102 protein-coding genes (1 of these 102 cut by a window edge) are annotated in these 115,343 nt (G+C 40.6%); 61 read left to right on the forward strand and 41 right to left on the reverse strand.

Features of this window, described 5'->3' with window-relative positions:
- Positions 1–1,049: the 5' portion of a signal peptide peptidase SppA gene (gene sppA / locus AC1DYB_RS02015; RefSeq protein WP_477431989.1), read on the reverse strand. It extends 724 nt beyond the left edge of the window; 1,049 of the gene's 1,773 nt are visible here — the first part of the coding sequence; it begins with the start codon at positions 1,047–1,049; its stop codon lies off the left edge, out of view.
- Positions 1,050–1,136: 87 nt separating this feature from the next.
- Here sppA and folK point away from each other — a divergent pair, with 87 nt between their 5' ends.
- Positions 1,137–1,616, forward strand: a complete 480-nt coding sequence (gene folK / locus AC1DYB_RS02020; protein ID WP_477431991.1) for a 2-amino-4-hydroxy-6-hydroxymethyldihydropteridine diphosphokinase — start codon at positions 1,137–1,139, stop codon at positions 1,614–1,616.
- 25 nt (positions 1,617–1,641) lie between these two features.
- The gene (locus AC1DYB_RS02025) at positions 1,642–2,019 is read left to right on the forward strand and encodes an Hpt domain-containing protein (RefSeq protein WP_477399178.1); all 378 of its coding nucleotides are present in this window, start codon (positions 1,642–1,644) and stop codon (positions 2,017–2,019) included.
- 154 nt (positions 2,020–2,173) lie between these two features.
- Here the strand turns inward: AC1DYB_RS02025 and purS are convergent, their stop codons facing one another.
- The 3 genes from purS to rho form a co-directional block, all read right to left on the reverse strand.
- Positions 2,174–2,434: a phosphoribosylformylglycinamidine synthase subunit PurS gene (gene purS, locus AC1DYB_RS02030; RefSeq protein ID WP_295713105.1), complete on the reverse strand. Its 261-nt coding sequence runs from the start codon at positions 2,432–2,434 to the stop codon at positions 2,174–2,176.
- The gene (pssA, locus tag AC1DYB_RS02035) at positions 2,415–3,137 is read right to left on the reverse strand and encodes a CDP-diacylglycerol--serine O-phosphatidyltransferase (RefSeq protein WP_295713103.1); all 723 of its coding nucleotides are present in this window, start codon (positions 3,135–3,137) and stop codon (positions 2,415–2,417) included. Before pssA ends, purS begins: the two co-directional genes overlap by 20 nt.
- 90 nt (positions 3,138–3,227) lie before the next feature.
- The gene (gene rho, locus AC1DYB_RS02040) at positions 3,228–4,865 is read right to left on the reverse strand and encodes a transcription termination factor Rho (RefSeq protein ID WP_477399183.1); all 1,638 of its coding nucleotides are present in this window, start codon (positions 4,863–4,865) and stop codon (positions 3,228–3,230) included.
- A gap of 350 nt (positions 4,866–5,215) precedes the next feature.
- On the opposite strand from rho, the gene pyrF reads away from it, so the two are divergent.
- The gene (gene pyrF, locus AC1DYB_RS02045) at positions 5,216–6,049 is read left to right on the forward strand and encodes an orotidine-5'-phosphate decarboxylase (RefSeq protein ID WP_477431994.1); all 834 of its coding nucleotides are present in this window, start codon (positions 5,216–5,218) and stop codon (positions 6,047–6,049) included.
- Between the two features lie 48 nt (positions 6,050–6,097).
- Here the strand turns inward: pyrF and AC1DYB_RS02050 are convergent, their stop codons facing one another.
- Positions 6,098–7,525, reverse strand: coding sequence for a B12-binding domain-containing radical SAM protein (locus AC1DYB_RS02050; protein WP_477431996.1), 1,428 nt, complete (start codon positions 7,523–7,525; stop codon positions 6,098–6,100).
- A gap of 219 nt (positions 7,526–7,744) precedes the next feature.
- Between AC1DYB_RS02050 and AC1DYB_RS02055 the strand changes: the two genes are divergently transcribed.
- Together AC1DYB_RS02055 and AC1DYB_RS02060 are read left to right on the forward strand one after the other, a co-directional pair.
- Positions 7,745–9,718, forward strand: a complete 1,974-nt coding sequence (locus tag AC1DYB_RS02055; RefSeq protein WP_477431998.1) for a prolyl oligopeptidase family serine peptidase — start codon at positions 7,745–7,747, stop codon at positions 9,716–9,718.
- 51 nt (positions 9,719–9,769) lie between these two features.
- Positions 9,770–11,746 carry a S9 family peptidase gene (locus AC1DYB_RS02060; RefSeq protein ID WP_477432000.1) on the forward strand — a complete coding sequence of 659 codons (1,977 nt, stop codon included), beginning with the start codon at positions 9,770–9,772 and terminating at the stop codon, positions 11,744–11,746.
- A 90-nt stretch (positions 11,747–11,836) separates the two neighbouring features.
- Here AC1DYB_RS02060 and AC1DYB_RS02065 read toward each other — a convergent pair whose 3' ends face one another.
- The 7 genes from AC1DYB_RS02065 to AC1DYB_RS02095 all read right to left on the reverse strand — a co-directional run bounded on the left by AC1DYB_RS02065 (position 11,837) and on the right by AC1DYB_RS02095 (position 17,667).
- On the reverse strand, positions 11,837–12,373 hold the full coding sequence (locus AC1DYB_RS02065) for a pyridoxamine 5'-phosphate oxidase family protein (RefSeq protein ID WP_295713085.1): 537 nt from the start codon (positions 12,371–12,373) through the stop codon (positions 11,837–11,839).
- A gap of 261 nt (positions 12,374–12,634) precedes the next feature.
- Complete coding sequence (locus AC1DYB_RS02070; protein WP_477432003.1) at positions 12,635–13,174, reverse strand: transposase; 540 nt, start codon at positions 13,172–13,174, stop codon at positions 12,635–12,637.
- Between the two features lie 69 nt (positions 13,175–13,243).
- Complete coding sequence (locus AC1DYB_RS02075) at positions 13,244–14,608, reverse strand: exonuclease domain-containing protein (RefSeq protein ID WP_477432005.1); 1,365 nt, start codon at positions 14,606–14,608, stop codon at positions 13,244–13,246.
- A 410-nt stretch (positions 14,609–15,018) separates the two neighbouring features.
- Positions 15,019–15,756, reverse strand: coding sequence for an ABC transporter ATP-binding protein (locus AC1DYB_RS02080; protein WP_477432007.1), 738 nt, complete (start codon positions 15,754–15,756; stop codon positions 15,019–15,021).
- Positions 15,757–15,861: 105 nt separating this feature from the next.
- On the reverse strand, positions 15,862–16,152 hold the full coding sequence (gatC, locus tag AC1DYB_RS02085; RefSeq protein WP_295713072.1) for an Asp-tRNA(Asn)/Glu-tRNA(Gln) amidotransferase subunit GatC: 291 nt from the start codon (positions 16,150–16,152) through the stop codon (positions 15,862–15,864).
- The gene (locus AC1DYB_RS02090; protein WP_295713069.1) at positions 16,149–16,880 is read right to left on the reverse strand and encodes a lysophospholipid acyltransferase family protein; all 732 of its coding nucleotides are present in this window, start codon (positions 16,878–16,880) and stop codon (positions 16,149–16,151) included. The genes gatC and AC1DYB_RS02090 overlap by 4 nt, the downstream gene beginning before the upstream one ends.
- 49 nt (positions 16,881–16,929) lie before the next feature.
- Entirely contained in the window at positions 16,930–17,667 is a 738-nt protein-coding gene (locus AC1DYB_RS02095) for a lysophospholipid acyltransferase family protein (protein WP_477432009.1), read from the reverse strand.
- Positions 17,668–17,706: 39 nt separating this feature from the next.
- On the opposite strand from AC1DYB_RS02095, the gene trpS reads away from it, so the two are divergent.
- The 8 genes from trpS (at position 17,707) to AC1DYB_RS02135 (ending at position 29,601) form a co-directional block, all read left to right on the forward strand.
- Positions 17,707–18,702 carry a tryptophan--tRNA ligase gene (trpS, locus tag AC1DYB_RS02100; RefSeq protein ID WP_477432011.1) on the forward strand — a complete coding sequence of 332 codons (996 nt, stop codon included), beginning with the start codon at positions 17,707–17,709 and terminating at the stop codon, positions 18,700–18,702.
- Between the two features lie 177 nt (positions 18,703–18,879).
- Positions 18,880–19,494 (forward strand): deoxynucleoside kinase, encoded by a 615-nt coding sequence (locus AC1DYB_RS02105; protein WP_295713061.1) that lies wholly within the window; start codon positions 18,880–18,882, stop codon positions 19,492–19,494.
- 108 nt (positions 19,495–19,602) lie between these two features.
- Positions 19,603–20,337 carry a 3-deoxy-manno-octulosonate cytidylyltransferase gene (kdsB, locus tag AC1DYB_RS02110; protein WP_477432013.1) on the forward strand — a complete coding sequence of 245 codons (735 nt, stop codon included), beginning with the start codon at positions 19,603–19,605 and terminating at the stop codon, positions 20,335–20,337.
- A 352-nt stretch (positions 20,338–20,689) separates the two neighbouring features.
- A complete protein-coding gene (locus tag AC1DYB_RS02115) occupies positions 20,690–21,826 on the forward strand; it encodes an FIST signal transduction protein (protein WP_477432015.1) in 1,137 nt (378 codons plus the stop codon).
- A gap of 2 nt (positions 21,827–21,828) precedes the next feature.
- Positions 21,829–23,361, forward strand: a complete 1,533-nt coding sequence (locus AC1DYB_RS02120; RefSeq protein WP_477432017.1) for an ATP-binding protein — start codon at positions 21,829–21,831, stop codon at positions 23,359–23,361.
- Positions 23,362–23,560: 199 nt separating this feature from the next.
- Complete coding sequence (locus tag AC1DYB_RS02125; RefSeq protein WP_295713050.1) at positions 23,561–25,171, forward strand: CTP synthase; 1,611 nt, start codon at positions 23,561–23,563, stop codon at positions 25,169–25,171.
- 21 nt (positions 25,172–25,192) lie between these two features.
- On the forward strand, positions 25,193–27,028 hold the full coding sequence (gene yidC / locus AC1DYB_RS02130; RefSeq protein WP_477432020.1) for a membrane protein insertase YidC: 1,836 nt from the start codon (positions 25,193–25,195) through the stop codon (positions 27,026–27,028).
- 254 nt (positions 27,029–27,282) lie between these two features.
- On the forward strand, positions 27,283–29,601 hold the full coding sequence (locus AC1DYB_RS02135; protein WP_477432022.1) for a S9 family peptidase: 2,319 nt from the start codon (positions 27,283–27,285) through the stop codon (positions 29,599–29,601).
- Positions 29,602–30,047: 446 nt separating this feature from the next.
- On the opposite strand, the gene AC1DYB_RS02140 is transcribed toward AC1DYB_RS02135, so the two are convergent.
- Positions 30,048–30,980, reverse strand: a complete 933-nt coding sequence (locus AC1DYB_RS02140; RefSeq protein WP_477432024.1) for a hypothetical protein — start codon at positions 30,978–30,980, stop codon at positions 30,048–30,050.
- A gap of 245 nt (positions 30,981–31,225) precedes the next feature.
- On the opposite strand from AC1DYB_RS02140, the gene AC1DYB_RS02145 reads away from it, so the two are divergent.
- From AC1DYB_RS02145 to AC1DYB_RS02165, 5 genes are all read left to right on the forward strand, one after another.
- Complete coding sequence (locus AC1DYB_RS02145; RefSeq protein ID WP_477432026.1) at positions 31,226–32,035, forward strand: SDR family oxidoreductase; 810 nt, start codon at positions 31,226–31,228, stop codon at positions 32,033–32,035.
- Positions 32,036–32,189: 154 nt separating this feature from the next.
- The gene (locus AC1DYB_RS02150) at positions 32,190–33,506 is read left to right on the forward strand and encodes an MFS transporter (protein ID WP_477432028.1); all 1,317 of its coding nucleotides are present in this window, start codon (positions 32,190–32,192) and stop codon (positions 33,504–33,506) included.
- A gap of 217 nt (positions 33,507–33,723) precedes the next feature.
- Positions 33,724–35,580 carry a Fe-S protein assembly chaperone HscA gene (hscA, locus tag AC1DYB_RS02155; protein WP_477432030.1) on the forward strand — a complete coding sequence of 619 codons (1,857 nt, stop codon included), beginning with the start codon at positions 33,724–33,726 and terminating at the stop codon, positions 35,578–35,580.
- A 22-nt stretch (positions 35,581–35,602) separates the two neighbouring features.
- Complete coding sequence (locus AC1DYB_RS02160) at positions 35,603–36,619, forward strand: hypothetical protein (protein WP_477432032.1); 1,017 nt, start codon at positions 35,603–35,605, stop codon at positions 36,617–36,619.
- A gap of 315 nt (positions 36,620–36,934) precedes the next feature.
- On the forward strand, positions 36,935–37,636 hold the full coding sequence (locus tag AC1DYB_RS02165) for a hypothetical protein (protein WP_477432034.1): 702 nt from the start codon (positions 36,935–36,937) through the stop codon (positions 37,634–37,636).
- Positions 37,637–37,664: 28 nt separating this feature from the next.
- Here AC1DYB_RS02165 and AC1DYB_RS02170 read toward each other — a convergent pair whose 3' ends face one another.
- On the reverse strand, positions 37,665–37,955 hold the full coding sequence (locus AC1DYB_RS02170; RefSeq protein WP_295713023.1) for a hypothetical protein: 291 nt from the start codon (positions 37,953–37,955) through the stop codon (positions 37,665–37,667).
- Between the two features lie 122 nt (positions 37,956–38,077).
- Between AC1DYB_RS02170 and AC1DYB_RS02175 the strand changes: the two genes are divergently transcribed.
- Positions 38,078–39,223 (forward strand): hypothetical protein, encoded by a 1,146-nt coding sequence (locus AC1DYB_RS02175; protein WP_477432036.1) that lies wholly within the window; start codon positions 38,078–38,080, stop codon positions 39,221–39,223.
- Here the strand turns inward: AC1DYB_RS02175 and AC1DYB_RS02180 are convergent.
- Positions 39,220–39,804, reverse strand: coding sequence for a riboflavin synthase (locus AC1DYB_RS02180; RefSeq protein ID WP_477432632.1), 585 nt, complete (start codon positions 39,802–39,804; stop codon positions 39,220–39,222). The genes AC1DYB_RS02175 and AC1DYB_RS02180 overlap by 4 nt on opposite strands.
- An 88-nt stretch (positions 39,805–39,892) precedes the next feature.
- On the reverse strand, positions 39,893–40,390 hold the full coding sequence (locus AC1DYB_RS02185; RefSeq protein WP_295713017.1) for an SRPBCC family protein: 498 nt from the start codon (positions 40,388–40,390) through the stop codon (positions 39,893–39,895).
- 141 nt (positions 40,391–40,531) lie between these two features.
- Here AC1DYB_RS02185 and AC1DYB_RS02190 point away from each other — a divergent pair, with 141 nt between their 5' ends.
- The 6 genes from AC1DYB_RS02190 to AC1DYB_RS02215 all read left to right on the forward strand — a co-directional run bounded on the left by AC1DYB_RS02190 (position 40,532) and on the right by AC1DYB_RS02215 (position 45,441).
- Positions 40,532–40,993 carry an NUDIX hydrolase gene (locus AC1DYB_RS02190; RefSeq protein WP_477432038.1) on the forward strand — a complete coding sequence of 154 codons (462 nt, stop codon included), beginning with the start codon at positions 40,532–40,534 and terminating at the stop codon, positions 40,991–40,993.
- A 326-nt stretch (positions 40,994–41,319) separates the two neighbouring features.
- Entirely contained in the window at positions 41,320–42,294 is a 975-nt protein-coding gene (locus tag AC1DYB_RS02195; protein ID WP_477432040.1) for an ABC transporter substrate-binding protein, read from the forward strand.
- Positions 42,295–42,354: 60 nt separating this feature from the next.
- Positions 42,355–43,224 carry an ABC transporter permease gene (locus tag AC1DYB_RS02200; protein ID WP_477432042.1) on the forward strand — a complete coding sequence of 290 codons (870 nt, stop codon included), beginning with the start codon at positions 42,355–42,357 and terminating at the stop codon, positions 43,222–43,224.
- Entirely contained in the window at positions 43,221–43,970 is a 750-nt protein-coding gene (locus AC1DYB_RS02205; RefSeq protein WP_477432044.1) for an ABC transporter ATP-binding protein, read from the forward strand. Before AC1DYB_RS02200 ends, AC1DYB_RS02205 begins: the two co-directional genes overlap by 4 nt.
- Before the next feature lie 34 nt (positions 43,971–44,004).
- On the forward strand, positions 44,005–44,253 hold the full coding sequence (locus AC1DYB_RS02210; protein ID WP_295713001.1) for a hypothetical protein: 249 nt from the start codon (positions 44,005–44,007) through the stop codon (positions 44,251–44,253).
- A 666-nt stretch (positions 44,254–44,919) separates the two neighbouring features.
- Positions 44,920–45,441 (forward strand): tetratricopeptide repeat protein, encoded by a 522-nt coding sequence (locus tag AC1DYB_RS02215; protein ID WP_295712998.1) that lies wholly within the window; start codon positions 44,920–44,922, stop codon positions 45,439–45,441.
- Positions 45,442–45,653: 212 nt separating this feature from the next.
- Here the strand turns inward: AC1DYB_RS02215 and AC1DYB_RS02220 are convergent, their stop codons facing one another.
- Positions 45,654–46,973: a PQQ-dependent sugar dehydrogenase gene (locus AC1DYB_RS02220; RefSeq protein WP_477432047.1), complete on the reverse strand. Its 1,320-nt coding sequence runs from the start codon at positions 46,971–46,973 to the stop codon at positions 45,654–45,656.
- Between the two features lie 260 nt (positions 46,974–47,233).
- Here AC1DYB_RS02220 and AC1DYB_RS02225 point away from each other — a divergent pair, with 260 nt between their 5' ends.
- The 6 genes from AC1DYB_RS02225 (at position 47,234) to AC1DYB_RS02250 (ending at position 54,000) form a co-directional block, all read left to right on the forward strand.
- Complete coding sequence (locus AC1DYB_RS02225) at positions 47,234–48,010, forward strand: hypothetical protein (RefSeq protein ID WP_477432049.1); 777 nt, start codon at positions 47,234–47,236, stop codon at positions 48,008–48,010.
- A gap of 278 nt (positions 48,011–48,288) precedes the next feature.
- Positions 48,289–49,566, forward strand: coding sequence for a serine hydrolase domain-containing protein (locus AC1DYB_RS02230; RefSeq protein ID WP_295716279.1), 1,278 nt, complete (start codon positions 48,289–48,291; stop codon positions 49,564–49,566).
- A gap of 644 nt (positions 49,567–50,210) precedes the next feature.
- Positions 50,211–51,401: a carboxypeptidase-like regulatory domain-containing protein gene (locus tag AC1DYB_RS02235; protein ID WP_477432051.1), complete on the forward strand. Its 1,191-nt coding sequence runs from the start codon at positions 50,211–50,213 to the stop codon at positions 51,399–51,401.
- Between the two features lie 126 nt (positions 51,402–51,527).
- Entirely contained in the window at positions 51,528–52,202 is a 675-nt protein-coding gene (gene ccsA / locus AC1DYB_RS02240) for a cytochrome c biogenesis protein CcsA (protein ID WP_477432053.1), read from the forward strand.
- The gene (locus tag AC1DYB_RS02245) at positions 52,202–52,411 is read left to right on the forward strand and encodes a CcmD family protein (RefSeq protein ID WP_477432056.1); all 210 of its coding nucleotides are present in this window, start codon (positions 52,202–52,204) and stop codon (positions 52,409–52,411) included. The genes ccsA and AC1DYB_RS02245 overlap by 1 nt, the downstream gene beginning before the upstream one ends.
- A 152-nt stretch (positions 52,412–52,563) precedes the next feature.
- Positions 52,564–54,000, forward strand: a complete 1,437-nt coding sequence (locus AC1DYB_RS02250) for a Glu/Leu/Phe/Val family dehydrogenase (RefSeq protein WP_295716273.1) — start codon at positions 52,564–52,566, stop codon at positions 53,998–54,000.
- Positions 54,001–54,110: 110 nt separating this feature from the next.
- On the opposite strand, the gene AC1DYB_RS02255 is transcribed toward AC1DYB_RS02250, so the two are convergent.
- Positions 54,111–55,151, reverse strand: coding sequence for a cyanophycinase (locus AC1DYB_RS02255; protein ID WP_477432058.1), 1,041 nt, complete (start codon positions 55,149–55,151; stop codon positions 54,111–54,113).
- Between the two features lie 47 nt (positions 55,152–55,198).
- Positions 55,199–56,209 (reverse strand): chitinase, encoded by a 1,011-nt coding sequence (locus AC1DYB_RS02260; protein ID WP_477432060.1) that lies wholly within the window; start codon positions 56,207–56,209, stop codon positions 55,199–55,201.
- Positions 56,210–56,393: 184 nt separating this feature from the next.
- Between AC1DYB_RS02260 and AC1DYB_RS02265 the strand changes: the two genes are divergently transcribed.
- The 3 genes from AC1DYB_RS02265 (at position 56,394) to AC1DYB_RS02275 (ending at position 57,507) form a co-directional block, all read left to right on the forward strand.
- The gene (locus AC1DYB_RS02265; protein WP_477432062.1) at positions 56,394–56,942 is read left to right on the forward strand and encodes a cob(I)yrinic acid a,c-diamide adenosyltransferase; all 549 of its coding nucleotides are present in this window, start codon (positions 56,394–56,396) and stop codon (positions 56,940–56,942) included.
- A 90-nt stretch (positions 56,943–57,032) separates the two neighbouring features.
- Complete coding sequence (locus AC1DYB_RS02270) at positions 57,033–57,254, forward strand: DUF2795 domain-containing protein (protein WP_002996718.1); 222 nt, start codon at positions 57,033–57,035, stop codon at positions 57,252–57,254.
- A 103-nt stretch (positions 57,255–57,357) separates the two neighbouring features.
- Complete coding sequence (locus AC1DYB_RS02275) at positions 57,358–57,507, forward strand: lmo0937 family membrane protein (RefSeq protein WP_110585189.1); 150 nt, start codon at positions 57,358–57,360, stop codon at positions 57,505–57,507.
- Between the two features lie 37 nt (positions 57,508–57,544).
- Here the strand turns inward: AC1DYB_RS02275 and AC1DYB_RS02280 are convergent, their stop codons facing one another.
- Together AC1DYB_RS02280 and queA are read right to left on the reverse strand one after the other, a co-directional pair.
- Positions 57,545–58,264, reverse strand: coding sequence for a 2-C-methyl-D-erythritol 4-phosphate cytidylyltransferase (locus AC1DYB_RS02280; RefSeq protein WP_477432064.1), 720 nt, complete (start codon positions 58,262–58,264; stop codon positions 57,545–57,547).
- A gap of 197 nt (positions 58,265–58,461) precedes the next feature.
- Positions 58,462–59,511: a tRNA preQ1(34) S-adenosylmethionine ribosyltransferase-isomerase QueA gene (gene queA / locus AC1DYB_RS02285; protein WP_295716267.1), complete on the reverse strand. Its 1,050-nt coding sequence runs from the start codon at positions 59,509–59,511 to the stop codon at positions 58,462–58,464.
- A gap of 237 nt (positions 59,512–59,748) precedes the next feature.
- On the opposite strand from queA, the gene AC1DYB_RS02290 reads away from it, so the two are divergent.
- Both AC1DYB_RS02290 and AC1DYB_RS02295 read left to right on the forward strand, forming a co-directional pair.
- Positions 59,749–60,996, forward strand: coding sequence for an ABC transporter permease (locus tag AC1DYB_RS02290; protein WP_477397431.1), 1,248 nt, complete (start codon positions 59,749–59,751; stop codon positions 60,994–60,996).
- 6 nt (positions 60,997–61,002) lie between these two features.
- Positions 61,003–61,527 (forward strand): DUF3347 domain-containing protein, encoded by a 525-nt coding sequence (locus AC1DYB_RS02295; protein WP_477432067.1) that lies wholly within the window; start codon positions 61,003–61,005, stop codon positions 61,525–61,527.
- Between the two features lie 19 nt (positions 61,528–61,546).
- On the opposite strand, the gene AC1DYB_RS02300 is transcribed toward AC1DYB_RS02295, so the two are convergent.
- Positions 61,547–64,789 carry a PAS domain-containing hybrid sensor histidine kinase/response regulator gene (locus tag AC1DYB_RS02300; RefSeq protein WP_477432069.1) on the reverse strand — a complete coding sequence of 1,081 codons (3,243 nt, stop codon included), beginning with the start codon at positions 64,787–64,789 and terminating at the stop codon, positions 61,547–61,549.
- Between the two features lie 180 nt (positions 64,790–64,969).
- Here AC1DYB_RS02300 and AC1DYB_RS02305 point away from each other — a divergent pair, with 180 nt between their 5' ends.
- Positions 64,970–66,256, forward strand: a complete 1,287-nt coding sequence (locus AC1DYB_RS02305) for a citrate synthase (RefSeq protein WP_295716260.1) — start codon at positions 64,970–64,972, stop codon at positions 66,254–66,256.
- Positions 66,257–66,397: 141 nt separating this feature from the next.
- On the opposite strand, the gene AC1DYB_RS02310 is transcribed toward AC1DYB_RS02305, so the two are convergent.
- The 3 genes from AC1DYB_RS02310 to AC1DYB_RS02320 all read right to left on the reverse strand — a co-directional run bounded on the left by AC1DYB_RS02310 (position 66,398) and on the right by AC1DYB_RS02320 (position 72,188).
- On the reverse strand, positions 66,398–67,495 hold the full coding sequence (locus tag AC1DYB_RS02310; protein WP_477432072.1) for a SusE domain-containing protein: 1,098 nt from the start codon (positions 67,493–67,495) through the stop codon (positions 66,398–66,400).
- Between the two features lie 67 nt (positions 67,496–67,562).
- Positions 67,563–69,155, reverse strand: coding sequence for a RagB/SusD family nutrient uptake outer membrane protein (locus AC1DYB_RS02315; protein WP_477432074.1), 1,593 nt, complete (start codon positions 69,153–69,155; stop codon positions 67,563–67,565).
- Positions 69,156–69,182: 27 nt separating this feature from the next.
- Positions 69,183–72,188, reverse strand: a complete 3,006-nt coding sequence (locus AC1DYB_RS02320) for a SusC/RagA family TonB-linked outer membrane protein (protein ID WP_477432076.1) — start codon at positions 72,186–72,188, stop codon at positions 69,183–69,185.
- Between the two features lie 346 nt (positions 72,189–72,534).
- Between AC1DYB_RS02320 and AC1DYB_RS02325 the strand changes: the two genes are divergently transcribed.
- The 5 genes from AC1DYB_RS02325 to AC1DYB_RS02345 all read left to right on the forward strand — a co-directional run bounded on the left by AC1DYB_RS02325 (position 72,535) and on the right by AC1DYB_RS02345 (position 77,775).
- Positions 72,535–73,671, forward strand: a complete 1,137-nt coding sequence (locus tag AC1DYB_RS02325) for an alpha/beta hydrolase-fold protein (protein WP_477432078.1) — start codon at positions 72,535–72,537, stop codon at positions 73,669–73,671.
- Positions 73,672–73,751: 80 nt separating this feature from the next.
- Entirely contained in the window at positions 73,752–75,644 is a 1,893-nt protein-coding gene (locus AC1DYB_RS02330; protein WP_477432080.1) for a RecQ family ATP-dependent DNA helicase, read from the forward strand.
- A 313-nt stretch (positions 75,645–75,957) separates the two neighbouring features.
- The gene (locus AC1DYB_RS02335; RefSeq protein ID WP_477432082.1) at positions 75,958–76,566 is read left to right on the forward strand and encodes a GIN domain-containing protein; all 609 of its coding nucleotides are present in this window, start codon (positions 75,958–75,960) and stop codon (positions 76,564–76,566) included.
- 369 nt (positions 76,567–76,935) lie between these two features.
- On the forward strand, positions 76,936–77,124 hold the full coding sequence (locus AC1DYB_RS02340) for a hypothetical protein (RefSeq protein WP_295716248.1): 189 nt from the start codon (positions 76,936–76,938) through the stop codon (positions 77,122–77,124).
- 156 nt (positions 77,125–77,280) lie between these two features.
- A complete protein-coding gene (locus AC1DYB_RS02345) occupies positions 77,281–77,775 on the forward strand; it encodes a hypothetical protein (RefSeq protein WP_477432084.1) in 495 nt (164 codons plus the stop codon).
- Between the two features lie 356 nt (positions 77,776–78,131).
- Here the strand turns inward: AC1DYB_RS02345 and AC1DYB_RS02350 are convergent, their stop codons facing one another.
- Positions 78,132–78,461 carry a YbjQ family protein gene (locus tag AC1DYB_RS02350; protein ID WP_147052092.1) on the reverse strand — a complete coding sequence of 110 codons (330 nt, stop codon included), beginning with the start codon at positions 78,459–78,461 and terminating at the stop codon, positions 78,132–78,134.
- 111 nt (positions 78,462–78,572) lie between these two features.
- Positions 78,573–78,860, reverse strand: coding sequence for a pyrimidine/purine nucleoside phosphorylase (ppnP, locus tag AC1DYB_RS02355; RefSeq protein WP_295716241.1), 288 nt, complete (start codon positions 78,858–78,860; stop codon positions 78,573–78,575).
- A gap of 186 nt (positions 78,861–79,046) precedes the next feature.
- Here ppnP and AC1DYB_RS02360 point away from each other — a divergent pair, with 186 nt between their 5' ends.
- Positions 79,047–79,619 (forward strand): DUF6252 family protein, encoded by a 573-nt coding sequence (locus AC1DYB_RS02360; RefSeq protein ID WP_295716239.1) that lies wholly within the window; start codon positions 79,047–79,049, stop codon positions 79,617–79,619.
- A 106-nt stretch (positions 79,620–79,725) separates the two neighbouring features.
- Here AC1DYB_RS02360 and AC1DYB_RS02365 read toward each other — a convergent pair whose 3' ends face one another.
- Entirely contained in the window at positions 79,726–80,106 is a 381-nt protein-coding gene (locus AC1DYB_RS02365) for a hypothetical protein (RefSeq protein ID WP_477432086.1), read from the reverse strand.
- A 222-nt stretch (positions 80,107–80,328) separates the two neighbouring features.
- Between AC1DYB_RS02365 and AC1DYB_RS02370 the strand changes: the two genes are divergently transcribed.
- The gene (locus tag AC1DYB_RS02370) at positions 80,329–81,264 is read left to right on the forward strand and encodes a cation diffusion facilitator family transporter (protein WP_477432088.1); all 936 of its coding nucleotides are present in this window, start codon (positions 80,329–80,331) and stop codon (positions 81,262–81,264) included.
- A 53-nt stretch (positions 81,265–81,317) separates the two neighbouring features.
- Here AC1DYB_RS02370 and AC1DYB_RS02375 read toward each other — a convergent pair whose 3' ends face one another.
- Positions 81,318–82,088, reverse strand: a complete 771-nt coding sequence (locus tag AC1DYB_RS02375; RefSeq protein ID WP_477432090.1) for an oxygenase MpaB family protein — start codon at positions 82,086–82,088, stop codon at positions 81,318–81,320.
- 19 nt (positions 82,089–82,107) lie between these two features.
- Positions 82,108–82,485, reverse strand: a complete 378-nt coding sequence (locus AC1DYB_RS02380; RefSeq protein ID WP_477432092.1) for a ribosomal maturation YjgA family protein — start codon at positions 82,483–82,485, stop codon at positions 82,108–82,110.
- Between the two features lie 176 nt (positions 82,486–82,661).
- On the opposite strand from AC1DYB_RS02380, the gene AC1DYB_RS02385 reads away from it, so the two are divergent.
- The 3 genes from AC1DYB_RS02385 (at position 82,662) to AC1DYB_RS02395 (ending at position 88,294) form a co-directional block, all read left to right on the forward strand.
- Entirely contained in the window at positions 82,662–83,219 is a 558-nt protein-coding gene (locus AC1DYB_RS02385) for a sugar O-acetyltransferase (protein WP_477432094.1), read from the forward strand.
- Positions 83,220–83,538: 319 nt separating this feature from the next.
- Entirely contained in the window at positions 83,539–87,201 is a 3,663-nt protein-coding gene (locus AC1DYB_RS02390) for a CheR family methyltransferase (protein WP_477432096.1), read from the forward strand.
- A 169-nt stretch (positions 87,202–87,370) separates the two neighbouring features.
- Complete coding sequence (locus AC1DYB_RS02395; RefSeq protein WP_477432098.1) at positions 87,371–88,294, forward strand: ChbG/HpnK family deacetylase; 924 nt, start codon at positions 87,371–87,373, stop codon at positions 88,292–88,294.
- Positions 88,295–88,298: 4 nt separating this feature from the next.
- Here AC1DYB_RS02395 and AC1DYB_RS02400 read toward each other — a convergent pair whose 3' ends face one another.
- On the reverse strand, positions 88,299–88,508 hold the full coding sequence (locus AC1DYB_RS02400; RefSeq protein ID WP_295716223.1) for a hypothetical protein: 210 nt from the start codon (positions 88,506–88,508) through the stop codon (positions 88,299–88,301).
- Positions 88,509–88,687: 179 nt separating this feature from the next.
- On the opposite strand from AC1DYB_RS02400, the gene AC1DYB_RS02405 reads away from it, so the two are divergent.
- Complete coding sequence (locus AC1DYB_RS02405) at positions 88,688–89,695, forward strand: ABC transporter ATP-binding protein (protein WP_477432101.1); 1,008 nt, start codon at positions 88,688–88,690, stop codon at positions 89,693–89,695.
- A 110-nt stretch (positions 89,696–89,805) separates the two neighbouring features.
- Here the strand turns inward: AC1DYB_RS02405 and AC1DYB_RS02410 are convergent, their stop codons facing one another.
- Together AC1DYB_RS02410 and AC1DYB_RS02415 are read right to left on the reverse strand one after the other, a co-directional pair.
- Positions 89,806–90,768, reverse strand: coding sequence for an EamA family transporter (locus AC1DYB_RS02410; RefSeq protein WP_477394349.1), 963 nt, complete (start codon positions 90,766–90,768; stop codon positions 89,806–89,808).
- Between the two features lie 8 nt (positions 90,769–90,776).
- The gene (locus AC1DYB_RS02415) at positions 90,777–91,256 is read right to left on the reverse strand and encodes an Lrp/AsnC family transcriptional regulator (protein ID WP_295716217.1); all 480 of its coding nucleotides are present in this window, start codon (positions 91,254–91,256) and stop codon (positions 90,777–90,779) included.
- Between the two features lie 279 nt (positions 91,257–91,535).
- Between AC1DYB_RS02415 and AC1DYB_RS02420 the strand changes: the two genes are divergently transcribed.
- The 3 genes from AC1DYB_RS02420 (at position 91,536) to AC1DYB_RS02430 (ending at position 94,993) form a co-directional block, all read left to right on the forward strand.
- Positions 91,536–92,621: an acyltransferase family protein gene (locus tag AC1DYB_RS02420; protein ID WP_477432103.1), complete on the forward strand. Its 1,086-nt coding sequence runs from the start codon at positions 91,536–91,538 to the stop codon at positions 92,619–92,621.
- A gap of 117 nt (positions 92,622–92,738) precedes the next feature.
- Entirely contained in the window at positions 92,739–93,926 is a 1,188-nt protein-coding gene (locus AC1DYB_RS02425) for a hypothetical protein (protein WP_477432105.1), read from the forward strand.
- A 38-nt stretch (positions 93,927–93,964) separates the two neighbouring features.
- Positions 93,965–94,993, forward strand: a complete 1,029-nt coding sequence (locus tag AC1DYB_RS02430) for an aldo/keto reductase (RefSeq protein WP_477432107.1) — start codon at positions 93,965–93,967, stop codon at positions 94,991–94,993.
- 77 nt (positions 94,994–95,070) lie between these two features.
- On the opposite strand, the gene AC1DYB_RS02435 is transcribed toward AC1DYB_RS02430, so the two are convergent.
- On the reverse strand, positions 95,071–96,084 hold the full coding sequence (locus AC1DYB_RS02435; RefSeq protein WP_477432109.1) for a threonine aldolase family protein: 1,014 nt from the start codon (positions 96,082–96,084) through the stop codon (positions 95,071–95,073).
- Between the two features lie 73 nt (positions 96,085–96,157).
- Between AC1DYB_RS02435 and AC1DYB_RS02440 the strand changes: the two genes are divergently transcribed.
- The 8 genes from AC1DYB_RS02440 to accC all read left to right on the forward strand — a co-directional run bounded on the left by AC1DYB_RS02440 (position 96,158) and on the right by accC (position 104,907).
- Complete coding sequence (locus AC1DYB_RS02440) at positions 96,158–96,829, forward strand: hypothetical protein (protein WP_477432111.1); 672 nt, start codon at positions 96,158–96,160, stop codon at positions 96,827–96,829.
- 301 nt (positions 96,830–97,130) lie between these two features.
- A complete protein-coding gene (locus AC1DYB_RS02445) occupies positions 97,131–98,714 on the forward strand; it encodes a flavin monoamine oxidase family protein (protein WP_477432113.1) in 1,584 nt (527 codons plus the stop codon).
- A 194-nt stretch (positions 98,715–98,908) separates the two neighbouring features.
- Complete coding sequence (locus tag AC1DYB_RS02450; RefSeq protein WP_477432115.1) at positions 98,909–100,078, forward strand: pyridoxal phosphate-dependent aminotransferase; 1,170 nt, start codon at positions 98,909–98,911, stop codon at positions 100,076–100,078.
- 248 nt (positions 100,079–100,326) lie between these two features.
- Positions 100,327–101,322, forward strand: a complete 996-nt coding sequence (locus tag AC1DYB_RS02455; RefSeq protein ID WP_477432117.1) for a Hint domain-containing protein — start codon at positions 100,327–100,329, stop codon at positions 101,320–101,322.
- A 111-nt stretch (positions 101,323–101,433) separates the two neighbouring features.
- The gene (locus tag AC1DYB_RS02460) at positions 101,434–102,267 is read left to right on the forward strand and encodes an SDR family oxidoreductase (protein ID WP_477432119.1); all 834 of its coding nucleotides are present in this window, start codon (positions 101,434–101,436) and stop codon (positions 102,265–102,267) included.
- 166 nt (positions 102,268–102,433) lie between these two features.
- On the forward strand, positions 102,434–102,916 hold the full coding sequence (locus AC1DYB_RS02465) for a c-type cytochrome (protein ID WP_477432121.1): 483 nt from the start codon (positions 102,434–102,436) through the stop codon (positions 102,914–102,916).
- A 191-nt stretch (positions 102,917–103,107) separates the two neighbouring features.
- Complete coding sequence (locus AC1DYB_RS02470) at positions 103,108–103,329, forward strand: hypothetical protein (protein ID WP_477432123.1); 222 nt, start codon at positions 103,108–103,110, stop codon at positions 103,327–103,329.
- Between the two features lie 96 nt (positions 103,330–103,425).
- Entirely contained in the window at positions 103,426–104,907 is a 1,482-nt protein-coding gene (accC, locus tag AC1DYB_RS02475; protein ID WP_477432125.1) for an acetyl-CoA carboxylase biotin carboxylase subunit, read from the forward strand.
- Here accC and AC1DYB_RS02480 read toward each other — a convergent pair whose 3' ends face one another.
- Entirely contained in the window at positions 104,908–105,552 is a 645-nt protein-coding gene (locus AC1DYB_RS02480; RefSeq protein ID WP_477432127.1) for an HAD family hydrolase, read from the reverse strand.
- 238 nt (positions 105,553–105,790) lie between these two features.
- Here AC1DYB_RS02480 and AC1DYB_RS02485 point away from each other — a divergent pair, with 238 nt between their 5' ends.
- Entirely contained in the window at positions 105,791–107,629 is a 1,839-nt protein-coding gene (locus AC1DYB_RS02485) for an ABC transporter ATP-binding protein (RefSeq protein ID WP_477432129.1), read from the forward strand.
- Between the two features lie 291 nt (positions 107,630–107,920).
- Complete coding sequence (locus tag AC1DYB_RS02490; RefSeq protein WP_477395444.1) at positions 107,921–108,256, forward strand: hypothetical protein; 336 nt, start codon at positions 107,921–107,923, stop codon at positions 108,254–108,256.
- A gap of 107 nt (positions 108,257–108,363) precedes the next feature.
- Here the strand turns inward: AC1DYB_RS02490 and AC1DYB_RS02495 are convergent, their stop codons facing one another.
- The 6 genes from AC1DYB_RS02495 to AC1DYB_RS02520 all read right to left on the reverse strand — a co-directional run bounded on the left by AC1DYB_RS02495 (position 108,364) and on the right by AC1DYB_RS02520 (position 115,186).
- Positions 108,364–108,513, reverse strand: coding sequence for a hypothetical protein (locus tag AC1DYB_RS02495; protein WP_477395446.1), 150 nt, complete (start codon positions 108,511–108,513; stop codon positions 108,364–108,366).
- A gap of 81 nt (positions 108,514–108,594) precedes the next feature.
- On the reverse strand, positions 108,595–109,002 hold the full coding sequence (locus tag AC1DYB_RS02500; RefSeq protein WP_295716185.1) for a DUF983 domain-containing protein: 408 nt from the start codon (positions 109,000–109,002) through the stop codon (positions 108,595–108,597).
- Between the two features lie 13 nt (positions 109,003–109,015).
- Positions 109,016–109,891 (reverse strand): AraC family transcriptional regulator, encoded by an 876-nt coding sequence (locus AC1DYB_RS02505; RefSeq protein ID WP_477432131.1) that lies wholly within the window; start codon positions 109,889–109,891, stop codon positions 109,016–109,018.
- Positions 109,892–109,980: 89 nt separating this feature from the next.
- Positions 109,981–111,744 (reverse strand): ATP-binding protein, encoded by a 1,764-nt coding sequence (locus AC1DYB_RS02510; RefSeq protein WP_477432134.1) that lies wholly within the window; start codon positions 111,742–111,744, stop codon positions 109,981–109,983.
- A gap of 256 nt (positions 111,745–112,000) precedes the next feature.
- Complete coding sequence (locus tag AC1DYB_RS02515) at positions 112,001–112,951, reverse strand: aldo/keto reductase (RefSeq protein WP_477432136.1); 951 nt, start codon at positions 112,949–112,951, stop codon at positions 112,001–112,003.
- A 90-nt stretch (positions 112,952–113,041) separates the two neighbouring features.
- A complete protein-coding gene (locus AC1DYB_RS02520; protein WP_477432138.1) occupies positions 113,042–115,186 on the reverse strand; it encodes an FUSC family membrane protein in 2,145 nt (714 codons plus the stop codon).
- Positions 115,187–115,343: the final 157 nt, after the last annotated feature.

Raw genomic sequence — 115,343 nt, forward strand, 5'->3', positions numbered from 1 at the left:
ACAACTGCTTTTACCTTATTATCTAACCGTACTTTGCGGATTGCCTTCGAAATTCTTTCAGATCCTATGCTGTTATCGTCGCCTTCGCCACCGTTAATCTCGCCGTTGGCGTAAACAATAGCAATGCGGTTATTTGATGAACCATCATCATCACCTTTGTCATCGGCTTTACTTTTGGTGTATTCGTCAAGATCAACACTTGCAAGGTTGCTTTTTAAACCGGTACCTGTACGGCGTTTCAACTCATCCAAAATTTCATCCTTGTATTTCAAGCCGTCAATAAGCTTTAATTTTAAAGCATCCTCGGGAAATTGTACACGGCCACTATTTGCATAGTTGAACAACGAGTCTTTATTAATCCCCCTGCTTTTGCTGATGCCTGTTAAAAAATGATCATACAACGAGCCTAAATAAGAGGTAACCTGCAAGCGATTAGGATCGCTCATTTTGGTAAGGATTAAAGGTTCAACTGCACTTTTGTACGTTCCAACCTTAATGATCTGTGCTTCGATGCCCAGTTTATCAAGTGCGCCTTTTAAAAATGTTATCTGTTGACTAAAGCCGGTAAATTCAAACATACCCCGCGGATTCATGTATACCTTATCGGCAACGGATGCCAGGTAATAAAATCCTTGTGTATAAATTTCGGAGTAGGCTACCACAAACTTACCCGATTTTTTAAAATTGATCAAGGCATTGCGAATCTCTTCGGTAGTAGCCTGGCCGGATGTCATGTAGCTTTCGTCAAGAAAAATGCCTTTGATGTTTGAATCGTTTTTGGCTTTTTTTATGTTGGCCAAAATATCATTCAGTCCGATCGACTTCTCGCTGTTCAATCCTAAAAAGCTTAGTCCGGCTAAAGGGTTATTGGGTGTACGTTCTGTAATAGGAGTAGTAAATGCCATGTGCAATACTGAATTTGATTCAACATCTACAGTTTTTTCACCACTTGCGGCTACCACTAAACCTACAACTACAAAAGCCAGAATCACTGTCACTAAAAATACCCCGAACATGGTGGCCAGAACGAATTTGAAGAATTGTTTCATTAATGCTATAAATCTTTTTAACTATGCAAACTTAGTAATTCAATACCGTATAATCTTAAGAGCCTGATCTATAATATTTGTTACAACATGATTGACGTTTTTTTACTTTTAGGCAGTAACCTTGGCGATAGAAAACTATTTCTGCAGCAGGCAATTGCGCATATTGAGGAAGGTATTGCGCCCATTGTGCAGGCATCGGGAGTTTATGAAACACAATCATGGGGTAAAACAGATGCGCCCGATTATTTAAACCAGGTGCTGCTTTTACAAACAGCTATGCCTGCGCAAATGGTGCTGAAGAAAATTTTAAGTATTGAACTTTTGCTGGGCCGCAGGCGCGAGGAAAAATGGGGCTCACGAACTATAGATATAGATATTTTATTTTATGGCGATGCTGTTATTGATGAACCGGATTTAAAAGTTCCGCATCCCGAAATGCATAAACGGCGCTTCACTCTGGAGCCATTTGCACAGATTGCTCCTGATTTTATACATCCGTTAATAAAAAAAAATATTTTACAACTAAAAAGCGAACTTAAAGACGACTTGATCGTAAAAAAAGTATAATTTTGATTATTCATACATCTTTTATATGTCAGATATTTCACCCGAGCAAGACTTTGATCTTTCCTTTCTATATGAAATTGCCGATGGCAGTGATGAATTTATTGTTGAATCAATAGGTATGTTCCTGGAGCAGACCCCACTGTTACTTGGTAATATCAGCACCGCACTTGATTCTGGCGATTGGGCAGAAGCGGGTAAGGTATCGCACAAGCTAAAGCCCAACCTTGGTTTCTTTGGTATGCCTATAAGCCAGGCCACCATACAGGAAGTTGAGATAGCCTGTAAATCAGGAGGACAAAACCCGGGCGAGATATTAGCTAAATTTAACCAGGTAAAGGCAACGGTTAATGCTAACCTGATTACGCTTAAGCAAATTAAGGAAGAAAAAGAAGCAAGCCTTTAAATTAGGCAAAAGGATAAAGGCGAATGGTAAAGGGTTTTTACCAGGTGCCGAGAAGACAAAGGGCGCTTGATAATTTTATCAAGCGCCCTTTTAATATTATAAGAATTATTAAGCTATGTGGTTTTCAAAACCTTTTGCCTTTGACCTTTCTGCCTTAAGCTACTACTTCTACTACTTTAAAAGTATAGCTTTCCATAATCAGGTTAGCAAGCAGGTTTTTACAAGCTTCATCAACTTTGCTATGGGCGATTTCAGCGTTGTCGGCTTCAATTTCAAGCGTGATGTGTTTGCCTATACGTACATTTTGTATTTCGGCTAAACCAAGATTTTTCATGCTTCCGGTTACTGCTTTTCCTTGAGGATCAAGTATTTCTTTTTTGGGCATTACGTCAATTTCAGCCTGGAACTTTGTCATTTGTGATTTTTGTTTGAATTAAAGATAAAGTGATGTAAATAAATATAACCACCGGAACTGCGACAAATTTAAAAAATAGAATCAGTATTGCCGAAAACAAGAGCAGTAAATAACGGAAAATGTTTTTATTGAAATCGCGGTTTTTGAATTTGAGCGACATGAGCGGCAATTCAGAAACCAACAGGGTACACATGATTATAATAAGTCCTGTTAAAATGTATGGGTTTAAGATGTAGCGGGCCAAAACCTCATACTGCTCAATAATTAAAGGTAACGAAGCAATAAATATAGCATTGGCCGGTGTTGGCAAGCCAATAAAACTATCCGATTGGCGGGTATCATTATTGAATTTTGCCAGTCTTAACGCCGAGAAAACAGTTATAGAAAAGGCCAGGTAGCACAAATAAGTACTTACATGATTAATTTGCGGAGCTTTTAAAAACAACTCATATAATATGGCCGAGGGTAAAAAACCAAAGCTCACCATATCAGCCAGTGAATCAAGATCCTTGCCTATAAACGAATAAGAGTTAAGCACACGAGAGGCAAAGCCATCAAAAAAATCAAAAATTGCTGCTAAAAAAATTGCATAGGAAGCAATTAGCAAATTACCCTGAAAGGCAAACACTATCCCTATACAACCGCTAAATAAGTTTGCACAGGTTATTGTATTAGGAAGATGTTTTCTAACTCGTCTCTTCATTTGTGTTACGAAGTTATCAGGATTTTATTAAGTAATAATGAAGTTACAAATAATATTTACATTAAATATAACTTCATTATCGCAAAAATATTACGAATTCATAGAAATCAGGAATTCTTCGTTGGTTTTTGTACCCCTGATCTGAGCTTGTAGAAACTCCATTGACTCCTGTGAGTTCATGTCTGCCAAGTGGTTACGTAAAATCCAGATGCGTTGTAGCGTATCGCGATCAAGCAACAGGTCATCACGACGGGTACTTGATGCAGTGATATCGATAGCAGGGAAGATACGTTTGTTTGATAATTTACGATCAAGCTGTAATTCCATGTTACCGGTTCCTTTAAACTCTTCAAAGATAACTTCGTCCATTTTTGAACCGGTTTCTGTTAACGCTGTAGCAATAATGGTTAATGAACCACCATCTTCAATATTACGGGCTGCACCAAAAAAACGTTTTGGTTTGTGCAATGCGTTGGCATCAACACCACCCGATAATATCTTACCTGAAGCAGGTGCTACCGTGTTATAGGCACGGGCAAGGCGGGTTATTGAATCCAAAAGGATCACCACGTCATGACCACACTCTACCATACGTTTAGCTTTTTCTAAAACAATATTGGCAATTTTTACGTGGCGCTCAGCTGGCTCATCAAAGGTTGATGATACTACTTCTGCACGCACGCTGCGGGCCATATCGGTTACCTCTTCGGGGCGTTCGTCTATCAGTAATATAATAAGGTATACTTCGGGGTGGTTGCGGGCAATAGCATTGGCCACATCCTTTAATAACATGGTTTTACCTGTTTTAGGCTGTGCCACAATTAACCCACGCTGACCTTTACCAATAGGCGAGAACAAATCCATGATACGGGTTGAATAATTACCGGCATCGGTAAACAGGCTCAGTTTCTCGGATGGGAAAAGCGGTGTTAAGTGATCGAAAGGAACGCGGTCACGAACTTCGGCAGGGATACGGCCGTTAATGGCTTCAACACGTACCAAAGGAAAATATTTTTCGCCTTCTTTAGGCGGACGGATGCTACCGCGAACAGTATCACCGGTTTTTAAGCCGAATAATTTTATTTGTGATTGTGATACATAAATATCATCCGGTGAAGTAAGGTAATTATAGTCTGATGATCTTAAGAAACCGTAACCATCTGGCATAATTTCCAATACGCCTTCGTTTACAATAACATTATCAAAATCAAGGTTGATAGGTGGCTCCTGTGCTTTTTGCTGATTAGGGTTGCCATTGGCGCGCCTGTCAAATTTTTGCGGCGGACGAACATCTGCTGATGGCGTCTCCACTTTAGGAGCTGTTTCACCGGGTTGGTTATCAGCGGCTTCGCTGGCAACCGGCTCGGGTGCTGGTATATCATTCTGAGCGTCTTCGTTATTCTGTTGGTCTTCTTCTTCCTGATCAAACAGGTTGGTATCATCCAAAGGAACTTCAACGCGGGGCTGAGTTTTAGGTTTTAATACACGGGTACGTTTACGTGCTTTTTCACTGGCTGCCTCGGCTGCCGGTTCTGCAGTAATAGGTGCATAATTTTGTTCAACAATGTTTTGTTGTGCCCTTGCGGCCTCAATTAACTGTTGTTGTTCAACAATACGGGTAATTAGGGAAGCCTTGCGTAGTTCGTCGGCCTCAGTAATACCTAAATTTTTTGCAATATCGCGCAACTCAGAAACGAGTTTGTCGTTCAATTCGATTTTATCAGACATGATATGAATTATAGTTCAAAAGGGATTTTTAATATTGTAATTAGTTTTCAAACGGTAATAAGGTTTTCAATGTGCATTTAAATTTTTGTATACACAGCGGCCTTATTGTAAATAATTGATCTTGAAACATTGATTAAATAAACATCTAAACCCAGTCAAAGTATTAATGAATAAATATCGTGGGGTTTTAAATTGTTTCTTTAGTGCAAGAAAAATTCAAAGGAAAACGATGCAATTGTAAACAATTATTTTTTAATTTCAAATTAATTAAATAAATATCTGATCCATTACAATGTTTAAGCTAAATTTTTAGTTTTTTTGACAATCAGAATATTTAAACACCCCGTCAGATGGTATCCCGCGAGCAGCTAATTGATCAGATAAAGCAAAAGAAATCCTTTTTATGTGTAGGTCTTGATACAGATATTGATAAAATTCCAGAGTTTTTAAAAGAGTATCCGGATCCTATACTGGAATTCAACAAACGTATTATTGATGCTACTAAGGATCTGTGCGTATCCTACAAACCTAACGCGGCGTTTTACGAGGCACGTGGTATTAAAGGCTTGCAAAGCCTTATTGATACCTGGAAATACCTGCCTGCCGATACCTTAAATATAATAGATGCCAAAAGGGGCGATATCGGTAATACTTCCGATAAATACGCCAAAGCTTTTTTTGATGAAAATGCATCCGGGATGAGCTTTGATGCCATTACTATTACACCTTATATGGGTAATGATAGCGTAACTCCTTACCTGGCCTATGAGGGTAAATGGATCATTATATTAGCGCTTACGTCATCAGTGGGCAGTAAAGATTTTCAATACCTGCAAACCGGCGATGGTTATTTGTACGAAACCGTGATTCAAAAAGCCAATACCTGGGCGGGTGCCGATAGGATCATGTACGTGGTAGGAGCTACAAAAAGCACCGAGTTTACCAATATTCGCAAGTATGCCCCGGATAATTTCCTGCTGGTACCCGGGGTAGGCGCACAAGGGGGAAGCCTTGAGGAAGTGTGTAAATATGGTATCACCAAAGATTGCGGCCTTATAGTTAACGCGTCGCGCTCTATTATTTACGCGAGTAACGGTAAAGATTTTGCCGAAGCCGCGCGTGCCGAAGCCAAAAGTATGCAACAACAAATGCAGGCGGAGTTGGAGAAGGCGGGAGTGATATAATTTGATGAGCAGTTAATTAAATTAATTATTGAAATTGACTGCCATAATTTAACTTTCTGGTAAAAAGGCGGGTACCGGTAACTCCAGGGTATCGGAGGTCTTATTTACACCTTTATTGAAATTTATTTTTGAGAGCACGGTTTCCAGAGCAGGGAGGGTGTTGTTGAGGCTTTTTGTTTTGATCAGGAAATTCCATACAGGTTCAAACTTTTTCCATCCTCCCGAATAAAATAAATGTTTTAATTTATGCAGATTGGATTCATGCTGCATACTGGCTTTGAAAATATTAGTCCACTTGTAAAACTCTTTGTAGGCCCACCAGTAGCCGTCTTCCAGTTCCTGAGCGCTTAGGTTGATGGTTTGGTAAACAACTTTACGTGTATCATAAAGGTCCCAGTTTTTGGTGAGTATTCTTCCCTGGCGTTCCATACTTTTAAAAAGCTCGGTACCTGGGTATGGCGTTAAAACATGATAGGTTGATGTGGTAATGGAGTGCGTTACGCCCCAGTCAACCGTTCTTTTAAAAACATCTTTGTCATCATCGTCCAGGCCAAAAACAAAACTTCCGTTTATCATTATTCCCAAATCATGCAGCCTGTTTACGGCCTTTACATAGTCTTTTTCAAGATTTTGCTTTTTGTTACTTTGTTTTAGATTTTGGGGCGAAAACGTTTCAAATCCTACAAATAAACTTCGCAGGCCTGCTTCTGCAGCTTTTTCTACCAGGTTGCCTCTTAGTATGGAATCAACAGTTGCTGCTCCCTGGAAAACGCGGTTCATACCTTTCATCCCATCAAAAAGAGCGCCCGAGAATTTAGCATTACCTAACAGATGGTCATCCAAAAAATACAGGTGCCTGCCGGGTAGTCTGTCAATTTCGGCCAGGGCATCATCTACTTCTTGTGTGTAGAAAGTACGGCCTCCTTCAAAAAATGCATCCTTATAACAAAAGCTGCAATGATGGGGGCAACCCCTTGTTACCACAATGGAATTAGGCACAAGATAAAGGTGTCTCTTGATGAGGTCACGGCGTATGGGCGGAACTTTTTCGAGCGTGCGAATAGTGGAATTGTAAACTTTTTGAGGGCGGTGGTTTTTAAAATCCAATAAAAATTGTGGAAAAGTGTCTTCTCCAGGCCCTGTAAAAATACTATCAGCATGCGGGGCGGCCTCCATAGGTAAGGATGTAACGTGCAAGCCCCCTAAAATTACATAGGCACCCTTGGCCCGGTAATGATCGGCAATTTTATAGGCGCGGTAGGCATTGGTTATATACACCTGGATAACCACCAAGTCGGGGTTATCATCCAGATTGAGTTTTTCAACGTGCTGATCCTGCAGGTCTATTTCATCATCGGGCGAAAGATAAGCCGCAAGGGTTGCCAAACCCAGGGGAGGGAACAATGAATATTTTATTGGCCGCCAAAATGGGCTCTCTGCTTCTGTTAAGGCTGGTAATATCAATTTAACTTTCATTGTTTATTTGTTTAAAAGTACTTTGAATAACAAAGTAAATAATTAAATTTTATCTTTCCAAATAATTAAGTTAATAGTTAATCAGACGGAAAATAGTTTGTGAGAATTGGACTATGTAAATCCGGTTTATCTTTTGTAATATTTCCGGCATCGGGGTTTAATTCCTGCAGATTCTGCTACTAATTGTTAAATTACAGACTTTATTTATTGTATTCATCTATGAAAAGAACCATACTTTCCATTATTGCATTTACTGTTTCTTTTTATGCATTGGCCCAGGAGGTAAAGACCCGGTTAAAGCCTGCAGATATCAGCCGCATACCTACGGTAAGTGATCCGCAGCTTTCGCCGGATGGTAAATGGGTGGCCTATACCGTATCTGAAGTTGATACAGCAAAAGATAAACGTGTAGCGCACCTGTGGATGCAAAGCTGGGATGGTAAAGAATCTATTGAACTAACACACGGAGGCGAAGCTGCTTCATCGCCAAAATGGTCGCCGGATGGAAAATATTTGTCATTCCTTTCATCGCGCGAGTCAAAGAATGGATCGCAGATTTGGCTAATCGACCGCAGGGGTGGGGAGGGCGTTAAACTCACAGATATTAAAGGCGACCTGGGCGATTATGAGTGGTCGCCAGATAGTAAAAAGTTGGTAATTGTAATTGGCGATCCTGCAAATAAGGGTAAGGAAGAACCCAAAACACCCAAGCCGATAGTGCTTGATCGTTTCCACTTTAAGCAGGATGTGGAAGGTTACCTGCAGCACCTGCACCAGCATTTATACCTGCTTGATATGGTCACCAAAAAACTGGATACACTTACAAAGGGCGATAAGGACGAGGAATCACCGGTATGGTCGCCTGATAGCAAAACAATTGCCTTTGTAAGTAATCGTAGTACCGATCCGGATAGAAATGAGAACAGCGATATTTTTACGATAGATGCGCGGCCTAATGCCAGTATATTGCAGGTAACTACCTGGAAAGGACCGGACAGAAATCCTCAATGGAGCCCTGATGGTAAGCTGATCTCCTACCTGCGATCAACCAGCGATGCTGATTATATGATGTATGATCAGAATGTGTTGTGCACTATGGATATTGTGGGTTCAAACAAAAAAGTACTAACTCAACAACTCGACCGCCCGGTTGCCAACCAGGTTTGGGCTAAGGATAGTAAAAGCATTTCATTTTTAGTTGTTGATGACCGGGAGCGTTACGTAGCCAGCGTAAACGTAAACAATGGAAAAATCGCGACTGTAAATAAAGGTGAATATGGCATTACCGATATTGGTACAAATGCCATTGGCAACTGGGTAGTACAAAAAAGCGACCCCTATACGCCAGCCGAATTATTTGCTTTAGAAAGCGGTAAACTACGCCGGCTTACCTTTCATCAGCAGGCATGGTTAAATACGGTTAATCTTGCTCATGTAGAAGGCTTTGAGTCAACAAGTGTTGATGGTACAGAAGTTTCTGGTATTATATTAACTCCCGATAGCAATGCGAAAAAGCTACCGCTGATATTATTTATTCATGGCGGCCCTGTTGGGCAGGACGAATTTACTTTTGATGCCACGAGGCAGGTGTTAGCTGGTACAGGATACGCGGTGGCTGCTGTAAATTACCGCGGCAGTAATGGTCGTGGGCTGGATTATTGTAAAGCTATTTATGCAGATTGGGGTAATAAGGAAGTTAAAGATCTGCTGGGTGCGGTTGATAAGCTGGAGAAGCTGGGCATAGCTGATCCCGATCATTTGGGCATAGGTGGTTGGAGCTACGGCGGCATCCTTACTAATTACACCATTGCATCAGATACCCGTTTCAAGGCTGCTGCCAGTGGCGCAGGTAGCGCATTACAGTTGTCTGTTTATGGCAGCGATCAATATGTATTGCAATATGAAAGCGAATTGGGCGTGCCATGGAAAAACGCCGATAAATGGATCCAGTTATCGTACCCGTTCTTTCATGCCGATAAAATAAAAACGCCGGTACTGTACATGTCTGGGTTGAAGGATTTCAACGTGCCAACCATTGGCAGCGAACAAATGTACCAGGCCCTAAAATCGCAGGGGATACCAACAGAATTGATACTTTATCCAAACTCCTTTCACGGTATCAGCAAGCCGAGCTACCAGGTTGATAGGTTGCAAAGATATGTGGTGTGGTTTGATAAATATTTGAAGAAGTAGTAATCAGCCTGGATAAGGGAATTCACAATAACTCAATTGATTTAGTTCGTCATGAATAAATTTATATATATCGTTTTCGCTGTATTGGCTTTCAAAAACCTTTCAGCCCAAACCACTAAACGCCCCTTAAAACCATCCGATATCAATAATATCCCCACATTATCTGATCCGCAGTTATCACCCGATGGCAAATGGCTGGCTTATAGTTTATCAGAGGTTGATACAGCCAAGGATAGCCGGGTATCGCACCTGTGGATGCAGAGTTTTGATGGCAAGCAATCCATCCAGGTTACCTATGGCGACGAAGCGGCTTCTTCACCTAAATGGACGCCGGACGGTAAATTCCTTTCCTTCTTATCTGAGCGGGATTCCAAAAACGGGGGCCAGGTTTGGCTGATGGACCGAAGGGGAGGCGAAGGACATAAACTAACAGATATAAAAAAAGGAGATCTGGAAGATTATGCGTGGTCGCCTGATAGTAAGAAACTGGTGCTGGTAATTAAAGATCCCGAAAATGCAGGTAAGGAGCCCAAAACCATTCCTCCTATAAAGATAGATCGATATCACTTTAAACAGGATATTAATGGTTACCTGCAGCATTTGCACACGCATTTGTACCTGTATAGTATTGATACAAAGAAATTGGATACATTAACAACAGGGGATAGGGATGATGAATCGCCGGTATGGAGTCCGGATGGTAAAGCAATTGCGTTTGTGAGTAACCATACTGCGGATCCCGATAGGAATGAAAACCTGGATATTTTTACGGTTGAGGCTAAGGACGATGGTGAGATAAAACAGCTCACCACATTTACCGGGCATGATATTGCCCCACTCTGGAGTCCGGATGGTAAACACATCGCTTATCTACGCTCAACCAGTGATGCTAATTATTACATTTATCAGCACGATGTTTTATGTATCATGGATGCCGACGGTAAGAATAACAAAATACTTACCGAAGCACTTGACCGCCCGATAAGTAACCACGCCTGGAGTCGCGACAGCAAGAACATCGTTTACCTGGTAAGCAATGATCGTATTCGCTATGTTGCTCAATATAACCTGCTCCTTCGCAAATCAACAACGGTTTATAAAGGTGCCGAGTGTAGTTTTGAAAGTTTGATAGGGCATTCGCCCGGTGTTTGGATAGCCAAAATGACCACCCCTTATATGCCGCATGAACTGGTAGCTATTGAGAATGGCAAGATTCGCCGGCTTACTTTTCACCAGGATAAGTGGTTAAATACCATTAAGCTTGCGCACGTAAAAGGTTTTCAATCTTTTAGTAGTGATGGTACGCTGGTATCGGGCATATTATATACACCGGATAGTATGGTAAACAAAAAGTTGCCTTTTATCCTGTACATACACGGCGGCCCTACAGATCAGGACGAATTTGAGTTTGATATGATCAGGCAAACGCTGGCCTCGGCGGGTTATGCGGTTGCCGCGGTTAATTACCGGGGCAGTACCGGGCGAGGGCTTGAGTATACGAAAGCCATTTATGCCGATTGGGGTAATAAAGAAGTACAGGATCTGTTGGGAGCGGTTGACGAACTGGTGAAAACAGGCGTTGCCGATAAAGATCACCTGGGCATAGGTGGCTGGAGCTACGGCGGGATCCTTACCGATTATACCATAGCAACCGATAGTCGTTTTAAAGCAGCATCAAGCGGGGCGGGCAGCGCGTTACAATTGGCCATTTATGGCAGCGATCAATGGGTGATACAATATGATAATGAGTTGGGTTTTCCATGGAAAAACCCCGAGAAGTATATCAAGCTATCGTACCCGTTTTTTCATGCAGATAAGATAAAAACGCCTACACAGTTTATGTCGGGCTTAAAAGATTTTAACGTACCCACAGGCGGCGGCGAGCAAATGTACCAGGCGCTGAAATCGCAGGGGGTACCTACACAGATGGTGCTTTACCCGGGCCAGTTTCATGGTATAACAGTGCCAAGTTACCAGGTGGATAGGCTGCAGCGTTATATAGAGTGGTATGATAAGTATCTGAAGTAGCCGGCTTATGGGTGTTCTACCGGAATGCCCCTGAAATAAGAAAGCCACGCAGTATATAAACCAGCGTGGCTTTCCTATTTGAAGAGATAACTATATTGTTATTTTTCCTTCGATGGAATCATCGAGTGTTTGGCCGATGGCCGCGCCTGCTATCATTTTTACAAAGGCAATGGCATTGCCATGTTTATTATCCCAATAATAACCTTGGGTTGGCTCAACCTTAATTACAGAGATGCGCGGGTCACTTTCACCTTCGGTAAACCAAACTTTCAATAAGGGTTCCCAAAGCTCCTTTATCTTTTGTTTATCCTGGCTTACTTCTGCAATCCCATAAATATTCAGGAAATCTGAGTGTGCCGATCCCTGGAAAAGCAGGTGTACCATAGGGTCTTTCGCTATCTCGCCGTCCTTATGGCTATCGTTAGCACTCAGGAACCAGAGGTTACCCTCTTCATCCACTGTTTGTACTGACATTGGCCGAATTGATACCGGCAGGCCCGTTTTTATATTGGTTAAAAAGAAGCAACTTTTGGCGCTGCCGACTAATTCTTTGATTTTGGCAATGGCTTCCGGTCCGCCGAGATCCTTATAATTATCTTCCGGCTGTTGTTGATTAATGCTATTCATTATTTAAAGTTTTTGTTGGTAAATGTTATAGCTTATAACCAATCAAAATCTCTATTGTGTTAATAAAATTAACTTTGGGGATAATTTAGAGAAAGTATTAAGTAGTTAGTATCAAGTATCAAGACGCTTGGGAGGTTAGTATGATTATTGTGAGCGTCTGATATAAAAACTCTTCAGGGCATATAGTTGCCTGGAAGAGAGATAACTTACGAAGTTTTTAAAACTTCGTAAGTTTTTAGGTGGTTTCATGAGTCTGAAAAATCACAAGTACTTACGTATTTCTTCGTCATTTACAATTGTTTTATGGTGATCAATAAAGCTATCTAATCCACTAAACCAATCTAAGACTTCTTGTTTGCTAATTACAGTTTCTTTACTTGATAAGTAGGCAGGATACGACGAATATTTATAACTCCCCAAGTTTTTTTCAAGCTTAGCCACTATAGGGTTTTGATGAATATAAATTATGATTTTGGTAAAGTAACTATTAGAAGTAACTTCAGATACCTTATATCTTCCTTGAAATAAACTCCCAACCCGATTGTATTTTTTGTTTATCGCTTTTGAATATGAAATAAAGAAGTTTTTAATTCCCTTTTCAAAAAGGTCTTTATCAATTACTTTGATAAAAAAGTGAAAGTGGTTTGGCATTAAACAGTAGGCGTAAACTTCAACAAAAGGAAGGACGTGCTTTTTGAATTGATCAAGAAAGTAGGTGTAGTTTTCATTTTCAAAAAAGACAAGCTCTTTGTTGTTGCCTCGGTTGTACAAATGGTAACAGGTATCAGGGTTGATCTTCACATGTAAGATTTGAAAAGTTTGTTAATCAAACTTACGAAGTTTTTAAAACTTCGTAAGTTATCTCTGCGCCTATGCAAACACCACCATCCTATCGGGGTACCGAGTAGCATAGCTGGATACAATATTCTTAATATAATCATTCCCCGGATAGGGGGTGAGGTGGTTTTTCAATTGCTGAATATTATCAGCATCAAAATAATGGGATATATAACCCATGCCATAAAACTGGCCTTTCTCTACCAAAATGCAGCTATGCTCATCACCTGTACGGCCTTCATCGCGGATGGCATAAGTGGGTAAGGCGCGTTTTAATTCATCAATGGCGTTGTTTACTTTAAGGTTATAATCATCAACGCTTTCAACTCCCTCGCAGGCGCATTCGCTTCCTGCAGCACCTGAACAAGGGTTATTGTTGGTTTGGATAAAGCAAAGTTTAGGGCATAAGCCAAAGGTTTCTATAAGCTTGTTAAGCAGGTTGTAGCCATCCAGCAATGAGTTGCAGGTATAGATCACATCGCTGAATTTACGGCGCTTGTCAACAGCTAAACGGATATAGCCTCGCTGATCTTCAAAAGCATATAAACAATAAGCGTTTTCAAAGCGCTTTAATGATCGGTTATATTTTGGCCACAGGCGTTTTATCTCAATGGCCTCCAGCACAAAAGCAATCAGCTCGGTGCCGCAAACCTGGTGGCTAACCTGGTAAATGTTGCGCAAAAACTCCTGTCGCTGTAAACCTGGGTTATTGCCGGTGAAATGACTGCTTACGCGTTTCTTTAGGTTTTTGGCTTTACCTACATAAATAACTTTGCCCTTTTGATCGTGAAAGTAATATACACCCGGCGAAAACGGTAAAGCTTCCACATCTTTTTTAGGCAAGTTTGCGGGTAATACCTGTTCTTTGGAGTTTTGTTTAAGGGCCTGTTTAATATGCCCGTCGGTATCACTTTTCAATAGCAGCGTAAACAATTCCGAAGTGGCCTCGGCGTCTCCGGCTGCGCGGTGGCGGCTTTCATTATCAATACCCAGGTGTTTGCACAGCCGACCTAAACTATAGGAGGGAAGTCCCGGCAGTATTTTTCGCCCGAGGCGTACCGTACATAGTTTATTACACTGCAAATCATACCCGGCAGCAGCTAAATGATAGCGTACAAATGAATAATCGAAATTAACATTATGGGCAACAAATATTTTGCCATGGATAAGATGGTATACATCGGCAGCAACATCTTCAAAAGGTGGAGCATTTTGCACCATCTCATTGGTGATGCCTGTTAAAGCGCTGATATAGATAGGAATTTCCCGGTGAGGGTTTACAAGGGTCTCAAACCGCTTGATAACCTTTTTGCCATCATGTATGCATATAGCAATTTCTGTGATGCCATTAGCGCTGGCATGCCCCCCGGTAGTCTCAATATCAACAATTGCATACATATTTCAAATGTAATACAAGTTTGCTAACTATTTTAGTGTTATTTAATTTTTTTAGGAGGAAAAAAGCTCGTCATATGAGTTTAAAAATCCGTTTGGCATCTGATGGGGAAATGATGTTGTTAAAAGGCCTGTCATGCTGAGCCCCGTCGAAGCATAGTGTGCAAAAGCCTCTCCGCGCGAGTCTTCGACAGGCTCAGACTGACATGCCTACCTACATCGAAACACAAACGTCATTAAGAGTGCCTTATGAAAAAAATATTGGTTTTAAGTTATTGATTATCAGTTGATTTTGTTATGTAGAGACGCATAGTCTCTCGCATGCAAATCGACCTTGCAAATCCTGAATGTCCTGAGGGAGACGCAATTATGCGTCTCTACAGTAGTGCCGGTAAGATAATAATAAGTGAAATCTACACTTCCTCAACCCGCCTGCTAACCGTATGTATTTCTGGGTTTTGGTAATCTTTTTCTATCAAGCCATCGCGCATACGTACTATGCGGTGGGCGTGAAGGGCAATGTCCTCTTCGTGGGTTACTAATATAATGGTATTGCCTTTGGCGTGAATATCCTCTATCAACCCCATAATTTCGATGGAAGTTTTGGTGTCAAGGTTACCGGTAGGCTCATCGGCCAGGATGATAGAGGGGTTGTTAATCAACGCGCGGGCTACAGCAACACGCTGGCGCTGACCGCCCGAAAGCTCATTAGGTTTGTGATCTATACGGTTACCTAAGCCAACGTTTTTTAGCGCGTTGGTAGCACGTTCTGTACGTTTCTCTTTGTTGATGCCTGCATAAATGAGGGGTAACGCAACATTATCAAGGGCGGTATTACGGGGTAATAAGTTAAACGTCTGGAAAACAAAGCCAATCTCGGAGTTACGTACTTCGGCCAGTTCATTGTCCGTCATATGGCTTACGTTTATGCCATTTAATATGTACTCACCTTTAGTTGGCGTATCTAAACAACCCAAAATATTCATCAGCGTAGATTTACCCGAACCAGAGGGCCCCATCAAAGCCACAAATTCACCTTTATTAATAGTTAACGAAACAGATTTAAGGGCGTGTATTACTTCGGTACCTATAACGTATTTACGTCCGATCTCGTTTATGCTAATTAAAGGCTTCTCGTTTAATGGCTCCATGAATGTTTTTTTATTTGGACAACAAGAGGGTAGGATTTGTTACAAAGGTGTAAGTCAAAATCAGAAATTAAAAATGTCGTTTATCCTTGCTTCAAAGTCCTTTATCTATTTCTCAATCACCTTTGCCACCAAAAAATAATCCTCGTCGTGTTTAGGGGCATTTTTTAAGGCTTCTTCGTGCGTAATAGTTTGTTTCACTACATCTTCCCGTAAAATGTTTGCCCCATCGGTCATATAAATAAGAGGCTCAACTCCGGTTGTATCAAGCTCGTTAAGTTTGGCCATAAAATCAAGAATTTTGCTCATATCCTTAATCATGTCCTTTTTTTCAGTTTCGCTGAGTTCTAAACGGGCGAGGTGGGCAACCTTTTCAACTGTTTCTTTATCTATGTTCATGCAGTTTGTAGTTTCATTTTAATAATAGCGTGAACTTCATCACGCAGCGCATCGGCATCATCCAAAGTTAAATGGGCTGTTTCGATGGGTTTATGTACAAATATATTACAAATTCCTGGTCTACTGCCAAGTTCTTTGCCTGTATCCCAAAGTACCTCCCAGGTATCTACCGAGCTAATTGGCAAAATAGGCACCTTCATTTCAATAGCCAGGCGAAAGGGGCCGTTCTTAAACGAATTTAATTCGGGCGGGTAATCTTTCGGAATAGTAGCTTCTGGGAAAATAACCACGCTTACTCCACTTTTTATCCGTTCGGCCGCTGCTTTAAACGCCCTGAAGGATGACATTTTGCTTTCCCGGTTAACAGTAATATCAATAGTACGAAAGAAATAGCCAAGCACATAGTTGGTTAATAATTCTTCCTTACCCATAAAGCAGATGTTGTTTTTCATGATGGTACTTACTGCAGATACATCAAGATTTGAGGTGTGATTACCACAAATTACATATGTTTTTTTCCAGTCTACAGGTTCTTCAAAACTGGCGCTATAAAAAATACCTGATATGCTTGAGCTTAAAAATATAATGAGCCGCCTTACCTGGTTAATGTATTTATACCAGCTTTTTTGTTGCCTTAATAAGTATAAGGCCGGGTAGCATAGTGTAAAAAAGAAAGCGATGCTATACCTGTAAAAATTGGTATGTATCCTTTTCAGTGTTAATTTCATGTTCACCAAATGTAAAAAAAATACTCGTTTTTGTACACGTTAAACATCGCTAACTAATTTGAGGTTCCAGTTTATCCCTCATAATGACATAAACTTTATGGCGCAGGGTATCGGCATCGGCTATGGTTAGGTTTGATGTATCGATGGGTTTATGAATATAAAAATTGCAATTGCCCGGTCTGCTGCCATATTGAATGCCGGTATCCCATAATATTTTCCAGGTGTTTAATGAGCTTACCGGTATTATGGGTATTTTATTTTCGATAGCGAGCCGGAAAGGGCCATTCTTAAAGTGGCCCAGTTGAGGTGGATAAATGTCTGCTATCATTCCTTCCGGAAATATTACCAGTGATATGCCATTCTGTAATTTTTCGGCAGCTTTTTTAAATGCCCTGAAGGATGACATTTTGCTTTCTCTGTTAACCGGGATATCAACGGTGCGGAAGAACAGACCGGTCACCAGGCCTTCTTCCAATTCCTGTTTACCCAAAAAAGAGCAGTCGTTTTTCACCAGGATACACATCGCCGATATATCCAGGTTTGATGTATGATTGGGACAAATAATATAGGTTTTGCTCCAATCAATAGGTTGCTCATATTGGAATTTATAAAATATACCTACCATTGCCGAGCTGATGAAACCCCAGGCCCCGCGCAGTTTATTGAGGGTATGGTAACGCGACGGATTTTTAGAACAATAATAAAAAAAAGGCCAAAATAAAAAGTAGGATAAAGCTACACTAATCACATATAAAAAGCGGTGTACTTTTTTCAATATCATTTTCATCGTCATCAAAAATAGAAAAATTCCTTACTTTCGCCCATTATGGAAACTGTTGTTAGTGGCATCCGTTCAACCGGAAATTTACACTTAGGAAATTATTACGGTGCATTGCAGAACTTTATAAAAATGCAGGATGAATTTAACTGTTATTTTTTTATTGCCGATCTGCATTCGTTAACCACACACCCTACACCTGCCGATTTGCATAGTAATGTAAAACAGGTTTTGGTGGAGTATCTTGCCGCCGGTATCGATCCGGAAAAAGCCACCATCTACGCACAATCAGATGTGCCCGAGGTTGCCGAACTATACCTTTATCTGAATATGAACGCCTATTTGGGCGAGTTGGAGCGCAGCACTTCATTTAAAGATAAAGTACGTGCCAACCCCGAAAACGTGAACGCCGGTTTGCTTACCTACCCGGTGTTAATGGCTGCGGATATCATCATCCATAAAGCTACCAAGGTACCCGTAGGGAAAGATCAGGAACAACACCTGGAAATGGCCCGTACCTTTGGTAACCGTTTTAACAGGCTGTATAATCATGATTATTTTCCCGAGCCTTATGCCTTTAATTATAGCAGTAACCTGGTGAAAATTCCGGGGCTTGATGGTAAAGGTAAAATGGGTAAATCAGAGGGGGAGGGCAATGCCATTTTTCTTGGTGATACCCCGGAGGCCATTAAAAAGAAAGTAATGCGCGCGGTTACTGATGCGGGCCCAACAACAGAAAATCAAACCAAACCCCAGGAAATTCAAAACCTGTTCGACCTGATGAAAGTTGTTTCATCGGCAGATACATTGGCTCATTTTGATAATTTATACAATACAATGAATATCCGTTACGGCGACCTGAAAAAACAACTGGCCGAGGATATGATCATTGCCACAGCACCAATCAGGGATAGGATTAGCGCCATTGCCGGTGATGCCGAATACTTGCGTAAAGTAGCCCAGTTAGGAGCCGATAAGGCTCGCGAAAGCGCTTCTAAAACCATTAGAGAAGTAAGGGAAATCATAGGGTTTAAGAAATTTTAAAAAACGTTTGAACCCGAATTAAAAGAATTAAAGAATTTTCGGAATTTATAACAGGAGCCCTTTCAGGGCTTTTTTTAACATTTAAAAGTTGAAATAATAAAGTTTCGGACCTTTAAAAATTCAAGTAATTCTGTAAATTCGACAAATTACGGTTCAGACAAAACAAATAAAATAAGCATGCACATAGCTATTGTAGGAAATATAGGCGCCGGTAAAACCACCTTAACTGAAATGCTGGCCCATAATTATGGTTGGGAACCACTTTTTGAAGCCGTAGATAATAATCCTTACCTGGAAGATTTTTATAGCGATATGAAACGCTGGAGCTTTAACCTGCAGATCTATTTCCTGAACAGCCGTTACCGCCAGATCATCGATATTCAAAAAAGCGGGCGTAATATTTTGCAGGATCGCACCATTTATGAAGATGCTTATATTTTTGCAGAAAACCTGCATGATATGGGGTTAATGACCACCCGCGATTACGAAAACTACGAATCCATATTTGATAATATAACCGAGTTTATTAAACCGCCCGATTTGCTGGTTTACCTCAAAGCATCAGTGCCCACCCTGGTAAGCAACATTCAGCGCCGTGGCAGGGAGTATGAAAGCGGTATTCGTTTAGATTACTTATCTAAACTGAACGAGAAGTACGAAAAATGGATAAAAAACTATAAGCTGGGTAAACTACTCATCCTTGATAAGGATAACCTTGACTTTGCTAATAATACAGAAGACATGGCTACTATTGTGCAATTGATTGAGCGCGAGATTAATGGTTTGTTTTAACATGGATTCGGGGTACGGGTTGTCTGTTGTGTGTTATGGATAATATAATAAAGTGTAAACTAATTATCTTTGATCCGTCAATTACAACTTAAATAGCTGCCACTAAAAATGAAAATATTAGGTATCATTCCTGCCCGTTATGCATCTTCCCGTTTCCCGGGTAAGCCATTGGTTGATATCGCCGGTAAAAGCATGATTCGGCGGGTATATGAGCAGGTTAAAAAATGTGATGATGTGGCCGAGGCTATCGTTGCAACAGATGATGACCGGATATTTGATCATGTGCAGGCCTTTGGCGGTGTGGCCGTAATGACGGCTGATGATCACCAGAGCGGAACCGACCGTTGCGCCGAAGTAGCCCGCCTGCATCCTGAATATGATGTGATCATTAATATCCAGGGTGATGAACCTTATATTAACCCCGAGCAAATTGCCAAGCTGGCTGCTTGTTTTGCAGATGCCGGTACACAGATAGCCACGCTGATAAAAAAGATTGTTACAAACGAAGAACTTTTTAACTACAACTCGCCCAAAGTAATCATCAATAAATTATCCGAAGCAATATATTTTTCACGGGCCACGTTACCTCATATCCGTGCCTGTGAGCCTCACAACTGGCTAAAATGCCACACTTATTTTAAACATATTGGCATTTACGGCTATCGCGCAGATGTGCTTCAGCAAATCACTAAACTCCCTGTATCTGGCCTGGAGAAAGCCGAAAGCCTGGAACAGCTGCGCTGGATTGAGAACGGATACCGTATTAAAGTGGCCGAAACCGAACTGGAAACACATTCGGTGGATGTGCCTGCTGATTTGGAAAAACTCCCGCTGCATTTATAAAATTAACATCCCCATAAACTTTTGGTCGTTAATTTCTGCTTAATTCTGGCTAAATAAGCCGGGGCTTGAAATAGTTTTTTCATATGCCAGGTTACGTTAATTTACAAAAAGTATAAAATTAAAACCTTATTAAATAAATTATCGTAATAAAGTTAACAGATGATTTTTAATAATTATTGATTTAATAAAAACAGGTAAAGTGCTCTGTTTAAACTATTACAATAAAAACACCTATCAATAATTAAAGAATTTTACACTAACAACAAACGTATAATTTATTTGCTTTGTGGTAAATTAATTGCTTTTTAATTTATTACATTCACCTAGCCTTAAATAATAAACTGTTATAGTTATGCGCATAAGTCAGCTTCATTTTACAAGCAATGGCTGGACCAGCTATTTTGCAGCTCCCGGTTTTAATGCCGAAAAGAGCCAGTTGGTATTTGTTTTTGGTGCTCCCCAGTTAATTATAGTACCAGAAATTCATAATTATCTCAAAATAAATTACCCAATAGCCAACATTGTTTTCTCATCAACCTCAGGCGAGATCATGGGCAGCGAAGTGTATGACGATAGTATAGTTGCAACAGCCATTGAATTTGAAAAATCTGCTGTGGTTGCAACCGCTACACATGTAAGTAAACATGCCAATAGCTATGAAACAGGCAAATACCTTATGTCGCAGCTTGATAAGGAGCATCTGAATTGCGTTTTCATTATATCTGATGGCACTTATATTAACGGCAGTGAACTGGTTGCCGGTTTTAATGATGACAATCCGGGTAAAGTGCCTGTTACCGGTGGGCTTGCCGGCGATGCAGCCAGGTTTGCCAGTACCTATACAGGGTTAAACGAGGTGCCTGCGCAGGGCAATGTTATAGCTGTTGGTTTTTACGGCGATAGTTTGTTGGTTAACCACGGCTCAAATGGTGGCTGGGAAGAATTTGGCCCGCAGCGCACTATTACTAAATCTGATAAAAATGTGTTGTTTGAGATTGATCATAAAAATGCCCTTGATTTATATAAGGAATATTTAGGCGAGTATGCTAAAGAACTTCCCGGTTCGGCATTGTTATTTCCCTTATCATTAAGTATTAATGGTTCGGATAAAAAGCTGGTGCGTACCATTTTGAGTGTTAACGATGATGAAAAATCAATGACTTTTGCCGGTAACTTACCCGAAGGCAGCAAGGTGCGCCTTATGAAAGCCAATTTTACAAAATTAATCAACGCGTCATCGGCCGCGGCAACAGACGCTATTGATAGTTCGACCGAAACCGAACTTGCTATCATGGTAAGCTGCGTGGGGCGCAAACTGGTGCTCAATGAACGTACAGAAGAAGAACTGGCAGTAGCCAAAGATATATTTGGAGATAATACCGTTATTGCCGGCTTTTACTCCTATGGGGAGCTTTCGCCTTTGAACAAAGGTTCAAACTGCGAGCTACATAACCAAACCATGACCATTACTACCTTTACAGAGAAATAGTTATGGATTATCACCAACTGCTAAATAAACAAATCAAAAAACTGCTTCCCGCACAATACCTGGAGGATGCTGCTGTTGTGCAGTTTTTGAATGCCATAAATACAAGTTTTAACAACTTTGATAAATCAATAAAACTGGCCGATCACGCGTTCAATATCAGCGAACGCGAATACCTTTCGGTAACCGATAACCTGAAGGAGCAAAACGAAATTAAACAGCGATCTATTTCGCAATTAAAAGAGGCTATTAAAGCGCTCAACCCGGATGTTGAACTGAAACTTTCCGATTCTGACGATGATCTTATTCATATTATAAGCTTTTTGCAGGAGCGGATAACAAAAGCCAAGGAACTGGAGGTTGCCCTCATAACTTCCAAAGAATTTGCTGAGAAGGCTGCCATGGCCAAAGCGCAATTTTTATCTATCATGAGCCATGAGATACGCACACCGATGAACGCGGTAATTGGCTTTACTCATTTGCTTATACACCAGGACCCGAAACCCGAGCAAAGGGAATTTTTAGGTTTCCTAAAATTTTCGGCAGAAAACCTGCTGGTACTCATTAATGATATCCTGGATTTTAGTAAAATAGAGGCAGGTAAGGTGGAGTTTGAACAAGTTGATTTCAGCATTACCGATCTTACAAAAAATATCAGGCTGGCCTTGCTTCAAAAGGCCAGCGAAAAAAATATCCCGATAAAATTGATGATGGATCAGGACCTGCCCAATGCAATTATTGGCGACCCGGTACGTTTGGGGCAGATATTAACTAACCTGATAAGCAATGCTGTTAAATTTACACACCAGGGAAAGGTAACTGTTACCGCAACTTTGGCTTGCCGCGACGAGGATAACTCAACCATTGATTTTGAAATAACCGATACCGGGATAGGTATTATGCCCGATAAAATTGAGCATATTTTTGAAAGTTTTAGCCAGGCAAGTACTGATACTACCCGTAAATATGGAGGTACCGGGCTGGGGCTTACTATTACAAAACGCCTTTTACAACTGTTGGGCAGCGAAATTACAGTTATCAGCGAATTTGGTAAGGGATCTGTTTTTAAGTTCAGTCTTGTGTTTAAAAATAGTAAAAAACAATTGAGCAGCACTTCGGATAGCGACGAGTTTTACAGTTTAAAGAGCCTTAAAGGCACCAAATTGCTTATTGCCGAAGACAACCAGATAAACGTAATACTGGCTAAACATTTTATGAAACAATGGGACGTTGAATGTGATGTTGCCGAAAATGGCGAAATAGCTTTAATGCTGGTGCAAACCCATGATTACGATATGGTTTTGATGGATCTTCAAATGCCAGAGATGGATGGCTACCAAACTACAACGGCCATACGCGAGCTTCCCGGCGAAAAATACAGAGATTTGCCAATTATAGCGCTCACAGCATCAGCCATGCTTGATATTCAGGATATGGCATTTACTGTTGGGATGAATGATTACGTGAGTAAACCCTTTAACCCAAATGAGCTTCACCGTAAAATTGCAAAGTACAGCCGACAAAAGGAAAACGTGTAGGTTTTTGTCATTTTTGTTTGATGGTTATTTATAAGTATCTCATTTAAAGTGTGTTATAATCCTAAGAATAGATGGGGAGCTTTTTACGGCCCATTTTTTCTCAACATGTAAAGCAAAGCCTGAAAATTTTCTTACTTTTGTATCCCGTACACAAACATTTGGTTTCGGCATAAAACCGCAGCCATTTTTCAAAAAAATCATGACTAAATATATTTTTGTTACGGGTGGCGTTACCTCGTCGTTAGGAAAAGGTATTATCTCCGCTTCATTAGCCAAACTACTTCAATCGCGCGGTTATCGTGTCACTATCCAAAAATTTGATCCCTATATCAATATCGATCCGGGAACACTTAACCCATATGAGCATGGTGAATGCTATGTGACCGAGGATGGTGCCGAAACAGATCTGGACCTTGGTCATTACGAACGTTTTTTAAATACCCCAACATCCAAAGCAAATAACATTACTACCGGTCGCATTTACCAAAATGTGATCAATAAAGAGCGTGAGGGAGCATTTTTAGGTAAAACCGTACAGGTAGTTCCTCACATTACTGACGAAATTAAACGCAACTTCCGCATATTGGGCGAAAGTGGCGAATATGATATTGTGATCACCGAATTAGGTGGTACCGTAGGTGACATTGAATCATTACCTTATATTGAAGCTGTACGTCAGTTTAGGTGGGAAACAGGTTCTGGTAACTCTTTGGTAATTCACCTTACATTGGTTCCTTTCCTTGCAGCTGCAGGTGAATTGAAAACCAAACCAACCCAGCACTCGGTAAAAATGCTGTTAGAATATGGTATTCAGCCAGATATTTTGGTTTGCCGTACAGAGCACCACCTTAATGCCGATATCCGCAAAAAAATTGCCCTGTTCTGTAATGTGAACATTAATGCGGTTATTGAATCAATTGATGCATCAACTATTTATGATGTGCCATTATTGATGCTGAAAGAGCAGCTGGACAAAACAGTGCTTACCAAACTAAAATTATCGCACAAAAACGAACCCAACCTTGATAGCTGGAAAGATTTCCTGGGCCGCTTAAAAAACCCAACTGCCGATGTACGCATTGCGCTGGTAGGTAAATATGTAGAGCTGCCCGATGCTTATAAATCAATTACAGAAGCCTTTATACATGCAGGTGCCAAAATGGAGTGTAAAGTAAGGGTTGAATATATTCCATCAGAAACATTAACACCAGAGAATGCTATTGAAAGGCTAAAAGGCATGCATGGCGTGCTGGTGGCTCCAGGCTTTGGCGAGCGAGGTTTTGAGGGTAAAATTCAGGCTATCCGGTACGTACGCGAAAACAATATTCCTTTCTTCGGTATCTGTTTAGGTATGCAATGTGCCGTTGTTGAATTTGGCCGTAACGTTTTAGGGCTTGATAAGGCAAGCAGTACAGAAATGAACCCTGAAACGGAGTTTCCGGTTATAGGGATGATGGAAGATCAAAAAAACATCACAAACAAAGGTGGCACTATGCGTTTAGGCGCTTATCCATGTGATATTAAAAAGGGAACTAAAGCAGCGGTTATATATGGTAAAAATCATATATCAGAAAGGCATCGCCATCGTTATGAGTTTAATAATGAGTATCTTAAACAGTACGAAACAGCTGGCATGATACCATCAGGTATTAATCCTGAAAATGGCCTGGTTGAAATTGTAGAACTTAAAAACCACCCGTTTTTTGTAGGCTCGCAATTTCATCCCGAATTAAAATCAACAGTTGCAAATCCACACCCACTTTTTATTAACTTTGTCGCCGCTTCACTGGCTTATGCCCGTAAGAAATAAGTAATTGTACGATACAATATAATGGATAAAAATACTTTCACAGGATTATTCCTGATTATGGCTATCATAGCCGGCTCTGTTTATTTTTTAAAGCCGAGTGAAGCCCAATTGAAAAAAGATGCCCTTTTTCAACATCAGGATTCTTTAAAAAAGGGGTTATTGGGTAAAACAAATACCCCCGTAACCGCGAAATTTGATACAGCAAAAGCTGCTGTTAAAACGGTTGCGGATTCTGCCACTTTAAAAAGCCCTTTCGGAGCAGCATCAGTGGGCAGCGAGAAACTAATCACTATTGAAAACCAGGAATTATTAGTTAAGCTAAGCACAAAAGGTGGTAAAGTAGCTTCGGTTGAATTAAAGAACTATAAAACCTTTGATAAAAAGCCTCTTGTACTTTTCAGTGGGGATAAAGATCATTTTGGTTTGAACTTTAATGTTGGGGATAAAAAAATAAATACCGACGAGTACTATTTTAACCCAAGCGCTGCTGATTTAAAAGTTGCCGAAAAAGATTCTGCATCTATTACTCTGCGTTTAAGCTATAGCCCTACACAGTATATTGATTACATATACAGTTTAAAAGGTACCGGCTTTAAATTAGGCCTGACTATTAAACCTACCGGACTTGATGGCGTTATAGCCAATAGCAGCAGCCTTAACCTTAACTGGGCAGCCAGCCTGCACAAACAGGAAAAGGATATGAAGCAGGAGCGCCAGTATTCGACAGTGTATTACTACAATACCGAAAATACTGTTGATTGGCTTAATGAAAATAAAGACGATTCAAAAGATGTAAGTGATAAAAAGATGACCTGGGTTGCTTTTAAGCAACACTTTTTCTCCAATGCATTAATTGCTAAAAATGGTATCAGTAAATCGAGCTTTGGCGTAGTAACTGACGTTGCCGATACTACTGACGTTAAGCAGATGAAAGCCGATTTGACGCTGGTACGTTCATCAGACGGCAGTGTTCCGTTAGTATTTTATTTTGGCCCTAACCGTTATAAAACTTTAGAACAGCAAGGCTCCGATCTTAACAAATTGGTTAACCTGGGTTGGGGTCCATTAAAATACATCAACCAGTTTGCTGTATTGCCTGTATTTAATTTCCTGAAACAGTTTAACTGGAATTACGGATTGATCATTTTAGTTTTAACCATTGTGCTTAAGCTGGTATTATCGCCGCTTACCTACAAATCATACCTTTCAATGGCCAAAATGCGTGTGCTGAAGCCTGAAATGGATGAGATAAAAACTAAAGTGGGTGAAGATAACCCTACGCTTTTACAGCAGGAATACCTCAAGCTTTATAAAAAAGCGGGTGTTAATCCCCTGGGTGGTTGTTTACCATTGCTGATACAAATGCCTATAGTAATCGCATTCTTTAAGTTTTTCCCAAGTTTGTTTGAGCTGCGCGGCGAAAGCTTTTTATGGATGCATGACCTGTCAACTTATGATTCGGTAATTAAATTTGCTCCTATAGCGCTTGTAGGTGGTGTTGATCACATCAGCTTAATGTGTTTGCTGATGACGATATCAACGTTGATTTACACCTACTTCAATAACCAGATTTCTGGAGCAACCGGACAAATGAAATATATCGGGTACATTACACCACTTATATTCCTTTTCACCCTTAACAGCTATCCATCAGGCTTAAATTATTATTACTTTTTGGCCAACATGCTTACCTTTTTACAACAATACCTGATTAAATTTATGGTTGACGATAAAAAGATTCATGCCCAGATACAGGAAAATAAAAAGAAACCAGAGGACACCAAAAAGAAGAAATCAGGTTTCCAGGCTCGTATGGAAGAAATGATGAGGAATCAACAACAGGCTAAGAAGTCGTAATTTTGTGATAAAGGACTTTTAGACAAAGGACTTTCGGACAAAGGATTTTTAAATATTAGACCAAAAATCCCGGGATAATCTCCCGGGATTTTTTGCGTTTAACCCCACGCGTATTTTTATGGCGGGCCTGTTTAGGAAGATCGCTTTATACCTCGTATAGACTAACGCTGTTATTGCGCTCTTGTAACAATCTTTAAACAATCTCAAATGATAAAAAAGCATTACTTTGCGCTTTAAAACATTAGTTGACACTCATGAATAAATATTTACTCACCATTCCGGCGTTCGCTATGGCTGTGGCCGCGCATGCCCAGCAGGGTGGCGCTTTAAGCACTAAGGATTACGAAAATGCCGAAAGCTTTCTGTACTATAATACAGAACAGCTTGTTGACAGGGCCTACGTTCGCCCTAACTGGTTGCCGGGCGATAAGTTCTGGTACAGGGTTTTAACCGCCCAGGGCAGCGAATTTATTTTGGTTGATCCGGTTAAAAAAACGCGTGATGTAGCCTTTGACCATCAAAAACTGGCAGAAGTACTATCTGCCGTTTCTGGTAATAAATACGATGGCAACATGCTGCCTTTTCAAACCATTAGCTTTTCGGCAGATGGTAAAACGCTTTTGTTTTTTGCCGCAGATAAGCACTGGCAGTACGACTTGAAAACAGACGTTTGCACACAGGCGATGAATACAGGTAAAGCAGAAGCTCCAGCTGGCCGCAGAGGAAAGACGGAAGAAGTGTTATCACCCGATGGAAACCGTGCCGCCTTTATCAAGGACTATAATCTTTGGGTGCGCGATGTTAAAACAGGTAACCAAACTCAGCTGACCACCGACGGGATAAAGGATTTTGGATACGCCACAGATAATGCCGGCTGGCAATCATCAGATGCGGCGATACTGCGCTGGTCGCCAGATTCCAGGAAGATAGCCACCTTTAAGCAGGATCAGCGTAAGGTGAGCGATATGTACCTGGTTACCACCAATGTGGCTAAGCCAACTTTAAAGCAATGGAAATATCCTTTGCCGGGTGATGAAATTGCCATGATCACGAGGGTGATTGTAGAGGTGGATAATCCTAAAGTGGTTACACTGCAGGTAGCGCCAGATGCGCACCGGGCTACCCTGAGCGATGATATCAGCAGCAGCGGAACATTTGATGATGTGGACTGGAACGCGGATGCCTCCAAACTTGCATTTGTATCTACCTCACGCGATCACAAGAATGAGAAATTCAGGATCAGTGATGCAGCTACCGGTACAGTTAAAGAGGTTTTTGAAGAAACCGTTAAAACACAATACGAATCGGGCCAGGGTACTATCAACTGGAAATACCTTGCCAAAACAAACGAGATCATCTGGTACTCCGAACGCGATAACTGGGGCCACCTTTACCTGTACGATGCCGTTACCGGAAAGGTTAAAAACCAAATTACCAAAGGCGACTGGGTAGTAACTAAATTGCTAAAGGTAGATGAAAAGAACCGCGTGGTTTACTTTATTGCCGACGGCCGCGAAAAAGAGAACCCATATTTTAGCCAGTTATGCAAGGTTGATTTTGACGGTAAACATTTTGCCGCATTAACTCCCGAGGATGGCAACCATAGCGTAACCTTATCGCCGGGTGGTAGTTATTTTGTTGATAGTTACTCTAAACCCGATGTTGCCCCGGTTACTGTATTACGTGACCTGAATGGTAAACTGATCTCTACTTTGGAAAAAGCAGATATATCAAGGCTTACTGCTACCGGGTGGCACGCGCCTACCCCGGTTACGCTGAAAGCACATGATGGCAAAACCGATGTTTACGGATTGGTGTTTACACCAACAAAAATGGATGCTGGTAAAAAATACCCGGTAATTGATTATATATATCCTGGTCCGCAGGGTGGCAGTGTAGGCAGCTGGTCATTTGTTTCATCAAGAGGTGATAACCAGTCATTGGCCGAATTAGGTTTTATTGTAGTAGAGATTGAAGGCACCAGCAACCCGCTGCGTTCCAAAAGTTTCCATGATATGAGCTACGGTAACATGTCTGAAAATACTTTGCCAGATCAGATAGCCGGCATCAGGCAGTTATCGCAGCAATATCCTATTGATACCAATAAAGTAGGCATTTGGGGGCACTCTGGTGGTGGCTTTGCTACCGCGGCGGCGATGTTCCGTTATCCTGACTTTTTTAAGGTGGGCATTTCTGAATCGGGCAATCATGATAACCGCAACTACGAGGATGATTGGGGCGAACGTTATGACGGTTTGGTAGCCAACTCTGATTATGCTGCTCACGCTAATCAAAACTATGCTAAAAACTTAAAGGGTAAACTAATGCTTGCCCACGGGTTAATGGATAACAACGTACCTCCATACAATACTCTGCTGGTGGTTGAAGCTTTAGAGAAAGCTAATAAGGATTATGACCTGGTAGTTTTCCCTAACAGTCCGCATGGCTATGGCGCGTACTCGCCCTATATGATGCGCCGTCGCTGGGATTATTTTGTAAAGAACCTGTTGGGTGTTGAGCCTCCGCATGATTATGTGCTGAAAACAAAAGCAGATCCAAGGAATAAAATGTAATAAGCATTTTAGTACCCTCAGGGTCTCTCGCAGAGGACCCTGAGGAACCATGCATGTCGAATATGCATTTATGCTCAGCAAACGGCCTCAGGGTCCCTTTTCAAGGAGACCCTGAGGGGACGAAAAAGGATATACAGCTATAAATTAAAACGCCTGATTTCTGTAAAGATCTCAGGCGCTTTTGTTAAACATAGGTGTAGAGTAGGGGTATTATTTATACTTTTAGTACCCTCAGGGTCTCTCGCAGAGGACCCTGAGGAGCCATGCATGTCGAATATGCATTTATGCTCAGCAAACGGCCTCAGGGTCCCTTTTCAAGGAGACCCTGAGGGGACGAAAGCAGATCCAAGGAATAAAATGTAATAAGTTACAGCTATAAATTAAAACGCCTGATTTCTGTTAAGATCTCAGGCGTTTTTGTTAAACATAGGTGTAGTGTAGGGGCATTATTTATACTTCACATTAGGGAAATCCTTTTGCGCTTGTTTAAACTCTTTTTCCCATTCGTCGGGCCATCCAAAGGCGATGGTTGCCTGTGCTTTAAGGTTCACCCCGGCTGCACCGCTCCAAAAGTGGATAAACTCGCCATAGTTAAGGTCGCGGCTATATTCTTTGCCATTTTTGGGGAAGTTGGCAGCCAGGAGTTCAAAGTACCGGTTTAAAACTGCCTTGCCGCCGTGCTGGCTATAAATAGGGTAGAACCAGTTTTTAAACCACTGCGTACGAGGGCGTGGAAAGTTATCCTTAGTTGTTTGCATCTGCTGGTATATAGCCTCTGCCTCATCATTACTACCAAGTGCTTTCAGTACATCATAAATATAAATTTCCATCCATTTACTATCGCCCCAAAGCGGAAAAGATGGAGAGTTTTTGATGCCCTTTGATGCCCCTTCAACAATGTGCCCAACTTCATGTACCGGAATCCTGATGTTGTTGCCGTTAGGTTCCATCCAGGCATTAGGATCGCCCAGGCCAACATCTATCACGTTGCGGTTATCATGGCTATCATCAAAATAAGAAGCCGGGTGGCCACCGCCATATTTACCCGAATGAAAAATGACAAATAATCGCTCATCGCTGCCAAACTTGCCGTATGTTTTTTTGGTATACTTCCATACATCAGCCATTATTTTAAAAGGCCAGGTAATGCTGCGGTTTACATCGTCATCATAATATACGGCTACATTATCATCATAAAATACCCGGGTTAATAGTTGTTTATGCTCAAACCAGTGTTCCCGCCATTTGAGGGGCGGGATGCCGGCCGTATCTGCCATGTTTTGTTGTGGGTGAATTTGTTTCAAAGGCTCAGTTTTGCCGTATGCCAGGGAAATGCCGCCTAAAAACAAACCTACGAGCGCGTACTTGATTTTTGTCATATAATGAAAAGGTGATTTGGTAAAACGATTTATCTATTTTATTCAAATATAACCAAGTAATCAGAAAAATAAACAGGAAAATAACATTGTCTTAAATATATTTATTGATTTTGGTGGGTAGTTTTGTTTCCGTTGTTTTTATTTAACATCCATTATCGGGTAACAGTTATAATTTTATAGTTTTATAAAATTATTCCCTGCATAGAATAATTCAACACTTAAAATATTCAATCACTATTTAAAAAATGAAAAAAGTAATTCTTGTAACAGGGGCATCATCCGGATTAGGTTTGGCCACAGCCACAGCTTTGACAGCCGAAGGGCATACGATTTATGGTACAACACGTGATATTAAACGCATATCCGGCGTATCATTTAATCCGCTGCAAATGGATGTTACCGATGATGCATCTGTAAACGCGGCTATCAATAAAATTATTAAGGCCGAAGGCAAGATAGATGTATTGGTTAATAATGCAGGTAATGGTATCACCGGGCCGCTGTACTCTATGCCTGTTGATGCTGCAAAAAAACAATTTGAGGTTAACTTTTTTGGTGTAGTACGGGTAAGCAGCGCCGTTTTACCGGGCATGATAGAAAAAAAACAAGGATTGGTGATTAACATCGGCTCATTGGCTGGCCTGTTTGGTTTGCCATACCAGGGATTATACAGTGCATCAAAATTTGCTATTGAAGGATACTCTGAAAGTTTGCGCATGGAGTTACAAAATACCGGTGTTAAGGTATCGGTAGTAAACCCTGGCGATTTCAAAACCGATTTTACAGGCAACCGCGAAAAGCTTCCGTTCACCCTGAAAAACGATCAGCTTAAAAAAGAATTTGACGCTGCTGTAGCTGCCATGGAAAAGGACGAAAGCATAGGTGCAAGTCCGGATAAACTGGCCGCACAGATCTGCAAAATAGTAGCCAAATCAAAACCCGCGCATAGTTACCTGGTAGGAGCTATAGGCCAAACCATTGTGCCTACTCTTAAGGCCATTTTACCCGGCCCCATATTCGTGAAACTAATGAACGATCATTACGGGATTAAGTAGTGTTTTAGGTGAGTGGTTGAGTTAATTAAAGATTAGCTGATTTGAAAATTTGACGATGTTAATTCAACGTCGTTTTTTTTAATTCTGTTAATTTTTTAATTCTGAAAATTCTGATTCAGAACAATATCAACCATTCACTCCATCAACCTTAACAATGAAAGAAAAAAACGATAAAAAAACTATCTGGGCCTGGGCTATGTTTGATTGGGCCAACCAGTCATACAATATGGTGATCACATCTACCATATTCCCGGCTTACTATGTGGGTATTACCCAGGATAAAAATCCAGGTGGGATGGTGTCCTTCTTTGGGCATAAATATGTAAACACGGTTTTGTCTAATTATATTCTCGGGCTCTCATACCTCATTATTGTAGTGCTCTTGCCTATATTAACATCTATTGCAGATTATAAAGGCCATAAAAAATTGTACATGCAGCTTTTTACCTGGCTGGGTACACTTGCTTGTTTTGGTTTGTTCTTTTTTAAGATGGAAACCTTTGAGTTTGGTATGATCTGTTTCGGCTTGGCTTCTGTTGGCTATTGTGGTGGCTTTGTGTTTTATAACTCCTATCTGCCCCAGATAGCGACCGTTGATAGGCAGGATGCCGTAAGTGCCAAGGGTTTTATATATGGCTTTGCAGGTAGTATTGTAGTGCAAATACTTTGTTTTGTATTTGTATTGGGGCACAAATGGTTAGGTATAACCGAAGATTTTTCGGCCCGGTTATCATTTCTCATCGTGGCCTTATGGTGGATAGGTTTCTCGCTGATTCCGTTTTACCTGCTGCCAAAAGGAGTACCCAATGCCGGCTCACATGAGTACAATGTATTTACCGGTGGATTTAAAGAGCTGGCTAAGGTTTTTAAACGGGTTAAACAACTTCCTTTATTGAAACGGTTTTTACCTGCATTTTTCTTTTACTCCGTAGGAGTGCAAACCATTATGCTGGTGGCGGCTAATTTTGCTGCCAAAGAGCTTAAAATGCCCGATGAAGATCTGATCACTATTATTTTGATAATACAGGTAGTGGCTATCATCGGCGCCGCTATTACAGCAAAAGCATCCGAGAAATATGGTAACATAAAAACCTTGTCGGTCATAGTGGCTGTTTGGTGTGTAATATGTGCCGGAGTTTACTTTATTGCCAATGCTCACCAATTTTATGTGGCAGCAGTATTTGTAGGGATTGTTATGGGCGCTGTTCAGTCCTTATCCAGGTCAACCTATTCCAAATATATTCCACAAAATATCCCGGATACCGCATCATACTTCAGTTTTTATGATGTTACCGAGAAACTATCCATTGTGGTAGGTTTATTCACCTTTGGTTTTGTGGAGGATATAACTGATGAAATGCGCGATTCTGCATTAGTGCTGGATGGCTTTTTTGTGATCGGCTTTTTGCTGTTATTGTCGCTGCTGGTTTTTGAAAAGAAAGCAAAGGTCGTGGAGGCTGTTGCAGCGTAATTGTTTGGACCGGGATTAAACAGATTTTTTGGATTATTGGATTTTTAAAGGATGCAAATCAAAATCCAACACATCTGATAAATCCGTCTAATCCCGGTTCAGACTAAATCATTAAGAGACAATCATAGCCCCTTTTAACTGAATTTAATAATTAGAGATTGAAAAGACACTGCATCAGTCAAAACTAAGTACATTTGCGGTTTGTTAAGTAAAAGTAATGGCTAAAGTTTCTATCAACCTGGCAACAGGTTCTATACAAAAGGAAGATATTATTGTAGGTATTGATTTGGGTACCACCAATTCGTTGGTGGCGTTCATCAATCCTGATAAAAATCCGCAAGTAATAAACGATTTAGGCCGGGGTGTCCTGGTGCCTTCAGTGGTGCATTTTGGCCCAACGGGTGATGTGCTTGTAGGTAACGAGGCTAAGGACTATTTAATTACCGATCCGCAGAATACCGTTTTTTCTGTAAAGCGTTTGCTGGGTCGTAGTTATCATGATATCGAAAATTATAAGGACTTTTTCTCGTACAAAGTTATTGATGATGATACCGAAAGCCTGGTTAAGATAAAAGTAGGTGATAAGTTTTATACACCGATAGAATTATCGGCCCTGATACTTAAAGAGTTGAAGGCCCGTGCCGAGCACGCTATTAAAACCCCGGTGAACCGTGCGGTAATAACCGTGCCTGCATATTTTAACGATTCGCAACGCCAGGCAACCCGCGACGCCGGTAAATTGGCCGGCTTGGATGTTTTACGAATCGTGAACGAACCAACAGCTGCAAGTTTAGCTTACGGCATAGGCCTTGATCCCGAAGAAACCAAAACCATAGCCGTTTATGATTTGGGTGGTGGTACCTTTGATGTTTCCATCCTGCAGATACAGAATGGCATATTTGAGGTATTGGCAACCAATGGCGATACCTTTTTAGGCGGTGATGACTTCGACAGGATCATAGTTGATTACTGGATAGAAAAAAATAACCTTAACAAAGCCGAAATAATTGCCAATAATGAACTGGCACAGCAACTGCGCCTTAAAGCCGAAGAGGCCAAAAAAGCCTTTGCTCACCAAAGCCTGTTTAACGAAAAGATAGGAGAGATATGGTGTACGCTTGATAGGAATACTTTTGAGCAGCTAATTATGCCTAAAGTGCAGCAAACCATTACCAGTTGCCAAAACGCGTTGAAAGATGCCAAGCTTACCATACAGGAGATTGATGAAGTAGTGATGGTTGGCGGATCAACCCGCACAGCATTGGTTAAGAAAATGGTGGCAGAGTTTTTCGGTCGCCCGGTGCATGATGATCTTAACCCCGATGAGGTAGTTGCCTTGGGCGCTGCCATCCAGGCTGATATTTTGGCCGGTAACCGCAAAGATATTTTACTGCTTGATGTTACGCCGCTTTCTCTTGGTATCGAAACCATGGGCGGCTTGATGGATGTAATTATCCCACGTAACAGTAAAGTGCCAACTAAAGGAGGTAGGCAGTATACTACCTCTATTGATGGCCAGGTAAACATGAAAATAGCCGTTTACCAGGGTGAACGCGACCTGATTAAAGAGAATCGTAAATTAGCTGAGTTTAACCTCAAAGGTATCCCCAGCATGCCAGCCGGCTTCCCGAAGGTTGATATTAACTTTTTGCTGAATGCCGACGGGATATTAACCATACAAGCTATTGAACTCCGTTCTGGCGTAAAGCAGGAAGTGGAAGTAAAACCTACCTATGGTATTACCGATGAGCAGGTGGAACAGATGCTGATGGATAGTATAACCCATGCTAAAGACGATGTAAGTCAGCGTATGCTGGTAGAAGCCCGTACCGAAGGCGAGCAAATGGTTTACACCGTGGAGCGGTTTTTGCAAAAGAACGGCAGCTATGTATCAGCAGATGAAATCGAACAGACCAACAAGCACCTGGCATCATTAAAAGATGCTATTGCTACAGGCGATAAGGATTTGATACTGAAAAACATAGATGAAATAAATGAATACACCCGCCCCTTTGCCGAGCGACTGATGGATCAGGCGATAAGTACGGCAATGCGTGGTAAGAGTATTGAATAATATACAGTACTTAATTTTATAGATGAGAAGGATTACAGCGGTATTTACATTTTTGGCAGTTACGGCTGTTTTTTTATCAGGTTCATTAAATAAAGCTTACGCCAATAATGCTACTGGCCCAGGCAAAAAAGATACTACGCTGAAAAGTGTAGCGATGATTGATACCATGCGGTATGATTCATTGATGAAGAATTTGGCCAATGGTGATAAAACCGGTAAATGGCCGGTTAAAAAATCGCCGGTACCGCTGCCGGGCGCTATTTTACCTTTTAACCGCATTGTTGCCTTTTATGGTAATATGTATTCCAAAAACATGGGTATACTGGGCGAGTTTGAACCCAAGGTGATGATGGCCAAATTAAAAGCCGAATGTAAAAACTGGGAACAAGCAGATACGCTTACCCCTGTAATCCCCGCCCTGCACTACATTTGTGTAACCGCCCAGGCCGATGCAGGCAGGAATGGATTGCACAACCTAAGGATGCCTTTTAGCCAGATAGATAAAGTGATTGACATGGCGAAGAGCATGAACGCTTTGGTCTTTTTGGATATCCAGGTGGGGTTTAGCACTGTACAAACAGAGTTACCATTATTAGAAAAATATTTGAAAATGCCCAATGTCCACTTCGGTATCGACCCTGAATTTTCTATGAAAGAGGGGAGTGTGCCGGGCAAACGTATTGGCACTTTTGATGCGGATGATATCAATTATGTATCAGGTTACCTGAGTTCATTGGTTAAAAAATATAACCTGCCTCCTAAAATGTTTGTGGTTCACCGCTTTACCAAACGCATGGTTACCAATTACCAGGATATTAAACTACGCAACGATGTGCAGTTTATAATGGATATGGATGGCTGGGGTGGCCCCGAGTTGAAAAAAGGCACCTATAAATACTTTGTAGCCGGCGAACCGGTACAGTTTACAGGATTTAAGTTGTTTTATAAAAACGATATAAAGAATGTTCCGCATAGGATGCTTACACCCAAAGAGGTATTGGCTTTAAAGCCAAGTCCGATATATATACAATATCAGTAGAGAGAGTCTCCTAAGTGCTAACTAAAGGAGATGATTTTGAAAAAGGTATATAGATAACAAAATATTGAGGCTTTAATTAGTCATTCTGTTAATTCTAAAATTCCGTAAATTCTCATTTAGCCAAATGCTATAGGGATAAAGAAGAAGCCTTGCGCCAAATTCGTTTTGCGCGTATAAAGGGTTGGCCAGCCCCATACAGCCAATTAATAAACACCTGGTTTGCTAACGGGAACCCCGATTTTGTTTTAATGCTTATGTAATGTATATTCTTTATATGCTTTTCAAGTCATATATTAGCATACCTGAATAATCACGATGAAACCTGTTTTTAAATATATTTTAGTCCTTTTAATTGTTTTGGCCGGGAAAATATCGTTGGCCCAGAATATGGCAGCAATAAATGCAATGGTAAATAATCAGAGCATACAGATTAGCATTAACATGATGAACAGGATGAGCATGATGATGCTCAATAGGGGCGATTTTAACTTCAAACATAAGTTTTTTGCAACCATGGCAGATGGTAGCCGGAAGGAGATAGATTCACGGATTTTAACCGACGAAGCTACCCATAAAACTTACTTGCTTTATGTAGATAAAAATCTGCCAAGAAGTGATTCGAACAGAAATCAAAAAATATATCCTGATCAAACTCTTGGCATTGAACGTATTGGCTTTGCTTTAGTTCCTGATCCCAGATTTGCTTTTAAAAGTAATACTGTGGAAAAAATTTGGAAAGGTATTGCTAAAGACTCTTGTTGGATGTTCAAAGTCATATCGGGCGATATTAATGTTTATTCATGTTTAAGTGAGGAATACTATAATCAGAGTCTGGTTGTTGGAATCCAACTACATGATGATGGCCCCATCGTTAAATATAATGAAGAAAATTTAAAGGAGATTGTAGGTGATGATATTGATGCTTTAAAAGATATTCAACAAAAAAAATATTTTAAAGCAATAGGGAAATACAATCATAACAGACAGAAAGAAGCCGAAAAATCCGCAAAAAAGTAAATCCCCGCTTCCGGGGATTTTACTTTTTTTACAATTTGTCAATAGCGTCCTGTTCCTTCAATGCTGCGATATTGTTCTTGTCGCTAAAGGTGTCGGTTTGGGTAGCAAAATCTTGCAGGATGCTTGCAATAGTGTCCAGGTTATCGGCTACACGTTGATGCATGTCGGGCAGGTCTCTCTCCAGTCTCTTATCGCCTAACTCTATATTGTCAACTTCAATTTTGGCAAGCTTGGTGATAATGGCCTGCTGGCTATTCTTCAAATCCTCTAATTCATGGACAATTTTTTCCATCAGTCCGAATTTCTTTAACTTATCCATAGTGTTGTGTTTTTTAATTCTAATTATATATAGTTAACTCCAAATAATAAAAATTGTTTACCATTTGGATAATTCATCTATAACTAATAATTTAGTTTAAAATAACTAATCAATTAGTTGATATGAGAAATATATTAATCCTCTCTTTTTTGATCTGCTTGTTTAAAACGGCTGGTGCCCAGCAATTGCCTGCTGCAAACGATGCTTTACTGCTTGATTACTACCAAAACCAGCGCTTTTCCGAAGCTGCCGATTTGCTCAAAAAAATTTATCCCGAGCCGGTGACCGATATAAAGGTTTTGAGCAAGCTGGCCTATACATCGCAAATGGCAGGTAAGCTGTCCGATGCGGAAGGCTATTATCAACGCATGTATAACATTGATTCCACAAACAATGCGGTGTTGTATAGCCTGGGCGCTATAAACCTGCGCAGGGGGAATAATGTAAAGGCCGAAATGTATTATAAGATTTTGAGTCAGAAGGATACCACCAGTTTTTTAGTGTTTAAGCAATTGGGCAAAATTGCCATGGATAAAAGCGACTTTATAGCGATGGTGAATTACCTTGAAAAAGCAAACCGGATAAACCCCGCCGAAGCCGACGTAGCATCAGACCTGAGCGATGTGTATGTAAGTTTAAAAAAGATAGATCTGGCCGATAAGGTGCTGAACGCGGCAATAACCCAGGATCCTGATAATATTGTATTGCTGCAAAGCTTGCTTAAACTAACCTCTGCCGAAAATAAGTATGCCGAAGAAAAGGCCACGTGTTTAAAGCTGATCGCGTTAGGCGCTCAATCGGGCTATGTGCTAACCAAACTGGAATCTGCCTATTATAATTTAAAAGAATATGCCTGCAGTGCGGAAACTTTTGCAAACATACCGCAGGTTAATCAATCAGAAACCAGTTATTATATTGCTGCTTTGGCCTACAAAGCTTTAAAAGATCAATCATCGGCCATTGAAAACCTGGCTAAAGCCATCGAAGCAGGTATCTCGCCCAACATCAGTGATTATTATGCAGAAATGGCCGATAGTTATGATATAAAGTTGCGATACAAAGCAGCTATCTCTGCTTACCAAAAAGCCTTGCAGTTTGAGGAGAAACCTATCATTTACTACCTCATGGCAACCATGTATGATGGATCGCTTAAAAACAAAAAACTTGCGATAAAGTATTACAAAAAGTTCGCGGGCAGTAAAATTACGGCTAAGCAGCAAAAATATGTGGCTTATGCACAGGCAAGGGCTAATGAGCTGTCGCGTTAGCGGTTCATTAAGCGGGCTACGTATTTGCCGATAATATCAAACTCCAGGTTAACCGTAGAGCCTTCGCGCACGTTATGCAGGTTGGTATGCTCAAAAGTATAAGGTATAATGGCTACCGAAAAACTATTGGCTTTAGAGTTTACTACGGTTAGGCTGATGCCGTTTACGCAGATAGACCCTTTTTCAACAGTAACATTACCACTGGCTGCATCATATTCAAAGGTATATTCCCAGCTGCCATCGTGCTCCTTGAATGCCGTGCACACAGCGGTTTGGTCTACGTGGCCTTGTACAATATGGCCATCAAGCCGGGCGTTCATTTGCATGCAGCGTTCCAGGTTTATAGGTTCGCCGGTTTTTAGGTGTGCCAGGTTGGTTTTACTCAGGGTTTCGTCAATAGCTGTAACCACATGAAAGCCATCGCCCAGGGCTATCACTGTGAGGCAAACCCCATTGTGCGCAACCGACTGATCAATCTTCAATTCATGTGCAATTGCCGATTCAACCGTGATATGTAAATTTCCCTGATCTTGTTTCAGATCGGTTACTTTCCCTAAAGTTTCTATAATGCCTGTAAACATAAACCCCTCCGGTCCCCTAAAGGGGGGACGTTTGATTAGCTTCAAAGCTAAAAATATTGTGGGTTTAATATGTCAGCCAAAAATGAATTTATTTGAAATTACTGGCCAGGTCTGTGCGTTTATTGCGAAGATCATTACCATTCTCGATAACCGATTTAAGATTAGTGAGATAAAACGTCCAGCCCACCTGGCATTGTACATATAAGTTTTTGGATGGATCGCTTTCTTCCGGAATGTTTTCCTGTGTTAGCTCCACAACCGTTAACCCGTATTTATTTTGAATATCTACCGTAACTATGCTTCCTCCCGAAAAGGTGAATTTAAGCAGATCGCTGCCATTATTCTCTAACACCTGGCCGTTCTCAACCGTGGTATCATCATAGCCATGCCAGTACCAGGAATAGGTATCTTCTTTTTTTATAAATTCTTCGGGATCGCGCAGGCGGCCGGCAATAGCGTAAAAGTCTGCCTTACGCAAAAACCATTTCTCAAGACCTGCAGGAGTTGCCCAGGCCTCGTAAATACTGCGTACATCTGTATCAAAATCCGCAGTAACTTTAAATTTACTCCATCTTTCGTCTGCCATGATTTGAATTATTTTAGTGATTGGGTTTCGATATAAAAATAACAATATTACTTTACGCTTGTATATAAAAAGCTAAAAGCTTAGTGCAAAAAGCTGAAAGCCTGTTATAAGTTTATTTATTGTATTTATAAAATTAAGATTATGCCCAAACAGAGTGCCGGAGTACTCCTATACCGAAGGGTGAACAATATAATGCAGGTTTTCCTGGTGCATCCGGGTGGCCCCTTTTGGAAAAACAAAGATGATGGCGCGTGGTCTATCCCCAAGGGCGAGTATGAAGATGAGGAAGACCCACTGGATGCCGCGAAACGTGAATTTTATGAAGAAACAGGCAAGTATATTGATGGCCGGTTTATAAAACTCAATCCAATTAAACAAAAAAGCGGCAAAATAGTACAGGCCTGGGCTGTTGAGGGCGATATTGACCATCATAACATCAAAAGCAATTTTTTTGAAATGGAATGGCCGCCAAAATCCGGTAAGATTCAGCAATTTCCGGAAGTGGATAGGGGAGAGTGGTTTAGTATTGAGCAGGCATTGATTAAGATCAATCCCGGGCAGGTGGGTTTGCTGGAGGAGCTGGTGGAGCAAGTTAAAATATAATTTAATCTCAAGCTCCTCTCAATACGTTATCATCTGTTTCCTTTTATACAAACGTCAGCTTTGAAAGCAGGCAACCGACTCACCCGGCTACGCTCCGCTGGCCGACCCTCTCTTCACCTGCGGTGGAAAGAGGGTCGGGAAAATTTTCAAGCCCCCTCTATGCGCGAAGCGGAGAGAGGGGTGACAAGCGCAGCGATGTCGGGGTGAGTCGACTCGCTGCCATTCAGTAACGTCATTTCCAGCTCATAATTTCGCGAAATTTTGTTACTGGCGATGACGATTTAAGAAAACTTTTACCTTTCACCTCAAATATATAACTTAGTACAATGAAGTTTTTCAAATATATACCCGCCGCGTTTTTATTGGTTTTAATGGTATCGTGCAAGCCAAAGCCCCGGGCTGTTGATGTGCCTGTTGTTGGTTTTGTTGATGCTTTTGAAGATGCTACCATATCCCAGGCCCGTATTGGTTTTATCGATGCCCTAAAAAAGAACGCATTTAGCGAAGAAAAGAAAACAGTACAGATAGAATACCGCAACGCCCAGGGCAATATCCCTACGCTAACACAAATTGTAAATTATTTTATATCAGAAAAGGTTGATCTGTTGGCCACCTGTACTACACTGGCCACAGTAACTGCTTTGCAAAATACTAAAAGCATTCCTGATTTTGCCATGGTATCGCCCGTGCCAGAGCGGATGAAGGTACTTGATGCCAGTGGCAAAGCCCCAGCTAACCTGTTTGGCGCATTGGAAGAGTTGAACTACATTGATACTTCATTTTCTATCATCCCTAAATTAATAAAACCAAAAGGCGCAAAGCTTGTGGTCGGGATGATTTATAACCAGGCAGAGCCGCAATCGGCAGATGCCGTTGACCGTATCAAATCACTGGCTGCCAGTCAGAATGTTACCATTGTTGCCCTTCCTGTAAATACATCTGCCGATGCACAGCTGGTTACACAAAGCCTGTTAAGTAAAAATATAGATGCATTTTTTGCTAACCCGGATAATACCGTATTTGCCTCGTTCGAGACGATTTTGAAAAGCTGTAACGAAAAAAATGTGCCCATATTTACCAGCGAAGCCGGTTTGGTACAGCGTGGCGCAGTTGCCGCTTTTGGTGCTGATATTTACCAATGGGGATACCAGGCAGGTGAGCAGGCGGCCCAATATTTAAAAACGCATAAAACGGACGGTTTAAAGTGGGAAATGGTAAAAGTAAGGAAGAGGGTTTATAACGCTGCTGCCGCTAAAAAGTACAACATTACTATCCCATCAAATTTCGAGGCTGTTAAATAAATCACAAATAATATATACACGATATCGATTTTAAGATACTTAGGCTTTCGGCTTTCAAATATGGATTTTTACCTTACCGCCTTATTACAGGGACTATGTTATTCGGCCATTGCGCTGGGTATTTATATCTCTATGAAAATATTTAACATTCCCGATATTACAACCGACGGAAGTTATACGCTGGGTGGCGCGGTTACCGGTATTATGCTTACCCACCATCAATCTACCTGGGTTATTTTACCTGTGGTTATTATTGCGGGTGCATTAGCAGGCGCGTTAACCGGATTAATCCATACCAAGCTTAAAATAAATGCCCTGCTGGCTGGTATCCTTGTCATGACGGGGCTTTACTCTGTTAACCTGATTGTTTTAGGACGATCAAATTTACCGGTGAGCAACCTGCCCGCATTGTTTAACAACCTGCATCTGATAGCTGATCCTAATCAGAATACACTGATCATTATTTCAATTTTTGTAGTGGTGGTTACGGTTTTAATCGGCTACCTGCTCAAAACAGATTTTGGCATAGCCATGAGGGCTACGGGCAACAGCGAGTCCATGATTCGTGCCCTGGGCGTAAATACGGATAGGATGAAGATCACCGGGCTTGCGCTGGCCAACGCGCTTACTGCATTGAGTGGATATTTAATAGTGCAGTTTCAGGGTTTTGCCGATATCAGCATGGGGATAGGGATAGTGATTATAGGATTGGGCTCGGTCATCATTGCCGAAACGCTCATCAACTGGTTTCGCATTACTAAAGTGTGGCTCAGTTTAATTTTGGTGCTTACCGGCGCGGTAATATTTCAAATGGTACTTGCCCTTACATTAGCCATAGGCGTTGACCCTAACCTGCTAAAATTGGTTACTGCCGCTTTTGTATTGCTCATAGTTAGTTTACCCCGTTTATCATTCAACAAAGCCTCATGATAGTTATTAATGATGTTCATAAAGTTTTTAACAGGGGTAAGGCTAACCAGGTAAACGCGGTAAATGGCATCAGCCTGGATATTAAAAATGAGGAATTTTTGGTGATCGTAGGCTCAAACGGCTCAGGTAAAACTACACTATTGAACCTGGTAGCAGGGAGCGTGATACCGGATAAGGGGACTATCATTATTGATGAAAATGATGTAACCAGGCTTGCCGATTATAAGCGCAGCCAATGGATAGCCCGTGTTTTCCAAAATCCAATGAGCGGCACGGCATCTGATCTGAGTATTCTTGATAATTTCCGGCTGGCAGCTATTCGCACAAAACCCAAAGGACTTTCCATTGGTATTGATGATAAGTTTAAGCAGGAGGTAAAAGACAAGATTGCTACGCTGGGTATGGGGTTGGAGAATAAGATTGAGCAATCTATGGGTACACTATCAGGCGGGCAGCGCCAGGCGTTAACGCTTTTAATGAGTGTGATGGATAGCTGCAAGGTTTTACTATTGGATGAACCCACTGCCGCACTTGATCCACGATCTGCAGAGGTAGTGATGCGGACGGCTGATAAACTGATAGCCGATTTTAAACTGACTGCAATACTCATCACCCATAATTTAAAAGACGCCTATAATTATGGAACAAGAATAATACAAATGAGTGAGGGTTTGATAATCAATGATTTAAATAAAAAACAAAAAGCTGCTCTAAAGCAAAATGACCTTTTCAATTGGTTTGGTTAAAAATTGGCAAAATAATTGTAATGGAATCAATACCATGAAAAACAATAATTTTGAAACCATATCCGACGCTTACCAGTTAGTAAGCGGCGCGAAAATAAAAGGAAAGCAACAAGACGAAATTTTCGAGCTTGGAACGTATGACGCCCTGAAAAGAGGCTATACCCTTTACCCGCTGGAACACGGCATTAAGTACAATGATTTTAGCGTAATTGTATCAGAAAGAGAACTGAAAAACAATTTTTTGATAGAAGGTACTAAGGTTAACGCGGCTATAGCGGCTTAAGGATCTGGATATTACCTTTGTTTAAAAAAGTTGCCGCAGAGTGGCATAGCCACGGCTAATATTGTGGCAGCTTAAGGATCTGTATGTTTCCTTTGTTTAAAACGGTTGCCGCAGAGTGGCATAGCCACGGCTAATATTGTAACAACGGATTTTAATCCGTTGAAAAAGAAGCAGCGCATAAAAAGAACCATAGGTTCGGCCTATGTGTTAAGCATGCTAAAGGTTATTTAGCATGCAAGAAACGCAGGTAGCCCATTAAAAACAAAATGCGCCGTGCCTACGGCACTCTTTTTTAATTCATTTACAATCCAACGGATTAAAATCCGTTGCTATAAGATCTTTCGAGCCTACGGCTCTATAAAAAATGTAAATTAATTGGTTGACTTGGTTTTATCCAAAGTTCTCCGCAATGTCATCATCAGCCTCACATTTTGCATTCTCCAACATTAATTGTAAATTTGTAAAAAAATAAATGATGCTGTTAAAATATTCATTCTGCGAAAAAACAATGTGGTCCAAGGGAGCACAGCAGAAGGGTTATGCATCAATAATACTCTTCTCAAGTCCGGTTTAGCGAAATAACTTAATTACACCGACAGAATTTATTACATCATTATTTATTCAATTAGTTTGCGTTAAGCAGGCATTTTATCACATAACAAATTTATGGACACTTATTATACTATAGAGGAAAAGTATTTGCAGGCCGTGGATAAGCTCTCCTATGGAAAAACTACTAAAGGACTTAAGTTACTGAACGAGATCATCAGCAATGATCCTTTATACGCACGTGCACACCACCAGCTGGGCATGATATATTATTACGAAATTAAAGATTACCAAACCGCAGGCTATCACTTTAAAACCTGTATGGAGCTTGAACCATCTTTTCCTGATAATTATACAGATTACCTTGATCTGCTTGTTTTTTTAAATATGGAAAAACTGGTAAACACCGTATCTGTCAAGGCTCTTAATACGCCCGGAGTAGATACCGCCGGTATTTACGATTTGCTTGGCTTATTCTATGAAAAAAACAAGCAATGGACAAATGCTTTAACCTACTACCATAAAGCATTTATGGATGTTACGGTAAATGAAGAAAGGGCTGATATTGAACAAAGCCTAAAACGTGTGCGCTCAAAAATGGAACATACGCTGGCCTACACTTATCATATTACGGAGTAAAAAAGCAGAAAGCTTAAGGCTTAAAGCGGAAAGCTTTTCTGGAAATTAACTAAAAAAATAGCGATGGTTTTACCATCGCTATTTTTTTAGCCTTTAGCCTTTAGCCTTTAGCCTTTAGCCTTTAGCCTTTAGCCTTTAGCCTTTAGCCTTTAGCCTTTAGCCTTTAGCCTTTAGCCTTTAGCCTTTAGCCTTTAGCCTTTAGCCTTTAGCCTTTAGCCTTTCTTATAGGTTATCTTATAAATAGTTCCCTTACTATCGTCTGTTACATATAAAGAACCATCGGGGCCTTGCGCCAGTCCGCATGGGCGGTGTTCGGCGCGACCAGATGCTGCTTTTTCTGCACCACCTGCAAAGCCATCAGCAAATATTTCCCATTGACCGCTTGCTTTACCATCTTTAAAAGGTTGGAAAACTACAAAGTAACCAGCCTGTGGCTCCGGAGCGCGGTTCCATGAACCATGGAACGCAATGAAAGCGCCATTTTTATATTTCTCGGGGAATTGGATGCCGGTATAAAACAACAAGCCATTAGGAGCAAGGTGACCCGGGAATGCGGCTGCGGGATTAATCGCTGTTTCGCCGCCTTCTTTCTTGCCATCGCCGCCATACTCCGGCATTAATATTTTTTTATTTTGTTGCCAGTCGTAATACATATAAGGCCATCCGGCGTTATCGCCTTTCTTAATAGCATACATACATTCTGCGGGTAACTCGGCAGATTGCTTGGTAGTAAAGTACTCAGGGAACAGATCATGTAATTGATCACGACCATGCTGCATTACAAACAACTGGTTGTTTTGCTGGTTCCAGTCCATCCCTACAACGTTGCGCAGGCCGGTTGCATAGCGTACGCCGTCGCCATAATGCTGGTTAGGCTTGTCGGCCTTAAACTGCCATATACCACCTGCAGAATCTAATATAGGGCAGCCCTTTTGACCCGGTGAGCCTTTTTTACGGTCTTCTACCTGGCATGCATTGGAGTAAGCGCCAATATTAACATACAGGTTACCATCATTATCTAAAGTGATTGCCTTGGCCTCATGTTCGTTACGGCTTATTAAGCCCGTAACTATTTTTTCGGGTTGATTAGGGTTGATCACTTCATTTTTATCATTCAATTTATAACGGAAAACTTCTTCATCGGATGATGCGTATAGGTAGCCATTCTTTACATAAACACCGGTGCCGCTAAAATCCCCAAAGGATGTTTTTACAGTAGCTTTATCAGCATCCTGGTGTAAAAATAATATGCCTTTGCCTGTTTTTGCTCCGGTTAGTTTTACATAAATATCGCCTTGTGGGGTAATAGCTATCTCTCTTGTACCACCCAAATTTTCGGCTATAGCAGCAGCGGTAAACCCGGCTTGTAGTTTAAGGCCGGCATTAACACCTGTCGGTGCTGTTGTTGAACCGGTGGAATCGATGTTTTTTTTATCAGCAGGGCCACCGCTTTTACACGCGCTAAAAAATAACATACAGCCGGTTATTGCCACCGCAGGCAGCAATGCCAAAAATATTTTTTTGTTTTTCATGGTAAAGATTATTGGTTATCAAATTAAATAAATATACAGGGAATACCGAAATCTGTTTTGTAGTAATTGTATGACACATACGTATTTAGGTTTTTGGGAGGGAGCATTATTCAATGAAAGTGAATTGGCTGGAATTAAATTTTGTCTTTTAACGCTAAGCTAAAATTAAATGCTGATTTATAGCTGTTTGAACATATATAGCAACAATGGATTAAACCATTGGGGTGCCAGGGCGTCATAGATGTATAAAATTTAACAAAATGAAAAACATAGTCATATTATCAGCAATAGCAATGAGTGGTTTAATAGCTAATAAAGCCAACGCTCAATTATCAATACATGTAGGCTTTAATGTACCCGTTCGTCATGTTTATGTACCGGCCCCTCCGCCAGTTGTAGTTCAGGAACCGGTTTATTATGATGATAACGCGCAGGTTAATTATAATGATAACAGTGATGATTATTATTACCTGCCAGAGGTTGAAGCTTACTACAGCGTAACAAACCGTAACTATTATTACAATGATGGTAACAACTGGGTAACCTGTGCTTACCTGCCAGGTGCATACCGTAACTACGATTGGCGTACTGCGGCAAGGTATGAGGTACGTGGTCGACGCCCTTACATGCATCATGATGTTTACAGGCAGAGATGGGGTGGTTATTCCGGTGACCGCGGTAACTGGGGACGCCGTTTTGAAAGAAGATATGATGGAGGATATGCTTACCAAAACCATGATAACCGTGGATGGGACAGAGGCAACAGAAATAATGACCGTGGCAATTGGGGCGGCAGGCCAAATGATGGGCGTGATCGTGGAAACTGGGGAGGCCGGCCAAACCAAGGCAACGGGCATGATCAGGGTAACTGGGGTGGAAGACCTGACAATGGTGGCCATAACCAGGGCGGCAATTGGGGTGGCGGACACAATGATGGCGGTAACCACAATGACCATACCAATGGCCAGGATCATGGCAACAGGGGCGGAGGACGTCAATTTGCAGATAATCGCGGAGGTTTTGGCGTAAGGCAATAAGCTTAAGAACCTGGTAATTATGTAAGACTATTCATATCCCAATATATATAATGAAAGGTCGCCTGTAACGGGCGACTTTTTTTTTGTTAAATGAACAAGCAAAAGGTTGTTCGCCCTATAAGTTGGCGCGTTAGCAGTATCGTGTTCTTCGTTATGGTTATCAGTAATATATCCCTCCATTACGCTTTAAAGGGAAATGGCATTTGCTGCTGCTTTTTCCTGAATTTTATAATTAAAAAAATCCTATTTTGGGAGAAATTATAGACCTCATTCCTTAGATGAAAAAACTATTAACCTCCGTATTATTCATAACCCTCGCGGGTAATATTTTTGCACAGGGTACATTACAGGCAGGCATGCCGGCTAACGAGAAAATTTCGGACGAAAGGTTGCAACGCATCGATAAGATGATTGAGCAAAATATTGATTCCGGATATGTAAACGGGGCAGTAGCGTTGATAGCCCGCAATGGTAAGATAGTTTATAACAAATCTTTCGGCGTTGCCGATCTGGAACAAAAAAAGCTAATGAACAACGATGCTATATTTCGCATCGCATCACAAACTAAAGCTATTACCAGCGTGGCGGTGATGATGCTTTTTGAAGAAGGGAAATTTTTACTTGATGATCCTATCTCCAAATATCTCCCAACGTTTGCTCATCCAAGGGTGTTAGATACTTATAATGACAAGGATACAACTTACACAACCATCCCTGCCAAAAGGGAAATAACAATCCGCGACCTGCTTACTCACACATCAGGTATAGGATATGCCCAGATTGGTTCGCCCCAGATGAATGCTATTTATGGTAAAGCAGGTATACAGGCTGGTTTTGTTACCGATAGAATATTGCTGGCCAATTCTATCAATAAACTTGGGACTTTACCACTGGTGCATCAACCCGGCGAACGCTGGACCTATGGGTTAAATGTAGATGTGTTAGGTTACCTGGTAGAGAAACTATCCGGCAAAAGTTTAGACCAGTTTTTTAAAGAACGCATCTTTGACCCGCTGGGGATGAAGGATACTTATTTTTACATTCCGGCGGCCAAGCAAAACAGGCTGGTAGCCGTTTATACACCCGATAAGCAAGGTCGCCTTATTAAATGGAACGCAGGAACATTTACTCCTATAAGCGTGGACTACCCTACAGTGAACGGTACTTATTATGCTGGCGGTGCGGGTTTAAGTTCAACAGTTAAGGATTATGCTGCCTTTTTACAAATGATGCTGAATGGCGGCACATACAACGGCCAGCGTTTACTGGCCCGCCATACAGTGCAATTAATGACCACCAATCAAATCGGCGACCTGTACCTCAATCCCGAAAAAGACAAGTTTGGGCTGGGTTTTGGCATTACTTCAGAGACCAGTTCAAAAAAACTGGGTATGAGTGAAGGTTCTTTTGCCTGGGGTGGCTTTTATGGCACTTTGTATTGGGCTGACCCTAAAGAGCACCTGGTATGTTTGCTGTTTATACAGAATTGGCCGCTGCCTCATAACGCTATACAAGATAAATTTAGGGCGCTGGTTTACCAGGCTTTAACAGATTGATTTATATAAAACCGACTTTTAGTAGGCCGCTTTTGGCTTTCTAAAAGTCGGTCTTTAAACCGGATCATACATTACCTGGTTACAACTGTCAATATGTTGTTTTATTTCATATAAATTAAAAAATATTCTAAATATTAAAAATTACCTTGTTTATTATGTATATTAGACACATAATAATTAAGTTAATAAAGAATTGGAGTTAATTAATAATAAAATACCTGAGGCGAAACCTAATTGCCCAAAGTGTAATAAAGTTTCTGATTATCGTGTGTCAAGAGGTTCAGTATTTAAAGTATTTCTTTTTTTTCTACCCGTTAAAAGATATATGTGTTTTAATTGTATGAGCAAATTTTACTCGTTCTCATGAGTGAAATTTAAAGGCCGGGCTTAGATCGATTTTTAACATATCAGGCTGTTTGTATTAAGATCTGAGATATAATTGATATCATGCAGCACAGATCCATATCTCTACAACAAACCTGTTTTTTTTAACAGTCATTGCCAATCCAACTTGATCCGCCAACCACAGGTGTGTTTTTGTAAAAATCTTGTATCAACAAAAAAATACGATGTCAATTCATGCTGCGTTCATAAAAAATGTGTTTTTTAGTGGCTTGAAAATTAAATTTCAGTATTTTTAGTTAATGCGGCCAATCCGGATACTCCTAACAGCTTTTATTTTACTATGCCCGTTTTTTACTTTGGCGCAAAATGCAATCATTACCGGCAAGGTGGTGCATGGCGAAAGTAAAGCCCCAGTGGCCAATGCCAGTGTGTTTTTAAGCAATGCCACTTATGGTACTTCAAGTGCCGAGGATGGTTCATACACGCTATCGGGCGTTAAGCCGGGGCAGTATGAATTGGTAGTTACCGTGGTGGGTTATGAAGATTATTCGCAAACCATACAGGTAGGGCATGAGCCCCTAAAGCTCGATATTTCGCTTACTCAAAAGGTGTTGATGTTACGCGAAGTAGTGATAAGCAGTAATGCCGATTGGAAGAAGAACTATGAACAGTTTAAGCGCGAATTTATAGGCACTACTGAAAATTCTAAACTGTGCAGGGTGCTTAACTCGCATGTTCTTAATCTTATTTATCACCGTAACAAACAACAACTGGAGGCTGAGGGCGACGAATTTTTGGTAGTGGAGAACCGTGCGCTTGGTTATCGCACCAAATTTTTACTGAAGAAGTTTTTAAGCGACGGTATTGAACATACTATTGAATACTCGGGCAAGGCACTTTTTGAGCAATTGCCGGGTACTGCCGAACAAAAACGCCTGTGGAAACTAAAACGTGAGCAGGCTTATCATGGCTCGGCGCAACATTTTTACCGTTCATTGTATAAAGACAGGTTAAAAGAGGAGGGTTTTGAAGCCCATGATTTTACCCGGGCGTTAAACAGGGAACGCCCGCCTGAGGAACTCATTCAGCAAAAAATTAAAAGATTCAGGGAGTTAAACCGCGATTCCCTTAATGCCTGGTACAAGTTAGGTAACCTCACCAAATGGAATGATGAAAATGTGGTAAAAATACCATATCAATCTATCGAGATCCTGCGTAAAACACCGCAGCCTGGAATTTATGCCTTGATGTTTCCTCATTTTTTGTATGTGGTATATACCAAAAAGCATGAGCTTACCGAGTTTAAGGATGTGTATCGCCCTCTGGATATGGAGAACTTTGAAACCAGCATTGTAACCTTATTTACCAACTATGCGCTGTTTGATATGAATGGTATAATAGTATCAAATCCAAGCCCACTGTATGAAGGTACGTGGTCAAAAGCCAAACTGGCGGATCTGCTGCCCGTTGATTATGAGCCGGGAGACTAATCGTTCATTGGGTCCATGGTTCATTGGTCTGTAAAAATAGGCAAGGCTTATACAATAAGCATACTAATGAGCAAATGAATCATTGAACTAATGAACAAATGAATTACCTTTGAGCATCTAAATAATATGAAGTTTATTTATCAAACATGGTGGAAAGTATTGGCCGTAGTTATGGTTATATACACCCTTATCGCAGGCTTATTGCTTGGGGTACCAACAATGCCTATCCTGCACGAAACTATCCGTAATACTTACTTTCATGTGCCCATGTGGATGGCCATGTTCACCGTATTTACCATATCGGTTGTGTATAGTATTAAATACCTGCAAACAGGGAAAGAAGAGTATGACCTAATAGCCGTAGAAAGCGCCAATACGGGCCTCTTCTTTTTTGCCTTAGGTTTGCTTACCGGTATGCTTTGGGCCAAATATACCTGGGGCGATTTTTGGAGCAACGATCCTAAGCAAAACAGCGCGGCAATTGCGTTTCTGTTGTACTGCGCTTACTCGGTATTACGTAACTCTATTGACGAAGAACAAAAACGGGGCAAAATCTCGGCTATCTATAACATCTTTGCCTTCCCTATCATGATCGTATTGATAATGGTGCTGCCCCGGATGACGGATTCATTGCACCCGGGTAACGGCGGCAACCCCGCCTTTGGTAAACTGGATATGGATAACCGCATGCGCATTGTTGTATATCCCGCCTTTATTGCCTGGAGTTTTATAGGTTTATGGATAGCATCTATCCGTTACCGCATCCGTTTAATTGAATATAAAAAGAACCAAATAAATTAATGAAGAAGTTAACATTATTGTTAATGCTGGTGTTGAGTTTTGCTACGGCTTTTGCTCAACAAAAACAGCCTGTTGAAATGGCCGATGTTTTACGCAGTTCGGGGAAAATATACGTCGTTGTGACCACAATTGTAATAGTTTTTGTTGGATTGGCTATTTATTTGTTCTCTATCGATAGAAGACTAAAAAAACTCGAAAAAGAAAATTAGTCTAAAAAATTTGCCTATTGAGTTTAAACATGGTTTTTACTGTATTTTTTAAGGTGTACCAAACACACTAACTATAATATATTTGCAATATTGATAAAAATTGTACCAAATTTGCTCACTTTTTTAAGAGTTTAATATTTATACAGTTAATTATGGATACCAATATTTTAGTTGCCAACGAAGAGACACACTTCTTTGGTGATGTATGTAAAAACTTTGATTACGCAGCACAGTTTACAAAACATGATGCTGGTTTGCTTGATCAGATAAAATCATGTAACAGCGTATACCGGTTCCGTTTTCCTATCCGCAGGGGTAATGGCTTCGAGGTAATTGATGCATGGCGTGTAGAGCACTCGCACCATCAATCGCCAACAAAGGGCGGTATTCGCTACAGCGAAATGGTGAACGAGGATGAGGTAATGGCCCTTGCAGCGCTCATGACCTACAAATGCGCCATTGTGAATGTTCCGTTTGGTGGTGCAAAAGGCGGTATTAAAATTAATCCTAAAAATTATACCGTGGGCGAGCTGGAAAATATTACCCGCCGCTATACAGTGGAATTAATCAAGAAAAACTTTATTGGTCCAAGCATTGACGTACCCGCGCCGGATTATGGATCTGGCGAACGCGAAATGAGTTGGATAGCGGATACTTATGCTACCATGAATCCCGGTCAGCTGGATGCTATGGGTGCAGTTACAGGCAAACCTATTGCTTTGCAGGGAATAGCCGGAAGAAGAGAAGCTACCGGCCGTGGTGTGGCTATTGCCGTTCGCGAATGTGTTAGCTTTGGTGAGGATATGCAAAAATTGGGTCTTTTGCCGGGCTTATCGGGCAAAAGAATAATTGTGCAGGGTTTGGGTAACGTAGGTTACTATTCGGCTACATTCCTGGCCGAATTTGGTGCAATAATCGTAGGTCTTTGTGAGTTTGAAGGCGCCATCTATAACGAGAATGGATTGGATGTAGAGGCTGTATTTCAGCACCGCAAGGCAACCGGTTCCATATTAGGTTACGCAGGCGCAGCAAAGGAATTTGCCAATACCATGGAAGGCCTGGAGCAGCCATGTGATATCCTGGTACCTGCAGCGCTGGAAAACCAGATAACCGAAGCCAACATCTATAACATACAAGCTAAGATCATCGCCGAAGGTGCAAATGGACCAACCTCGCCAGAGGCTGAAGCCATTTTTTACGCCAATGGCGGTATTATCATCCCGGATATGTATGCTAACGCTGGTGGTGTTACTGTATCATACTTTGAATGGTTAAAAAATCTTAGTCACGTAGCATTTGGCCGCATGAACCGCAGATTTGAGGAAAACTCAAACCTTAACCTGGTAAACATGGTTGAGGGCATCACCGGTACATCATTAACCCCGATGCAGCGTTCAACTATTATCAAAGGTGCATCCGAGCTGGAGCTTGTAAACTCGGGACTGGAAGACACCATGATCCGTTCCTATTACGAGATCAGGGAGATCTACAAAAACAATCCTAAGATTGATACCCTGCGCAGCGCAGCAATGGTAGGTGCCATCAACAAAATAGCGGTTTCTTACCAAAATTTAGGTGTTTGGCCGTAAATAAAAATTTATTTGTATGGAAGAGGCAGGTCGGGAGATTTGCCTCTTTTTTGTTGTGAAATATTTTTAATTAGGTATCTCCGCCTGTCATTTTCCTGCTTGTTCAAGGTTTATTTTTCTTCTTCCTGTTTCAAAACACCATCTTCAACCCACCACCAAAACCACTTGCCACCGGTAGCTTTTTTTAAATCAAATTCAGCAACATCAAAACTGCCATTGCCTTCAATTGTACCTTGCACCTCATAAACTTTAATGGCCTGGTGGGTATTGTTCCAGGTTAACGGTTTACCCGGTTCGCAGGTTTCTGGCAGCTTTTTACGGTCGGTTACCAGGAAATATGCTTTGCTTGTACCAATTACCGTCGCCTGGCCATTTGCATCCATACAAACTGCGGTACGTTCATCGGCAGCAATGCCTTTGGCAAAAATGTTCCAGTCTTTACTAATACGGCCTAAAAATGCCACATGGCGTCCTTGCCTTTTGCGGGTTAAATAATGCTGATCTGTAATAACCTGCTTTAGATAGGGGACATGTAAAAAATCATTGTTGTATATCTTAACCAGGCTATTGTAAGGATTGCCCAATGCTTCATCTGCGGTAATACTGCCATCTTCGCCGCTATAGTAAAAGCCTCCTAAAATGGCGCAGCCTGCGCTGGTGCCGCCAACCGGGGTATGTTTTACGTTGAGCAGATAATTGATGGCATCAAGAGTTTTGGTCCCTTTCCAAAATTTCATGTAGTTTGATTGGTCGCCGCCGGCAATAAAAAGCATCTCGGCATTGCGGATGATGTATGCCACGGTATCATTATCAGCCAGCTCGCGTGAGTTAATCAAAAGAGTTTCTACGGAATTTACTTTACCCAATGCTTTGATATAAGGATTGTAAGCATCTGTACCCGAAGCACGGATCACTACCACATCGCCTCCGCCGCTTCGTTTTATCATCCATTTAAAAGCCGCGTCAACGTCTTTGCCACCACCAACCATAGCAATGCCGCCTTTAACAGGTGTATTCACATTTGCCGTATCACCAATGATGCCAATGGAGGATGGGCGACGGGCAATATGTTTAATGGTATCCGCTTTGCTTGAAGCAAATGAGAGAGTGCTATAGGCTGCGAAAAGTATGATTATTAATAACAATCGCATAAATGTATTTATAATCATACTTATACAAATCAGCGTACTTAAAACTGTTAATATTTGTACGGCTCCATTTTACCACATGAGCAGGCACAATTAGGATCGCTTATATCCATTTTCTTTAAAAAAAACTGGTAAAAGCCAATCCGGTCATTCATGCCGTAATTATCGCCTTTACCACACTCAACATCGCCGTTAACAATATTAATAGTCATACCAAAGCCCGGGGTAGTGCGGCCATGTGCTTTGTCGGCGGCGGTGGGCTGCCATTTGCCGGTCATTACATCATGGGCAGATGGTTTATGGGTTTCGGGCGTCATCCAGAAATAAATTGCGGCTTTAAAGGCTACAACAGGATCTGTTTCTACCAGTTCGGGGGTGTTAAGCAATATCTTTGGATCGCCAAAAATACAGTTTGATGCATAGCCGTAGTTTCCGTTATAGCTCAATTGCATGGGGCCTCGTCCATAATATTTTTTACCGGCTACCGGAGGGTATTCATCACTGTCAGATACGTAAGTATTTGAAGTATTGCTTTCATGTATCAACATCAAGCCATCGGTGTAGCTGCCGTTCATACCATGGCGGGTTTCATGAGCTATCTGGGCAAAAAAAGCGGCCAGTTCTTTTTTATTTATATCGGCGCCAAAGGCAGTGCAAAATTCACCATAATCAACGGTGAAGGTACTGTCGGGTTTCTTTTTTGCCCATTCTTCGTTCCAGTCGGCATCCTGGCGTACTACGGTTGCCTTACCTGTTTTTTTATCGGTACGTATAAACTGGTAAACCGAAACCGCGCGGCGGGTAATTTTTACGCTTACCTGCCCAAGTTCATCGGCTGCTTTAATAAAGGCGGCGTAGGTATAAAATTTATCGCGTTGTGGAAAAAGATCATTAAATTGTTTCTCGGTGAGAATACTGCTGATTGACGCTTTTGCTGGTTTGGGTGCAGCTGTATCGGCAGATTTTTTTGTGCTGGTGCTGCCACCACAGCTAAATGCTGAAATTACCAGGGCCGAAGCGGCAATGAAAACTAATTTGGAAGATATTATGATTGATTTCATGATTTTTATTGATAAACAATATTTCATTATACTAATGCAAGTTTAAAACTATCATTTAATAAACTATATTTCATTATCAAAAATTATACTAACTAAATAACGGAAGTGATCATATTTGATTTATTGCATGAATTTAAATTACCACATTTATTGTAAAAATTATATATTCACTTTAATTAAATAAATGAAGATATATACTAAAACAGGGGATAAGGGGTTTACTTCATTAATAGGGGGTACCCGGGTTGCTAAATATCATTTGCGGATTGAAAGCTACGGCACTGTTGACGAACTAAACTCATATATAGGTCTCATCGGCGACCAGGGCATTAATATACATCATAAAGAAGTATTGAAGCAGATACAGGACAGATTGTTTACAATAGGCTCCTCGCTGGCGGCTGATCCGGAACGATCAAAAATGGTAATACCAGATCTGCATATGGGAGATATAGAGCTGCTGGAACGGGAAATGGATGCGATGAACGAGCAATTGCCCGAGCTGCGTCATTTTATTTTACCGGGGGGTAATAATACCATTTCGTTTTGCCATATTGCAAGATGTATTTGCCGCCGGGCCGAGCGGATTACCGTTCAGCTGGCTAATGAAAGTACAGTTGATGAAAAAGTGAATATTTATCTGAACAGGTTGAGCGATTACCTATTCACTTTGGCACGCAAAATTGCAAATGAGCGTAATGTGCCTGAAAATCAATGGATACCGCGCATGTAATTATGTGAAAAAAAAATTGATATTCCAATTGAAATTGTTATACTTTTGCGAAAAAGTAAATTTACTTATAAATATAAAATATATAGAAACATGTATTGGACACTTGAACTAGCATCTCACCTTGAAGATGCGCCATGGCCCGCAACAAAAGATGAATTAATTGACTATGCTATTCGTTCTGGAGCTCCTGTGGAGGTGATAGAAAACCTGCAGGCACTGGAAGACGATGGTGAGCCGTATGAAAATATAGAAGAAATATGGCCGGATTACCCGACTAAAGATGATTTCTTTTTTAACGAAGACGAGTATTAAATCTTTATAAAAAGCCCTTTTTCGGGGCTTTTTTGTTTGCCGCAAATTTTTGGAATGATTTTAGTAATAAGCTTAACACACTTATCAATTAAAACATAACAACATGAGAGGCCTATTGTACATCATCGCGGTTATCCTGGTAATAGGATGGCTATTCGGAGCATTTATTCACCCTTTTGGCGGTGGTTTAATTCACATACTTTTAGTAATAGCTATTATTGCTGTACTATTGGGAGTTATCCGAAGAGCGTAACATTCGATCAAAAAATAAAACGCCGGTGATCCTTTGATCAGCGGCGTTTTTTGCTTAAAAGTAATTCTGCAATAGCTATATCCTCAGGGAAGGTGATCTTTATGTTTTCGTGATCCCCTTCTGTAAGTTGAATCTCCACGCCCAACTCTTCTACCACACTTGCATCATCTGTAAACTTTGAATTGAAAGGTTGTTTGTAGGCTTTTTTTAACAGGCCGGCCTTAAAAGTTTGCGGGGTTTGTACCAGGTAAATCTCATCCCGTAATAAGCTTACCGATTTGCCATTAATCATCTGCCTTATCGAATCGCGGCTTTTAACGGCCGTTACGGCATTGCCATATTCAAGTGTATGTTTGTATGATGTTTCAATAATTGTGGCGCTGATGAGCGGGCGAACGGCGTCATGTACCGCTATTAGCGCATCATCTGTGCATTCTATTTTATCCAGTCCGTTTTTTACCGAGTGAAAGCGGGTTTCGCCACCGGCTACTAAAAGATGGGGGAGCGTAAAATCATGCGCTGTGCATAGTTCATTCCAGTAAGCGTGAAAATCAGCATGCAGAACAAGGATGATGTTGGGTTTTGCATGGGAATTATAAAAAGCAAACATCGTGTGCATTAAGACAGGTAAGCCGTTAACAAGTAAAAACTGTTTGGGAACTGCCGATTGCATCCGGCTGCCAGAACCACCGGCTACGATGATTACATACTTAGATATGAGATTTGAGATATGAGATTTTAGATTAGGGTTTTCCATAAATTTTGACCTGCAATGCCATGCCGAACTTGTTTCGGCATCTCACGTGCTAATTTTACTTCATGCGGGGATGCCTGTCCTGTGGGTTCCTGAAACAAGTTCAGGATGACATGTCTTTAAGTACAAACTAAAACAAAAAAAATGAGATATGAATCCTAAGTTTCATATCTCAAATATCATGTATCAAATCTAAAAGATTAGATGATCAGCATGGCATCGCCATAGCTGTAAAAACGGTATTTTTCTTTAACTGCAACTTCATAAGCATTCATTACATGCTCATAACCGCCAAATGCCGATACCATCATCAATAAAGTTGACTCTGGAGTGTGGAAGTTGGTGATCATGGAGTTGGCTATGCTGAAATCATACGGAGGGAAAATGAACTTACTGGTCCAATCGTTAGCGGCTTTAAGTGTTTTACCTGCCGATACTGCCGATTCAATAGCACGCATTGACGTAGTACCTACAGCACATATACGTGCTTTACGATCAATACCCTTGTTTACAATATCTGCTTGTTTTTGCTCAATAATAAATTGCTCAGAATCCATTTTGTGCTTGGTTAAATCTTCAACCTCAACCGGGCGAAAAGTACCTAAACCAACGTGCAGGGTAACCTCGGCAAATTCAACACCTTTTAATTCAAGGCGCTTCATTAGCTCGCGGCTAAAGTGTAAGCCGGCAGTAGGGGCGGCAACAGCACCTTCATGCTTAGCAAAAATGGTTTGATAACGCTCTTTATCTTCGGCTGTAGCTTTACGTTTTATGTATTTTGGTAACGGAGTTTCACCAAGGATCTCCACATTGCGGCGGAATTCTTCGTCGGTGCCATCAAATAAAAAGCGGATGGTACGTCCACGTGAAGTAGTGTTATCAACAACTTCGGCAATTAACAGGTCGTCATCACCAAAGTATAATTTGTTACCAACGCGTATTTTACGTGCCGGATCAACCAGTACATCCCATAAACGCAGTTCTTTATTTAACTCGCGTAGTAAAAAAACCTCAATGGTTGCGCCTGTTTTTTCTTTATTTCCATATAAACGGGCCGGAAATACTTTAGTATTGTTAAGGATCATAACATCCTTATCATCAAAATAATCTAGTACGTCTTTAAATATTTTATGCTCAATTTTGCCAGAATCCTTGTGTAAAACCATTAGGCGGGCTTCGTCGCGGGTTGTTGAAGGGTTGTGTGCGATTAATGAATCTGGTAAATTGAATTTAAATTGAGATAATTTCATGTTTATGTATATGAATTTTCAGGGCGCAAATGTATGAATTTTTTTGTTATTTTCACCGATTTTTTTAAGGGTGATTGTGTTTTATTAATTGTTAAGTTTAATATTAAAATACTGTAACTTATGCATGGCAATATAGTCTAAAAATAAAAATATTCAACCGGGTATAATTTGATCTTTATTTGCTGTTTTGCAATGAGCAAAACGCAGTGTGATAACCATTGAAATCAAAATAAGTTTATGCTGTTTTTAAAACTTTTAGGGGAAAGCTTTTTGTTTGCTTATGATGCGCTAAGGCAAAACAAAATCCGCACAACGCTTTCATTGCTGGGTGTTACTATAGGCATATTTACTATTATAGCGGTATTTTCGGCGGTTGATACTTTGCGCAATAATTTGCAGAGCAGCGTTAACAAGCTGGGCAATAATAGTATCTACGTTGAAAAATGGCCCTGGGTAGGCGGCAGTGATTTTCCATGGTGGAAATATCTGCAAAGGCCGGTATCAAAGCTTAAAGATTTCAATGAACTTTCTCGTCGCAGCCAAACTGCCGAAGCACTATCATACGAGATAAGTATTGATAACCGCACTATTAAATATAAAAGTAACACCGTTGATGGCGCGCAGATAGATGCGGCATCACAGGATCATGATAAAACCTGGAATTTTGATTTTGCACAAGGCCGGTATTTTACCGGCATTGAATCAAAAACGGGTGCTCCCATAACCGATATTGGTTATGATATAGCACAAAACCTTTTCCCTGGCGGGGATGCTATTGGTAAGCAAATAAAGGTAATGGGCCGGTATGTAACAGTTGTTGGCGTGTTTTCAAAACAGGGTAAGGATATGCTGGGTATATCAACCGACAAGGAGGTTTTACTGCCGCTGAATTTTGCCCATAACCTGATAGATATTCAGAATGAAAATTATCGCCCATCCATTATTGTAAGGGGTAAGGCGGGAATACCAACAGATGATGTTGAAAGCGAGGTAAGAGGTTTAATGCGTTCTATCAGGAGCCTTAGGCCGGGTGTTGAAGATAACTTCGCGCTTAACCGTACTACCATGTTAACGCAACAGCTGGATATCGTTTTTAATGTATTAAACAAGGGCGGTTTTATTATAGGATTATTTTCAATGCTGGTTGGTGGATTTGGTATTGCCAATATCATGTTTGTATCGGTAAAAGAACGTACAAATATTATTGGTATTCAAAAATCGTTGGGCGCTAAAAACTATTTTATATTATTGCAGTTTTTAATTGAATCCATAGCGCTTTGTATAATGGGGGGGCTGGTAGGGCTTTTAATGGTTTATTTTTTAACATTTGGTATAAAAGCTGTATTTGATGTACAGGTAATACTTGGAGCTAAAAATATTATCATTGGTTTAAGCTATTCTATCGGGATTGGTGTGGTATCGGGAATTATTCCTGCATATTTTGCCTCCAGGCTCGACCCCGTTGAAGCCATACGTACTAATTAAGCAATAATGAAAATTGTAAACCATGTTTGGCTGTTTGGCGCTCTTGTAGCGGCTTCGGCATGTAATCAGCCTGCAAAACAGCAGGATACCGCTAAAGCAGATTCTACCGCGAAAATTGTTGATGCACGTGTAGTTGATACCAACAATACGGCCGAAGTTTTTACCGCCTACATCGGGTTAAAAGATGAGTTTTTAAAATCAGATGTAGCTGGTATCAAATCAACCGCATCAGTGCTTGAGGGTAAACTAAAAATTATAAAAGGGTGTTCAGAAACCGCTACGCTTGCCCACCAGATTACTGCAACAGATGATGTAAAAGTACAACGCGCAAGTTTTTTGATATTGAGTAAAGATATTATGATGCTGGTTAAAGGAGCTAAACTAAAAACCGCAACTATATATGTTGACTATTGCCCCATGGCCGATAGCGGAAAAGGAGGCTACTGGTTATCGCTCAATAAAAACATCGAAAATCCTTATTTTCCCGAAAGTATGAAAACCTGTGGGGCGGTTAAGGAACAATTGAATTAATTTGAACTTTCGGGGTGTGTTATTCATTAACTGCAGTAGTGTTACAGTGTTTAGCTACTTTCTCAAATAAAGTGCCCGGCTCAAAAGGCTTAGTGAGGTAGTCGCTCATGCCGGCATCAAATGCTTTGTTGTGGGTTTCGGGCATGGCATCTGCCGTTAGTGCAATGATCGGAATATCGGGGTATGATTTCTTGATGATAGCAGTTGCTTCAAAGCCATCCATAACAGGCATCTGCAAATCCATAATGATGAGGTTATAGCTGTTGTTGTTCACCATGTTAACGGCAATCTCACCATTAAGCGCTTCATCAACCTGGGCGTTCCATCTCTTTAAAAACCGGGTAGCTATCATCAGGTTCATTTTATTATCATCAACTATCAGTATTTTCATACCTGTTAAATCAAGTACATGCCCGGGAATAGAAGGGGTAACCTGCTGCTGACCTATGGCCTTCGGCGCAATATTAAAGGCGATTGAAAAGGCAAATGACGTGCCTTTGGCCAGCTCACTTTCAACAGATATCGTACTGTTGTGCAGTTCAACCAATCGTTTAGTAATAGCGAGGCCAAGGCCGGTACCGCCATAATCATTGTTGATAACCTGTTTGTCCTGCATAAAGGGATCAAACACAATGTTGAAGCTATCGGCAGATATGCCTATGCCCGTATCAGTAACAGTAAATTTTACAGTTACATTTGAGTTGTGTATAAATTCCTTCTCTAATTTGATGGTAACTCCACCTTTATGGGTAAACTTAACCGCGTTACTCACCAGGTTGTTCATTACCTGGCTTAAACGCATAGCATCGCCGGTTATCATTTCAGGAATGCTTTCGTCAATGATAACATCTAATGTTAACTGCTTTTCGGCCACTTTGGAATGAAATGACTGCTTTATTTTTTGGATAAGTAGGTGAAGGTTAAACTGAGTATTGTTGAGTTCCAGCTTACCGGCTTCTATTTTATTGTAATCTAAAATATCATTAATAATGGCCAGCAGGTTCTCTCCCGAAAATTTGAGTGTATTGAGGTATTCCATCTGCCCTGGCAGCGGATTTTCGGTTAATAATAAATTGGTAGTGCCAATAACAGCGTTCATCGGTGTGCGGATTTCATGGCTCATGATGGACAGGAACTCCGATTTGAATTTTGATGATTTTTCTGCAAGTTCTTTGGCCGATATCAGTTCTTGCCTGGCCTTTTGCTGATCGGTAATATCCTCTCCAATGCTTGTAGTTTCCTTCAGGTTTCCATTCTCATCATAGCTGATAGTATTTTGCCAGCTTATAATACGCAGATCTCCATTACGGCAAATAATAGGGTTAACAAAATGGGCATTAATTGTATCGTTTTTGTACCAGTTCAGCAGAAAATCCTGCAGGTCATCGGGTACAAAGTTTTTCATCCAGTTCATGCCCACTATCTCATTTTGTGAATAACCTACCAGGTTGGCCAGGTATTTATTGCAGAAAACTACATTAGCGTTCTTGTCCAGCGTAATTGCAGCGAGGTTAATTGTTTCCAAAACCAGTTTGTATTTGCTTTCCGACTGGCGATAATCTAACTCCGCTTTTTTACGCTCGGTGATATCCTGTAATGTGCCAATTATTTTGCGAGTGCTTCCATCATCACGCTTCATTAGCTTACCTATAATAATGCTTAGGTATTTTACATTTCCGTTTGGTGTAATGATGCGATACTCATGCGAGACATCTTTTAAACCTTCAGGTTTTTTTAAGAGATGTTTTAAAATGTAGCTGTCATTAGGATGAACATATTTTAGCAACAGCTTAATAAAATCCGGTTCATGCGAAGTTGTTGCAGTCGGAATTTCGTAGATGACGTTCAGTTCCTCAGACCAGGCAAGTTTATTGGTAGTTAAATCCCACTTCCAGTTACCTATTTTGGCAATGGTTTGGGCCTCCATCAACTCTGCCTGGCTAATTTTTACGGCTTTTTCTGATAGCCTGGCTTCGGTAATATCCTGTAGTACACCAAAAATACGTTTGTTATTGCCCTCTATATCCTGCAAAAGCGCGCCACGAATTATCTTGATATACTTTAAATTACCTTTAGGTGTAATAAATTTATGCTCAAACTGAGGTTGAGTGATTGCATGTATGCTTGATAGATAGGCCTCTGCGTTTTCCTGATCATCGGGGTGGATAAGGCTGATGTAATAATGGAATTTGCTAATATTTTCCGGTACACTATCTATTTCCAACAGGGCATACAAGTTGTCAGACCAATAGGTTTCACTGGTAGTGTGATCATACCACCAGTTGCCTGTTTTTGAAATAGCCTGAGCTTCCAGCAAAAGCGCCTCATTGGCCTTTAAAGCATCGGCATATTTTTTTTGTTCTGATATATCAATAACCGATGCAGAGATCCTTCCGGTGTAAGCGCCGTTACGATCATATACCGGCATCATATCGCAGGTAAACCAGTTCCCGCTCCCATAATCTGATATATATTGGATAGAAGTAGGCAGCCTGTTTTTTATTACATAATCAAGGGCAATATCGTATTTTATGGCTCTTTCAGGGGTTAAAACGTCGGCCAGTTTTTTACCAATGAGTAAGCTTGGGTTAATTGGTCTCGCGGTTAGTTCGTTATACCAGGCATTTAAGCAAACCTTATCTTCATTAAACTCAAAAATGATATCTTTAAGTGAATTAATAAGGGAATGAAGATCTTCCCGGCTTTCGCGTAGCATTCCATCATTAGCCAGTAAATCACGATTAAGGTCCATTGCCTTACCAATGGCATTTTTAAGCTGATACTGGTAAGCCATAATCACCAGGAAAGATACATATGCAATAATTGTAAAAATTAAAATTAATACAGCCAATATTGTTAATGATATGTTTAAGTGGGGGGCTGTGTAATATGCAGCGATGATGGCAATCAAATTAAGCGCGCAAATGGCAACAAATTCCTTCCGCTTTTTGCAAAATAAAGTTAAGGCAATAAATATGGTAACGGAGCTAAACAGGTAAACATGTTCGAACCCGTTTTTACTAAGTAAAATACAATTATTGATTACTATAAATGCTAGAATGGTGGTGTAAGTGCTTATTGTATAGATGGTTTTATTATTGCCGAAAGATATGGCCAGTGATAAAAGGCAAAAAAAGCTATTGATTATCCTCAACCAAATGGGATCATACGAGTTAAAAGAGCAGAGATAATGTAATGAAGGACTTGCTATGAATAAACCGATGAGCAATAGCCGGTAAATTGTATTGTCGTTTTGGATCATTAACAATGTTTTAACTTTCAACGACATTACTTGGTGCTTTTTTGATAAATTAGGGGGCGGTGCTCAATAAAAGAAGGTAAAATTAATAAATTTGCACCTAAAAATTTACAAAGAGTAAATTATCTTAGCGGTTATTAATACGCAGATTTAATTACATTTGTTGCAGATACAAAAATTTCTATGTCGGAAACAGCACAACTAAAAATTGGTGATAAAACATTTGAACTCCCGGTAATTGAGGGTACAGAAGGTGAAAAAGCAATAGATATTTCAAAACTGAGGGATCAAAGTGGTTATGTAACGCTGGATATCGGCTACAAAAACACAGGAGCTACCAAAAGCGCCATCACTTTTCTGGATGGAGAGAAGGGCATACTTAAATATCGTGGTTATTCAATTGAGCAACTGGCCGAGAATGCCAGCTTTATTGAAGTAGCCTATTTATTAATTTATGGCAGTTTACCAACCGAAAAAGAGTTAGATGAGTTTCAATATGAAATAAGCCGCCATACGTTGGTTCACGAGGATATGAAGAAATTTTTTGATGGTTTTCCGTCAAAATCACATCCAATGGGTCAGCTTTCATCATTGATTGGCGCGTTAGCTGCTTTTAACCCCGAATCACTAAAGCAAGGTTTATCAACAGAGGAAGTAAACCTGGAGATAAAAAAACTACTTGCCAAAATGAGCACCGTGGTTTCATGGATCTATAAAAAATCATTAGGCCATCCGGTTGTTTATCCGCAAAATAAATATGATTATGTGACCAACTTCCTGTACATGACGTTTGCCGAACGTACAGAAGATTATAAGGTTGATAGGGTAGTAGTTGATGTAATGAACAAATTACTGATACTCCATGCCGATCATGAGCAAAACTGCTCTACATCAACCGTGCGTATTGTGGGTTCATCTGATGCAAATTTATATGCATCAATCTCTGCCGGTATTTCAGCACTTTGGGGCCCGCTGCATGGCGGCGCAAACCAGGCCGTTATTGAGATGCTGGAGAAAATTAAAAATGATGGTGGTGATACCGATAAATGGATTGCCAAAGCCAAGGATAAAAACGATCCGTTCCGTTTGATGGGTTTTGGTCACCGTGTATACAAGAATTTTGATCCAAGGGCCAAGATCATCAAAAAGGCCTGCGATGATATATTAGAGAAATTAGGTATCAATGATGAAGTACTGGAGATAGCCAAAAAACTGGAAGAGGTAGCGCTGAAAGACCCTTATTTTGTTGAGCGCAAACTTTATCCAAACGTTGATTTTTACTCGGGTATTATTTACCGTGCCTTGGGTTTCCCTACAGAAATGTTTACCGTATTGTTTGCACTTGGCCGTTTACCTGGCTGGATTGCACAATGGAAAGAAATGAAAGAGAACAAAGAGCCTATCGGTCGTCCGCGCCAGATTTATACCGGCGACACTGATAGAGAGTACAAGGATATTAAGGATAGATAAACTCCTTTTGACCAAGGATAAAAGATAAAGTAAAAAGCGATGGTATTAACTCCATCGCTTTTTTTATGGCCAATAGCCAAAAAAGCCCGCTGGTTTTCACCAGGCGGGCGTTCAAATCAATCAGTCAACTGTATAAAATTCTTATTGCTTTACCATTGTATAGGTAGCCTGAGCATTATCATTTCCGATAGGTTTAAAAGTGATTTTGTAGGTGCCTGAAACAGGTACAGGGATATTGTCATCATCTGATGAAGTCAGGATGGTGCCATTTGCTCCTGTTTTAGGAATACCGTAACTATGTGTCCAGGCATGCCCAAGTCTAACTTTGATTGAGCCAGTAGATTTTAATGGAAGCGTAACGCTCCATGATCCGCTACCATCGTTGGCGGATTTCATATCCACATCGTTACCATCGCTCCATCCGTTTGCGCCGTCACCAATAATACTGTAATAATCTGTGAAGGATTCAAATGAAATTTTGTTAGTATTAAGGTTAAGCGTAACCGTATAAAAGCCAGGAGCCGCAGGAGCGTAGAAATTATTGGCTCCGCCTATAGCCACATTACTGCTGGTGGTGTTTTGAGGATCAGCAGTGGCGTATTTATTGTCGTAGCTTTTTTTACCGGGTACTACCAGGAATTGGTTATTACCAGCAGTAAAATTAATTATACCAACATAAATGCCGTTGCTTGTAGCCGATATTAAGCTATCCTGGTGATTGATATCCCATCCCTGGAATGCGCCAACGGTATACAAAAATGAAGTTAAATTAAACGGTGTAGTTGTTAACGTAATATCGTTTGAATATGTAGGAGCAACTAACGAACCAGTGAACTGTGTTTTTAAACGCACATGAACAGTTGTTGCAACGCCCCCAGGTAATTTTGCGGCCAGCAACAAGTTGTTAAAATCCATAACAGTAAATGTTTTTGAAACATCTTTGCTGCTTAAGGTAGTCTCTTTAGTCAACGTATCTACGAAAGCAGCGGTACCACTTACTTGTATCGAATTGCTTATTGCAGAACTAAAGCCAAAGCTTGGCGCTTTAAAGGTGAAGGTGATGGCATTATCTGTAAGGTGTGCTTTGCTAAGCGTCGGCGTAGTTGTACTTGCTGTCAGTGTGCCTTTTGCTGTTGACGGTGATGCTACAACTTTATTACTTTCATCCTTTTTGCAGGATGCCAGCATCAACAGCGCAATACTGCCGAAAGCCAGGAATTTTGTAAATGATTTTTTCATAATCTCTTCTTATATTTTATGGAACGGTTAACCGGGTATCTTCATTAAAAGATACCCGGAACGTTTTTTAATATCCTGTGTTTTGTTTTAAGTTAGTATTGGCTGCAACATCGCTGCTTGGTAATGGGAATATGGTGCGGAATGCTTCAACGGATTTACCATTTTTAGCTCCACCTTTAAACGGCCATAAATAGGTGTCTTCAACAAATTTTCCATAACGGATCAAATCTGTACGGCGGAAACCTTCCCAATACAACTCTCTTCCTCTTTCGTCAAGGATGTTATCAACTGTTATACTTGTTAAATTTCCGCTGGCATTACCGTAGGCACGTGTGCGTAATGCATTTACATAACCTAAAGCTGTAACAGCATCGCCACCCGAGCCACCACGTAAAACCGCCTCGGCATAAGTAAGGTACATTTCTGGTAAGCGGAAAATAGGAATATCCATATCAGCAAAATCCAAACTTTGAGGCGCGCCGCCGTCAATTTTAACATCTTTAAATTTGGTTATTCCATAACCATCGGTAAAGGTGCCTATGTCGGTGATATCTAAATTTTGACCAGGTGTATAAAATTGCGCGCGTTTATCTGCACTTGAAGCACCACCCGGAAACAGGTTAACCAAAGCTTTAGTAGTACGTGCACCTCCCCAGCCACCGCTGATACCAAATTCAGATGCAGGCATTGAACCACCTACAGGTGCATGAGTCATAAAGGTTGCACCACCATAGCTTTGTGTATGCAATCCATCATAGTTAATGGTTAGGATAAATTCTCTGCGGTTCAAATTATTGTCGGCACGCATTAATTTGGTGTAGTCGCTAATTAAAGAATAGCCGGCGCCAATTACCTTTTTAGAGTAGGTAATAGCATCTGTGTTTCTGTCTGTACCGGTATATACTTTGGCATTCAGATATATTCTTGCCAATAAGGCCCATGCTGCTGCCTTATCTGCACGGCCATACTCGTTTGTTTTAGGGTCAGCTAAACCTGCATCAATTGCTTTCAATTCGCTTTCAACATAAGTAAAAAGATCCTTGCGCAAAATTTGTTTAGGTAATGTTGAGCCTAATGCATCTGCTTCTGTTACAAATGGAGGGTTACCAAACATATCCATCAATGTAGCATATTGGTAAGCTCTTAAAAAGCGGGCTTCAGCCTTAAATCTTCTAATGTTATCAGCATCAGTGCCTGTAATTCCCCTGCTGCTTAAATTTGCATCAGAAGACTGACGGATGAAATCGTTGGCCAGTGTGATCTGGTACATGGAACGATAGTACAAGCCTTTTAAAAATACATTACTTGATGACCAGCTCATGTTATGGAAATCGGGAAGACCAACGTCTCCCCAGCCTATAACAGCTTCATCAGTAGATAATTCCTGGGCACACCATAATAAACGGAAATAATCAGAAGTACCTTCGTCTAATCCCTGGATATCCTTGGTGTTGTCATCGCCTGCCGGTCCTTTATTTCCGGTTAGGGCAAAACTTCCGTAAACTTTTGCAAAAGCTTGTTTATAACCGGTGGCGGTGCTGTAAACCTGCGCTGATGTTACATCGTTAGTTGGGAGCAGGTCGAGTTTTTTGGTACATGATACCAAGCTACCTGATATCAATCCGGCAACTAATAATATTTTAAATGAATTTTTTTTCATGCTAATTTTTTTATAATAATCAAATAATTACAGCGATAGATTTAAACCTAAAACGTAAGTACGCGGTCTTGGATAGAAGTTGTTATCAATTCCATTGCTTACTTCAGGATCTAACCCTTTATATTTTGTTATAATAAACACATTCTGAACATTTGCACTTACCCTAAGGTTACCTCTGCTGCCAAATATTTTACCAAAGTTGTAGCCTATGTTCGCATTGTCCATTCTGATAAATGAGGCATTTTGAATGTAATAGTCTGATAGCACATTTTTATCATTGCTGCCGCTTAAGCCGCTCTCCAATAAATTTGTTGATGCATTGTTTATAATTCCTATCGGGTTAAGAACGCTTATTTTTGTGCCCGAGCCCGAGAATACGTTATTATAGGCATAGTTACCTACGCTTGCCCTGGCAACAAAACCAGCAGACCATTTTTTATAGTTAACGTTTGATGTTAAACCAAAGTACCCTTTAGGATCCGGGCTTTTATAATGATAAAGATCTTGCGTGTTTATTACGCCATCATTATTACGGTCAACAAAAACGCCATCCAGCGGTTTGCCATTTGTTCCGTACACCTGTTGGTATACATAAAATGAATTTCTTGCATAACCTACCGACTGGATCTGTATGTTGTTACCTGTTCCGCCAGAAATGCCGCCGGTTGGGCTACCTGCGTAATTCGGATCATTAGATATGGTAAGCTTGGTTATTTTGTTTGTATTATAGGTAGCATTAAAATTAACATTCCAGGTTACATCTTTGCTCCTGATGATGTCCGAGCTTATATTAAACTCAACACCACTGCTTTTTGCATCACCAATATTTGCTACAATCTCATTGGTGAAGTTGGTACCGGCCGGCTGCGAAATTTTGTTTAACAAATGCGTTGTTTTACGGTTAAAGTAATCAACACTACCGGTTATCCTGTTATCTATAAAGCCGAAATCTAAACCAATATTTGTAGCTGCGGTTTGTTCCCAAGTTCTGTTGTAATAATATCCTCCGGGGCGGTACAAGCTATAAAATGTGTTGTCAAACTGGTATTGCGCGGTACTATTACTTAAGTTATAATAAGAAATGTAATCATAGTTGCCAATACCTTCCTGCTGGCCTGTAACTCCATAACCAACCCGCAACTTTAAATCAGAAATTACCGATGAGCTTTTTAGGAATGATTCTTCTTTAATTTTCCAGGCAAATGCTCCCGATGGGAACGTACCGAACTTTTGATCTGGATTAAACCTTGATGATCCATCACGGCGTACAGTACCAGTTAAAATATACTTGTCTTCAAAAACATAATTCAAACGTCCGTAAACTGATATTAATCTATTTTCCGGTTTATCAAAAGGATAAGTAGGAGGGGTTACAACAGTTTTGTCGTAGGTGTAATCATTATAGTTATAATTAGTAGTCTCGAAATCCTGGTAAGAATAACCGGCTACTGCATCAATATGGCTTGCTATATTTTTAAAATCTTTTGCGTAGCTTAAATAGCCTTCAAAAATTTTATTTGATTGCGTTTGTTTGTAAACGTTATTGGTACCGCCATGAAACTTTCCTTGTGGATCTTTAAAGCGGTTATAACCGTTAGCTGCGCTATCAGGAATAATGGTATGTCCATCACCCTTTGAAATATCATAGCCAAAGTTAACGTTGGCATGCAATTCTGGTAAAAAATGGAATTTGTAATCAAGTTGTAAGTTACCTATGCTTCTGTAAACCTTACTTCTGTTGTCTTGTTGCTCAAGCAAACCCAGTGGGTTTAAACCAGCTAATGATCTTAAACCAGAAGTTGACTTTGAATCAAGCCACTCATAATAGCCGCCAAAACGTTTGCTGCCAGAGTAAACGGGTTGTGTAGGGTCAAAACTTACAGAGGAGCCAACAGCGCCTTCGTTTGCAAACCTTTGTTTAACCTGCGCCCCTTTTAAGTTTAAATTTATTTTTAAATGATTGGTGAACAGGGTTGGATTAAGGTTTATAGCGCCTGTTAAACGCTCTAATGAGCTTGTTTTTAATATACCATCCTGATTTAGGTAACCAAAAGAAACGCGGTAAGGTAAAACTTTAGTAGCACCCGAAACGCTGATATTGTTGTCTGTTGATACGGCAGTTTGATAGATCTGTTTCTGCCAGTCAGTATTTGCTGTACCTAACTGGGCTTGCTGGGCAGCTGATCCGTTTGCTTTTACATAATCACGAAGCTGATCTGCACTAAGTACGCTCGCCTCTTTAACTAATTTAGATACAGAGAACTGTGTGCTAAAATCAACAGTTGGTTTACCGCTGCTTCCTTTTTTGGTGGTAATTAAAATTACACCATTTGAAGCCCTGTTACCATATATTGCGGCAGCAGATGCATCTTTTAATATAGAAAATGATTCTATATCATTTGGATTGATTAAACTTAATGGGTTTGCAGCTCCAGAAATGCTGCTGTTACTGATAGGCACTCCATCAATAACAATAAGTGGGTCATTACTTGCAGATAGTGAAGCACCACCGCGAATACGGATCTGGCTTCCTGCGCCTGGGGCACCGCTGTTTGAAATTACAGAAACACCTGCAACCTTACCTGCAATTAATTGTTCAGGAGTTGTGATAACTCCCTTTTGAAAATCCTTTGAAGTAACGTTTGCGATAGATCCTGAAAGATCCTTCTTTTTTTGAGTACCGTAACCTATAACCACAACTTCATTCAGGCTTTTACTTTCGGGCTGAAGGCTAAAATCAACTACCGTAACAGAGGTATTTACCGTAACGGTTTTCTTTAAAGGGATGTAACCTAAAAATTTAGCGGTTACGGTAACGTTCCCGGTCTTAACACCGGTTATGGTAAAACTACCATTTGCATCGGTACTTCCACCAAGGGTTGTGCCATCAATGGTAACTGAAGCGCCGGGTAGGGGCGCATTGGTTTCGTCTAATACCTTGCCTTTGATGCTTCCGGTTTGGGCAAATGCCATCACTGACATCATTAGAAAGGCACAAAGGAGAACGTACTTTTTTGAGTAATTTTTTCTCATTTACTTTTTGGTTTGTGTGAATAAAAAAGGCTTATTTAGCCAGTACTTAATTGGTCTGATAATTTTGCTGTAATAGCACGTGACTAATTTACATTTAGAAATAATAAATGCAAATTTTATGTAAAAGATAATTTTGAAGGAATAAATTAAGGTATAGTTAACTTTAGGGCAACCTCAGGAAAGTTATTTTTTTTAAGGGTTTAACGCCTTTTTTGTGGGAAATTTGCAGATTTACAAAGATTTGCACGAAACTAAGTGTCAAAATTACACATTGCGTAATTTTCCTAATATGTAACCAATTTCCGGGAACGTTCCCGGAAATTACTTGTCAATGAAACAATTAATAATGAGAAAAAAAATATTTTTCTGCGCGTTTTGGATTTTAGGTCAAAGTTTTTTACTTTTTGGACAGGTAAAAACTGCCTTTAAAACGGGCAAAATAGCCTCTTTAAAAAGTGCATCCGAGCACCTGTTTTTGGCCGGTAATTTTAACAACTGGAACCCGGCAGATAGTGCCTGGCAAATGATACCTAATACAGATGGCAGCTACCAGCTTTTGAAAGTTATGCCCAAAGGCATTTACAATTACAAAATAACCCGTGGCAGCTGGGGTACAGTTGAATGCAGCTCCGCTGGTAAAGGCATTGATAACCGAACGCTTAGTGTTGCAAATGATACTTTGATAACTTTAGATGTTGCCGCCTGGCAGGATAATTTTGCAACTGCAGCAAAGCAACATACAGCTTCAGCACAGGTACATATTATAAGTGATAATTTTGAAATACCGCAACTGGGCAGGCAACGCCGTGTATGGATTTATCTGCCCAAAGATTATGCCTCATCCAAAAAGAAATTCCCTGTAATTTATATGCACGATGGGCAAAATCTGTTTGATGACTACTATAGCGGGTATGGCGAATGGGGAATTGATGAACTGCTTGATAAAGTATTGCCTCAAAAAGAATGTATAGTGGTAGGTATTGATCACGGCGGTGATTACCGTATTATAGAATATGATCCCTATGATTCAAAATACGGCAAGGGCCTGGGTGCCGATTACGTTGAGTTTTTAGTTAAAACCCTAAAGCCGTACATTGATATGCATTATAAAACTAAAGCCGGTGCAAAATATACTACCATTGCAGGCAGCTCCATGGGCGGGCTGATATCAATGTATGCTACCATTAAATATCCTGATGTATTTGGTAATGCCGGTATATTTTCGCCCGCGTTTTGGATAGCGCCAGAAATTTATGAGCTGGCAAAACAAAAGCAGATAGGGAATAAAGCCCGCTTTTACTTTGTATGCGGTGATGCCGAGAGTGAAGATATGGTTGCCGATATGAAAAAAATGGCTGCGATTGTACAAGAAAAAGGTGTTAAGCCCCAAAACGCCCCGGTAGTAATTATTAAAGGCGCCAGCCATAATGAGAAACAATGGAATGGCGATTTTCCGGACTTTTATAAATGGCTGTTTAAGTAATAAGCACATTTTTTATACTCTTATTTCTTGTCTCTTGATTCCTGCCGCTTTCTCACTAAATTTGGGGCTTACCCAAATACATGACCATAGAGGAAATATTAAAACAGTACTGGAACCATGATCATTTCAGGCCGATGCAGGCCGAGATCATCAAATCTGTTTTATTAGGTCGTGATACCTTGGCTTTATTACCTACCGGTGGTGGCAAATCTGTTTGTTTCCAGGTGCCTGCGCTGGCAAAAGAGGGGATATGTATTGTGATTTCGCCACTTATAGCCCTCATGAAAGATCAGGTAGAAACCCTGAAAGGGAAAGGTATCAATGCAGTGGCCATTGTATCGGGCATGGGATTGCGCGAGATTGATCTGGCCCTGGATAACTGCATCTATGGCACGGTTAAATTTTTGTACCTCTCGCCCGAGCGGCTACTTTCCGAACTGGTACGCGAGCGTATCAAGTATATGAAGGTAAACCTGATTGCCATTGATGAGGCACATTGTATATCGCAATGGGGATATGATTTTAGGCCGTCATACCTGCACATCGCCGATTTGCGCGAACTTCATCCCAATGTGCCTGTGCTGGCACTAACGGCTACGTCAACAGTTGATGTTAAGCAGGATATACAGGATAAATTACTGTTTAAAGACCAGGTTGTATACCAGCAAAGTTTTGAACGCAAAAACATTAGCTATGTGGTGCAAAATGCCGAGAATAAATTGCGCCGCATGCTGGATATAGCCAAAGGTGTTAAAGGCAGCGGTATTGTGTATGTACGCAGCCGTAAGGATGCCGCCGACATTGCAAAATTTTACAACGAAAACGGTATCAAAGCCGATTATTACCACGCCGGTTTACCCATGGATATAAGAGCCGAGCGGCAGGAAAGCTGGAAAAGTAACCGCACCCGGATAATTGTTGCTACCAATGCATTTGGGATGGGGATTGATAAGCCTGATGTGCGCTTTGTGATCCACAAAGATATGCCCGAAAGTTTGGAGGCTTATTACCAGGAGGCAGGCCGTGGAGGGCGCGATGAGCAAAAAGCTTATGGCGTATTGCTGTATACCCATGCCGATAGGTTACGACAGGAAAAAATGTTCCTGCTTAATTTTCCTTCGGTTGATGAAATTAAGCAGGTATACCATAGCCTGGCTAATTATTACCAGCTTGCTTACGAGGCAGGCGAGGGGCTGAGCTTTGATCTTGACCTTGGCGATTTTTGCAGCCGGTTTAAGCTGGACCCTATTAAAACTTTAAATGCACTTAAATTTTTGGAGAAGGATGAATACCTATCATTCAATGAAAGTGTGTTTCTGCCATCGCGTTTCAGGTTCGAGGTGGTGAACGAGGTATTATATAATTTCCAGATTCAGAATGCCGGTTGGGATCCGTTTATTAAAACCCTGCTGCGCTCCTACGGTGGATCATTTGAGGATTACGTAAGGATTAAAGAATTTGACCTTGCCAGGCGCACAAACCTGAGCGTTCAGCAGGTTGTTGACGGTTTGTTGCAATTACAACAGTTTGGTTTAATAAGTTATCTGCAACAAACAGATAAGCCGCAGATTACCTATTTAAAGGCCAGGCAACAGGCCGCCCGCCTGTTTATCAACAAAAACTACATAGAGGAGCGCAAGGAAACCTATCGTCAAAAAATGGAGGCGGTTTTTGCTTATGCCATTCATCAAAAATGCCGGAGCCAAATGTTGCTGGCTTACTTTGATGAGGTAAATGCCCGCAAATGCGGCATCTGCGATGTTTGCCTGGATGAAAAACGCCATAAAAACGCCGACGAAATATTTGATAACATCACAAACGAGATAGTGCAGCTATTAAGCGTATCAACCCCTGATATTGGCACACTTGTAACCACCATCAATATCGGCACCGAAAAAGAGAAGATGGAAGCTATCAGGCTACTGCTTGATGCCGGCAAAATTAAAACAGACGGCGAGAAGTATTATATGTAATCTGGCTCGTGTTGCGGGATGCGAGGTTAGGGCTTCGGTTGTAAGTAATATTGATCTTTCATCTCTTTTTTAATTCGCACAGCAGGTTGTAAACCCCCGTCTGCGGCTCCGCGGCCAACAACCTGCCCCGAAGCCGAAATACCCCGAAAAATTTATCGTTATTTCACCGGATAAAATCTACCACTTACCGACAAAAAACCTGCATACAACTATTACAGGTTATACTGCTGTAACGTTTTTTAATCGAGATCGTCATATAGGTGTATTTAAAAATATAAATAAACAATCATCTGACAATCAAAATATTAATATCATGAAAACTAACTTAATCGCCATCTTAGCAGTAATAGTTACCGTACTTGGCTTCACAAATTCAACTTACGCAGCAGTAGATAATACTACTAAAAATACTACTAAAGGTGTTGTGTTAACAGACATTAGCAGCATCAATAAAATAGAGGTTTATGGAAATGTGCAGTTATACATTTCAACCGGTGCTGCCGACCAGGTAAAAGTTTACAATCAGTACTATGCCGAAAGCGCCTTGGTTCAATCACAAAAAGGTGTTTTAAGGATCTCATCATACAAAACCGAAAAATTGGTAGTTTGGGTTACTGCAGAAGAACTTTCATCAATCACAGCTTATGATAACGCAGAAATAAAATCATTCGGAAACCTATCTGCCATTGAGCTCGACGTGAAATTATATAACAATGCATCTGCCGATTTAAAACTGGATACCTACAGCGCCCGTGTTACTATGAATGATCGCGCAAAAGCTGATATCAGTGGTACCGTAAAAGAATATAACCTGGTACACAACATATCATCAACCGTAAACAGGACCTACCTGGTTGCCGATCACGCTACAGAAAAATTAATCGGCGATAAAGCAAAATCTGACGACTATGCAGGCATATAACGCTACTCAAAAACAATCTGCCATAAAATATTAAGCAGCCACCCAAACGGGTGGCTGCTTTTGCTTTGGGGGAAGCGTTGGACCTTGTTAAAATGGCACTACAAATACAACCCGCAATTTTAATGTGTAAAATTTTCGTATATTTGCAAAACAAACGGAAATTTATAGCTATTTCCTTATAGCCACCCACTAATCAATTCTTATTGATCAGGGTTCATTTTTATCCCCGCTGATACCGTTGCTGCCCGGAAATTAAATTGATGATATCCTTTTCATGTAATTCCAGATACCGAACTTTAGTTCCGTTGATCAGATTGATACAGGTTGTAACCAGGGAAAAGCTCATTGTTTAACTAAATTTTAATAAACATGGCTAAATCGCAGGCAACATTCATGAAAAAACAACTCGAAAAAAATCGTCAGAAAAAGAAAGAGGATAAAGAGCAACGCAAGCAGGAGCGTCAGCAAAATGGTGGCGGAAGTGACCTGGAAAGCATGATGGCTTACGTTAATGAATTTGGCGAAATAGTATCTACTCCTCCCGAAAAGAAAGTATAAACTTCTTTATTTACAATATTATGTAGTGTAACAATACGAACGTTTACACTACATAAATCATTGTAAGTTTCTCCCTCAAATAAATACCTCATCTACCCTTTGAACCTTTTTGAGTTTTAATTGTCGTACATAAAAAACACGAGTAATTAAAAAACTATGAAGATCAATTTATGCTTGCTGCTGGCAGTAGCTTTTATGGCATCCTGCGCCGGAGGCCGTAGCAATTCTGGTAGCGCCGATACCTCTGGTATTAAACCCTCACAAAAAGATTCCCAGTTAGCCAATGTTGCAAACGCTCCTGATATTAATATGCAATACTGCTTTTTTCATACGGATGGTACAAAAAACCAGGACACCACAAAAGTAAGTATGTTGATAAATGGCGACAAGGTTAATGGTGAAATGAGCTGGCTCCCCAAAGAAAAGGACTCGAAAAAAGGCCTGTTGACAGGTACCCTTAACGGCAACGTTATTAAAGCCGTTTGGACATTTAACCAGGAAGGTGTTAAGGATACTATGAACGTTGAGTTTCAGTTACGAGGGAATGCCCTTGCCCAAAAGCCTTATAAATACGATACTAAAACAGGCCGGCAGCAAACCAACGGCGCGGCCGAATTTAGCGTGCTGTACAGTATGAAAAATTGTAACTAATTGTTTAGATTAGATAAAAAATAAGCAGCAAAAAAATATGAAAACCCGTGACTCCAGTATTCTATATCTTGTATTAGGCCTATACACCCTCATGATTAGTTGGCATTATAATCATTCAATAATTTTATTGCTTGTTCATTACCTTATTTGGCCGGTGTACCTGGTTTATGAATTATTAATAGGGCACCTGGCGCATGGCCTATGGAAAACCATCCCCTTGTCTTATTTTAATTAATACAAGGGTTTAATATATTTTTCAATTAAAACTACCCGCCAAACAGCCGGGTAGTTTTTTTATAAACAGATTTTTAGGGAATGGCAGTTTTACCATTTCCTCTTTCATTATACTTTTAAACTTAAACTTTTTCAACAACAACGGCGGTACCATAAGCCAACACCTCGGTAATGCCCTGCATCACTTCGTTGGCATCATAACGCATATTAATAATGGCATTTGCACCAATAGCCTGCGCATGTTGTATTAAAAGCTGGTAAGCTTCTTCGCGCGCATTTTCGCAAAGTTCAACGTAAATTGACAGCCGGCCGCCAAAAAGCGATTGAAAACCACCGGCAATATTACCTAATGCACTACGGCTGCGTACTGTAATACCGCGAACAACACCTAAATGTTTAACTACGCGATAACCATCCAAACCAGTACTGGTTGTTATAAGTGAAGTATCCATTTTTTTTTAGTTTATCAATGATTGGTTAGAGCATTTATACCATTCAATGTTACATTAAGTACTTACGCTCAATAAAACTATAGCAAAAAGATTACAGGACATTGGTGATGCTTACCTGTATTTACAAAGATAGGAGCTCTGCACATGGGTTTTTACTTTGAACGAGGTATTGGCCTCAACTTCAAATGATTGGCCGCCGGTGTAGGTTTGCCAATCCTGTTCGCCTGGTAATAAAGCTTCCAGTTGTCCTTCAATAACGGTCATGGTTTCATGGCTGGATGTGCCAAATTCATACTCGCCTTTTTCAATTACCCCAATGGTACTGCGGCCTTCGGCACTGTTGTAGGCCAATGATTTTACAGCCCCTTCAAAATATTCGTTTACGTTGATCATACTCATAATTTAAGCTACTAATATGCTTAAATAAAACCATTTGTTTTATAAATGTTAGCTCAAAATTAACAGGCTTAAAATTGCCGAATGTTAAAATATGTGAAAAAATTAACTTTGGTTGTAATTATTAATCTGCAAAGAGCGTTATTTGCATAAAATCTGCAAAGCGAATGTTTTGCATAAAATTCATATATGAGGAAAATTCAACTTATTGTTCTGTTACTTATATCGGCTACCTATTTTCAAAGCTGTAAAAAAGACGTTGTTACTTCTGCTTCTACCACATCTGATAAAATCCTGGCTGCAAATATTAATGGTGTTGAATGGTACCCTGATACGGTATCGGCCCGTATCTCTTTTGATGATGCTACAAAAATAAAAACCTTTTCTGTAACGGGTACTGCGCTTGCAAAACGGGTTGTTTTTAGTTTAAATGTACCAAATAGTACCAATACTAATAGTTTTCCATTGGCTACTTATAAAGTAGATGGAACCAGTAAAGTAAATATGGCCTATTACACGCAACAGAAAAATTCCTCTGGCAATTATGTATTTGTGCAAACGGGCACTGTGGAGCCTGGTTCAGGCTCGGCTACCATAACAGCAATAGATACTGTAAAAAAAGTAATTACAGGAACCTATTCGTTTACTGCCAAAAAGGTTAATTATGACAGCGATGGCAACTATGTATCTATAGAAATATCACAGATATTGGTAGGTACTTTCGATAATCTGCCTTATACATTCGGAAATAATAATCAATAGAAATTTCTTAGGATAAAAAATATTGTAGTCGTTTTTAAACGATAAAGCCCTTTTGTTAATAAAACAGAAGGGCTTTACTTTTTATAGAAGTTTTATAAAAAAACAATTATACACCAGGACGGGTTGGTACCGGCGTAGGTGAGGGGCTTGGATTTGGCGTTGGACTCGGACTTGGCACAGGTGTTGGAGTGGGCGATGGGTTAGGGCTTGGCACCGGTGTTGGCGATGGATTTGGATTTGGCACAGGTGTTGGAACCGGAGTTGGTGTAGTAGGATCCGTTGGTGTAGGCACCGGTGTTGGAGAAGGTGGCGGCGTTTTGGGATTTTTCTTCTTTTTTCCAGGTATTGTATCAGTAACCCTAATTGTTTTTTTGATGGTTAGCTGGTTGTTTTTGGAATTACTACCTGCATTATGATTGGCGGCAAATACTACCGAACCTACAAATGATAACGTCATTGCAGCTGCTATTATCTTTAAATTTTTCATGGTAATTTTCTTTAAGTTGTATATAAATTAACTTATAATATAATGTTTGATGGCCAAAATTGTTTCGATTAATAAAAAGGGAGGTAGCATATCTAATTATAAATCAGTGCGGAAGATGAGATAAGTGGGTGAAGTTTCTGTTGCCGGTTAGCTTTTTTACCAATGATTAATCATAAAACTCATTAGGCAAACAATATATAGCGTAAAAGCATTTAGATGGGTATGGCATCATCAAACAAATCTATCTATAGCGCGCTGGCGGCGAATTTGCTTATTGCTTTAACAAAATTTATAGCGGGATTTTTTAGTAACAGCGCTGCAATGATAGCCGAAGGCGTACACTCGGTTGTTGATACTGCCAACCAGGTATTATTGCTTTTCGGGCTGAGGCAAAGCCGGAAAAAACCTGATGCCACCCACCCGTTTGGATACGGGAAGGAACTCTATTTTTATTCGTTCATTGTTTCCATATTGATATTTGGCCTGGGTGGTGGAGTATCCATGTTCCAGGGTATCTATCATATCATTCACCCGGATGTTCTCGGCATTCCGAAGTGGAACTATATTGTGTTGGGGATATCTGTGATATTTGAAGGCTCATCGTTAGTGATAGCGGCAAAAGAGTTCAATAAACTACGCGGAGACAATACCTGGTGGCAGGCAATCACCAAAAGTAAAGATCCATCAACATTTTTGGTTTTGTTTGAGGATAGCGCCGCCGTGATAGGTTTATTTATTGTGGCTATTTGCATGTACCTCGGCCATACCTATCACATTAATTACATGGATGGCCTGGCATCGCTGCTGGTAGGGATATTACTCATTTGCGTATCGTTAATATTAGCCCGCGAAAGCCGTAGCCTGCTTATGGGTGAGGGGATAGGCTCCACTACTAAAAAAAGGATTACCGAAATTGTAGAGCAAGACCAGGATGTATTAAAACTGATGCATATCCTGTCAACCTATCAGTCACCAAGCGAAATTGTGTTGATGCTCATTATCGCCTTCAAAAAAAATTTGGATACGGCAGGTATTAATGAGGCTATCTCCCGCGTCAGAAATATAGTAAAGGATGAGTATAATCTTGTACATTTTGTGATCATCCAGCCCGAAATTTATATGGAAAAGGTAGACCCTGATGTGCAAACGTATATTTAGATGCTTTTAAATTAGCTTTTGAACGATGGATGGTAAAGTGATATATTCCGTTTTTACTTAGCGATAAACGGGCTATCCATACCAATGATCTGCGCCTTGTAAGCTGCGGGCAGCAGGGCATTGCGTAAAAAGGTTTCTATTTTAATCAGCCTTAAAAATTTATAAGTCCAGATAACAGCCAGCAACCATGGTATTTTACCTAACGACAGGTGTTTGCGTACCAACGGAGGCACAACCAATAACTGCGCCTGTTTTAATACCAGGTAACGCGCATGGCCGAGGTGTTTTTTATATTGCCGATACATATCAAGCGTTAATTCGCCGCTTACGAGGTTTTGCTGCAGGTGCTCATGGCGCATGAGCAGGTATGCGGCATAGTTGGCAGGTAAGCCTGCAAGCTGCATGCGCAGGCCTACCCGATTAAAAACATCAAAAGTTTCTGCCTTTTCGGCTTCTGTAAGTTTACGTTCCAGTAATTCATAGGAGCGAATGGAGAGATCAATGAGTAAAAACAATACATCGCGGTAGGCCCAATCAGGTATTTGTGCCCCGCGGCTGGTTTCCACTCCTTTATGGATGCTGTTGATCTTATCAATAGATTGTAAGGCTGCCTGCTCTTCAGAAAAGATGATCTGCCTGGAATAAGCAACTGTAGAGAATAGCCGCCCAAGCGGATCTGCAGGGAGGCGACCGGTAAAATAAAGCCAGTCGACGGCCTTATTTAAGGCAAACTCTGCAGCAGCACCTGCAAAAATAAAAAGAATGGTATCAGCCTTTCCCCATATTTTCCGCACTATTGAATCTTCGCCTACAAAATATGGCATGTTTTTATTGTTTAATAATTTAGCGGTATGTAATTGTTGCCCGTGTTTTTTCAACGGTAAAAACCAATCCTATACCCAATGTGTTGCACAATATGTCTGTCCACGAAAAGGAAGTACCCAATAACAGTGCCGCCATTTTGGAGCGTATTAAACCCATCCAACTGATTATATGAAAGTATTGTGATATTTCAACAGCGTAGGCAAATAGCAATACCCCGAATGCTGTAGATAGGGCACTTTTATTTAAAAAAGATTTAACAAAACAGTAGACGAGGGTCACTACTAAAAAATCGCCGCCATACGGCCTGATGATGTTATCATGCAGGTATTTTCCTATCAGTATTTCTATCGTTAGTAAGAATAAAGTAAATCCTAAGTAAGTTTTATTAAAAATCATTTATAAAAGAACTTTGCAATGCAAAGTAAATAAAGATATTCTCAATTTGCAAATGCTCCATGATGTAATTAATGTAAATTAAAATAGGATGGAGTGAATGAATTTTGCATTGTAAAACTTGGGGCGTCTATGTAGTTCATCTATAAATCATATATTTAATCCATATAAACCTATATATGCAAAAAACAGAACTTGAAAAAATGGTGGCTGGCGAGCTTTATGATGCCGGCGATGCTGAACTGGTTGCCGGTCGCTCAAAGGCACGCAAGCTGTTTACCCAATATAATGCAGCCAGTTATGATGATAAAGATACCAAACGGGCTATTTTAAAGGAACTGTTGGGAGGCTTCAAAAATGCCATTGATATTCAATCGCCCTTTTACTGCGATTATGGCTTTAATATTTTTGCCGGAGATAACCTTTTCCTGAATTTTAATTGCATCATATTGGATTGCGCCCGTGTAACGCTGGGCGACAATGTTTTTATGGCCCCCAATGTGCAGCTTTACACAGCCTATCATCCCGTAATAGCCGCCGAGCGTATAAAAGGCCCCGAATATGCGGCTCCGATAACCATCGGCAATAATGTATGGCTGGGCGGTGGTGTAATTGTATGCCCCGGTGTTACCATTGGCGATAATACCACCATTGGTGCAGGCAGCGTGGTAACAAAAGATATCCCTGCAAATGTGGTGGCAGTAGGGAACCCTTGTAAAGTAATAAAGGAATTGTAGATGAGTGGTTATAATCGGATTATTAGTGATAAGGCCCATATTATATAATATGGATGCAAAGCACTCGCCTTTACCAATCCCGATAGTTTTATAATATCTTTTGGTTGGCCGGTAAAGGGCATATAGCTGCGGTGCTCAGCATACTGAAATAAATATTTTACTTACCTGTTTAACTAATAATAAAAAGCAATATGGTAATTTAATTATTTTTCACTACGGTGCTAAAAATGTATTTTTACAGGTAAAGTTGTGAAAATCCCCCCTGCGGATAATTCCTGAATTTTTGCAGCTTTATGAAGCTGGTTAGCCATCTATTTTAATGGGAAAAGTAATTAAAGAAAATATTCAATCAGTGCAATTTCCGGTTGTTGGTATTGGTGCATCAGCCGGCGGTTTAGATGCAGTAAAAGCTTTTTTAAAAGCTTTGCCGGCTAAATCTGGCATGGCCTATGTGTTTATTCAGCATCTTAGCCCAGACCATGACAGCATTTTACCAGAGATATTGCAAAAAGTAGCACCGTTCCCTGTTCAGCAAATCACTGATAATGTTCACCTGGAACAAGATCACCTTTATATTATTCCTTCAAATAAGGTAGTAACAGCAGTAGATGGCGTGCTTAAGCTGGCTCCGATAGAAAAAAAGCATATAAAAAGTAATACGATTGATCTCTTCTTTTCTTCGTTAGGCATGATTCATCAAAGCTATGCCGTGGGTGTTATATTATCAGGTGCTTTAACCGATGGCACCCTTGGCTTGCAGGTTATCAAATCATATGGTGGCTTAACCTTTGCGCAGGATGAAGGCTCTGCCGAGTTTGATAGTATGCCAAGAAGTGCGATAAAGGCCGGTGTTGTTGATTTTGTATTACCACCACAAAAAATTGCAGAGCAGCTGATAGCCATGAATCATCCTTTTCATACAGATTATTCCGGTTTGGAAATTGCTGATACAATTCCCGAGCAGGATAATGAAACATTTAAACAAATACTTACCGTGTTGCGTGTTAGGCGCGGGGTAGATTTTACTTACTATAAGCAAAGTACCTTAAAACGCCGTATTATAAGGCGAATGGCCTTAAATAAAATCGAACAGCCATCTAATTACCTTAGTTTCCTTCGCGAAAATAAGAATGAGCAGGATGCTTTATACAACGATATGCTTATTTCGGTTACCCATTTCTTTAGGGATACCCAAAGTTTTGAAGTTTTGTGTAACGATATACTACCGGCATTGCTTGACAAAAAAACTGGTAGCGATTCTATAAGGATCTGGGTAGCGGGATGTGCCACAGGCGAAGAAGCCTATTCAATGGCCATCTGTTTGCAGGAACACCTTGGCGATAAAGCCGCCGCCATGAAAATCCAGATATTTGCCACTGATATTTCTGAAACCGCTATTGCAAAAGCCCGTACAGGTATTTACCGGCCGACCGAGTTAGAGGGTGTTTCTTCATCCAGGCTGCAACAATTTTTTGTGAAGCTTGATGGAACCTACCAGGTGAGTAAAACCATCAGGGATATGTGCGTATTTGCTAACCATAACCTGCTTAAAGATCCGCCGTTTTCAAAAATAGATTTGGTGAGTTGCCGTAATGTAATGATTTACCTGGAACCTGTTTTGCAAAAAAGGGCGCTATCTACTTTTCATTATGCTTTAAATGAAAATGGATACCTGATGCTGGGTAAATCAGAAACTATAGGCACTAATACCGATATTTTTAAGGTTGCTAACAGTGCCGAGAAAATTTATACCCGCAAGGGGCCAATAGGTAGGTTTATGGCAGTAAGCTCGCCTGGCCGGGAACAAAGCTTCAGAGAGATAGATAAAAACGTACAAAAAGAAAACACCGATAAAGATGTTTTTAAGGTAGCCGACGAAACTATGCTGGCCAGCTTTATGCCGGCTTCTGTTTTGGTAAATGAAAAATTTGATATTATACAGTTTAGGGGGCCTACCGAAACATGGCTTATTCCGCCTATGGGTAAGCCCAGTTTTAATCTGTTAAAAATGGCACGTGATGGCCTGTCATTTGAATTGCGAAATATTTTACATATTGCAAAAAAAACGGCCCTGCCAGCCCGTAAATTCGCGGTGTTTTTTAAAGTTAACGGTTTGCAGCATTTTGTTAATCTGCAGGCAATCCCACTTAAAGATACCATTGAACCTTATTATCTTATAGTTTTCCAAAATGCTTCATCAACGGGGGTACAGCATGTACCGGATGAGGTAAATCCGGGTCGTACCAGTGTATCCTATGATGAGAGCGATTTGCGTATTGAACAGCTTGAGAAAGAACTAATACAGGCGCGTGCCGATATGCGCGCTATTACCGAAGAGCAGGAAACTGCTAATGAGGAACTACAAAGCGCCAATGAAGAGCTGCTATCCGGGAGTGAAGAGTTGCAAAGCCTGAACGAGGAACTGGAAACCTCAAAAGAGGAATTGCAAAGTACCAACGAGGAGATAATGATTGTTAATAAGGAATTACTGGATAGGAATGATCAGTTGAACAATGCCCGCATGTATACAGAGGGTATTGTAAAAACCATTCGTGATCCACTAATTATTTTAGATAGCGAACTGCGTGTTAAACGTGCCACCAGCGGATTTTATCAAAAATTCCGGTTCAATGAAAAACAAACGGAAGGATATTACCTGTATGAACTTGGCGACCGCCAATGGGATATTCCCGAACTGAGGGAATTACTTGAAAATATACTTCCCGAAAAAAAGGAATTGGAAGATTTTGAGGTTGAGCAAGTATTTCCTACGATAGGAAAACGTTTCATGTGCCTTAATGCCAGGCAAATAGATAATGTTAATGGCGAACAGCTCATTTTACTTGCAATTGAAGATATTACCGATAAAAGAAAAATAGAACAAGGTTTGGTCGAAGTTGAACGCTTGTTAAACGAAAGCAAAGAACGGTTAAAGTTTGCGGTTGATTCTGCAGGTCTGGGCACCTGGGACTATGATCCGCAAACAAAAGAATTGATTTGGGATAAGCGTTGCAAAGAAATATTTGGTTTATTACCAACAAGTAGAGTTGATATTGCTTCGTTTTTTGAAAAGGTACATCCCGAGGATTTGATCCGCGTGGAGGATAGCATTAAGGATACCCTCAATGATCAGCATTGCGAAGCGTTTGATATTGAGTTCAGGACTATCGCAATACAACAAAAAATAAAATGGCTTAAGGCAAAAGGCAGGGCATATTTTAACGACGAGGGAATCGCGATTCGTTTTATCGGTACTTTGTTGGATATTACCGCTCAAAAACTGATTGATGAAGCCACGCTGGAATTATTGAATAAAAAAGATGAATTTATAAGCATTGCCAGTCATGAATTAAAAACGCCGGTTACCAGTCTTAAAGCGATACTTCAAATTATTGAGCGCACGACCATCAAAAATGAGGAAATGAAATCCTTACACGCTTTTGTACAAAAAGCCAATAAGCAGATTGATAAACTTACCGAATTGATTAAGGACCTACTGGATGTCACCCAGATTCAGGCGGGCAAATTGGAATTGAAGAAAACGAATTTTAACCTTGGCGAATTGTTGGATGAGTGCAAGGAAGAATTACAAACTGGTTCAACAAAGCACCAGATTATTTTTGAGGGTGATCCCAATATCAAAATCAGAGCTGATAGGAATCGTTTGGAACAAGTTGTTATTAATTTGATTTCTAATGCTATTAAGTATTCTCCCGATGGGAATAAAGTGATCATCAAATCCGAAAAAACAGCAGAGGGTATTAAAATTGCCATTACAGATTTTGGCATTGGTATACCAGCTGAAAAAATACCTTTATTATTTGATAGGTTTTACCGTGTTGATGAAATATCTCAAAGATATGCCGGTTTAGGATTAGGGCTGTTTATTTCTGCCGAGATCATTAAACAACACCGCGGCCATATTTATGTGGACAGTGAAGTAGGCAAAGGATCAACTTTTTGGTTTGTTATCCCTAATTAAATTCATGTAAATAGTTGAAACTTATAATGACCTGTTGTTAATAGTCTTGAAGGGATGGATTTAGAATGGGAAAGTTTAAATAGGGCAAAACTCAAAAGATAAATACCAAAATTGATATTCAAAATTAGATTTACTTATTCATTACCAAAATAATAACCGCGCTGCCCGTATGAAAACCAAATCTGCCTTTTACCTATTCCTGCTGATAATACTTACACACGTAAACCCTTTAATGGCTCAAAAAGCCGATAAATTACCCCAATTGTTGATCAGGCTTGATGATATAGGGATGAACCATTCTGTAAACATGGCTGCCGAAAAGGTGGCCAAAACAGGTTTGCCATTTTCTGTATCACTTCAGTTTGCCTGCCCATGGTACCAGGAAGCGGTGGAGATATTGAAAAAATACCCCAACGTAAGCGTAGGAGTGCATTTAACACTCACATCCGAATGGAAAAATTACCGCTGGGGACCGGTTACTGGCCGCACTGCCGTACCAAGTTTGGTTGATGAAGTAGGCTACTTTCCGCATTCCACATCAGCGTTTGCAAAAAGCGGGTATAAACTGGATGAGGTTGAAACCGAATTATCGGCGCAGATTGAAAGGGCTTTGGCATCGGGATTGAAGATAAGCTTCATAGATCCGCACATGGGGATCGCATTGTCGACCCCCGAGCTACGCGCGCTTACAGAAAAATTGGCCCATAAATACAAATTAGCAATATCAACATTAAGTAGTGTTACCTATTTTGGTGAAACCTATATGGAAATGTGGGGCGAACCTATCGCCACCAAAAAGAAAGTTTTCCTGAATTATGTGAGCAATAAATTGAACCCCGAAAGGCCAAACCTGGTTGTGATCCATACCGCTACGCCCAGCCCCGAAATGGATGCACTGGTAGATATGAACAGCAATATGATGAACGCCAAAGATGGCAAACCCTTAACCAGCCTGCACCGCCAAACCGAACTCAATATGTTGCTATCACCCGAGTTTAGGAGTATGGAAGGAAAGAAATTTCGGATGATTAATTACCAGCAATTATTGGCAACAAAAGATATTAGTATACTTAAAGCATCAAACAACAAGTAAAGCGTTATTTTTTTGAAAGTATAACTATAGCCACACCGCCAATAATGAATATCCCGCCCAAATAGGGCGGCCAGTTTACAGTTTTTTGCCTGTCGGCAGATAACTGGATAGGGCCCGCATCAATAATCTTTTCTTTTTTTGTGTAGGTAAAGCCAGTCCACATAAGCATTATTGCGCCTATAACAATGAGTACTATGCCAATGCTTTTGTTCATGGGGTGATGATTTTGGATATGTTTATTATTGCAATAACAATAAGTATAAGATGAAATTGTTTGCCTGTTCACTAAATAATACCATCGGGCTTTTTTGGCGACTAAACTTTTTATAGCTTAGGTACCTCATTTGGGGGGCTGATAAGTAGCCAGCTTAATGACTAAAACAATTCATAGGAATGCAAGATGATCTGATACTGGAAACCATTTCCGTTACCAAAAATTTCTTCGGCGATAAGTCATCCGGCGTTAACAATATAACCATATTTGTGCCCAAGGGCAAGATCACAGCTATAGTTGGCGAAAGCGGCAGCGGTAAAACCACCCTGCTTAATTTGTTATTTGGGATGCTGCAACCCGATCATGGCGAGGTTTTTTTTAAGGAGGAACAGGTACTTAGTCGCGAGCATGGCATACAGCATGCCCACAAAGTAATGCGTTTGGTAACCCAGAACGGTATTGATATGGATCCGCGGTCATCTGTTTGGAACACAGTTCGTGATGGACTGCCCGAGGAGGACCTGAGCCACGAAATAAAAAGGGTTACCGAGGCCCTTAACATGCTCAATATTTACCCACTTAAAGATTATCCATTTGGCAAACTGAGCGGTGGCGAAAAACAAAGGGTAACTATAGCAAAAGCATTAATAAGCAGGCCCGAAGTTTTATTACTTGATGAACCCTTTAACCAGGTAGATGCTTTTTACCGTGAAGCTTTACAGCACGACATAAGGCAAATTGTAAGAGAGTGGAAAACAACCGTGGTGCTGGTATCACATGACCCGGCCGAGATCCTATCCATGGCCGATGAGCTTATTGTAATTAAAGAGGGCGAGATAGTTGAAAATGGTCCGCCGGATGAGTTATATCATTCGCCCCAATTATTGTACACATCGCAAATACTGGCCAGTGGCAGCAAGCTTACTTCTACCCAAGCCAAAGTTTGCGGCATAAAAAGCAGGCGCGGCGTAGTAGTAATATATGCCGAGCATATAAAAATAACCCTGTTGGGTAAAAAGTGGGTGGTGAAAATGGTGCTGTTTAAAGGTTTTTACGAAGAATTGATTGTGGAGTATGCCGGCGTTACGTTACGCGTAATGAATTACAACAGGGGTAAATATAAAACTGGCAGTAAGGTAGGCATCAAAATCAGCAAATACTTTGAGTTTGGTAAGTGGGAGAGTTGAAACGAAGAATCAGAATCATGAATCAAGAGTTAAGAATCAAGATAGGTGACGAAAAGGATTTTTACACCTGTTATCGTAATAACAGGTGTATTTAATGGCATCAGGTTAATTTAATCAGTTACTAATTGTCCCTCTTTCACCAACCTTTCTTTCCTGTATTTACTCAAATTTATAAGTAACACGCTACCCAATATAATTACCAGGCCGCCTACCTGTAACAGGGTAACACCCTCATGGGCGAAAAGTACACCCAGTATAACCGCTATAACCGGGTTAACGTAAGCGTAGGTACCCACCTGTGTAGCCGGCCGAACCTGTAAAAGCCATACATAAGCGCTAAATGCGGCTATTGATCCAAAAACTATTAAGTATAACAATGCATACCAGCTATGAGCGGGAATGGCGCTCCAGTTAAGCGTTTGCACCTCGTGATGAAAAAAGCTTGATGGGATAAAAACAATACCAGCGGCCAGCATTTGCCATGCGGCGTTAACAGATACAGATCCCTTTGTGTTATTGTGTTTGGAGTATAATGAGCCCGATGCCCAGCCTAATGTACCCACCAGCAGCAATAACATTCCCGGTAGTTTTGATGGCCCGGTTGATGGGCCAACCATGCTTTCTATCTGTTCGCTAAACAATAATATAACCCCTATAAAACCTATTGCCAGCCCAATAAGGGTGCTTTTACTTTTAAAGTTGGTGCCCCAGTTAGGTTTATCCAACAATACAAACCATATAGGAGGAGATGATACCATGATGGCTACCATGGCGCTTGGCAGTGTTTGCTCGGCCCATATTACTGCGCCATTACCTACTACCAGCATTAAAAAACCACTTACTGCAGCATGGATCATGTTACGCTTCACAAAAATCTGTTCGCCTTTAATGGCGCACCATATCAGCAGTAAAATACCGGCTATAAAAAAGCGGAGTGCACCAAGTAATAGTGGCGGGAAACCATCAATAGCCATTTTTATAAAAAAATAGGTTGAGCCCCAAACCAGGTAAACAATAGCAAAAGCTATGATAACCAACAGGGGAGACGCAGTTTTTTGTGTAGTTGAGGTCATGGCGGTATTTATTTTTCGGGTATAACTAATTGTTGTTGTTCTTTAACCGTTTCGAGCACTATAGTGGTACGGGTGCTTAAAATGTTAGGTATTTTACTAAAGTAAGTACGCATTAACAGCATCAGCGAGGCTGAATCATACGTACGAATCTTTACCAGGTAGCAATCATCGCCGGCTATATGGTGTACCTCTTGTACTTCGGGTATTTTAGCCAGTTCGCGGGTTGTATGGTCCGATCCCGGTCCTTCAGCAGCTTTCATAAATATAAAGGCCAGCATTTTTTGCTGCAATGCCACGGGATTAATACGGGTAGTATATTGCTGGATAACGTTTTTCTGTTCCAGTTTTTTTACCCTCTCCAATATACCCGATGGCGCCATACCCAGTTCGCGGGCCATGTCGGCATTTGATATGCGGGCATTTTCCTGCATCAGGCGTAAAATATGCAGATCGGTTTTATCTAAAACTATTTCTGGTTCGTTAATCATACGGTAATATTAGTCAATTTGTGAATTAAATTCAAAATAAATTTAATTATATGAATTTAATTCGACAAAAGTCTTGTATTGGTGTTTGAACAAATGTTTTGATATCCGAAATGGAGCGCATGAGTTGTATGTATTATCAGCTTAAACTGTTATTAGAGAATTCATAACTGTTTAAAAAATTTGGCAGAATTGTTATTATTCTACATCTTGCGCGTTGCACATAGCCCCAACAGTAATTGTTTTATCAGTTTTTAGCCTGATAAAACAGAATCAACAAACATGACAGCACTAAACCCTAACATTTTAAAAACTAAACAGCATTTTGATATTCTCGACGGATTAAGAGGCATAGCGGCTTTGTCTGTTGTAGTTTTTCATTTTACCGAGTTTATTTATCCAAATAGCAGCGAAAATTTTATAGGGCATGGTTTTTTAGCTGTCGACTTTTTTTTCTGTTTATCCGGCTTTGTTATTGGGTACGCTTATGACGATCGTATTGGTAAAATGGGTGTACTGGAATTTTTTAAATCAAGGGTAATCAGGCTGCATCCCCTGGTTATTTTGGGCTCGGTATTGGGCTTATTGGGTTTTCTGTTTGATCCATTTGGTGGTCATCCTGCATTATTATATACTACTGGCAGACTGGTGCTCATATTTTTGAGCTCCGTGTTGCTTATTCCCTTCCCGGTGATGCCTGAGCGTTATTTTAATTTATTCAGTTTTAATGCGCCTTCATGGTCATTATTCTGGGAGTATGTAGCTAATATTTTTTATGCTTTTGTCCTTTACAAAATCAGCCGTCGATACTTGCTTTTGTTGACGATATTATCCGCGGCAGCGCTTTGCTTTGTTGGCTATAGGGCGGGGGCATTATTGGGTGGTTGGGACGGCAGTAGTTTTTGGGATGGTGGTGCCCGTATCGCTTTTTCATTTATGGCGGGGTTGCTTGTTTACCGGTCTAACTGGATCATTAAAACAAAGCTGGGCTTTTTAGCCCTGTCTGTATTGTTGGTGTTTGCCTTTATAATGCCACATTTTAAATGGAACTGGCTGGCAGAGTTAATGGTTGTACTGATCTATTTTCCATTGCTTGTTGCGTTGGGGGCCGGGGCCACACTTACCGAAGGTGTAAAAAAGTTTTGTGTATTCTCCGGTAAGATATCGTACCCGCTATATATGATTCATTATGCGGGTATATGGATTTTTGGAAATTATTACACCAGTCATAAACCCGGCACAACCCAGCTTGTTTTCATCGTTATAGCGGGAGTTTTTATTTTGGTTGGGATATCGTATTTAGCAATGGTAATTTATGATATGCCTATCCGGAAATATTTGAGCGATAAAAGGAAGCAGAAAGCATAAATAGATTATTATTGACTGTTGGTGTTATTTGCTTATTAAACTTTTAACAGGATATTAGTTTAAAATCGGGAATCGAACGTAAGAACGAGATTGGCGATTGCTTTAACAACGAAACAAATGAAATACCTTAACCTTTTTATACCATTTTTGCTGGTTCAATCAGTTTTTGCACAATCAAAACTGCCTGTTATTAAAGCAACATCTAAAAACGTAACTATCAACGATGGGGGCTATTTAGATAAAAATGCCTGGACTCTCTCGCCAAAAACTAAACCAGATATTTTCACTGCCGATAGAACCCGGAAAACAAAGTGGGTTACTTTTTATACAGATATAGATTCTATAAGGGTAAAAGTAAAACCAGGTACAAAATTTAACTTTATTGTATTGCTAAATGGCAAAGACTCCTGCTATACGCAAATTGTAAGCGCGATACCTCCGGAGGATAAACTCCGAAAAATTGTTGCTAAAGATGATACCATCCCATTTACACTTACTTCATTTAATGCTATTGCAGTAAAAGCCGTTATAAACAATACAGATACCTTAAACCTGCACTTTGATGTTAGTTCTTTCGGTTTTCATTTTACCAGGGATGCTATACTTAAAAAAACAAACTTGTTATCAAACCAGCCCGATGCCTTAGCCGGTAAAACCAAGCCGGATTATAATAACTTAACCAAGGCGTTTAAATTGCGAATAGGGAGTATTGTTTGGAATGCCCCTGAAATTCTGCCGACAACAACAACGGCTCATGAAATGGACGGCCGATTTGGTTGGGATTTGTTTGAAGGTAAAATAGTGGAGATAGATTATGATCATCACCTTTTGATAATCCATTCCCGATTGCCAAAGGCTTTGAAAGGGTATACCAGGTCGAAAATGGAATTTATTCACTCTTTCGCCTGCATTAAGGGAACCTTTGAAATAGGAGGTAAGAAATACGCCGGCAATTTTTCAATGGATACAGGGTCAGATCAGGCAATTGTTTTAGATAATACCTGGGCCGCTAAACAAAACTTTCCCCAAAATTTAAGATTGATAAAATTATCGGTATTGAGCGATCCAAGAGGTGTAAAATATGAAACTAAAATAGTGCTTTCGCCGCTGCTGAAGATCGATAATTTTAAGCTTATCAATATCCCCACGCTCATGGTTGGTAGTTTGAATCCAACAGGTTTAGAGATTAATTATTTGGGCAATGATCTTTTAAAGCGATTTAATATCATTCTTGATTTCAAAAATGATTGCCTATACCTAAAGGCTAATCAATTAATGAGTTTAAAATACAGGGCAAATTCTTAGACTATTCCCTAATTTCACATTAAACAAACATCAAACTTATGAAATACAATTTTTTAGGAAATACCGGCTTGCTGGTTTCTGAAATTTGCTTTGGCACCATGACCTTTGGTGGCAAAGGGTACTGGGAGGCCATAGGGCAAATAAAGCAGGAAGGAGTTAACGAGCTGATGAAAACGGTTGTCGACTCGGGCATTAACTTTATTGATACAGCCAACGTGTATTCCTTTGGCGAATCTGAAACATTGTTGGGCCAATCCATTATTGATCTGGGACTTAACCGCGAGGAATTGATCATCGCTACTAAGGTGCGTGGCCGGATGGGCGAGGGGCCAAACAATACAGGCCTTTCACGGTACCATATTTTTAATTCTGTTGACGACAGCCTGAAACGGTTGCAGTTAAATCATATAGATGTGCTGTATGTTCACGGCGTGGATCTTAAAACTCCTGTGGAAGAGATCATGCGGTCGTTAAACGATATTGTGCTGAGTGGCAAGGTACGTTATATAGCCTGCTGTAACTGGCCTGCCTGGATGGTAATGAAAGCCGCCGGTATAGCCGAAAAGAATGGCTGGAACAAATTTGTTGGCCTGCAATATTTTTACTCGTTGGCTGGTCGCGATATTGAAAGGGAGTTATTGCCCGTTGCCGAAGATCAGAACCTGGCTGTAATGCCCTGGAGCCCGCTGGCCGGTGGTTTTATTTCGGGTAAGTACACCCGCGATAACCAAAAATCAGAAGGATCGAGAAGAGATACCTTTGATTTTCCGCCGATAAATAAGGACAAGGCTTATGATATTGTAGATGTGATCAGCGAAATTGGTAAACAGAAAAATGTGTCTGCCGCGCAGATCGCGCTGGCATGGGTTCGCCTTCAAAAAGGCATCACCAGCACTATAATAGGCGCAAAAAATATCGATCAGCTCAATGATAATTTAAAATCAATAGAAGTTGAACTTTCTGCCGATGAGCTCAAACGCATCGACGAGATAAGCGCCCTGCCAAAGGAATACCCCGGCTGGATGGTTGAAAGGCAATCAGCCGATAGGGTGCCAGCTAAAAAGTAGTGAGCGGTAGTTGGTGAGTAGTGAGTGAGCAATTTAAATTAAGCTTCCATTCACTACTCACCACTCACTATTCACAATTACATCCCCTTCAACACTCCCACAAGATATTCTATCTGCTCGGCATGTACATCCAGGTGTGTAACAAAGCGGATGCGATGTTTGTCGGTATCGCTGGCTTTAATGCCCTGGGTTGCAAGTTTAGCCAATACGGCGCTTGCTGGTTCAATAGTATCAAATAATACAATATTAGTTTCTACAGGCATCACATTGCTTACCCATGATAGGTTGCTCAGCTCATCGCCCAGGATGCGCGCGTGGGCATGATCTATCTTCAGGCGCTCTACATGATGGTCTAAAGCATAAATGCCTGCAGCGGCCAGGAAACCTGCCTGCCTCATACCACCGCCTAATACCTTGCGTATGCGTCGGGCGTATTTAATAGTAGCCGCATCAGCCAGTAAAACAGAGCCAACGGGCGCGCCAAGGCCTTTTGATAAACAAACCGAAATTCCATTAAAGTATTTACCATAGTCAACTGCTTTATCGCCGGTATGGGTAAGCGCGTTAAATATGCGTGCACCATCCAGATGCAGTTTTAAGCCTTTAGCCTGGCATAGTTCGGCAATGGGTTTAATGTCGTTTAGCGTGTAGCAGCTGCCACCACCTTTGTTAACTGTGTTTTCAAGCACTACCAGGCTGGTATGCGGGTAATGTATGTTTTCGGCATTTATCTCCGGCTCTATCATTTCGGGGGTGATGATACCCCGGTAACCATTTAACAGGCGGGTTGATACGCCGGAGTTAAAGGCAATACCACCGCCCTCATAACGGTAAACGTGTGCGGTTTGGTCGGCAATAAGCTCATCCAAAGGCTGGGTAAAGCACTTAATGGCAATTTGGTTGGTCATGGTTCCCGATGGGCAAAACAGGCCCGCTTCCATACCAAACATGGCTGCCGCCTTTTGTTCCAGTTCATTTATAGTTTCATCCTCGCCAAAAACATCATCGCCAACTTTAGCGCTCCACATGGCTTCCAGCATGCCGGGCGTAGGTTTTGTTACGGTATCGCTGCGTAAATCAACAGTCATCATATTAAATATCTAAAAAATGCGTTCTTTGTATTTTATACTTGTTATGCGCTCAATTTTAATCATTTTATTTTTTATGCTGTGCTTTGTATCAGCAAAATCGCAAAAATGGCAGCCCGGTAATTTTACCGATGTTAAAGGTAATCGTACAACCGGCTTTATAAGGTTATATCCCGGAGGGAAGAGTCCTATAAAAGATGAGGGTTTTATTGAGTTTAAGGACGACGAAAAAACAAACCCGTATAAACTTAGTGCAAGTGATGTGCGGTCGTTTGTAGCCGGGAAAGATAGCTTTGTGGTGGCGCATGCCCCGCGCAATGAAGCCTGGAATTTGGAGGAGACCGACTTTGTGCAGGTGGTGTTGGATGAGCCAATGAAACTGTACATGGCAAAAGCCGGTTCGGGCGGCGGTGGTGGCGTGCATTTTTCGCCGGGAATATCAGCCGGTTATGGCAGTGGAGGCTACGGTGGTGGTTTTGGCGGTGGCCTGGGTGTTTCCCTTGGCGGTGGTGGCGGCGGCGGTCGCGGAAAAAGCTCCAAAGCTGTTTACTATTTTGGAGAAAGCACCGCTGTTATGCAACGCATTACCGATGCAAATTTTGAGGATATTATGGTTGAGGTTATGGGCGATGAAGAGCAGGTGGTTGATAGCATCAAAGAGCACAAATTCAACCTTAAAAATATGGATAAGCTGCTTGATTACTTTAATAAGGTATCGGCATCGCATCAAAAGCAGCCGGCTCAATAAAACAAATGAGCCTAAATCAGCGGGTGCGAAAATTCGAAACAACATTGAAAACTATACCCGGTTGATGATTCAGTCTGAAGTTTGGGATTTTAGTATATAATATAAACAGCCCGGTTACCGCACAGGATAACCGGGCTGTTTTGGTAAACGGGCTCTTTGGAAATTAAAAATGGTTATTCGTAAATCCATACAAATCCTGTAGATATTGTCATATTTAAAAAAATATGGCTTGTCTTTTATAAAATCATTTAATAAACTATCTTTAAGGATTACATTATTGTAAAACATAAAATAGCGCTTATTGAAAACTATTACACGCAGAGATTTTCTTGGTAAAGGAGCTATGCTGGCTGGGGGTGCTTACCCCGCTATGATGGCTTTAGGTTTGTTACGGCCGGCGCCCGCACATGCCTTTAATTTGGAGGGAGATGGTAAAGGAAAACATATTATCATATTAGGAGCAGGTTTGGCCGGGATGACCTGCGCTTACGAGCTAAATAAATTAGGCTATCAATGTACCATATTGGAGGCCCGCCAACGCACAGGTGGCCGTTGCTGGAGTATTCGTAATGGTAGCACTAACCAGGAGATTGATAAGCCTGCTGCTACCGCGAAGTTTGATGATGGTTTGTATTTTAATGCTGGCCCGTCACGTATACCTCATCACCATGAGCTTACGCTGCATTACTGTAAGGAGTTGGGCGTACCAATCCAGGTTTACAACAACGTAAACGAGGGCGCTTATTACTTTGCCGAAGGTAAAGGAGCGCTATCAAACAAAAAAGTAAGGGTAAGGGAAGTTCATAACGACATCAGGGGGTACATGACCGAAATGCTTGCCAAAAGTATAGACCATGGCAGCCTTGATAGTAACCTGACCAAAGAGGATGGCGAAAAGATCATAGAATACCTGCAGGCAGAGGGCGGCCTTGATGTGGATAAATTGTACAAAGCATCTGCAAGGCGGGGCTATACCGAATCGCCGGGCGCCGGAGACAGGCCAGGTAAAATTGCCGATCCGCATAAACTGGCAGATATATTACACTCGGGCTTGATGGATCCTGATTTTTATAATGTTGCCGAGTATACCTATGAACTGCAGATGACCATGTTCCAGGCCGTTGGCGGGATGGATCAGATAGCAAAGGCATTGGAGAAAAAAGTAACGCCATTTGTTAAAATGGGCGCCGAGGTTACGGCGATAAATAATCTTGCCGAGGGCGTTAAAGTAACTTATAAGGATGCGCTTGGCGAGCATCAGCTTACTGGCGATATGTGTATTTGTACTTTGCCACTCCCGGTATTGAGCAATATCAGCAATAATTTTTCAAGTGATGTGAGCCGTGCCATTGATTATATTGGATATATACAAACCGGGAAAATAGGGTTGCAGTTTAAACGGAGGTTTTGGGAAGAGGATGAACATATTTATGGCGGTATTACGCACACCAACAACGATTTAACCCAGATTTTTTATCCATCATATGATTATTTAGGAAAAAAGGGTATCTTGATAGGTTATTATAATTTTAATGAAAAAGCCCAAAAGATAGGTAACTTAGATTATGCAAATCGCCAACGGTTTGCATTGGAAAAAGGCAGGCTTATCCATCCACAGTATGATAAGGAATTTGAGGGCGCGTTTTCGGTAAGCTGGCACAAAACCAAGTATAATTTAGGCGGATGGGCTGTGTATAATACTGATACCCGCAAAACGCAATACCCGGCGTTGCTAAAGCCCGATAAGCAAGTTTATTTTGCCGGTGAACATTTAACCTATTTAAATGCCTGGATGGCCGGTGCATTTGAATCGGCCAGGAGTACAGTAGCCGCTTTACATGCAAGGGTTACCGATGGAAGTGCAAAATATCCTGTGCAGAAATAGGTTGGGAGAGTCAAGAATCAAGAGTTAAGAATCAGGAGGGAGTGAGGGATTTTTGACAAACGATGTTGTAAAATAAAGAACTCATATACAAAATATAGGAAACAAGAGACAGTTGCACGTGAGGCAAGATCAGCTTTTTATTTGTCTTGGCTGCTGACACTAATTTCTTGATTCTAAATTAAAAAAAAACCACCATGGCAAACTCACTTAACCGCAGAACCTGGATAAAATCCAGCGCACTTATGGCCGGAGGACTGGCCTTCTTTTCGGGTACCATCAGTAAGCTGGCTGCTATGCCGGTACTTAAAAAAATTGCTCCTTTAGCTAACCACGTTACCGATCAGGCTGCTATCCTTAATGGGGGGCCGGTGTTAAAAGCACGTTTATTGGCTAATGAAAATCCCTTTGGTCCATCGCCGGCTGCAAAAAAGGCTATCCAGGAGGCTCTTGACCTGAGTTATCAGTACCCCATGTTTTCTATGGGTACCCTTTACAATAAAATAGCCACCTATGAAGGTATTTCAGAGAATAATATTTTAATGGAATCGGGTTCCTCGCCTTTATTACTTGCGGCCGCCCTTTTATATAGCAAAGGCGGAAAAAGCATTATTACCGGCGATCCTTCCTATGAAGATTTGCCATCGCATGCGCAGCAGTTTGATGGTAAGTGGGTAAAAGTTCCCTTAACCGTTGATTATAAGCTGGACCTGGATGCTATGGAAGCAAAAATTGACGATAACACCGGCCTTATTTATATATGTAATCCTAATAACCCTACAGCAACAATATTAGATACCGCCAAATTAAAAGCATTTTGCGAACGCGTATCAAAAAAGGTGACCGTATTTGTTGATGAAGCTTATATTGATTATCTGCCCGATCCTAAGGCCAGCACCATGATAAACGCTGTAAAAGCAGGGCATAATGTTATTGTGGCCCGTACGTTCTCTAAATTATACGGTTTTGCCGGTTTGCGTTGCGGCTATGTAATAGCACAACCAGAAACCATTAAGGCATTATCTATTTACAGTACAGGGTTCTCACTTTCGGCTACAACAATTGCCGGTGCCATTGTGGCTTATCGTGAAGAAGCCTTTTTAAAAGAGGCATTACAAAAAACGCTGGCTTCAAAAGAGTATTTATATTCGGTACTTAAAAAGGAAGGGTATGAATACATTCCGTCATCTGCCAATTTTGTGATGTTCCCCCTTAAAATGGATAGCAAAAAGTTTGTAAGCGAAATGATGAAACGTGGCGTAGGTGTACGTAGCTGGCAATTTAACAATAAGGAATGGTGCCGCGTAAGCATCGGGCGTATGGACGAAATGGAAGCATTTGCCGACGCGTTTAAACAACTGAGTTAGCCAAAGCTTTCCCGAAAGAGAAAGCTTTAGAAATAGATCGTCATTGCGAGGTACGAAGCAATCCCCGAGCTACAGAGTAACCTTGCAGATTCGATCTGTACAGTTTGGGATTGCTTCGTGCCTCGCAATGACGGGGGAGAATGTGTTTACTTCAGGGTACTGTTTGAGACCCCGAGAGGACGAAAAAAATATTTAACAAATAATAAATAAAAGTCTCCCCCTTCAGGGGGAGATTTAGAGGGGGCTTTATGCGTAAACTAACATTAATACTTTTTTTGGCAGGTTCTATTTACTTAGGTAATGCGCAAACTGCAGTCAATCCTCGTCCGCTTACTATGGACGAGTACAACAAGGCACAATCATTTACCATTGCCGATCTGGATAAGGATACGTACGTTAAATTTGAGAATACCTATGTGCTTGACAGGTATGAGAACCGTAAGCCGTATTTCATTACCGGATCTGACGGATTAAAAAAACGTATTGACCTGTATAAACTTGTAGCCAAAGAGGGTATGCAGGAAATAGGTTTAATGGTGTTTTATACCAACGAAAAAGGTAAACTATACAGAGCCTTGGTTCCTGATTTTACAGCTGATGGTAAAGTTTGGGAAAAGTATTTTTTAGATATTGATAACATCAACAAGGTTGAAACCAATTTCATCCTGAAGCTGTCCTACATATTATCAAAAGAAATGAGCTTTCAGCAATATAAATTACTCAATGGCGGTAAGGATATGAAAGAAGAAGCAGCCACATATGGTAATGATATTTGTTTCCCCGGGGATGAAATGGTAACAATGGCTAATGGTGATAAAAAGATGTTGAAAGCCATCAAAAGCGGCGATGAAGTAATCACCGTTGATCCCGTAACTAATAAAAGCTCGGCAGTTAAAGTAAGGGAATTAACCGTTCATGATGCTAAGAACTACGCCTTAACCCGTTTGGTGTTGGTATCGGCAGATGTGAAAAATACAAATGCAGGGCAACTAATAAGCCTTAATTCAAAAGTATTGCAGGCTACGCCAAATCACCCGATGCTCACCAGGCAGGGCAACCATAAAATGGGCGAGATTACAGAAGGTCAGGAGGTACTTTGCATTAATGAGCAAACTGGAAAATATGAAGCCTTTACGGTATTGCAAAAAACAGAGCAAGGTGGCGGTATACAAAAAGTATACAACATTGTAGCTGATGGTGGCAGCACCCTGTTGATGAACGGTGTTATGGTGATGCAAAAGTAAAGCCTCACCCCAAGCCCCACTCCCCGAAGGAGAGGGGCTTTTTAAAATCAGGTTATAGAGAAAAACCTCTATCTTGCCAATCAAAGTTCCCCCTTTAGGGAGCTGAGTGGAATGGCATTAAAAACAACGGTAATAACCGGAGCCACATCAGGCATCGGAAAGGAGACAGCACTTTCATTAGCAAGACAGGGACATGCACTTTACCTGTTGGTGCGTAACATCCAAAAAGGAGATCGGGTTAAACAGGAATTAATAGAGCAGACTGGCAATAAAGAGATCAATGTTGTTAAATGTGATTTGGCCGATTTGCAAAGCGTTCGCGATGCTGTAGCTGAATTATCAGGAAAGCTATTCGCTATTAACATACTCATCAATAATGCTGGTGGAATTTTTGCTGAGCGGGAGTTGAGTAAAGATAGATTTGAAATGACCTTTACCTCCAACCATTTAGGTCATTTTTTGCTCACCACCAGTTTGATGCCCTTACTGCAGAAGGGCCAGGCACGGATAATCAACGTAAGCTCCGAGGCGCACAAAAGGGGCAACCCGCAATTTGATGACCTGCAATGGGAGCAATCCTATAATGCATGGAAAGCATATGGCATGAATAAGTTATTTAATATTTATTTTACACAGTCATTGGCTTCAAAATTTGCCAATACGGGTATTCTTGCCTTTTCGCTGCATCCCGGTGTGGTAAGTACCGATTTTTGGCTTAGGTTTAAAGGATTTGGCAAACTCACAACGATGTTGCTTCGCCCGTTCATGATAACTGCAGAACAAGGCGCCGAAACTTCTATATTTTTGGCCACCGCTCCACGCCTTGATAAATACAACGGAGGTTATTTTAAAAAGAAAAAGATCGCTAAAACATCGGCTATAGCAACTGATACTGCTGCCCGTGATAAGCTTTGGGCCATAAGCGAAAAACTCATTTCAAAATAGAATCGATATGATGGCAGGTTAAATGATAAGCTATTTGCGAATTTAAACATGTATCAAAAAAATTACCGGTAATTCTTTGATATAAGGGTTGCAACATTCAAAGTTAATATCTACATTGGATGACTTAAATATGACAATTATGCTGGTAAACAAAAAAATATTGGTCATGCTGGGGTTAATCTCAGTTGTGATATTAGGTGCTATGACATCTATGACACCAAAAGCGGCAGAAGACGAAGGTTTTAAAAACCTGAAAGTGTTGCCAAAAAATATTACAAAAGATCAGCTTCATGCAGTAATGGATGAATGGGAACATTCATTAGGCGTACATTGTAACTTTTGCCATGTGCGTGATGAGGCGGCTAAAAAGATGGATTGGGTAAGCGATGCCAAGCCCGAAAAAAATATGGCCCGCGATATGTTCAAAATGATGAACAAAATTAACAGTAAGTATTTTCATGCTAAAAAAGATTCATTGGGCATGGTGCTAAAGGCTGGTGTTAACTGTAATAGTTGCCACCGCGGTAGTGCCCATCCGGAAGTTACCGTTCCTACTGGTGGTCGTGGCCCGGGTGGTCCGCCTCCTGGTGCATCTGGTCAGCCTGGCCCTCCTCCAGCAGGAACGCCTGCCCCTGATAAAAAGGAATAATTGTAATACCGCTATTTAAAACGCCTTTAACCTAAAAGTTAGAGGCGTTTTTGTTTGTGACATAATGAAAAAAGTACTAAAATAAGTTAGAAATACCCTTTTTATATTTGCTAACAAAATGTTCACAGTAAGTTCATGATTAATATTTAACTTTAGTTGATTTTAATACCCCATAATAAATTAACTATAATATGACTGCTGAATTAAATAGCAAGCCTGGCATTGATAACATTACGCCCATAAGGCCTTTAGCTGCTCAAAAAGAATTACGGTGCCGGGGTTGCAAAGCAAGTATTTCACGTATTAAACGCGGCCCGTTTGTTAAAACATTTTTGTTTTGGTTACCCATTAAACGCTACGTTTGCTATCGTTGTAACCGTAAAACATACAGGTTTGATAAAACAGGCAAGTAAACGTTGACTTACAAGTACTGTAAGCACTGGTTTATTTTAATCCTGGTTCCATAATTAATTCCTGCCTGCTAACCGGTAAATAAATTACATTTGTTTATGCAAAAGATACTGGTAGCCAACCGTGGCGAAATAGCTTTAAGAGTCATGCGTTCTGCGCGTGAGATGGGGATTAAAACTGTTGCAGTTTATTCAGATGCTGACCGTGACGCGCTACATGTACGTTATGCAGACGAAGCGGTGCATATTGGTGCCTCCCCCTCAAATCAATCCTACCTCGTTGGCGAAAAAATTATCGCAGCCTGTATTAAAACAGGGGCGGAGGGTATTCATCCTGGTTATGGTTTTTTGAGCGAGAATGCGGCATTTGCCAGGCAGGTACGGGATGCGGGCCTTATTTTGATCGGTCCATCGCCCGAAGCAATGGAGGTAATGGGCAATAAGCTATCGGCAAAAGCTGCTGCATTAAAATATAACATACCGATGGTTCCCGGTACTGAGGAAGCTATCACTGATGTTGCCGAGGCAAAAAAGCGTGCCGTTGAAGTAGGTTTCCCCATCCTGATAAAGGCCGCTGCCGGTGGTGGCGGGAAGGGTATGCGTATAGTTGAGGGACCGAATGATTTTGAAGAACAAATGCAGATGGCCGTGTCTGAAGCTACATCCGCCTTTGGTGATGGATGCGTTTTTATTGAACGTTACGTTTCATCTCCCCGGCATATCGAGATCCAGGTTTTGGGCGATACACATGGTAACATTGTACACCTGTTTGAGCGGGATTGCTCGGTACAACGCCGCCATCAGAAGGTAATAGAAGAAGCTCCTTCAAAAGTGCTTACCCCGCAAATAAGGGAAAAAATGGGCAAATGTGCAGTTGATGTTGCACGTTCTGTAAATTATACGGGTGCAGGTACGGTAGAATTTATCATGGATGCCGACCTCAATTTTTATTTTCTGGAGATGAACACCCGTTTGCAGGTGGAGCATCCCGTTACTGAATTAATAACCGGTATTGATCTTGTTAAGGAGCAGATCAATATTGCCAGGGGTTTACCTATCAGCTTTAAACAAGAAGATCTGCAGATCCGTGGTCATGCCATTGAACTTAGGGTATATGCCGAAGACCCGGCTAATAATTTCCTGCCGGATATTGGTACCCTGCAAACATATATCACCCCAAAGGGCGCTGGTGTACGGGTTGATGATGGTTTTGAACAGGGGATGGAGATTCCTATTTATTACGATCCGATGATAGCTAAGCTTATTACGTATGGCAAAGATCGTACGGAAGCCATAGAGCGGATGATAAGGGCCATTGATGAGTATCAGATCACGGGAATTACAACCACATTAGGCTTTGGTAGGTTTGTTATGCAGCACGAAGCCTTTATTACCGGTAATTTTGATACCCATTTTGTGCAAAAGTATTTCGCCCCCGAGGTATTGCAAACCGGGAATAAAGAAGAGGCCCGGATTGCTGCGGTATTAATGGAATTATTGCTTAGTCAGAAAAAAGTTAAAATATCATCGGTGGCCGGCGCTGAAACAAGTAACTGGTTGAAAAATAGAAGTAAACATTAATTACAACAATTCAACAAGGCTGCTAAAGCTATCAGCTGTGGCGGCCATCCCATCGGGCACTACGCCGAAACCATAGCTGGCAAAAATGAAAGGTACACCCGCTTGTGTGGCTGCATTATAATCGCCCATGGTATCGCCTACATAAACAGCGGCTTTAAGCTCATGATCGTTTACGATATCCTTTATATTGTCTGCTTTAGGGTTACCTTTTGTGCCAAAGCACTGATGCGCTAAAAAATAAGGGTGCATGTTATTCAAATCCAAAAACACTTCAATATAACCGTTTTGGCAATTACTAACAATGTAAAGCTTGTATTTTGTACCAAGATATTTAAGGGTTTCTTCTAATTGCGGATAAAGTTCGCCACCTTTAGTATGCAGGATTTCGAGTTCGCTTATTGCACAAAGGCTTTGTACCTCTTTGCGTTGATCGATGGTAAGGGTAGGGAAGAGTTTATCAAAAATGGAATCGTAGGTCATTCCGGTAATGGATCTTACCCGTTCAACTGTCATTTCTTCGTTTAAGTAATCAACTTTAGCAATGGCGGTCTGCCAGGCCAACGCTACGTTAGCGGTGCTATCCCAAAGCGTGCCATCCAGGTCAAAAATTATACTATCGAATTTGTTTTTTAATGAAGTATCCATAATGGCCGCAAAAATAAGGGAATATTTTTTGAAGCAGCTATTGTACAGTAAATTATTACATTTAGAAAGAAAATACGCAAGGCATGATCTTTTTTTGAAAATCAAAAGGTTATCGCAAAACATCAGGATCTGCAATAGTGCTTTTGTCATCAATCCCTCACAAATATCTGAGCATCCCTAATTGGCTAAACAATTGATTAAATTTGTTTAAATACAATAAACAAAGGAAGATATAATATTGAATACTGCCCGCCCACCCAAAAATACCATAAATACAAAAGTTACTTTAAAAGAACGTTTTGACGCGTTGCGCAACTTGCCTGCTTTTTTTAAGCTGGTATGGCAAACCAGTCGTTGGATGACCGTGGTTAACGCGCTGCTGCGTATTGTTCGCTCGGCTATGCCGTTAGGATTACTTTACGTGGGGAAGCTTATTATTGATAACGTGGTTACCATAAGCCACAGCCCGGTTAAGGATATGAGCCAGCTTTGGGAGCTGGTGGGGCTGGAGTTTGCATTAGCAATTTTAACCGATGCGTTAAGCAGGGCTATTACATTGATGGATAGCTTACTTGGCGATTTGTTTAGCAATCATACTTCGGTAAAGATCATGGCGCATGCCGCTACGCTAGATCTGGATCAGTTTGAAGACTCGGTATTTTATGATAAGCTGGAACGTGCACGGCAGCAAACCATAGGGCGTACGATATTACTATCACAGGTTATGAGCCAGGTGCAGGATCTTATAACCATGGGCTTTTTGGCTGTAGGGTTGATGACTTTTAATCCGTGGCTTATTGTTTTGTTATTGATTGCCATAATTCCTGCTTTTTTAGGTGAATCATACTTTAATGATCGTAGCTATGCCCTTACCCGTGGGCAAACGCCCGAACGCCGTGAGTTGGATTATGTCCGTTACCTGGGCGCCAGTGATGAAACTGCTAAAGAAGTAAAGATCTTTGATCTCTCGGGATTTATCATCAATCGCTTTAAAGAACTCTCTGGCAAATTCTACAACGATAATAAACGCCTGGCTATTAAGCGATCTTTATGGGGAACATTTTTTGCCATGTTGGGTAGTTTAGGTTATTACGGAGCTTACGTGGTAATCATCATCAGGGCGGTTCAGGGGAGCGTAACTATTGGTGAACTTGCTTTCCTGGCAGGTTCATTTCGTCAACTTCGTGCTTTGTTGGAGGGGATTCTTACCCGGTTTACTGCTGTATCGCAGGGGGCCATTTACCTGCGCGATTTTTTTGAATTTTTCGAGATCGAACCTAAAATAAAACATGCAGCAAATGCATTACCGTTTCCAAAAATCATACAGCAAGGTTTTACTTTCGAGGATGTGGGTTTCAGATACGTCAACTCTGACAGATGGGCCAACCGGCATTTAAGTTTTACTTTATACCCCGGCGAAAAGCTTGCACTGGTAGGAGAGAACGGGGCAGGGAAAACTACCCTGGTGAAGTTGTTATCCCGGCTTTATGACCCTACAGAAGGCCGTATTTTGCTGGATGGTATCGACCTGCGTGAATATGATCTTGCCGACCTTCGCCTTAATGTAGGTATCATATTCCAGGATTATTTACGCTACCAGATGAGTTTTGCTCAAAATATAGCCGTTGGTAAAATAAGCGAGAAGGATAACAGGCCTTTGATAGTAAATTCGGCCAGGCAAAGCCTTGCAGATGTACTTGCGGCTAAATTACCGGGAGCTTATGATCAGCAATTGGGTAAGCGCTTTGCCGATGGTGTCGAACTATCAGGTGGCGAATGGCAGAAAGTTGCGCTTGCCCGCGCCTATATGCGCGATGCTCAATTGCTGATACTTGATGAGCCAACTTCGGCATTGGATGCACGAGCCGAATTCAATGTTTTTGAACGCTTTGCTGAACTTACCAAAGGCCGGTCGGCAGTATTGATATCACACCGTTTTAGTACAGTACGTATGGCCGATAGAATTCTTGTATTGGAAAAAGGCGAACTGGTAGAAATTGGCAGTCACGAAGAGCTATTGCTTAAGGGAGGGCGCTATGCCGAGTTATTTGATTTGCAGGCAGCAGGATACAGATAATTTGTATTTCACCTTTTAAGGTGAGGATAGCCAGCAAGTTATTACCCGGAGGGATTTTTTAATTTTTGAATTTTATAGAAAGAAATATTGTTTGTAATATATATGTTACAATAACTTTAATCTTCATTCTGTTTTTCTATAAATAATCTCAATTAAAGCCTGTTTTCTTAAAGATTGCGTAAAAATACGTGCGCATTTCAGTGTAATCACTATATGTTTTTTATTTATCAAAGCTTATCTTTGATATAACATTTATTTGATACCTAAGTCTACATTTAATATCCTACCGCTATGAAGCTATTTTACCATTTTTTGTTTTTTGTTTTTACATCACTCATATTGGTTGCCTGTGCCAATTTATTTGCTTCAGACGCTCCAGGTAAATCCCAAATAGATGAATTTCCTGCCCCTGAGTCCAATAATGTAGAATCGAAAGATGATTCTACAATCTCGATTACCAATAGTGATGCATTTGCTTTTAAAGTTAACAATTCAAAAGGTAGTAACCCTTTATACACAAGTTTAATACAGGATAACGCAATGGATTTTGCTTACCAAAAGTTTGTTTATGTAAACAACGTTCAAATAGCCCTTAATTATTTCGGTGCACTTAAAAAATTCAAATAAGTTTAGTTGATAGTTAGTTTAATTTAGTTAGGGAAACAGTTGCAAGCAGCCATTACAGAAGTGTAACGGCTGTCTTGTTTTAAGGAGTTAAATGTTCGCCGGGGCAATTAATAATTAAAATGGCCCAAAGTGAAAAGTGCTGTTAAAAGCGGTATAGCTAATAAAAAGTATGCTTTGGCTAATTGTACATTATCGGCATTCCCCAATATAAATACTTTGTACAGGTCGTTTTTTATGGTGTTTAATTTAGCTTTCATTGTTCAAAAAATTGATGATCGGTAAATGTGAATCTTTACAATTTTGACAGAAAGCAGTAAACATGGTTTAACCGTTTACGTTTATATTTTATCTTTACTCATTTCTGGATGATAATGTAAACCGGGGGTAAGCCAATGAAGCAATACAACCCTTGAATACCGAAAATTAAACGGCGATAACAATACAGCAACGCTTAATATGATACCACAATACAACCAGGGGTTGCTGCTGCCGGTTAATACATGAATGGCGACAGCGATGGTAACCATTTCGGCAACGTTTAGGGCATAACTCACAAACATGGCTACATAAAAATAACCCGGTTCCCGTTCATAGGTTAAACCACAATGCGAACAGGTTTTATGCATAGCTTGCCCTTTAAAGCTATACATACTGGTGCTGAATAAATCGCCTCTGCGGCAACGGGGGCATTTGGCATGTACTATTGCAGGCCAGGCTGCTAACTCATATTTTTTGGTATTTTCCATGATCTATTAATTATTAATTTTTCAATATCTGTTTGCGGAATTCCTCGGGAGTAATATTCTCCATTTTTTTAAAAAACTTGGTGAAGTAGGAGTTGTCGCTGAAGTTTAGTTTAAACGCTATATCACTAATGCTGAGCTGTGGATTGGTTAACAATCTTTTAGCTTCTAACAAAGTACGGTTACGGATCAATTCTCCCGCCGACAGGCCCACTAAGTCTTTACAAACCGCGTTAAGGTGGTTTGGGGTGATATATAGTAATTCGGCATAATCTTTTGGTAATTTAATATTGGTGTAGTGCTGCTCAATTAATTTATTATAGTTTTTGAGCAAGGTTTGATTATAGGTTAATTTACCTGTGACATCCTGTTGTACATTCAACCTGTTGATATGGATAAATATCTCGAGCATCAACAGCCTCACCATATCGCTGCCCGAAAGAGCAGGTTTTGTGATCTCGAAAAGTATATTCTCAAATAAAGATTTAACCACGCAGTAGCTATTTTCCGGCAGATCGATCACTGCGTCCTTCAAACTTCCGCTGAAGAATGAAAAGTTGGTTAGATAGCCAGGCTGCAACACGAATGACTGGATAAACGATTCGGAAAAATTAATGATATAGCCGTCGGTAAGACCATCAAAATTCCAGGAATGTACCTGGCCCGGTATCATAAAATAAATTTGACGGGGTTTTACTTCAAAATTTTCAAAATCGATGGTATGTGATCCGCTACCATCAGTAAACAGTACAAGGTGATAAAAAGAATGACGATGGGGGAAGAACAGATTCTTGTGCGAGTCGAGATAGGGGGCAAAACGGCTTGCCAGCAAGTCATCCTGCCTTACGTCAGATAGCGAGCAAATATCATATACCGGAATGCTTTGTATCATGTATCAAAATTACATACAATGCCATTGTTTTAAATGGTACTATTGTTATTTTGAATGGTATTATTTACTGATTTTTAGTTTTTAGCTATTTAAGCTTTAGTCCACTTCTGGATAACATTTTCTAATCTTTCAAATGTGAATGGTTTACTCACAAAATCTTTCATGCCGGCCATGGTACACTCATTTTCATCCTCGCTTAAAACGTTAGCAGTCATCGCTATAATAGGCGGAGCGCTCATTCCATGTTTTTTAAGGATGTTCCTGGTTGCCTGTAACCCATCCATTTCGGGCATCTGGATATCCATAAATATAAGGTCATATAACTGGTCATCATTCATCCTGATGGCATCCAATCCGTTTTCGGCAATATCAATATTGTATCCAACCTTTTTAAATATCTTACTTGCAATAAGCTGATTCATTTTGTTATCCTCAGCCAAAAGAATCCTTAGAGGGCGGTACAGAAACGTTTTTTTATCTTCTGTTTTGGGTTCAGTAACTACCTCTCCATTGGTTACCTGTAATGGTAAATTAAAAATAAATACAGATCCTTGCGCCTCTTTGCTAATGGCCCATATTTTACCATTCATCAATTCAACCAGTTTTTTACAAATGGACAGACCAAGGCCTGTACCGCCATATTTGCGCAGAGCGGTTGTGTTTACCTGTGTAAATGGTTTAAACAACTGTGTTAACGATTCCTGGCTGATGCCGATGCCATCATCTTTTATATGGAAGCTGATTTCCTGAAGGCCATCTTTTACTTCGGATCCTTTTACGGTTACGGTCACCGCTCCTTCATCTGTAAATTTGATAGCGTTGCCTATCAGGTTAACTAAAATTTGCTGTAAACGCCCTTCATCTACTTTGACAAATTGAGCTACATTATCATCAACTATATAGCTAAGTACAATGGGTTTGTGCTGATTGGTAATGCCGGGCTGACTGATATCAACAACTGTTTTAACACAATGCCTGATGTTAGTGGTAACCGGCGAGAGGATCAATTTATCGGCCTCTATTTTAGATATATCCAGAATATCGCTGATGATATTAATAAGCAGATTACCGCTTGCTTGCAGGGTTTGCAGAAGTTCCTGCTGATCTGGCAATAAAACAGATCGTGACAATAATTGTGAAGCTCCGATAATTCCGTTGAGTGGGGTGCGTATCTCATGGCTCATGTTAGCTAAAAAGTTCGATTTGGCAAATGTAGCGGCTTCGGCTTCTTCTTTTGAGGCCTGAAGAGCAACTTGTGATGTTTGCAACTCTTCGCTTTTGTGAACAAGATCTCGCTTATCAGCTTCATGGCTTTTTTTGATGAATCCTATGAGCAGGCCCACCAATACAATGTTCATCACCGCCGACGATATGAGGTCAAATTGGTTTGATGATTCATCCGAGGCTGCTGAAATCCATTGCGGATGTGCTTTTTCGAGCATATAACAGCTGATAAATACACCAGCCAGAATACATATAAATATATAATGGTATCGCTGCTTTACCAGTAACGTTACCAGCACAATTAAAAAAATACCAATTTGGGTAGTTGATCCATGTATGCCTCCATTATAAAACCAGCCTGGGAAAACTGCAGCTATACCCATACCTATATAAACATATACAAGGTTTTCTCTATAGCCTTTAAACCTGCTTTGGTAATAAGCAAAGGCCGAAAATGAAAGTACAAAAAGATTTGCCAGGATTAAACCCAGGCCAAATCCTAATATAATATTTATTGCAAGCGATATAACATTATTGAAGCAAATGAATAAAGTAAGAGCGTTAAAAAGTTTATTCTCAAGAGACAAACGAGAATCGCCATAACCGATGATTTGTTTTAGCTTTTCCATTTAAGTTAAAAAATTAATTATAGAGTACTATTACGCAAAAAACAACTAAAAGGATAGGGTAATTAATGGAAATTTTTTGAGGAAAAATAATTTAACTATTTAAAAAGGTAAATTAACAACATGGAATTGTTTAATAATTAAATTATTTGGCGGGGATAATTATTAAGTAATTAACTCATTAAAAGTTAAGCTTTAAACGGGAGGGAGTAATTAATACAGCATGCCTGGTTAAAACATACTGTATTAAGAAAAAATATCAATATGCGCTCGCGTTGGTAAGCGCTTCAATTGTTTCTGTATTTAGTTGTAAGGTAGCCGCCTGGGCGAGGCTTTTCAACTGAGATGTAGTTGTGGCACTTACAATTGGCGCCGTTATTGTTGGCCTGGCAATTAACCAGGCTAAAGCAACGGCCGCGGGTTTGGTGTTATATTGTGCCGATACTTCATCCAAAGCCTTTAAAATACGCATCCCTCTTTCGGTTAAGTATTTTTTTACCATTGAAGCACGGCTACTGCCTTCTAAATCAGCCACGGAGCGGTATTTGCCGCTTAAAAACCCGCTGGCTAATGAAAAATAGCTGATAACGCCAATTTTTTGTTCTTTGATGAATGGTTCAAGGGTAGTTTCGTATTTTTCCCTATCAAACAGGTTATATTCTGGTTGCAGGCTCTGGTAGCTGGCCAGCCCTTTTTCGCGACTTACTTTGAGCGATTCATGTAACCGTTCAACAGAAAAATTAGATGCCCCAATTGCCCGTACTTTGCCATCTTTTATTAATTGGTCAAAGGCTCTAAGGGTTTCTTCAACCGGCGTTGTAGCATCGTCATAATGTGATTGATAAAGGTCAATATAATCGGTTTGCAGCCTGGTTAAAGAATCTTCAACTGCTTTTATTATATAATCTTTTTTTAGCCCTTTTTTATCGGCGGCCAGTTCGGCGCCAACTTTAGTTGCAATGATCACTTTATCGCGTTTGCCACTTAGTTTAAGCCACTTGCCAATTTCTGTTTCAGATTCACCTCCTTTATTGCCGGGTGACCATTTAGAGTATACGTCGGCCGTATCAACGGTATTAAAACCTGCATCTAAAAATGCATCCAGTAATAAAGCCGTATCGTTACCCTTAACCGTCCATCCAAAAACATTTCCCCCAAAAACCAAAGGCGCGGTTTTTATTCCCGATGTGCCTAATTCGCGCTGTTCCATAATATAATTTATTAAAAAACTAATTTGATGATAAAAGGTATGCGAAGCGTAAATTGTTTGTCAGGCAGGTATAATAATCAGGTAACAAATTTACTTCAAAATATTATCGGTAACCCTGGCTATATCATAGCTTATCTTATTTATAAAACCCAACTGCTCTTTTAATAAACTTTCGTCCGCGGTAAGCACCGGCTTTTCAAGTTCGGCTCCTGGGTTTGCTTTGCCAATATTAAACTCAATACTTTGTCCGTGGAGTTTTTTGTTTGTTTCGTTTAATACAGCTATATTTTTTTTTATGAGCTTTAAAGCCTCCGGATGTTGCCGGTGATTGTTTTTTATCAGGCCCACGGCAATGGTTGTAATATATGATGACAGGATATGATTAAGTACCACAAACTTGTGTACTTCCTTTACATTGCGCTGCTTACTTTTAGGTTCGGATGTCATCCGCTCAAATGTAGCTGATAAATTGGCCGATTTTACGTAAACATCTTTACGCGCAAGCTTATAGGCCGTAGTGCCAACAACTTTGTCTGAAATGCTTTCGGCTATGGCAATGAGGTAATTGATATTGGCTACCACAACCTCGCGCAGGGTTTCCTCTATCATCTCAAACTCCCAGGTTGGAAATATCAGGTAACTGGCAATAAACGCAATGGAGGACCCGATGATGGTATCTAATATGCGCTCCTGGGCCACATTGATTAACCCTACCCCTAAAAATTTGAACAGGATGAGCACATATGGTGTCGTGAAAATTACACTTACCACATAGTTAAGTCGCTGAAAACTATATGCACCTACCATAAAGATCATCAGGAAAATAAACTGAACAGGGATATTGGGTACAAAGCTTAATATCAGTATCCCGATAAGGCCTCCGCCAATGGTGCCTATCAGCCTTTGGTAATTACGCTGTTTGGATAGGCTGAAACCGGGTTTTAGAATCACAATGATAGTTAGCAATACCCAGTAGCTGTGATGCCCCTGCGCTATAGTTTTGGCAGTAATAAAGCCAACTAAACAAACCAGGGCCACCCTTAATGCATGTTTAAATGCGCCAGAAGCTAAAGTTAAATTGTCCCAAAAAATGTGAGGTGCATAATCCTGGTGGGTCACAAACTGTGAGTATTCTATTTCGCCTTTTATTTCGGTTGATTTTAAGGCATTTTTGGCGTTATAATAATTGTAAATATTGTTAATACTCTCGCTCAAGTTACGCAGATTGATTAGGATTTTTTTTAATACCAGGTTACTGTTTTCCTGCTGCTCTTTACCAATTGAATCAATCTTTAATTTCAGCTTCTCCAGTTCTATGTTGAAATCCATTACATGGCGGTGCCGGGTGTTTGAAAGTACGATATAGGCGATATCATCAAGTTCATCGGCCATATGATGTACAATGCGGGCTATTTCGTTCAAAACACCTGTATCTCCAAATTTTTCGCGGATTTCATTGTAATCATAATGGGTGGCCATTATTTGCTCAAACATATCCACAAGATCAACAAACGTGAGTACCAGGATTCGGCCTGCTCCGGTTGATTCCCGTACCATCACCCTGCTTTTGAATAATAGCTCGCGCACGGCATCCTGGTGCTGGCTTACCTGTATCTGCTGCGATACCAGTTTACGGTAATTTTCATCTATGTTGCTATCCGTATTATAAAACTCAGCTTTTATGCGTAAAAATTTAGCTATATCAGCCACGTTTTCGCCAAGGGTTTGTTGTGCCGCACGGTAAGGCCTGATCCCGAAAAATATGAGACTGAATAACATATACCATATCCCCCCCAGTAGTATTGTGCCACTGTACATAAGCACTTCTGATGGAGCAAGGGCCTTATCCATCATAAATATCATAATGAGTAAAGAGGATGTGCCAATAGATGCGGCCCGGTTTCCGTAAATTATAAAGATGCTGAACAGAAATGAGAAAAGGGTGATCTCCAAACCCAGTGTAAAAACATTTAACCGCGCAAAGCCCGTGGTAACTGCAACAATAAACAGGCACAAATTACCAATGGCCATAGCATTACGCTTATGTGTAAGCGGCCCCGGATTATCTATTACGCAAATACAAAGGGCACCCAGTGATAATGTTAATCCAAGGTCAAACATGCCAAACTCCAATAACACCAGGGATGGCAGTAATATTCCCGCAGAGATGCGCAAACCATCAGAAAAATACTGACTATAAAAGAAGCTGTTGATCTCCCGGGTATTAAGTTTCATTAATTTGCTTTGTTTTTATTATACGGAGATAAAGCTATGATGTTTACATGGTTCATTGCAAATTTTTAGCAATGAGCTACTCCATTTCATTTAACGCTTTTTTTGCGCCAAAAAAGGTTTTCAAATTTACAAAAATTAAATCTTTTGGGTGTATTTT

The sequence above is a fragment of the Mucilaginibacter sp. P2_A4 genome (genome assembly GCF_056405015.1).

What these genes read in the sequence shown, in the direction of transcription:
- folK (WP_477431991.1), top strand. Translation starts at nt 1,137, where the DNA reads ATGATTGACGTTTTTTTACTTTTAGGCAGTAACCTTGGCGATAGAAAA.
- AC1DYB_RS02025 (WP_477399178.1), top strand. Translation starts at nt 1,642, where the DNA reads ATGTCAGATATTTCACCCGAGCAAGACTTTGATCTTTCCTTTCTATAT.
- purS (WP_295713105.1), bottom strand. Translation starts at nt 2,434, where the DNA reads ATGACAAAGTTCCAGGCTGAAATTGACGTAATGCCCAAAAAAGAAATA.
- pssA (WP_295713103.1), bottom strand. Translation starts at nt 3,137, where the DNA reads ATGAAGAGACGAGTTAGAAAACATCTTCCTAATACAATAACCTGTGCA.
- rho (WP_477399183.1), bottom strand. Translation starts at nt 4,865, where the DNA reads ATGTCTGATAAAATCGAATTGAACGACAAACTCGTTTCTGAGTTGCGC.
- pyrF (WP_477431994.1), top strand. Translation starts at nt 5,216, where the DNA reads ATGGTATCCCGCGAGCAGCTAATTGATCAGATAAAGCAAAAGAAATCC.
- AC1DYB_RS02050 (WP_477431996.1), bottom strand. Translation starts at nt 7,525, where the DNA reads ATGAAAGTTAAATTGATATTACCAGCCTTAACAGAAGCAGAGAGCCCA.
- AC1DYB_RS02055 (WP_477431998.1), top strand. Translation starts at nt 7,745, where the DNA reads ATGAAAAGAACCATACTTTCCATTATTGCATTTACTGTTTCTTTTTAT.
- AC1DYB_RS02060 (WP_477432000.1), top strand. Translation starts at nt 9,770, where the DNA reads ATGAATAAATTTATATATATCGTTTTCGCTGTATTGGCTTTCAAAAAC.
- AC1DYB_RS02065 (WP_295713085.1), bottom strand. Translation starts at nt 12,373, where the DNA reads ATGAATAGCATTAATCAACAACAGCCGGAAGATAATTATAAGGATCTC.
- AC1DYB_RS02075 (WP_477432005.1), bottom strand. Translation starts at nt 14,608, where the DNA reads ATGTATGCAATTGTTGATATTGAGACTACCGGGGGGCATGCCAGCGCT.
- AC1DYB_RS02080 (WP_477432007.1), bottom strand. Translation starts at nt 15,756, where the DNA reads ATGGAGCCATTAAACGAGAAGCCTTTAATTAGCATAAACGAGATCGGA.
- gatC (WP_295713072.1), bottom strand. Translation starts at nt 16,152, where the DNA reads ATGAACATAGATAAAGAAACAGTTGAAAAGGTTGCCCACCTCGCCCGT.
- AC1DYB_RS02090 (WP_295713069.1), bottom strand. Translation starts at nt 16,880, where the DNA reads ATGAAATTAACACTGAAAAGGATACATACCAATTTTTACAGGTATAGC.
- AC1DYB_RS02095 (WP_477432009.1), bottom strand. Translation starts at nt 17,667, where the DNA reads ATGAAAATGATATTGAAAAAAGTACACCGCTTTTTATATGTGATTAGT.
- trpS (WP_477432011.1), top strand. Translation starts at nt 17,707, where the DNA reads ATGGAAACTGTTGTTAGTGGCATCCGTTCAACCGGAAATTTACACTTA.
- AC1DYB_RS02105 (WP_295713061.1), top strand. Translation starts at nt 18,880, where the DNA reads ATGCACATAGCTATTGTAGGAAATATAGGCGCCGGTAAAACCACCTTA.
- kdsB (WP_477432013.1), top strand. Translation starts at nt 19,603, where the DNA reads ATGAAAATATTAGGTATCATTCCTGCCCGTTATGCATCTTCCCGTTTC.
- AC1DYB_RS02115 (WP_477432015.1), top strand. Translation starts at nt 20,690, where the DNA reads ATGCGCATAAGTCAGCTTCATTTTACAAGCAATGGCTGGACCAGCTAT.
- AC1DYB_RS02120 (WP_477432017.1), top strand. Translation starts at nt 21,829, where the DNA reads ATGGATTATCACCAACTGCTAAATAAACAAATCAAAAAACTGCTTCCC.
- AC1DYB_RS02125 (WP_295713050.1), top strand. Translation starts at nt 23,561, where the DNA reads ATGACTAAATATATTTTTGTTACGGGTGGCGTTACCTCGTCGTTAGGA.
- yidC (WP_477432020.1), top strand. Translation starts at nt 25,193, where the DNA reads ATGGATAAAAATACTTTCACAGGATTATTCCTGATTATGGCTATCATA.
- AC1DYB_RS02135 (WP_477432022.1), top strand. Translation starts at nt 27,283, where the DNA reads ATGAATAAATATTTACTCACCATTCCGGCGTTCGCTATGGCTGTGGCC.
- AC1DYB_RS02140 (WP_477432024.1), bottom strand. Translation starts at nt 30,980, where the DNA reads ATGACAAAAATCAAGTACGCGCTCGTAGGTTTGTTTTTAGGCGGCATT.
- AC1DYB_RS02145 (WP_477432026.1), top strand. Translation starts at nt 31,226, where the DNA reads ATGAAAAAAGTAATTCTTGTAACAGGGGCATCATCCGGATTAGGTTTG.
- AC1DYB_RS02150 (WP_477432028.1), top strand. Translation starts at nt 32,190, where the DNA reads ATGAAAGAAAAAAACGATAAAAAAACTATCTGGGCCTGGGCTATGTTT.
- hscA (WP_477432030.1), top strand. Translation starts at nt 33,724, where the DNA reads ATGGCTAAAGTTTCTATCAACCTGGCAACAGGTTCTATACAAAAGGAA.
- AC1DYB_RS02160 (WP_477432032.1), top strand. Translation starts at nt 35,603, where the DNA reads ATGAGAAGGATTACAGCGGTATTTACATTTTTGGCAGTTACGGCTGTT.
- AC1DYB_RS02165 (WP_477432034.1), top strand. Translation starts at nt 36,935, where the DNA reads ATGAAACCTGTTTTTAAATATATTTTAGTCCTTTTAATTGTTTTGGCC.
- AC1DYB_RS02170 (WP_295713023.1), bottom strand. Translation starts at nt 37,955, where the DNA reads ATGGATAAGTTAAAGAAATTCGGACTGATGGAAAAAATTGTCCATGAA.
- AC1DYB_RS02175 (WP_477432036.1), top strand. Translation starts at nt 38,078, where the DNA reads ATGAGAAATATATTAATCCTCTCTTTTTTGATCTGCTTGTTTAAAACG.
- AC1DYB_RS02180 (WP_477432632.1), bottom strand. Translation starts at nt 39,804, where the DNA reads ATGTTTACAGGCATTATAGAAACTTTAGGGAAAGTAACCGATCTGAAA.
- AC1DYB_RS02185 (WP_295713017.1), bottom strand. Translation starts at nt 40,390, where the DNA reads ATGGCAGACGAAAGATGGAGTAAATTTAAAGTTACTGCGGATTTTGAT.
- AC1DYB_RS02190 (WP_477432038.1), top strand. Translation starts at nt 40,532, where the DNA reads ATGCCCAAACAGAGTGCCGGAGTACTCCTATACCGAAGGGTGAACAAT.
- AC1DYB_RS02195 (WP_477432040.1), top strand. Translation starts at nt 41,320, where the DNA reads ATGAAGTTTTTCAAATATATACCCGCCGCGTTTTTATTGGTTTTAATG.
- AC1DYB_RS02200 (WP_477432042.1), top strand. Translation starts at nt 42,355, where the DNA reads ATGGATTTTTACCTTACCGCCTTATTACAGGGACTATGTTATTCGGCC.
- AC1DYB_RS02205 (WP_477432044.1), top strand. Translation starts at nt 43,221, where the DNA reads ATGATAGTTATTAATGATGTTCATAAAGTTTTTAACAGGGGTAAGGCT.
- AC1DYB_RS02210 (WP_295713001.1), top strand. Translation starts at nt 44,005, where the DNA reads ATGAAAAACAATAATTTTGAAACCATATCCGACGCTTACCAGTTAGTA.
- AC1DYB_RS02215 (WP_295712998.1), top strand. Translation starts at nt 44,920, where the DNA reads ATGGACACTTATTATACTATAGAGGAAAAGTATTTGCAGGCCGTGGAT.
- AC1DYB_RS02220 (WP_477432047.1), bottom strand. Translation starts at nt 46,973, where the DNA reads ATGAAAAACAAAAAAATATTTTTGGCATTGCTGCCTGCGGTGGCAATA.
- AC1DYB_RS02225 (WP_477432049.1), top strand. Translation starts at nt 47,234, where the DNA reads ATGAAAAACATAGTCATATTATCAGCAATAGCAATGAGTGGTTTAATA.
- AC1DYB_RS02230 (WP_295716279.1), top strand. Translation starts at nt 48,289, where the DNA reads ATGAAAAAACTATTAACCTCCGTATTATTCATAACCCTCGCGGGTAAT.
- AC1DYB_RS02235 (WP_477432051.1), top strand. Translation starts at nt 50,211, where the DNA reads ATGCGGCCAATCCGGATACTCCTAACAGCTTTTATTTTACTATGCCCG.
- ccsA (WP_477432053.1), top strand. Translation starts at nt 51,528, where the DNA reads ATGAAGTTTATTTATCAAACATGGTGGAAAGTATTGGCCGTAGTTATG.
- AC1DYB_RS02245 (WP_477432056.1), top strand. Translation starts at nt 52,202, where the DNA reads ATGAAGAAGTTAACATTATTGTTAATGCTGGTGTTGAGTTTTGCTACG.
- AC1DYB_RS02250 (WP_295716273.1), top strand. Translation starts at nt 52,564, where the DNA reads ATGGATACCAATATTTTAGTTGCCAACGAAGAGACACACTTCTTTGGT.
- AC1DYB_RS02255 (WP_477432058.1), bottom strand. Translation starts at nt 55,151, where the DNA reads ATGCGATTGTTATTAATAATCATACTTTTCGCAGCCTATAGCACTCTC.
- AC1DYB_RS02260 (WP_477432060.1), bottom strand. Translation starts at nt 56,209, where the DNA reads ATGAAATCAATCATAATATCTTCCAAATTAGTTTTCATTGCCGCTTCG.
- AC1DYB_RS02265 (WP_477432062.1), top strand. Translation starts at nt 56,394, where the DNA reads ATGAAGATATATACTAAAACAGGGGATAAGGGGTTTACTTCATTAATA.
- AC1DYB_RS02270 (WP_002996718.1), top strand. Translation starts at nt 57,033, where the DNA reads ATGTATTGGACACTTGAACTAGCATCTCACCTTGAAGATGCGCCATGG.
- AC1DYB_RS02275 (WP_110585189.1), top strand. Translation starts at nt 57,358, where the DNA reads ATGAGAGGCCTATTGTACATCATCGCGGTTATCCTGGTAATAGGATGG.
- AC1DYB_RS02280 (WP_477432064.1), bottom strand. Translation starts at nt 58,264, where the DNA reads ATGGAAAACCCTAATCTAAAATCTCATATCTCAAATCTCATATCTAAG.
- queA (WP_295716267.1), bottom strand. Translation starts at nt 59,511, where the DNA reads ATGAAATTATCTCAATTTAAATTCAATTTACCAGATTCATTAATCGCA.
- AC1DYB_RS02290 (WP_477397431.1), top strand. Translation starts at nt 59,749, where the DNA reads ATGCTGTTTTTAAAACTTTTAGGGGAAAGCTTTTTGTTTGCTTATGAT.
- AC1DYB_RS02295 (WP_477432067.1), top strand. Translation starts at nt 61,003, where the DNA reads ATGAAAATTGTAAACCATGTTTGGCTGTTTGGCGCTCTTGTAGCGGCT.
- AC1DYB_RS02300 (WP_477432069.1), bottom strand. Translation starts at nt 64,789, where the DNA reads ATGATCCAAAACGACAATACAATTTACCGGCTATTGCTCATCGGTTTA.
- AC1DYB_RS02305 (WP_295716260.1), top strand. Translation starts at nt 64,970, where the DNA reads ATGTCGGAAACAGCACAACTAAAAATTGGTGATAAAACATTTGAACTC.
- AC1DYB_RS02310 (WP_477432072.1), bottom strand. Translation starts at nt 67,495, where the DNA reads ATGAAAAAATCATTTACAAAATTCCTGGCTTTCGGCAGTATTGCGCTG.
- AC1DYB_RS02315 (WP_477432074.1), bottom strand. Translation starts at nt 69,155, where the DNA reads ATGAAAAAAAATTCATTTAAAATATTATTAGTTGCCGGATTGATATCA.
- AC1DYB_RS02320 (WP_477432076.1), bottom strand. Translation starts at nt 72,188, where the DNA reads ATGAGAAAAAATTACTCAAAAAAGTACGTTCTCCTTTGTGCCTTTCTA.
- AC1DYB_RS02325 (WP_477432078.1), top strand. Translation starts at nt 72,535, where the DNA reads ATGAGAAAAAAAATATTTTTCTGCGCGTTTTGGATTTTAGGTCAAAGT.
- AC1DYB_RS02330 (WP_477432080.1), top strand. Translation starts at nt 73,752, where the DNA reads ATGACCATAGAGGAAATATTAAAACAGTACTGGAACCATGATCATTTC.
- AC1DYB_RS02335 (WP_477432082.1), top strand. Translation starts at nt 75,958, where the DNA reads ATGAAAACTAACTTAATCGCCATCTTAGCAGTAATAGTTACCGTACTT.
- AC1DYB_RS02340 (WP_295716248.1), top strand. Translation starts at nt 76,936, where the DNA reads ATGGCTAAATCGCAGGCAACATTCATGAAAAAACAACTCGAAAAAAAT.
- AC1DYB_RS02345 (WP_477432084.1), top strand. Translation starts at nt 77,281, where the DNA reads ATGAAGATCAATTTATGCTTGCTGCTGGCAGTAGCTTTTATGGCATCC.
- AC1DYB_RS02350 (WP_147052092.1), bottom strand. Translation starts at nt 78,461, where the DNA reads ATGGATACTTCACTTATAACAACCAGTACTGGTTTGGATGGTTATCGC.
- ppnP (WP_295716241.1), bottom strand. Translation starts at nt 78,860, where the DNA reads ATGAGTATGATCAACGTAAACGAATATTTTGAAGGGGCTGTAAAATCA.
- AC1DYB_RS02360 (WP_295716239.1), top strand. Translation starts at nt 79,047, where the DNA reads ATGAGGAAAATTCAACTTATTGTTCTGTTACTTATATCGGCTACCTAT.
- AC1DYB_RS02365 (WP_477432086.1), bottom strand. Translation starts at nt 80,106, where the DNA reads ATGAAAAATTTAAAGATAATAGCAGCTGCAATGACGTTATCATTTGTA.
- AC1DYB_RS02370 (WP_477432088.1), top strand. Translation starts at nt 80,329, where the DNA reads ATGGCATCATCAAACAAATCTATCTATAGCGCGCTGGCGGCGAATTTG.
- AC1DYB_RS02375 (WP_477432090.1), bottom strand. Translation starts at nt 82,088, where the DNA reads ATGCCATATTTTGTAGGCGAAGATTCAATAGTGCGGAAAATATGGGGA.
- AC1DYB_RS02380 (WP_477432092.1), bottom strand. Translation starts at nt 82,485, where the DNA reads ATGATTTTTAATAAAACTTACTTAGGATTTACTTTATTCTTACTAACG.
- AC1DYB_RS02385 (WP_477432094.1), top strand. Translation starts at nt 82,662, where the DNA reads ATGCAAAAAACAGAACTTGAAAAAATGGTGGCTGGCGAGCTTTATGAT.
- AC1DYB_RS02390 (WP_477432096.1), top strand. Translation starts at nt 83,539, where the DNA reads ATGGGAAAAGTAATTAAAGAAAATATTCAATCAGTGCAATTTCCGGTT.
- AC1DYB_RS02395 (WP_477432098.1), top strand. Translation starts at nt 87,371, where the DNA reads ATGAAAACCAAATCTGCCTTTTACCTATTCCTGCTGATAATACTTACA.
- AC1DYB_RS02400 (WP_295716223.1), bottom strand. Translation starts at nt 88,508, where the DNA reads ATGAACAAAAGCATTGGCATAGTACTCATTGTTATAGGCGCAATAATG.
- AC1DYB_RS02405 (WP_477432101.1), top strand. Translation starts at nt 88,688, where the DNA reads ATGCAAGATGATCTGATACTGGAAACCATTTCCGTTACCAAAAATTTC.
- AC1DYB_RS02410 (WP_477394349.1), bottom strand. Translation starts at nt 90,768, where the DNA reads ATGACCTCAACTACACAAAAAACTGCGTCTCCCCTGTTGGTTATCATA.
- AC1DYB_RS02415 (WP_295716217.1), bottom strand. Translation starts at nt 91,256, where the DNA reads ATGATTAACGAACCAGAAATAGTTTTAGATAAAACCGATCTGCATATT.
- AC1DYB_RS02420 (WP_477432103.1), top strand. Translation starts at nt 91,536, where the DNA reads ATGACAGCACTAAACCCTAACATTTTAAAAACTAAACAGCATTTTGAT.
- AC1DYB_RS02425 (WP_477432105.1), top strand. Translation starts at nt 92,739, where the DNA reads ATGAAATACCTTAACCTTTTTATACCATTTTTGCTGGTTCAATCAGTT.
- AC1DYB_RS02430 (WP_477432107.1), top strand. Translation starts at nt 93,965, where the DNA reads ATGAAATACAATTTTTTAGGAAATACCGGCTTGCTGGTTTCTGAAATT.
- AC1DYB_RS02435 (WP_477432109.1), bottom strand. Translation starts at nt 96,084, where the DNA reads ATGATGACTGTTGATTTACGCAGCGATACCGTAACAAAACCTACGCCC.
- AC1DYB_RS02440 (WP_477432111.1), top strand. Translation starts at nt 96,158, where the DNA reads ATGCTGTGCTTTGTATCAGCAAAATCGCAAAAATGGCAGCCCGGTAAT.
- AC1DYB_RS02450 (WP_477432115.1), top strand. Translation starts at nt 98,909, where the DNA reads ATGGCAAACTCACTTAACCGCAGAACCTGGATAAAATCCAGCGCACTT.
- AC1DYB_RS02455 (WP_477432117.1), top strand. Translation starts at nt 100,327, where the DNA reads ATGCGTAAACTAACATTAATACTTTTTTTGGCAGGTTCTATTTACTTA.
- AC1DYB_RS02460 (WP_477432119.1), top strand. Translation starts at nt 101,434, where the DNA reads ATGGCATTAAAAACAACGGTAATAACCGGAGCCACATCAGGCATCGGA.
- AC1DYB_RS02465 (WP_477432121.1), top strand. Translation starts at nt 102,434, where the DNA reads ATGCTGGGGTTAATCTCAGTTGTGATATTAGGTGCTATGACATCTATG.
- AC1DYB_RS02470 (WP_477432123.1), top strand. Translation starts at nt 103,108, where the DNA reads ATGACTGCTGAATTAAATAGCAAGCCTGGCATTGATAACATTACGCCC.
- accC (WP_477432125.1), top strand. Translation starts at nt 103,426, where the DNA reads ATGCAAAAGATACTGGTAGCCAACCGTGGCGAAATAGCTTTAAGAGTC.
- AC1DYB_RS02480 (WP_477432127.1), bottom strand. Translation starts at nt 105,552, where the DNA reads ATGGATACTTCATTAAAAAACAAATTCGATAGTATAATTTTTGACCTG.
- AC1DYB_RS02490 (WP_477395444.1), top strand. Translation starts at nt 107,921, where the DNA reads ATGAAGCTATTTTACCATTTTTTGTTTTTTGTTTTTACATCACTCATA.
- AC1DYB_RS02495 (WP_477395446.1), bottom strand. Translation starts at nt 108,513, where the DNA reads ATGAAAGCTAAATTAAACACCATAAAAAACGACCTGTACAAAGTATTT.
- AC1DYB_RS02500 (WP_295716185.1), bottom strand. Translation starts at nt 109,002, where the DNA reads ATGGAAAATACCAAAAAATATGAGTTAGCAGCCTGGCCTGCAATAGTA.
- AC1DYB_RS02505 (WP_477432131.1), bottom strand. Translation starts at nt 109,891, where the DNA reads ATGATACAAAGCATTCCGGTATATGATATTTGCTCGCTATCTGACGTA.
- AC1DYB_RS02510 (WP_477432134.1), bottom strand. Translation starts at nt 111,744, where the DNA reads ATGGAAAAGCTAAAACAAATCATCGGTTATGGCGATTCTCGTTTGTCT.
- AC1DYB_RS02515 (WP_477432136.1), bottom strand. Translation starts at nt 112,951, where the DNA reads ATGGAACAGCGCGAATTAGGCACATCGGGAATAAAAACCGCGCCTTTG.
- AC1DYB_RS02520 (WP_477432138.1), bottom strand. Translation starts at nt 115,186, where the DNA reads ATGAAACTTAATACCCGGGAGATCAACAGCTTCTTTTATAGTCAGTAT.